This is a genomic window from Nocardia arseniciresistens (assembly GCF_046764875.1).
Classification (GTDB): domain Bacteria; phylum Actinomycetota; class Actinomycetes; order Mycobacteriales; family Mycobacteriaceae; genus Nocardia; species Nocardia arseniciresistens.
In genome coordinates this window covers 1-115,343 of record NZ_JBKORD010000021.1, presented here as the reverse complement: position 1 = coordinate 115,343, position 115,343 = coordinate 1, and the positions used below count along the sequence as shown (strand labels likewise).

Genomic DNA, 115,343 nt, shown 5'->3' with positions numbered 1-115,343 from the left:
CCGCGCTGATTCGCGGCTCGGTGTCGCGCGAATGCTCATTTCATTCGCACCACGATCTTGCCGAACGGCCCGCGCTCGAGATGATCGAGCGCGGCGGGCAGGTCGGACAGCGAGTATTCGCCCCCGATCACCGGTCTGATGCCAGTGCGATCGATCGCATGCACGAAATCCTCCAATGCCCGTCGATGGCCGACCTGGATGCCCTCGATTGTCAGTTTCTTGCGGGCCAGGTCTGACATCTGACCAGAGATCTCGTAGCCCCCCAGGATGCCGACCAGTGACACTCGACCACAGACGGCCGCAGCCTCCAGCGAGCGGGCGAGGTGCGCGCCGCCCACAACCTCGAGGATGTGGTCGGCTCCCCGGTCACTGGTGAGGGTGTAAACGGCCTCGACCCAGTCCTGCGAGATCCGGTTTATCCCGTGGGTAGCGCCGAGCTCCTGCACCCGGGCCAGTTTGGCGTCGTCGCCCGAGATCACGATCACCTCCGCGCCGTGTGCTGCGGCGATCTGCATGCCGAACAGCGCGACACCTCCGGTGCCCTGGACCACGACAGTATGCCCGGCCCGGACGTGACCACGCTCGGCGAGCGCGGTCCAAGCGGTGAGGCCGGCCATGGGCAGTGTGCTCGCTTCGGCGTCGCTGACGCTCTCGGGAGCGTGCACGGCCCAGTTCTGTTCGAGCACAACATATTCCGTGAGAACGCCCGGGTAGTGGCCGCTTCCGAGGGCCTCGGGGCCGCCGAGTCGCGCGTCGCCGGGACCGGGGCCGTCGATCCAGTCGGGCAGGCACGTGGAGATCACCCGGTGTCCCGGCTCGAATCGGTTGACGCCGGTGCCGATGTCGGTCACCACGCCCGCCATATCCGAGCCGGGGACAAAGGGACGGTGCGCCGGGAAGATCATCGTGAGGCCTTCGTCGATGGCCAGGCGGTCGCGGTAGTTCAGAGCGACTGCCGAGACCTCGACGAGAATTTCGCCGGGCCCCGGCTCGGGGATCGGCCCTTCGGCAAGCCTGAGGTTGGTGCGGCCGCTGACATCCATGGTCCAGAACTTCATAGCTCCACGCTCGCGCCTCACACTCGTGGCGGCTACACCCTGGCTTGCCTAGCACTCGCAGGGGTAGGCAGTCATCGCGCGACCGGGGGAAGATCGGATCATGGAAGACGGCACGAGACTCGGTGACTTTCTGCGCAGCCGCCGTAGTCGGCTCACACCCGAGGACGTGGGCATCACGTCCTACGGTGCGCGTCGCGTGCCCGGGCTGCGGCGCGAAGAGCTCGCCCAGCTCGCAGGTGTGAGCGTCACCTACTACACGCGGCTCGAGCAAGGCCAGAGCAACCGGGCCTCCGAGTCCGTCATCGAGGCCCTCGCCCGCGCCCTCGCAATGAGCGAAGACGAGCGGGCGTATCTGCACAACCTGGCCAGACCGGCCCCGGAAAAGCCGCGCAAGCCCACGAAGCCCGCGAGGGTACGCCGCAGCACCCGCCAGCTCATCGAGGCCGTGACCGAGATTCCAGCCGTCGTTCTCGGCATGCGCAGCGAGGTACTCGCATGGAACACCCTCGGCCATCTATTGCTGGCCGGGCATCTCGACGCGGAAACACCCGACCGCCCGTCCGACCGCCCGAACCTGATCAGGATGCTGTTCCTCGACCCCCACCACCGCGATCTATACCCGCGCTGGGACGACGCGGCGTCCTGTGCGGTGGCGTCACTCAGGTTGATGGTCAGCCGGCATCGGGACGACAGTGAACTGGCCGTGCTGATCGGCGAACTGACGATGAACAGCGCGGAGTTCGCTGCACTGTGGTCGAAGCATCCGGTCGCCAACCATGCGTCGGGCACCCGCCACCTGCACCACCCCGAGGTCGGCGAGCTCACGGTCGAATTGGAAACCATGCAGTTGTCGGACGACCCGGATCATCGCATCCTGATGTACAGCGCCGCACCAGGAAGCCCATCGCACGCCGCGTTTCAACTCCTGCACCGCAAGTTCGCCGGTGCGAAGCAACTGCTGCGCGTCGCACCCGAGGCCTGACCGAACCATCCACGCCCAGAGGTTCGGGTCGGCAGTCAACTATTGGCTGTCGAGCCGCCCGTGTTTCGTGACCCGCAGGATATCCGGCCATTCGCGCCCGGTGATTTTGCCGAGAGACTGGATCTCGTGCAGTCGAGCTAACGCTCCGTTGATGGCCTTGTCGCTCAACTCGAGGTCTGACAGTGCTGCCCGCAGATCTTCCGGATGTACGGCCCTGACCGCGTCGAGCACGCTCTTGTCCAGGTCTTTGTGTTGGAACGCCTTCACGAAATCGGACCGGATGCCGTATTTCGGATCCGGTTCCTCCGGAAAGGTCAAACCGTGGTCGATCGCGATCACGTCACCATTGTGTGCGGTCCGATAGTTGTCCAAGTGTCGGTCGGTATTGGCCATGATGTAGTCGAGGACCGCCATCTGTTGTCGCTGCACCTTCGGATATTCCGTGATTCTGAACTTTCCGTCGATAGAGTCGACTATCTGCTGCACCGACCCTTCGCCGCATGGGCCATCGATGAGTCCGGTGGGTGGCACGCGGCCGAATCCTAGTAGCTGATCGAGGCGGTACGCTGCGACTTCGCGGTGGGTAAGCGAGCCGGGAACGGCTGGAATCCCGTCCCGGAAATACCCTTCCCCCGCATTCGGTTTGTAGATGTTTTCGCTATCGTCTGTCGAGCGGAGGAGATAATGACCACGAGGTCGTCCGAGGGGAAGATACGGACGATTCCGGTATAGTGCCGCCGTTTCCGGATGCTCCAGGACCCGCATGCGCATTCGCAGTTCGCCTGCGGGCGGCGAGTAGGCAGGTCGGGGCTCGCCCGCCGACTCGTTGTGTCGCAGCCAGCCGCGAGCCCTGTTGATTTCGCCCGCACTCCCATGATCGACGACTGCTGCGCGCCTTGCGAACTCATTCAGATGGTGGATAGTAGGCCGATAGAAACGGCCATCTATCGTGTCGCTTGCGTTCGTCAGCAAATCGACCGCATGCCGAGCCGCTGCGGTGATCGTCCTTCCTATATCGGTGGCCACGAACAATCTTCTTCGGCGTCTGTGCGCAGACTGGGTCGCGCAGGTTTCCAAGTGGCGCTGACGAAGCGCCGTGCTGGCTCGTCGAGCTACCGCGGGGGTTCGGAGACCTGATCGGCCCGCAGCTGCACCGCCGTCGGCGCCGTGTACGACGGCAGCGCCCGAGATACCGGCCGCCGCGCGGTCTCGATCTCGCCGTGCTCGCGCACCTTCACTTGAAAGTCGCTGCGCCCGAGGTAATCCAATGCGCCGCGCGCGGTCAAGCGCACCAAGTCACCGGTCCGATACATCCGATCGCCCGGTCCGCCCATGGGGTTGGCGACGAAACGGCCCGCGGTCAGGCCGTGGGCCCTGTGGTAGCCGCGGGCGAGTTGGGCTCCGGCCAAATAGAGTTCACCCACCGCGCCGACCGGCACCGGTCGCAGCCGAGCATCGAGGACGAAGCTCTGGGAGTTGCTTTCCGGTGCGCCGATCGGTACTCGGGTCGACGTCAGATCGGTGGGCCCTACCCGGTGATGAGTGATGCTCACCGCCGCTTCCGTCGGACCGTACATGTTGTGCAGTTCGGCGCCGCACACGGTGGTGAACGCCCGCGCGGTCTCCGGCGGCAGCGCCTCGCCGATGACGAAAACCGCACGCAGTGAGGTCGATTCGGTGGCCGGGACGTGTGCTGCGAACATCGAGAGCATAGCGGGGGCGAAATCGGTGAGCGTGACCCGATGTGCGGCGATCAGCTTGCCCAACGCCGCGGGGTCGGGGTGCTCACCAGGTCCGGCGAGCAGCAGTCGAGCGCCGGCGCGCAGCGGCAGGAAGTAGCCCCACAGCGACACGTCGAAGGTCGCGGGTGTCTTCAGCAGATAGGTGTCGGCGGTGCCGACCCGGTACTGCTGTTGCATCCAGGCAAGCTGGTTGACGATCGCCTCGTGGCTGACCACAACACCTTTCAGGCTGTCGGTGCAGCCGGATGTGTAGATCAGGTAGGCGGGGTGGTCGCCGCGCAACGGTGCGAGGCGCTCGGTGTCGAGCAGTGGATCGGGATCGAGCTGCGAAAGATCGAGGATGTCGACGGCGTGCGCGGCGGCAACCGTGAACGCGTCACCGCTGGTGGTCAATACGCACCGGGGCGCGGCGGATTCGAGCACCGAGCGGATCTGTTCGGCCGGATGATCCGGATCGATCGGCACCCAGGCCCCGCCCGCTTCGGCGATCGCGCAGAGCGCGACGACCTGATCTATCGACCTGCGCATGGCCACCGCGACAAAGGTGTCCGGGCCGATGCCTTGCTGAATCAGCCAGCGGGCCAGCCGGTTACACCGGTCTTGCAGCTGTATGTAGGTCACCGCGTCGGATCCGCAGAGTACGGCAGGGGCCTGTGGCGTTGCCGCGGCGTGCCGCCACAGCGCCGCCGTCAGGGATTCCTTTTCGACCGAGAGGTCGGGTCCGGCGGACCAAAATCGGATCCGTCGCTGTTCGAGCGGGTCCATGATGTCGATATCGCCGACCGCGGCAACCGGATCGGCGGCCACCTGCCGCAGGATGCGCAGGTAGCTGCCGAGGAGCCTGCGCACCGTTGTCTCGTCGAAAAGGTCGGTGGCATAGACGAATCGGATGATGACCGGCCCGGGTGTTCCGTCGTCTTCATGAGTGTCGTCGACGACAATGTGCAGGTCGGTCTTCGCCGTCCTGGTATCCGCGTCGTAGGGGGAGAAGGAAAGCCCGGACCGCTCGAAATTCGCCTCGCCGAAGTTCTGAAACGCGAAACCGACCTGATACAGCGGATGTCGGCCGGGGGACCGGACCGGGCTGACGGCATCGACGACGTCTTCGAACGGCGCCTCGGAGTGCGCGAAGTTCACCAGGTCCCGATCGCGGGTTCTGGAAAGCAGGTCCGCGAAGCTTTCGGCGGGATCGATCATGGTGCGCGACACTGTGGTGTTGCCGAACGTGCCGACGACGTCCCCGAGCGCGGTCTCGGCGCGATTGGTCATCGGCACCCCGATGGCGATCTCGGTGCCGCCGGACATCCTGGCGAGCAGGACGGCCAACGCCGTCCGCATCACCATGAACAGGGTTGCCCGATGGGTTCGTGCGACAGCGAGCAGCTCGGTGTGCAGCGCCGCGGGCACGGTTCGCTGTTCCTCTGCGCCACGCAGCGATGCCACCGGCTGGCGTGGACGGTCGGTCGGTAGGCCGAGGTCGTCGGGCAGCTCCGCCAGCTCGCGCACCGCATCAGGGTGTTCCCGCCGGTGTGGGCCCTCGTCGTCTGCCGGATACATCGTGCGCGGCGCCTCGTGCCGCTCGACGGTGTCGGCGAACGCTCGGTCGTCGGTGCGGCCGAGATATTCGAGGCTGCCGCCCGTGGTCCAGCGGACAAGGTCGCCGGTCCGATACATCCTCGAGCCGGGCCCGCCGTGCGGTTCGGCCGGGAAATGCTGTGCGGTCAGGCCCGCGCGACCGTGGTAGCCGCGGGCGATGGCGGGACCGGAGATATACAGCTCGCCTGCGACGCCCGCGTCGCAGGGGCGCAGCCGCCGGTCGAGCACCCACAGGCATATGCCGGGCACGGCAGCACCGATAGTCACCGGTGTCTCGGGCGACAGCGGCGAGCTGATGGTTGCCACGATGGTGGATTCGATCGGCCCGTAGGCATTCCAGAATTGCCTGCCGGCTACCGCCCAGCGCCCGACGAGCGCAGGCGGGCACGGCTCGCCACCGACAATGATCGCCCGCAGCAGATCCAGTCCGTCCGGATCGACCGAGGCCAGTGCCGAAGGGGTGAGGAAAGCATGGGTGACCTGGTGTCGTGCCAGGAAGTCGGCCAGAGCGGCACCGCTGTCGATCGAAGGCGGCGCGATCACCATGGTGGCGGCGGAGCCGATGGCGAGCAGCAGCTCCAATATCGACGCATCGAAGCCGGGTGAGGCGAAATGCAAGGTTCGCGCGGCGGCGGACAGCGAATGCCGTGCGGTGAGGTCGGCGCAGAGGGTGGCGAGTCCGGCATGGGTGACCGCGACACCTTTGGCCGCGCCGGTGGAGCCGGATGTGTAGATCAGGTAGGCCGGATTCGTGTCACGTGTCGGTGCTCGCCGGTCGAGGTAGGAAATGGGAGTCGGCGATTGCGCCGAAACCTGTGCGTCGAACTCGGAGGCATCCATGGCGAGCCACTGGATTTCGCCGGGCAGGGTGGCGGTGTACTGCTGACGGGTCAGGCCGGTCTCGGCGCCGCAGTCGGCCACCTGAAATGCGATCTGCTCGGACGAGAAGTCCGGATCGATCGGCACGAATGTGGCACCCGTCTTGGCGACGGCCCACACCGCGAGCACGGAATCGATCGACCGCGCAAGTGCCACCGCGACAGGGATTTCCGGGCCGATTCCCATCGCCAGCAAAACTCTGGCCAGCTGTGATGAGCGTTCGTCGAGGGCGCGATAGGTCAGCGTGTCGTTTTCGCACTGCACCGCGATGCCATCCGGATTATGCTCGACGGCCGCGGCGAGCAGAGCCGCAAGAGTCGGCGCGTTCGACGGGTAACTCCGACGTGAACGTCCGCGGCGCGAAGACGAGGATGCCTGCCGGGTACTACGGGTCAAGTTCTCGTCCTGCCGCGCGATATGAACAAGCGGGCCCGATGCTATTACGCGGCAACCTTTTTCGCCACCGGTGGGAAGGTCGATCAGGCAGCGTGACCAGTCGAGTCCGTCGGCGCTCGGCGCTCGGCGCTCGGCGGTCCCTGGCTTGTCGGCTTCGGACACCGGCCACCCGGTTGCCGAAACCGACGTCGTCTGTACGGGTTCGGGCACCCGCGTAGACGACGTCGGCTCTGGTGAGCCCGATCCAGGGGCGCACCTTGTCGTCAGGCCCGGGAAGCGACCTTCTCGATAGGGTCGGTCGAGGAGTCGATGGGGGTGGGGCTGGTCCGCCGATACGGGATGGCCGCGGTGATGGCTGCCGCGACCAGGGCGACACCGCAGCCGATCAGCAGGCCGGTGCGGAAGCCGTTCTCCGACGGCAGCGTGTGGCCGCCGAACTGGATGCTCATCTGGGACAAGACCATGCCGACCACCGCGGCGGCGAACGAGGTGCCGATGGAGCGCATCAGGGTGTTGAAGCTGTTGGCCGCGGCCGTCTCCGATTGCGGTACCGCACTCATGATGAGGGCGGGTATCGCGCCGTAGCCGAGGCCGACGCCCGCGTTGCAGATGAGGGTCACCACCAGCAGGCCCCAGGTGGAACCGAGCAGCGGTATGGAGGACGCGTAACCGAGGGCGATGACAAGGCATCCGGTAAGCAGGGTGACCTTGGGTCCGCGTGCGGCCGAAAGACGGGCGCCCAGTGGCGAAACGAGCATCATCATCAGACCGGCGGGGGCCATCCACAGGCCCATCGCCAGCATCGACTGGCCGAGGCCGTATCCGGTGGCCTCGGGCAGTTGCAGCAGCTGCGGCAGGATCAGTGCCTGGGCATACATGGCGAAGCCGACCACGACCGATGCCGCGTTGGTCAGCAGTACCTGCGGTCGCACGGTGACGCGCAGATCGACCAGTGGATCGGGAGTGTGCAGCTCCCACCACCCCCACGCCGCGAGTGCGACGATCGCCGCCGCGAACAATCCGAGAATGGTGCCGCTGGCCCAGCCCCAGGTCGCGCCCTTGGATATCGCGATGAGCAAGCACACCAGTCCGATACCGAGCCCGAGCGCGCCGAGGAAATCGAAACGGCCGGCCGATTCCTTGGCCGCGGTGCCGGGGATGAACAACCAGATCAGCGCGGCGACCATAGCGCCGAGGACCGCGGCCGCCCAGAACAGCACATGCCAGCTGGTGTTCTGGGCGACGGCCGCGGAAATCGGCAGTCCGAGCGCACCGCCGATGCCGAGCGAGGAGCTCATCAGGGCGATGGACGAGCCGAGGCGCTCGGGAGGCAGCAGATCGCGAAGCGCGCTGATGCCGAGCGGCACGATGCCCACGCCCATCCCTTGTAGCCCACGCCCGATGACCATCGGCGCCACCGAGGCTGCCATGGCGCAGACCGCCGATCCCGCGATGAGCGGCACACACGAGAGCAGCAGCATTCGCCGCTTGCCATACATATCGCCGAGCCTGCCCGCGATCGGGGTGAACACCGCTGCCGAAAGCAAGGTCGCGGTGATCACCCACGACGCGTTGGATGCGCTGGTGTTCAACAGTTTCGGCAGGTCGCCGATCAGGGGAACCACGATCGTCTGCATGAGTGCCGCGACTATGCCCGCGGCCGCGAGCACGCTGAGGATGCCGCCCGGTCGTGTGGTTGGCGAGTGCCTGTCCACGCATTTCTCCATCTCATCAGGAAGAGCAGTAGGTGTGTACGATACACATCGCATGTAATATACACACTGCATGTGTCATGCACGTCGTGCGTGATATACCTGCTGTCGAACGGCCCTTGCTCGCATCGACAGAAGGATCAGGATGGACAAGCCCACGCATGTGATCGAGTTCGAGACCATGCTGCTCGGGCGCTACAGCCTCTCGTCCCGGCGCGGCCGTCTTCGCCTGGAACGCAGCGCGTACACGCTGCTCAGCCGGTTGAGCGGGGAAGGTCCGATGTCCATCGGTCAGCTCAGCGACGCCTTGGGTCTGGAGGCATCCACACTTCGTCGGCAAACCGCCGCGATGATGCGCGACGGACTCATCGACCGCATCCCCGACCCCGACGGCGGCATGGCCCGCCGGTTCCGCGTGACCTCCGAAGGCGAGCAACGGCTCGACAGCGACCGCGCCGACAGCGTGCGTGCCCTCGACGTCATCATGGCGAACTGGTCCCCCGAAGACGTCGCCACCTTCGCCGCCTACCTCGAGCGATTCAATACCGACATCGAGCACTACCACGGTCGTCCGTGGCCGCGCCTCGCGCCTTCGGCGCTGCCGGACCGACAAGGTCAACGGTCTCCTGGATAGCAGACTCATTCGGCAGCCTGTCGACGGTCGAGCTTCGGTCGGAGGGTGACTCGCCTACCGCCCTGACGTCGTATAAAGCTTCATGCCAGTATCGAGCGTACCGATATGCAGCGGCTAGATTGTCGAGTTCGAGTCGTTGGATGTCCGCCGATGAAAGTCTTTGCTGGAAGTAGGAATTCGCTTGAAATCCGCATACCCATTGAGTGTGCCGTTAACTAGCGGTACATTCATGAGCGATTCGATCGCTCGGGTGAAGGACTCCCATTATGACCGCAGCTCGTCCCGCTGAAAACTCGCAGGCGACAGGTCTGTTGCAGACCGAGGACATTGGTTATCGCAAGAGCCTCCGGCCGCGCCAAGTGCACATGATCGCCATCGGTGGCGTCATCGGCACGGGTCTGTTCCTCGGTGCGGGAAGCCGACTGGTGGGCGCGGGCCCTGGCCTGTTCATCGTGTACGCGGTGTGTGGAATTTTCACCTTCTTGATTCTGCGGGCCCTCGGTGAACTGGTGATGCACCGTCCGTCGTCGGGGTCCTTCGTGTCCTACGCACGTGAATTCTTCGGCGAGAAGTACGCATTCGGTATCGGCTGGATGTACTTCTTCCACTGGTGCATGACCGGAATTGTCGACATCACCGCCATAGCCACCTATTGCCGTTACTGGCAAGCCTTTCAGGGACTTCCGCAGTGGGTGATCGCCTTCATCGCCTTGGCGCTGGTGCTGTGCGTCAACATGGTGTCGGTGCGATGGTTCGGTGAGCTGGAGTTCTGGGTCGCGCTTGTGAAAGTTGTTGCGCTGGTGACATTCCTGGTGGTCGGAACCGTCTTCGTGGTCGGCCGGTTTCGGGTTCAGGGCGGGGAAACCGGCTTCGGTGTCGTCGAGCACAGCGGTGGATTGTTCCCCACCGGGGTGCTGCCTCTCGTAATGGTCACTACAGGTGTGGTTTTCGCCTATGCCGGTGTGGAACTGGTCGGCACGGCGGCAGGGGAGGCCAAGGATACGGCCAAGATGATGCCGCGCGCGATCAACTCGGTCATCGCCCGAATATCGTTGTTCTACGTGGGATCGTTGATCCTGCTCGCCCTCCTGCTGCCTTACACCGCCTTCAAGGCGGGCGAGAGCCCCTTCGTGACGTTCTTCTCGAAGCTCGGCTTCGGCGGCGCCGCGGCTCTGATGAACGTGGTGGTGCTGACGGCAGCGTTCTCCAGCCTCAACGCCGGGTTCTACTCCACCGGCCGGATCCTGCGGTCGATGTCGTCGAATGGCAGCGCGCCCGCGATCGCGTCCAGGATGTCCGCCAGTGGCGTGCCCTTCGTCGGGATTCTGGCGGCCGGTGTGGTGGCGCTGTTCGGCGTCGTACTCAACGCCGTCATGCCGGGGAAAGCGTTCGAGGTCGTACTGAACGTGTCGGCCCTCGGCACCATCACCTGCTGGGCGGTGATCGTGCTCAGCCAGCTCCAGCTGTGGCGCTGGTCGCGCACCGGACGAGCCGAGCGACCAGCGTTCCGACTACCGGGATCCCCGTACACCGGTATCGCCACACTCATGTTCCTCGCCGGAGTCGTTGTGCTGATGGCAACCAACAGCGACGAGGTCCAACGGTGGGCAGTGCTCACCACAGTGCTCGTCTTGGCCCCAGCCCTCACCGTCGGCTGGTTCGTGGCCCGCACGAAGGTCGTGAGCATCGCCCGGCTCCGTGCGGGATTCACCGGTCTGCTCCCGGTGGTCCCCGACCGTCCGCGCGCCGACTACGAGGATTGACAAGCGCCGCAACGCAATTCGGTCACCGGATGGATTTGGCTCTATTCGCCCCTGTCCATGCCTGGCACCCGCACCCGTGCCTGGCATCCGCACCCGTGCCTGGCACCTGCACCTGCACCCGTGCCTCGCGCCCGCGCACGTCGCGCCCGCGCACGTCGCGCCCGCGCCGACGGAGCGGTATCAATGTCTTGAAACATACTGAATAGTTTGCTTGGATCGTGTAGAGGTCTGGTCCAATAGAGGGCGATCGTGGATCGTAGGTGGGGGCGACGTCGAGAAGGTGAGGGCCATGGCCGAGGAGAGTCCGACGCTGATGGTTCTGTATGACCTCGGTTCATCGGAGCGGCAACGGGTCGCGGAGTTCCGGTTGGCCGCCACCGGTTGTGCGACACTCACTGTGATCGAGCCTGCGGGATGTCCACTTGCCGAAGAGTGGTTCGACCGTGGCGTCGAGATATTGCACACGGCACAATATGTCATGCCTGACGACGGCCGTGCCTTCATGCGTGCCCTGCTGCAGCCTTTCGGGATGAGCTATTACCGGCTGGTCGACGAAAGTTCCGGAGAATCCGGCAATCCGGTGACTCCATCGCCGTGGGCGGGCGCTCGAAAACAAAGGCCGGACGAGGCCGTGCCGGAAACAACTTAGTTGACCGGGAGTTTCGGCCCTTTTATGCGCAGCGTGACCAAAAAGGTCGCTGACGCTACTGGAGATATGAGTCAAGCTATCCACCGCTCTTACGAGGGCTCAATTCGTACCTTAAATCTTGGCACCCGGACTATCCGGACAGCCGATGGGCGAATTGCGGACACGTTTGATCAGGAAATCAACCGCACAACGCGGGTAGCGCATCCGAGGCGGGTCGACAGGGAGCGGGACTGGGGATACCAGCGGAGCGCGGTTGAAGAGAATATGGCAGCACGCCGTTTGACGGATAACCTCGAGCAGCCCGAAGATATGAGGGACGATATCGGTAAGAGCACCACCCATGTCGAGCTCGTCGGGTCCGACGACGGTGAATCGAATATCTACAAACCGATACGCGGTGAGGATGGTTCGGACGAGATTTACGAGCAGTACATGAAGCAGCCAGGTGCCCTGACCAGTAGGGAAATCGCGGCCTATCGCCTCGACGAGCATCTCGGATTCGGCAGGATCCCGCCGACGGCCATGACGGAAGGTCGGATTTTCAACGGCAAACCGCGCGGTCGTGGAATGATACAGCAATTCGTGAAATCCACATTCGGACGGAAGTATATCAAGGCGTATCCCGAGGTTCAGCAACAGCAGATGGCCGTCCTCGACTATGTGATGGGAAACTGGGACCGCCATGCCGGGAACTATCGATCGGTAGACCGTGATCATCACTTGGATGTCGTTGCCATCGACCACGGTCGATCTTTTCCGGAATCACATAGACCTCTCGATATCAAAGTTCGGTCCGAGTTTGTCGCTGCACATAAAGGGAAAACGCTCGACGAGGACATCTTGCGCAGTATCCGCGACGTAGACCAGGATCGGCTCCGTGCTGGCCTGGGCGATGCAGGTCTGAGCAGCCATGCCATTGATGGAGCGCTCGAGAGACTGAATCAGATCAAAAATACCGGTATGATCCCCGAGAGCACCAATATATTGCGGATGCCCGGTCAAACGGTGCCAATAGCTGAGATAGCCAAGCAAACCTAGATGTGAACGCCGTGAGGCGCCGTGGATTCGGGCTCTCACCCGCCTCAGATCTTGTTCTCCGCTTCCCGCCGGTAGGCAAGAACTGCAATACGGGCGGCCCGCTCCTGTGCTACGTAGATTTTTCGGGGGCTCCCATGCGACGGCCTACCGGTCCATCGCCGGCATCGCCGGCGATCTTCAACAGACGCGCGCCGATGTCCAGCAGCGCCGCATCGACACCGGGGTGGGCTCGCAGATGGGGCATGAGCGCGACGTCGTTCATCATGGTCTGCACTGCCTGCACCCGGATGCGGGCGCTGACCGGATCCCAGTCGGGGTGTACCCGGGTGGCCAGATGCACCCACTCCGCGATGTAGGAGTGCTGCGCCGCCCTGGCCCGGTGCCGGTCGGCGTCGGGCAGATGCATGGATTCCGAGACGAGCAGTTGGACCAGATCGGGGTTCTCGAAGACGAACGTGCTGTAGCTGCGCAGCAGGCGGTGCAAGCCGTCGCGGGCGTCCGTGGCGTGAGTGAAGGCGCGGTTCATCTCCATCTGCATCCACTCGTCGCCGCGAAACATCGCGGCGACAAGGATGTCGGTTTTGGCGGGGAAATGGTTGTAGACGCTCGGACCGGAGATGCCGACACCGGCGCCGATGTCCTCCATGCTCACGCCCGCGAATCCATTCCTGGCGAACAGGCGCGTCGCCTCCGCGAGGATGGCCTCGCGCCGAGACCGGCGCTCGAGCGCCCCGGTGCGTGCGGTGCGGTCGGCAGCGCGGTCGGGCAGGTCGATCGGTGCGTCGACGATGGTCGTGGCGAGTTCCTCGATCAACGTGCTGAACTCGGGTTCCGGAAGCGAAAGACTATGAAAAGAAAGGCCGTTGCCGATCGCGAGTGCACACCATGCCAGCAGATCGGACTCCGTGGCGTTGAGCTCCGGCCTGCGTTCACCATTCAGTTCGGCGAACCGTGCGCCGATGCGTTCGGTCGTCACGCGGATGGCCGCGCGATCATCGACCGACAGCTGGCGCGACTCGCGGCGTACCAGCACGCCGATCCGTCTGTTCTCGAGGGCTGCCGCCACCACTGTCGTGATGAGGGTCTCGGCGGTGGCCGAGGCCAGTACGCCGTCCAAGGTGGTGAGTGCCTCGTTGACGACGGTTGCCAGCAGGTCCTGCTTGCCACGGAAATGCCGATACAACGCCGAGGGCCCGATGGCGACTGCCTCGGCGACATCGCCCATGCCGACCTTGGCGTATCCCTTTTCGTAGAAGAGATCTGCCGCCGCACGCAGAATCAGCTGCCGCCGATTCGCGGGCCGGGTGCCGCGGACGGGGTCGCTGAGCGTGCGCCCGTCCGACCCGCTCACCATGCCCGTTCGCCTCCGATCGTCCCCTTGCCGCGAGCGTGTGATGCTACCTCCACAGGGTGCTGTTGCTCACGTCCTGGCGATAGTCATTTTCCGGCCCCAGGGTTCCGCACGACGATCACCTTTGGGATTGATGCCGATGCGATTCGCTCGGGATGTGCTGAAGGCTGCGGCGGCCACCATCGGATGTGAGTAGCGTCGAACGCACCACATCGAGGATGGAGCCGACAGGATGACCAGTGCCGACGTGCTGACCGACGCCTACGAGCGGATCAAGGAGGTGGTACACGAGGCCGTGGACGGGCTCGGCGCGGACGACCTCGCGTATCGAATCGATAAGAGCGCCAACTCGATCGCCTGGCTGGTCTGGCACCTGACGCGCGTGCAGGACGACCACATCGCCGATGTAGCGGCCGTGGAGCAGGTGTGGACCGCGCAGGGCTGGTACGAGCGGTTCGGTCTGCCCGTCGCCCGGCTAGCGATCGGCTACGGTGACAGCTCCGATAACGTGGCCGCCATCCTCGCTCCCGCCGAGCTGCTCACCGGCTATTACGACGCCGTTCACGAGCAGACGCTGCGGTTCGTCCGAGGTCTGACCGACGACGACCTCGGCCGGATCGTCGACACGAGATGGAACCCACCGGTGACCCTCAGCGTGCGGCTGGTGAGTGTGATCTCCGACGATCTACAACATGCGGGCCAGGCCGCATACGTCCGGGGCATCATCGAGCGGGCGAAGTAGGTCAGAGGGATCGCCTCGGGTGCAACGACTTTCGGTATCGGTCTGACCTGCGTACGGGACGGAGCGGGCCGATGCCGCGTCGTTCCGTCGTACTATGCGGCCGGGTGTCGAGCCGGAGCGCCGATCCAGGTGCTGAGTGCGTCGGTCAATCCGGCGGCGGTCGGTTCGTCGGTGGCCCAGGCGACGTAGCCATCGGGGCGAAGGAGTACCGCGACGGGGTTCGGAATGTCGCCGACGCCGGGAATGGTCCAGCGGTCGGTGCGGCTTGCCGCGCTGACGATCTCGATCCGGTCCCGCCACTGCGGCACCGTGGGAACGTCGTTTCCGTCGAGTACCAACAGGACTGGGCGACCGGTGCGCAGAAGCGCGTGGATTCGGGTGTCGCCGTCGGAGGTGGCCAGGTCGGCGTCGGGGACGCGACGTCCGGCCAGCGGGTGATCGCCCTTGGTGTCGTAGCGGATGTCGAGAGCGGTGATCATCAGGCCGAGGCGCTGTCGGACCTGGTCCATGTCGATCAGGTCGCTCATGACCTCGCGCAGCGCATCGGTGTGCGCGCCCGGGCGCATCAGCGCGGTCTGGGCCCTGGTGTTGTGCAGGACGCGGGCCGCGATGGGGTGGCGCTCGGCTTCATAGGTGTCGAGTAGTTCGTCGGATGCGTTGCCGCGCAGGGTGGCAGCGAGTTTCCAGCCGAGGTTGACCGCGTCCTGCACGCCCAGATTCTGGCCCTGACCACCTGCCGGGTAATGGATGTGGGCGGCGTCTCCTGCCAGGAAGACCCGGCCGACGCGGTAGCGGTCGGCTTGACGGGCCGCGTCGCCGTAGTGCGTTACCCAGCGGGGGCTGTGCATGCCGAAGTCGGTGCCCGCGAGCTCGACGAAGTTGGCACGGAAGTCCTCGAAGGTCAGTTTTGTGCCACGTCCGAGGACAACGTCGTGCCGTTGCACGACCAGCCGGTACCAGCCGGGCTCGAACTGGACCACCGAGAAGTCGCCCGCGACGCTGCGGTGGGCGAAGAAGGGCTGCGCCGGCGGATCGGTCAGTTCGACGTCGGCGATCATTCCGGTCGCCGTCGCGTCTGTCCCGACGAACTCGATACCGGCGAGTTTGCGGACCGAGCTGCGGCCGCCGTCGCAGCCGACGAGGTAGGAGGCGCGGATCCGGCGGGGGATGGCACCGCCGACCTCGACCTCCACGCCCTTCGCGTCCTGCCGAAATCCGACTACGGGCGAATCCCATTGCGCGGATGCACCCAATTCTGTTGTGTGCCCCTCTAGTTCGCGCTCGACGACCGACTGGAGGACGGCGAGCATGTAGGGGTAGCGGGTGTTGAAGTCGTTGAAGTCCAGTGGCAGTCCGCCGAAGTGTCCGGACTGCATGGTGCGGCCCTTCGGGAGCAGGCCATCGAGCAGCCCGCGCTGGTCGAGGATCTCCATGGTGCGGGCGTGGATGCCGCCCGCGCGGGATTCGCCGGTGCGCGCCGGAAGTCCGTCGAGCAGCGCCACCTCGAGCCCGGCCAGGCGCAGTTCGTAGGCCAGCATCAGGCCGGTCGGTCCCGCGCCGGCGATCACTACATCGGTCGTTTCCATGACCGTCTCCTTAACGTTGTTAAATGCTTAACGCTGTTAAGGAGACCAGAACATTGTTAAGCTGTCAATATGAAGCTCGATGCCGCCGCCATCGCCGATGCCGCGCTTGGCCTACTCGATGAGGTCGGACTCGACGGGCTGACCATGCGCAAGGTGGCCGCTGCACTGAATGTGCAAGCGCCCGCGCTGTATTGGCATGTAAAGAACAAGCGCGAACTGCTCGACGCGATGGCGCGGGCGGTGTTCGTCGCCGCCGTCGCGGGCGTCGAAGCGCCGAGGAAGGGAGAGACCTGGCAGGAGTGGGTGATCGCGCTCGCCGGGCGGTTACGTGGGGCGATGCTGAACTATCGGGACGGTGCAAAGGTGCTGGCGGGCACCTACATCAGTGACGAAGCCATGTGGCGCACCGTCGAATTGACACTGCGCACCTTCGAAGACGCGGGTTTCTCCCGCACCGAGGCAGGCGGCGTCTTCCCGATCATGCTGCACTACACCGTCGGCTTCGTCATCGAGGAGCAATCTCGCACCGACACTGAGTACGCCGATGCCAACCCCTACGAGTCCGATCGCCTCGAACAAGCCATCGACGCCGACCGCTACCCTCGGACCGCGCAATTGGTGACCGAACTCTTCGCCGCCGATTTCGACAAGGAGTTCGATCACGGCCTGCGCGTCATCCTCGCCGGAATCCTCGCCACCCGATCGGTCCCCGAGCCTTCGTGACGCGTCAGTACCAGTGGTGTTCTTGCCAGAATGCCCACGCGCCCGCGGGGCCGCCGTACGCCTTGTTCATGTAGTCGTAGGTCCAACGGATTTGGGTCACCGGATTGAACGGCCAGTCGACGCCGTGGCTGAACATCTTCTGCGGCGGCAGGGCTTGGCCGAGCCCGTACGCGCCGCTGCTGGGGTTGATCGCCAAGAAGTCCCAACCGCTTTCGCGCATGATGACGTTGTCGAATGCCCAGAAATCGTTGAGCGGCACAATCGTCATCGCTAGGAGTCTTGTGCTCGCGCGGACGGGCCAGAGACTGGACCCGACAACATGCTTCTCCGGGAAGTCCGATGGCGCCGCGGAATTCGCCTGTGGGACTGCCGCATCGAATTCCGTGGGTGTGGCGGTGGCGGGAGCGACACCGATGGCGAGTGCGCACAAGGCCGCCGCGGCAGCCGCGAGGACGTGGGGCATGACGTGCTCCTTTCGCATCCAAAGGTTGAGCTTTGAAGCTGATGGCACACAGTCAGCAAATCATTGGTTAGCGGCGCAGCACCGCATCCACCTCGGAGTGTCGAATTACCTCAGCATTTCGACGCCGATCGTGGCTGCCTCGGCGACCAGGGGGTTATCTGCTTGGGCGCCGCTGGTGGAATGGGTTGTCAGGACCGCGATGACGATCGGTGCGGGGCTGCCGGTCGGCCAGGTGATGGCTACGTCGTTGGCTGATCCGAATGCGCCGGTGCCGGTCTTGTCGCCGGTTTTCCAGTCGGTCGGCAGGCCTGCGCGGATGCGGCTGCCGCCGGTGCTGCTCGCGAGCAGCCACGCTGTGAGCTGTTGACGCTCCGGTGCCGCGAGCGCGTCGCCGACGGTGATGGCCCGATAGTCGGCGGCGATGGCCGCGGGGGTCGTGGTGTCCTGCTCGTCACCGGGGATGGCGTTGTTGAGGACCGGTTCCCAGCGGTCGAGCCGCGTGACCTGGTCGCCGATGGACCGGACGAACCGCGTAAGTCCCTGCGGGCCACCGAGAAGCTTCAGCAGCTCATTGCCCGCGGCGTTGTCGCTCTTGGTGATCGCCGCGTCGCACAATTCCGACACCGACATGCCGCTCTCGATTCGCGTACCGGTGACCGCCGAGCCCTCGGCGGCCGCGACATCCGCTGCGGTGAAGTGAATGATCTGATCGAAATACCCTGTGTCGAGCGGATGTTCGCGCAGCAGTGCCGCGCATGCGAGGGTCTTGAATGTCGACAACATCGGGAACCGCTCGTCTCGGCGGTAGCCGACGCTCTTTCCCGAGCCGGTGTCGATCGTGAAAATTCCCAGTCGCGCCTGGTGTTGCTGCTCGACGCCCGCAAACCGGGTATCGGAGGACTGGACGGCGGGCGAGGGGGCCGGGTCGGTGGATGTGCTCCCGCACGCGCCGACCATCGGCATCATCGCTACCGCGAGCACGGCGACCCTCGAGCGGACGGGCGTGCTCCTGCTGATCTGTGTCATGCGGGCACCACACCATAGAGCTGGTACGGCTGTCCAAGACCAAAAGGTGCGAGAACCGATATGTGCGTCGATATCGTTGCACTACGCAGTCACGGCAGGGTGTCGCCGGTGCCGCTGTTAATCCCGGCCAATTCGCAGGTGTGGCACCGGATGCACTGCTCGCGCTGGTTGTCGCGCTCGCGCCGCTGCACGACGCGGAGGGCAACGTCGCGGTCGAAGGTCTGCGGAAAGGTTGTCTCCGGTCAGGTGATCCGGCTGACCGGCCAGTCGTGCGGCAGATCCAGCCAGGCGCCGATCATGCGAAGTGCGGTGAGCAGGGCCTGTACTCCGTCCAAACCGGAGGCGGCGCTGTGATGTCTGCCGTCGATGCGGAAAGGGCACAGATAGAACTGGTCGTCGTCGGCTTGGACCGGTCGGCCGATGGTGATGGTGTGCGGACTTTCGCGGATGGTCAGCGTCCGGATGGCGAGCAGTTCGCCCAGCTCGTAATCCGCTCCGGCGATGGTCGCGTTCCGGTGCCGTGGCTGGCCGGGAAATCCGAGATCGGCGGGGCCCACCGTGGTGAATTCCGAGCCGTCCTTGTTCGTGCGGTCGAGCACGGCCCCGATCTCGACGAGGGCGCTGTAGAGCGCCGCGAGGGTGTCTACCCCGCCCGCTACGGCTAAGCCGCGGCCCTGGATCCAGAACCAGCACGCGGCGCCGCCCGAACTTGCCGCGGGGCGCGGCCTGCCGACCTCGATCAGCACGGAGTGGTCGCCGTCGGTCACGGTTCTGGTCGCGATTACATCGCCGATCTCGCTTCGCATAGTCTTCTCCAACATGGCATTCGACATCCGAGGGTGACACCATGATTCACCCTCGACGCGGTGTCGAAGTCAGGACAATCGGCTGATGGGCCAGTCCTGCGGCAAGTGCAGCCGCGTTCCGATCGTGCGGATCGCGGTGAGCAGCACTTCGATTTCGTCCGCCCCGGAAACGATTTCGGTCCGATGTCCGCTCGAGTGCACATTGCACCGATAGGAATCTCGGTTCGGCCCGAGATAGGGGCGACCGATGATGATCGAGAGCGGTCCATCGGGGCCGGGCAGTGTGCGGGCCGCGAGCAGACTCTGCGCTGTCTGGGCTGCGCCGATCGGGTGCGGCTCGGCGCGGATCGCCTCGGCAGGAAAGTCTCGGCTCGTCGGGTCGGCGCAGTCGAAGTCCGCGCCGCCACGGTTCGCCTCGGCGAGCTCGTCGGCGATGGCCACGAACGCTCGATACAACGCCGCGATCGAGTCGGAGCCGTGCACCGCCGCGACGCCGATTCCTTGAATGCGCAAGCCGCACACCACCCCGATGGTGTCGGTGGCCAGGCGTGGCATACCGACTTCGATCGTGACGGGCTCGCCGCCGTTGGAGATGGTGCGTGATGCGATCACCCCGAAGATCGGTGGCCGCGGCACATCGATGTGCTGTTGGTCCGCGCGCACGGAGGGCGCGGTCGTCTGGCCCCGTGCTCGTGGTTGCATCACTGTCATACCTACGCCATTACCCGTTCTATGCAACGGCCTAACCCGTTCTGTGCAACAACCTGACGTGTGCAGGCCAACAGTCGACCACCGCTCAGGGGCCGCTTGACATGGAGTGCACTCCAAGTCGTAGCGTCGGGTATCGATAACTGTTACCGGACCTGCCGAAAGACCATCGCATCCGGCGTGCTGAAGGAGGAGATCCCCACATGATCCCGACCAGGAAACTCGGCGAGCTGACCGTGAGCGCACAGGGGCTCGGCTGCATGGGCATGAGCCAGGCCTACGGCGTGCGCGACAATGACGACGAGTCCATCGCCACTATTCACCGCGCGCTCGAGCTGGGCGTGACGTTGCTCGACACCGCCGATGTCTATGGGCCCCACACCAATGAGCGACTGGTCGGACGTGCGATCGCCGATCGCCGCGATCAGGTGGTGCTGGCGACCAAATTCGGCATCGTGTGGGGCGAGGGCGGATCTATGGGGGCTCGCGGGGACGCCGGTTACGTCAAGCAGAGCTGCGATGAGTCGCTGGCCCGGCTCGGCGTCGACCACATCGACCTCTACTACCAGCATCGGGTGGATCCGAACGTTCCCGTCGAGGAGACCTGGGGCGCGCTGTCGGAACTGGTTGCCGCGGGCAAGGTGCGGTACCTCGGCATCTCCGAGGCGTCGGCGGCGACCATCCGCCGCGCACACGCGGTGCACCCGGTGACCGCGCTGCAGAGCGAGTGGTCGCTGTGGACCCGCGACATCGAGGCCGAGGTGCTGCCGACCTGCCGCGAACTGGGCATCGGCATCGTGCCGTTCTCCCCACTCGGCCGCGGCTTCCTGACCGGCGCCATCACCTCCACCACCGAATTACCCGCCGACGACATGCGCCGCAACCTGCCGCGATTCGCCGAGGACAACCTGGACAGCAACCTGGCGATCGTCGCGGCGCTGCGCAAGCTGGCCGACGAAAAGGGCATCACCGCAGGCCAATTGGCTCTCGCATGGGTCCAGAGCCGGGGCGAGGACGTTGTACCCATCCCCGGCACCAAGCGCCGCACCTATCTCGAGGAAAACGTCGCGGCCGCCGAGATCACCTTGACCACAGAAGATCTCGCCCGCATCGATGCGGCCGCCCCGGCGACCGCATTCGCGGGCGCACGCTATCCGGAGCACCTCTCCCGGACTGTCGGGCGCTGACCTGGTCACCTACTCGACTTGGATGCGATCCAACTCAGGGGCGGCGATGGGCGCGAGAAAGTCCTGGTCACGGTTCGGAGCGAACCAAGTCGAGTAGAAGGTGATTGCCAGCGCGGCGAAGACGCCGAGGATCGCGACGCCGAACGGGAACGGGTAGGTCGCCATCGGGAGCGCGAGGTAGCGGATGCCCAGCAGCAATCCGGTGAAGGTGGCGATGCCCAGGGCCACCAACCGCACGCGCCCGCGGTCCCAGCCTCGGTCGGGGTCGCGCAGGGCGGACTCGACGGTCAGGCACAGTGTCGCGCCTACGACGAGGTCGATGCCGTAGTGGGCGCCGAGGCCGAGCGTCGCGGTGAGGGTGCATACCAGCCAGAACATGCCGCCCCAGCGCAGCCAGAGCGGTCCGCGGCGAGAGTGGATGAACAGTGACAGTGCCCACGCGGTGTGCAGTGACGGCATGCAGTTGCGTGGTGTGATGCTGTCGAACGGCATGGATTCGACCGAGGACGGCACCGGCGGAACGATATTCGGCCAGACGTCCGCCAGTTCCATGCCTTTTCCCCACGAACCGAACGCGAGGATCGGTCCAACGACGGGGAAGACCATATAGAAGATCGGGCCGATGAGGCCGAGCGTCAGGAAGGTTCGCACCAGGTGGTGTCGCGGCCATGGACCCGTTGTCACCCCGCGCAGCTGCCAGATGGCGACAACGATGGCCGCGACCGGAAGCTCGAAATACACCCAGCGAACCACGCCCAACGGCACCGGTCCCGCCACGTCGAGCGCATGGCCGACAAGCCATGACGGATTGCCGAGCGCTCGATCGGCCAGCTGGACATACGGATCGAGCACCTGCGGGGTTGTCCACGCGGTGATGTCCAACCAGATCTCGCCGACCTTTGTCGCGAGGATCAGCAGCGCGCCGAGCGCGATGGTGCGCAGCGCCGTGTGGCGGCGGGTACCGGACCACCGCACCGCGGCGATCACCGTAAGGGCCGTGAGCGCGATGGTCGGGCCGTTGCCGACGGTGAACGGTCGGCCATCGAGTGTTCGAACGGCCACGAAAATCAGATCGAGTCCGGCCGCGGCCGCGAGAGCGGTGACGCGTACGCGGCCGTTAACGCCGACCAACGCGAGCAGGAAGCCCGCCCACGGCGTGGTCGCGGACTTCGGTGTCCCGGCATAATCGCGGAAAAGGCTGGTCAGCGGGCCGAGGGCATGGATATGTGCCGCGATGATCTCCCCGGCGATGAGTGCGAACACCGCGCCCGCGATGCCACCCCACACGATCAACGAGCGACGCTCCAGGAGTCGCCCGACACCCACCTGCTTCGGGGGTGAGGTCGAACGGCCCTGCGCGTCGTGAATAAGCATTCGGTCATCGTAAACACGGTGTGAACACGACCATGCGGGCCGGTTAACGGTTACTGAGTCCTGGTGCGTTCACGAAAATCCTTGGGTGCCTGCCGAAGCCGGTTCCCGCGCTGGCTGGCAGGGATCCGCGCGTCCACGACGCCGGTGAGCCAGATCACTGCCGGACCGCTGGCTCGGTGGCGCGTTGGGTCGAAGCGTCTAGAGTTCGGCTGGTGGCAGCACCTCCCACCACGCGGGGTGGCATCGGGTGTGGCTGCGTCGACAAGGAGCTTCCATGGTGACAGAGTCCGCAGACAGTCCACCGATTCACGCTACGGACGGCCGGAACACGGTGCGGGCCGCGGTGGTGATCGGCGCGCTCGGTGTGGTGTTCGGCGACATCGGGACCAGCCCGATCTACACCATTCAGACGGTCTTCAATCCGGCTGATCCACACCCGGTGCCGATCAGTACGGACAACGTGTACGGCGTTGTGTCGCTGATCTTTTGGTCGGTGATGATCATCGTCACGCTGACCTACATCTCGCTGGTGATGCGCGCCGACAACGATGGCGAGGGCGGCATCATGGCGCTGATCACATTGTTGCGACGGCTGGGTGGTGGACGCGGTGGTCATGCCGCGGTGGTCTTGGCGGGGCTCGGGATCTTCGGTGCCGCACTGTTTTTCGGCGACAGCATGATCACGCCCGCGATTTCGGTGTTGTCCGCGGTTGAGGGTCTGAAGATCGTCCAGCCCGGGTTGGAGGATCTGATCGTGCCGATCACGGCGGTGATCATCGTGGGGCTGTTCACGGTGCAGCGGCGCGGGACGGCCGCGGTCGGCCGGCTTTTCGGGCCGGTGATGATCGTCTGGTTCGTGGTGATCGGTGCGCTCGGAATCTCCGGGATCGCCCGGCATCCGGAAATTCTGAAGGCGCTGTCGCCGACCTATGCGCTGAGCTTCATGTTCGGGCACTTCGGAATAGCGTTCTTCGCACTCGCGGCGATCGTGCTGGCGGTGACCGGCGCGGAGGCGCTGTATGCCGACATGGGCCACTTCGGCAGGAAGGCGATTACGCGCGGCTGGCTCGGGCTGGTACTGCCCGCGTGCGCGCTGAGCTACCTCGGCCAAGGTGCACTACTTCTCGGCGACCGAACAGCGGTGAGTAGCCCCTTCTTTCTGCTCGCCCCCGGCTGGGCTCGGCTGCCGTTGGTACTGCTGGCGACCGCCGCGACCGTGATCGCCTCCCAAGCGGTGATTACCGGCGCCTATTCGGTCGCTTCCCAGGCCGCCCAGCTCGGGTACCTGCCGAGGCTGCGGATCGCGCACACCTCGGAATCGACGATCGGGCAGATCTACGTTCCCTGGATCAACTGGATGTTGATGGTGTCGGTGCTCACGCTGGTGTTCGCCTTCCGCAGCTCGGCGGCGCTGGCGTTCGCGTTCGGTATGGCGGTGACCGCGACGATCTCGATTACGACATTGCTGTTCTTCTATGTCGCCCACGTCAAATGGCGTACGCCGCTGTGGTTGGTCTTGCTCGGTGCTGTCCCATTGCTGTTCGTCGACGCGCTGTTCCTCGCGGCGAATCTGACCAAGCTGGTGCATGGGGCGTGGTTGCCGCTGCTGATCGGGCTCACGGCGTTCACGGTAATGACGACGTGGGCACGGGGGCGAGTGGTCGTCACCCGGGCGCGCGAAGAGGCGGAGGGACCGCTGCGCGCGTTCATCGACCAGTTGCAGGACTATCAGCCGCCGCTGCTGCGGATCGCAGGCACCGCGGTATTTCTCAACCGCGGCGACCGGACAGCGCCGCTGGCGATGCGCGCGAACGTCGAGCACAATCGCGTGCTGCACGAACACGTGGTGATCCTGACGATCGACACCTTGCCGGTGCCCCGCGTAGCGGACTCCGCGCGCACCGAGATCGACCAGCTCGGCTACTCCGAAGACGGAATCATCCATGTGACCGCGCAGTACGGATACATGGAGACACCGAACGTCCCGCATGCGCTGCGCCTGCTCGACCCCGCACAGACCGAAGGACCGATCTCGGTCGAGGACGCCTCGTACTTCCTGTCGAAGATCGAGTTGAAGAAGGGCCCCGCACCGACGATGGCTTCGTGGCGAAAGCACCTGTTCATCGCCACCTCCCACGTCACCGCCGACGCCGCCGAGTACTTCGGACTCCCTGGCGAGCGAACGGTGATCATGGGGTCACGCATCGAGGTGTAGGGCGTGCGGCTGATCGTTCGGCTTTTCGCGCTATCTGCGGGTAGGTGCCGCGTGCGAGGGGGCGGCGCGCCGCGGTGAGTGGCCGGTACGCGGTATCAACGCATCCGCGGCGAACGCGCCGGGGCCGATAATCGCGATCAGGAAGAACGACCAGCAGAACAAGACTGCGGTTTCGCCGCCGTTCTGGATCGGCAGTATGGCGTCGCTGTTGAGGTGCACGGACAGGAACGCGTATGCCATCGAGCCCGAGCACAGCAATGCGGCGATTCTGGTGCCGAGGCCGAGCGTTACGAGCCCGCCCGCGACGAGCTCGATCACACCAGCCCACCAGTTCGGCCAGCTGGCGAAGGCGGCGACATGGCCGCCGTGTGGCGTCACCGGCTTCCCGAACAGGGTGGAAAGCCCGTGGATGGTGAACGACAGACCGACGAGGATGCGAAACAGGCCGAGAACGATCGCGCCGGGACTGCCCGCCGCGGGTCCGGTGTTCGCATCGGCAGTTAACAGATGCATGACACAACCTCGACTTCGGGGATATGGATGATCGGAACATCATCCGTATCTGTCATACGATTCGCGGCCGCGAAATGTTCATCGGGTGGCGATGCCGTTGCCGAAGTCGCCGAGGATCGGGCGCCCCCCCGGCGCGAGTCTTCTCAGCCGCCGCTCAGTCGATGTGGGCAGACTGGAAGTTATGCGCGTATCGGTATTCGACGGCCGCGATCCCGGAATCGCGGCGTCGCTCGCTGGCCTCCAGCGGGTACCAAGTGCCCATCCGCAGTCGCATCCTCGTGGGTAGAACTGTTTCCCGGCGGTCCGTGATCGCCGGAGTCGACGTGGCGACGGAAACCGATCCGCGCCTGTCGATGCCGTTGACGCGCTCGATGTCGCTGCGATGGCGGGTGACGCTGCTTGCCGCGTCGGTGGTGACCGTCGCCGTCGCCTTCACCTCCATCGCCGCCTATGCGATGGTGGCGCGCTCGTTGTATGCGGAGGTCGACGATCAACTGCGGACCCGAGCTTCGGTCATGATCGCCAACAACGTCGACAGCATGAACTACCTACAGGCACTGGCCCTGGGCAGCCTGTTCTCCAACAACATCGGTGTCACCCTGATCTATCCGGATATCAAGTTGGGTGGCTACGCGATCGGGCAAGACGCGTCGCCGCCGATCGGCGGCCAGGAGATGGCTGTGGCGCGCGGTGAGGCCGAGTTCTCGCTGCGTACCGTCGGCGATCAGCGGGTACTCGCGCGACGCACGAACGCCGGTTCGACGCTGGTGCTTTCGCAACGACTGCAACCGACCCGCGAAGTACTGAATCGGTTGGCGTGGTTGTTGTTCGTAGTGGGTGGCTGCGGCATCGTGGTCGCCGCCGCGGCGGGCACGGCAGTTGGCCGTACCGGGTTGCGGCCCATCGCGCGCCTGACCGCTGCCACCGAACGAATCGCGCGCACCGACGATCTGACCCCCATCTCGGTCACCGGTGATGACGAACTCGCAAGGCTCACAGAGAGTCTCAACCTGATGCTGCGCGCCCTTGCCGAATCAAGGGAAAGACAGCGCCGTTTGGTGGCCGACGCAGGCCACGAACTGCGCACCCCGCTCACCTCGCTGCGCACCAATATGGAGCTGCTGATCGCATCGAATCGTCCAGGGGCACCACAGATTCCGGACGAGGACATGGCCGAGTTGCGTTCGGACGTCATCGCTCAGATCGAGGAGTTGTCCACACTGGTCGGTGACCTGGTGGATCTGGCTCGCGAAGACGCCCCTGACACCGTGTACGAGCGGGTCGACCTCGATGAGGTGGCCGAGCGCGCCTTGGAACGGGTCCGCAGACGTCGGGCCGGGATCGAATTCGCCAGCGATCTACAACCCTGGCTTGTCTACGGACACGAGGCCAGTTTGGAGCGCGCGCTGATCAATGTCCTCGACAATGCCGCCAAATGGAGTCCGGCGGGCGAACAGGTGCGGGTGGGTATGCGCGAAAACACATCGGGTTTGCTGGAGTTCGCCGTGGACGATGCGGGCCCTGGGATCCCTGCCGCGGAGCGCGAGCTGGTGTTCGAGCGGTTCTACCGGGCAATCGCCGCGAGGTCTATGCCGGGGTCAGGGCTCGGACTGTCGATCGTCAAGCAGGTGGTGATGAAGCACTGCGGAACGATCGCGGTCGAAACGTCCGAACGTGGCGGCACTTTGATTCGCATCGTGCTACCGGGCGAACACGGCCACCCGATAGCTGAGTGAGGTTCTGATCAGCCTCGGGGGTCCCGGACGTGCGTTGTGAGTCGTAACCGTGAATTCGCGCGACCGTGGGCCACACTGGGTTCGTGGCCGCCCATCCACCCACCGAGGAGCCGCGCGACGAGGTGACGGATTCCGCCGCCTCGAGTCGTGACGCCGCGTCGATAGATCAGACAGGAGATCAAGGCCGCCGGATGCCGGGTTGGCTTCCGCGTGCGATGATCCTCGCCTTTGTCCTACTCGGGCTGTTCGAGCTCGGCAGTTGGGCGGTACACCGGCTGATCGGCCTGTTCGTCATCGTGCTTGTCGCCTTTTTCGTCGCACTGGCGATGGAACCCGCCGTCGACAATCTTGCCGCGCGAGGTGTGCCGCGTGCGCTGGCAACCGGACTGGTTTTCGTGTTGTTGTTCGGGTGCGTGATCGGCTTCTCCGCCGCACTCGGCACGCTGCTGGTCGAGACCGTCGGCAACCTGGTCGACGAGCTGCCCCGCCTGCTCAACGAGCTCGTCGACTGGGTCAACCGGACGTTCCATCAGCATTTCACGGTGGACCAGTTACGTGATCGGCTGCTCGAGGATTCGGGCGTCATCAGCGGGTACGCCGAGCGGGCCGCGCACAACGCATGGGGGCTGTCGAACACGATTCTCGGTGGGCTTGCCCGATTCCTGATGATTGCGCTGTTCAGCGTCTATCTGACCGCTTACGGGCCGAAGATGCGACGCTCGGTGTGCTCGCTGTTGCCGCAGGAACGACACGACACGGTGCTGCGCGCTTGGGATCTCGCTATCGAAAAGACCGGAGGCTACTTATACAGTCGCGCGTTGCTCGCGGTGATCTCTGCGATTGCGCACGGCGTCTTCCTGGCATTGCTCGGGCTGCCGAACGCGATGGCACTCGGCATCTGGTTCGGTGTGATCGCCTCTTTCATACCCGTCATCGGCACATATGTCGCCGGTGTGCTGCCGATCTTGGTCGCGCTGACGATCCATCCGATCGATGCGGTGTGGATTCTCATTTTCGTGGTGTTGTATCAGCAGGTCCAGGACTACATCCTGCAACCGCGCATCACCGCGCGCACGGTGGATGTAAATCCGGCCGTCGCGCTGCTCGCGGTCTTGGCAGGCGGGGCGTTATTGGGCGCGGTCGGTGCGCTGCTCGCGATTCCGGCCACCGCCACCGCGCAGGCATTCCTGAGCCTCTATGTGAAGCGATACGAGGTGACCGAGGATCCGCGGATCGAGCGAGCGGGGCGAAAATCTTGGTCCGGCAAGCGTGATCGACGCGACGTGTCAGAACACGGAAAGTTCTGACGCGCGGGCGAAGGTCTCCAACTGCTCCCGATCAGCGGGTCGGCCAATATCCTTGTGGTGTCAATTCGTCTGCGTCCTCAGCGAATTCGCCCAGATCGGTGACGCCGAGGTGCAGGAGGAGCCCCATTGCCACGATGCTGACGATCGTGATCAGTGGGGCAAGTAGCTGCATCGCTCCGGCCCCGGAGGGTGGGGACACGTGCATCACATGGTGTGTGTGCATGGCGGCCATGCCGGTGTAATGCATGCCGCAGACCGCAACGCCCATGATGACCGCGGCGCCGCCGGTGGCGAGCAAACCGCGCACATGCAGGGTGAACCACAGTGCCGCGGTCGCCGCGACCACCGCGATCACCATTGATAGCCCCACTATCTCCAGGTCGTAGTCGATGACCGCGTCGGATTTCATCGCGTACATGCCCGAGTAGTGCATCGTTCCCACGCCAAGGCCGGTAACGGTGCCACCGGCCAGCAGCGCGGATAGCTGTCTCGGCCACCGGTTCACGATCGACAACCCGATCCACACCACCACCATCGCGATGATCGCGCTGAGCAAGGTAATCGGCACGTTGTACCGGATCGAGGCTCCGTGAATCGAGAAGCCGAGCATCGCGATGAAGTGCATGACCCAGATCCCGGTGCCGCCGATCGCGACCGCCGCTGCGACAAGCCAGCCGGGGTGCCCAGCACCGATCCGGGACCGGGCTACACAGCGTAGGCCGAGTAGTGAACCGATCACGGACATGACGAAGGCGAGGACGGGCGTAACCAACCCATAGCTGAAGTGATTAATTTCCAGCACACTAACTCCAATGCCAGAAGGGGATTCGATAACGGCTGCTGCAACTGGGAGGCTACCCCGAGCAGCAAATAAAAAGGAAGTGGTTCCTCTGAATTGGAACTATAGTTCGGTTCCGGCGCTTCCCCAGCATCTCGGGTGCTGGGCCGGCTATCCAGGTGTGGTGGTGGCCTGCGGCGGAACTTATGATGGTCTTTCCGATTCCCGGGCGCGTGGGCCGCGAGCGAAGGCACAGCGACTTGGGTAGAGCGACTTGGGCAGAGCGACAGTTGAATTCGGGTCTACTCGGTCATGGACCGGGAACAACATAGGAGGTACGCGGGGTGGATGTCGCAGCTCGATCCGGGGATCAGCGGGTGGTTCGTGGTTGGCTGAGGAAGTCCAGCGTTGTCATTGCGACAGCTGTGCTGGTGTCGTGGATAGGCGCGGCGATGGCTACCGCGGCACCGATACTGCGGACACCGGCAGGCGGCGGCGAGGAGCTCTTTGTGCCGTCCAGCATGGGGCCGATCAAGGTCCAGGTACAGTGGGCGGCTCGCGGCGGGAGGGCAGCTCTTTACGTGCTCGACGGTCTCCGTGCACCTGCCGACCACAGTCAGTGGACGACCGATACCGACGCGCTGCGCCAGTTCGCGGGCGACAACGTCACTATGGTGTTCCCGGTCGGTGGTCGCTCGAGCTTCTACGCCGACTGGTACCGGCCGAGTAGCACCAATGGTCAAGCGACGACCTACAAGTGGGAGACCTTCCTCACCAGCGAGCTTCCCGCCTTCCTCGAGCGGTACGGCGTGTCCCGAACCAACAATGCCATCGTCGGTGCGTCCATGGGCGGCAACGCGGCACTGACGCTGGCCGGCCGCCACCGCGATCAATTCAAGTTCGCCGGATCTTTTTCCGGATTCGTGCACCCGACGTATCCGCTCTGGAACGAAGCGATGCGCGCCGCCATGTGGGACGAGGGCAACTTCAATGTCGACGACATGTGGGGTCCGGCAGGGGATTCCGCCTGGAGTCGCAATGACGCCACTGAGCAGGCCGAGTCGCTGCGCGGACTGCCGATGTACGTCTCGACGGGCAACGGCCGGCCCGGACCGCTCGACGTGCCGCACGGGATCGGCAACACCGTCAACGCGATGGCCCTGGAGGCGATGACGACGGCTGCCACCCAGATGTTCCGTGATCGAGTCACGGCGTTGGGAATTGACGCTCGCATCGACATCGTCGACGGAACCCATACCTGGCCCTACTGGCAGGAAGCGCTCGCGACCGCGCGTCCGATGATCCTCGATGCGCTCGGCGCGCGCTGAGGCGAGCACCGTGACTGCCGGCGTTCAGCAGTAGCCGCCGCGGGCGGGGCCGCTATGTCAAGCTGAGGGGATGAAGCTCGATGGCGTCGAGCTGCGGCGGGTGGAACTTCCACTGAGCAGCCCTTTTCGGACCTCGCTTGGTGTCGAACTGCGGCGCTACATCCTGCTGCTGCGTGTGGTCACCTCGGATGCCGAGGGGTGGGGCGAGTGTGTGGCACTACCCGACCCGAGTTATTCATCCGAATACATCGATGGCGCCGCCGAGGTTATCCGCCGGTTTGTGGTGCCCGCTCTGGCGGCCCACGGCCGGCTCGATCCGGCGGTTGTGGCACCCACGCTGGCCAGGATTCGTGGCCATCGAATGGCCAAGGCGGCGGTGGAGATGGCGGTTCTCGACGCGTGGTTGCGGTCGCACCGGTGTTCTTATGCGTCGTATCTCGGTGCAACTCGCAAGACTGTTCCTGTCGGCGTCTCGATCGGGATCATGGACGGGATACCCCAATTGCTCGAGGCGATCGATGGCTACATCGAACAGGGCTACCAGCGGGTCAAGCTCAAGATCGAGCCGGGATGGGATGTCGAGCCGGTGCGAGCGGTGCGAGAGCGCTTCGGCGAGGCTCTTGCGCTCCAGGTCGACGCCAACGGCGCCTATACCCTGGCCGATGCGGACCACCTCGCCGAACTCGACGAGTTCGGCCTCGTGTTGCTGGAACAGCCTTTCGCGGAGGAGGACCTCCGCGATCACGCCGTACTCGGCCGCAGGCTGAATACCCCGATTTGCTTGGACGAATCGATAGTCTCGGCGCGCGGCGCCGCCGACGCGATCGCATTGGGGGCATGCTCGGTGGTGAACATCAAGGCGGGACGAGTCGGCGGCTATCTGGAGGCCCGTCGGGTACACGATGTCTGCGCGGCACTCGGTGTCCCCGCATGGTGCGGCGGAATGCTGGAAACCGGACTCGGTCAGGCGGCCAATCTGGCGCTGGCGGCGCTGCCGGGTTGCACACTGCCCGCTGACATCGTGGCGTCGAGCCGCTACTACGACCGAGACATCACCGAACCGCTGCGGCTGGAAGCGGGCCACATCGCAGTGCCCGACGGCCCAGGTCTCGGTGCCGACCCGTTGCCCGACGCGCTGACGGAGGCAACCACGAGTACGGAATGGATATCGTTGCGCTGAGGGCGCGATTCGAGCGCCGCACCCTCACAGCTGGCACATAGACACGGCACAGCAACTGCCTAGCCTGGCCGTGCATGATGCGAGAATGTCCGCGATGACCACTGGAAACAGTCCGACCGAGCGAGTTGTCATGCGTCGCGCCGACGGCAGCGCCATCAGCGTTCTCGTGGTCGACGACGAGCCGGTGCTTGCCGAGATGGTGTCGATGGCCCTGCGGTACGAGGGCTGGGATGTCACCACCGCGGGCGACGGGCGAACGGCGGTTACCAAGGCGCGTGAAACGCGTCCGGATGTGGTGGTGCTCGATGTGATGCTCCCCGATATGACCGGGCTGGAGGTGCTGGGCAAGTTGCGTCAGCAGATTCCGCACCTGCCGGTGTTATTGCTGACCGCGAAGGATTCGGTCGAGGATCGCATCGCCGGGCTGACCGCCGGCGGTGACGACTATGTGACCAAGCCGTTCAGCATCGAGGAGGTCGTGTTGCGGTTGCGTGCGCTGCTGCGCAGGACCGGGGTGACCACCGAGGACAGCGGCACCCGGATCGTGGTCGGTGACCTAGTGCTCGATGAGGACAGCCACGATGTCACCCGCGCCGGCGAGCTGATCACCTTGACCTCGACCGAATTCGAGTTGCTGCGATTCTTCATGCGCAATCCCAAGCGCGTGCTGAGCAAGGCCCAGATCCTGGACCGGGTCTGGAGCTACGACTTCGGCGGCAGGTCCAACATCGTCGAACTGTATGTCTCCTATCTGCGGAAGAAGATCGATAGCGGACGTGAACCGATGATCCACACACTGCGCGGTGCCGGATATGTCCTCAAGCCCGCGGGCTGAGGTGCGGCGCCGCTTGTGGTCGCCGCGTCGTTGGTCGCTGCGCGCCCGGCTCCTTGTCGGACAGGTGCTATTGCTCGTGGTCGTGGTCGTCGGTATCGGAGTCGCGACAGAGCTTGCGCTGCAACAGTTTTTGGTGCACCAGCTCGACACCGAACTGACCGATGTACAGAAGCGCTCACTCATGGACTCCGGCGGCGGCCCCAGCCTCGACCCGCCGCCCGGGCAGCGGCCCGATGGACAGCCGCCGCCCCCGCCCCCGCCGCCTCATGCGCCGTCCGGAACCTCCAGCCCTGGACCGAATTTCCTGGACCGGCGTGGCATCGCACCCGACGTGGTCGGGGCGACCCTCGCCGCGGGCAGCGTCACCAAAGCGGGCAAGATCGGCGCCGATGGCACGCAGGCGGCGCTGTCGGATACGGCGAAACAGCAACTGGCAGCGGTAGCGGCTACCGGCAAACCGGTCAGCGTCGATCTCGACGGGCAGGGCCGCTATCGGCTGGTCGCGGACACGACCTGGTCGGGCGAGATCGTTATCACCGGTTTGCCATTGACATCGGTCGACGCGACGCTCATGCGAGTCCTGCTGATCCTGGTGATAGGCACCGCGATCGTGCTGGTCGTCGCGATAACGGTCGGCATCTGGCTGATCCGGCGCGCACTCGCACCGTTGGACCGGGTCGCGATCGCCGCTTCCCGAGTGGCGGATCTTCCGCTCGATCGCGGGGAAGTGGCACTGCCCGTACGGATTTCGGCCGAGGACGCCGATCCGCACACCGAGGTCGGCCAGCTCGGCTCGGCGGTCAACCGGATGCTCGACCACATCACCGGCGCGCTGTCGGCCCGACATGACAGCGAGACCCGGGTTCGGCAATTCCTCGCCGACGCCAGTCACGAGCTGCGCACCCCGCTGTCCGCGATCCGCGGCTATGCCGAACTGGCACAACGTAAACGGGCCGAGGTACCCGACGACGTCGCCAACGCGATGGGCCGGGTGGACTCCGCGGCCCGGCGGATGTCCACGCTGGTCGAGGACATGCTGCTGCTGGCACGGCTGGATTCGGGCCGGACGCTCGAGCACGAGCCGGTGGATCTGACTCAGCTGACCGTGGACGCGGCCAGCGACGCACATGTCGCCGGTCCCGATCACCGATGGGATCTCGAGCTGCCCGATGAGCCGGTGGTGGTCACCGGTGACGCGACCCTGCTGCATCAGGTGCTCGCCAACCTGCTGGCCAACGCCCGCATCCACACCGGTCCCGGCACCACCGTGACCACCTCGCTGGAGTTCGACGGTGCCGGGGGAGCGGTATGGCGGGTTGCCGACGACGGCCCAGGCATCCCCGCCGAGCTACAGCCGGAAGTCTTCCAGCGCTTTGCCCGCGGCGACTCATCGCGCTCGCGTCGCGCAGGCAGTACCGGCCTGGGTTTGGCGATCGTCGCCGCGGTAGTCAAGGCGCACGGCGGCAGTATCACGGTCCAGAGCGAGCCGGGCCGTACCGAATTCACCGTTCACCTACCGGACAATGCGAAACAGCAGACCGCTCGAACTTCGTGAGCAGCTTGTCCTGGTCGCGGCCGAATTCGTGCACAGGGAGGGCACAGCTCGCGCAAAGATCGGACCTACGTCGCGGTCCCACAATTGCGGTATGACTACTCTTACCCGCACCGAAGCGCCCACACGGCGTGCCGAGCGAGCTGGTCCACAGCACAGGGCACCGCAAGAGACGCGATGGACCCGATCGCTGTTCGGTTCACCAGGTCAGCCCCGGTGGGCTCGCCCCGGGCTGTGGATGCTGCTGGCCGCCACCGCGGTCCTCTACTTGTGGGGGCTGAGTAAATCCGGTTGGGCCAACGACTTCTACGCGGCCGCGGTGCAAGCGGGCACGCAGAGCTGGAAGGCGCTGCTGTTCGGGTCGCTGGACGCGGGCAATGCCATCACCGTGGATAAACCGCCCGCGTCGCTATGGGTTATGGGGTTGTCCGGCAGGCTGTTCGGATTCAGCTCGTTCTCGATGTTATTGCCGCAGGCGCTGATGGGTGTGGCGTCGGTCGGGTTGGTGTACGGCGCGGTGCGGCGTTGGAGCGGTCCAGCGGCGGGGCTGTTGGCCGGCGCGGTGCTGGCGGTGACTCCTGTTGCGGCGCTGATGTTTCGGTTCAACAACCCCGATGCCATGCTGGTGCTGCTGCTCATAGTGGCGGCCTATTGCACGGTTCGCGCTACCGAGAACGGCAGTGGGCGATGGCTCGCATTTGCCGGTGTGGCAGTGGGTTTCGGCCTCCTCACGAAGATGATGCAGGCGTTCCTGGTGCTACCCGCGCTCGGCCTGGTGTTCCTCGTCGCCGCACCGATCGGCTTCTGGCGTCGAATCGGCAAGTTACTGGGCGCTTTCGCCGCGATGGTGGTGTCGGGTGGGTGGTTCGTCGCGCTGGTCAGCCTCTGGCCCAGTGATTCCCGCCCCTACATCGGCGGATCGACCGACAACAGCTTGCTCGAACTCGCCCTGGGCTATAACGGTCTCGGCCGAGTCCTCGGCGGGGCCGGCAACGGCGGCGGTGGCGGGTCCGGCAACGGTGGGGGTGGCGGTGGTAATACCGGTTTCGGTGGCGGCACCGGAATCACCCGACTGTTCGGCGACTCGATGGGTACGGAAATCTCCTGGCTGCTACCCACGGCACTCATCGGCTCGATCGCCGGTCTCTGGGTCACTCGGCGCACCCCACGCACCGGACGCACCCGGGCCGCCCTATTGCTTTGGGGCGGATGGCTTCTCGTCACCGGCATCGTATTCAGTTACATGCAGGGCACCATTCACCCGTACTACACGGTTGCGCTCGCGCCGGCGATCGCCGCGGTGGTGGCGATCTCGTTGGTCGAGTTGTGGGGTGGCCGCCAATTCCTGACCGCGCGTATCGCACTCGCCGCGATGGCCGCGACGACCGGTGTCTGGAACTTCGTCCTGCTCGACCGCACACCCGACTGGTATCCAGCGCTGCGCTGGATCGTGCTGATCGGTTCGATCGTGATCGCGGCGATCGTGGTTGTCGGTGCGCACCGACTCGGCAAGTTCACCGCGGCCGTCGCCATCGCGGGTGTGTTGTTCGGGCTCGCGGGGACCACGGCGTACACGATCGAAACTGCGGCGACGGCGCACAGCGGCTCCATTCCGACCTCCGGCCCGGTGGTCGCGGGTAAGGGAATGGGCGGCGGTCCCGGCGGTGGTAGGGGAGCGGCCCCTGGTGGATCAGCCACCGGTGCGGCTCCATCCGATGGCGCGGCGCCCGAACAATCAACCACTGATGCGACAGCTGACCGGGACGGCGGCGGAGCGGGCGGATCGGTCTCGACCAACACCGAACTGCAACAGCTGGTGCGGAAGACCGACAGTCGGTGGGCGGCAGCGACAGTGGGTTCGCAGTCGGCGGGCAGCCTCGAATTATCTACCGGTGCATCGGTCATGGCGATCGGCGGCTTCACCGGCAGTGACAACTCGCCGACCCTGGCTCAGTTCCAGGAGTACGTCGCCAACGGCGACGTCGCCTACTTCATCGCCGGTGGCGGTATGGGCGGTGGCCCCGGCGGCGGATCCGACAGCAGCGCAAGTGAAATCACGGCATGGGTGAAGGCGCACTACACGGCGGTGACGGTCGGTGGGACCACGGTCTACGACCTGACCCAGCCCATCCAGTCTTGACCACTTGCCCCGAGCCGACGTGCCACTGTGCCGTTCGGTGCGACGATCAGCCCTGACGGGGCGTACTGCGGCGCCGTCGGTGTGCGGCCGACGAGCTGCTCAGTGCCCAGTCGGGTCGATCTTCGGTCGAATCGCTCGGGCGCACGTCATCGGTTGTCGGCCAGGACGAAGTCGAGGTTGCAGTCCGGGATTCACGCCGGGTGGAGTGTGGATCGCGTGTGCTGCGTTCATCGACCTCGGCCAGTCCGACCAGGACCATCAGCATCATCGTGACCAAGGTGACGGTCACGATCAGCGGTGTCACCATTTGCAAGGGTTCGCGGCCGCCGTCGGAGATGTGATGCTCGCCGTGGCCCGCCTGCATCGAGAACATTCCGGTGTAGTGCATGCCGCATACCGCGAGACCCATGATCAGTGCCGCGCCGATGGTCGCGTACAGGCCGCGCACGTGCAGCATGAACCACAGTGCCGCGGTCGCCGCGACGACCGCGATCACGATCGATAGCGCGACCGTTTTGTGCTGGTACTCGACGTGGGCGGTGATCTTCATCGCGTACATACCCAGATAGTGCATCGCTGCGACGCCGAGCCCGGTGATGGCGCCGCCGATCGGCAGCGCCACGACTTCGCGTCGTCCACGTACGACGATCGAGAGTCCGATCCAGACAACCACGATCGCGATGGCAGCGCTGAGCACTGTCATCGGCACGTCATAGCGGATGGTCACGCCCTGGATGGAGAAGCCGAGCATTGCGGTGAAGTGCATGACCCAGATGCCCGCACCACCCAGGGAGACGGCCCCGGCGACCAGCCAGCCGCCGGGATGTTCGGACCATCGGGCGTGGGCCACGCATCGCAGGCCGAGCGTCGATCCGATGACGGACATGATGTAGGCCAGGACGGGGGTTACCCAGCCATAGCTGAAGTGATCGAGTTCTAGCACGTGTATAGCTCCGTTGCCGGTGGCGAATCTCGCGACTGCGGCTGGATAGGACCTTAGCTCGATCTCTCGGATTTGCAATTTGCAAGATGGAATCCTCTGCACGCCTGTCTCGACTATGCGGCGAAGTAGCTGAGCGAGCCGAGGCGTTGTCATGGGCGGGCGGATACCTCGTCGGCGAGCCGGATTATCCGGCGTTCACAGCTGGCACTTAACTCGCGCCAATGGCGGACAAATGTTGGGCCGCAACGATCGTCGGGTCGGTCCGGCAGCTGCGGGCGCCGATGATTTCGGATCGAGATCCGACATACAGGAGGTACGTAAATGGGTATCAAGTCGAAGCTGGCCAGGACCGCTGTGGCCAGTGGTGTGGTGCTCGGGGTACTGGGTATCGGTGCCGGCGTAGCGAGCGCGGATCCGGGGCCCGGCCCGCAGGGGCCTGTGCCGGGGCAGCAGTGCGGGCCGCCCGGGGATCATCCGCAGGGTCCGCCTCCTGGGGATCACCAGGGTCCACCGCCCGGGGACCACCAGGGTCCACCGCCCGGGGACCACCAAGGTCCGCCGCCCGGGGATCACCCGCAGGGTCCGCCGCCCGGGGACCACCAAGGTCCACCGCCCGGGGATCACCAGGGTCCACCGCCGCAGTGCCCACCTCCTGCGCAGTGACGCCAGCACCCGTGGCTCGATGAAATAGCCTTTCCAGCACGGGATCTCGGTGTTCGACCTACGGATTCGGTTGCCCTGTAACTTGTCTCGACACGATGCCGACCTGGCCGAGGCATAGGTTCCGCATTTGCACCCGTCAGCGCAGACGGGCCCTATGCCCATTGGGGCATAGGGCCTTTCGTATTCTCGACCACCTCGCCGAGCGGGTGCCTCGGGGAAGTCGTCGAAGTGTGCGACGCCGTCACCACCACCGGGTGATCGAGCCGATCTGACGGCCGAGTTCGGGGGCGAGTGAGCGGACGTAACTGGCGGTGAGGTGGTGTTCGTCGCGGTAGATCAAGACATTGCCCTCGACGACCCGGCAGCGGTCCGCCCGGCATACCGCGTCGGTCAGGTCGAGGGGAAAGATGTTGGGGTAGGCCGATGCTGGTTGTTCGGCGGGATTGTTCGGTTCCAGAACGAGGGCACGGTCCATGCCGCAGCTGTCGGGGGTGCCGTGGTTGGCGAGGCAGTCGGTGGCGCGGTAGTGGACGCCGTCGCGGCGCAGCCAGGGCGTGTCGCGGATGGCGAGTGCGTTGAGTCCGCGGTCCGATAGTGCCGACCAGATGTCGAGGAATTCTGGTGGCACCTCGTCGCCGTCGTCCGAGCCCGGCCGGGTCGCGGTAATGAAGACCCAGTCCGGGCGTTGCTCGGCGAGGAGATCGAGTATCTCGGTCGACCATTCGTGGCACTCGGGGAACGGTGCCAGTGCGTAGGACGGCTCGTCGGACAGGGTGAGTGGGCAGCCTTCTTTGAGGAAGGTCACGATGCGGAAGTGATGTTCGAGAGCGAGCAATTCCAGTGCGGGCAGCCAGTGTTCGGAGTGTGAGCCGCCGACCACCGCGATCGCGTGCGATGCCGTCTCATCGCCGTAGGTGCAACTGCGGACGTCTCGATTCGGGGTGATGCAGCCGTCGAAGGTCGGTTTCGGTGCATCTTTCGACCCTTCGAATACGCTCGGTCGCATTCGTTCCGACGGGCCGACGGTCCCGGCCAGCAGCGTCGCTGCCCCGGGATAGTCGACCGGGTCGAGCAACGCCGGAGGCTCGGAAGGATTGGCCTTCAGCACCGCCTGCCAGCCGAATACCGCGGCCAGCACCCCTATTCCGAGTATCGACACCAGCATTCCGACACCGCGGTTGTACCGCGGTGGTGTTGCGGTCGAGCGAGTCGCGCCGTTGGCGACAGCGGGTTGTCGGAGTGGTGTTTCGATCAGCCGCTGGGTGGCGAGTGCCAATACGAGCGAGGTCGCGATCACCAGTAACCCGCCCCCGATGCCGGGGGTGAGGTTGCCGTACTCGGCGAGGTAGAAGATCAGGACCGGCCAGTGCCACAGGTACAGCGCATATCCGAGAGCGCCGAGTTCGGTGAACGCTCGCATACCGAGGATCCGATTCGGCAACGGCTGCGGTGTCGCAGCAGCGTTCATGCCCGACAGGATCAATGCCGCCGCTGCCGCGACCGGGAACAGCGCGGCCGGTCCCGGGAATCGGGTCGCGCCGTCGATCAGCAGCCCGCACGAGAGCACCCCGGCGACACCGAGCAGCGCCAGCACCGTGCGGAGCAACGGGGGCACCGTGATCCATGGCGCTGCCGTCGCCAACAGCGCGCCGACAAGCAGTTCCCACGCCCGCGCGCCGCTGTCGTAGTAGATCCACGCCTGATGTTGGGCCGAGCCTTCGGCCGCGTACCAGAACGACACCGCACCGACCACCGTTAGTAATGCCAGAAATCCACAGCGGTGCAATGGTTTTGCCGGCAACCGCCGACGTACCGATACCCAGAGCGCGACCACCGCCAGCATCGCGAGGTAGAACTGGCCCTGGACCGACATGGACCACAGGTGCTGGAGTGGGCTGACCGACGGATCGGGTGCCGCATAGTCGAGTTGGGCGTAGGCCAGATGCCAATTCTGATAATAGAAAGCCGAAGCGAGGGTTTGGGCCGTGATATCGCCCCACTGCGTATACGGACGCATCACCACCGTCGCGACGACGACCGTCGCGAGTACTACCGTCAGCGCGGGCAACAGCCTGCGCGCGGTCCGCCACAAAACCTGACCGACACCGATCGAACCGGAACCACCAGCGCGGCGTAGCAACATGCTGGTGAAGAAGAACCCCGACAACACCAGGAACACATCCACGCCACCGGATACCCGGCCCATCCACACGTGGAACACCACCACCAGCGCGATCGCGATACCGCGAAGTCCGTCCAGATCGTGCCGGTACTCCCGCGCCGCAGTCGAGGGCTTGGCGGGTTGGGTTCGTCCGATCGGGTCGGCCGACCGCAAGGCGAAGGTTGACGTGCCGGTCGCGTTGCGGGGCACAACATCCTGTGGTTTCGGCATGGGCTGCTCCTCTCATGTCGGCCGGACCGGGGTGGGGATGGTTCGGGGTGTCAGCTGAAGACGAAGTACCGCAATCACAGATATGGTGCCGCGACAACGATTGTGAACGTCACGATGGCGCCGACCGCGGTCAGGTTGTCGCCGAAATCCGCTTCCATCACAATGCGTCGGCGCGCGCCTGGATATCGATACCACCGGCGAGGTCAGCTACCAGTGGGCTCATCGTCGCAACGTACGGGATGTTGTCGATGGTGCCCGACAGCAGGGCTGACACCACCGAGTCCGACATGACCGCTAAGAGAGCGTTTCCACCGGTGGCGGCGGCCCACCGATCATCGTCTCCACAATTACCTCGGCGATCAGAAATGGCGCGGGCCTGATGCCGAGGCGATCGCAGTGTGTGGCGGACCTGAGGGAGAATGCGAGCATGAGCGCGATCAGCGATAAGTTCAGACATCAGCTCGGCGTACCGGCGGTCGTGGCGCCCACGGGTGCCGTGGCACTCGTCGGCGGCTAGTTCGATGTCGGACCGGGAAGTGCCGGGACCGGATTCCTTGCCGGGGCCCGGGGGGAAGAGGTTCGATGCGCTGGAACGGATGCGCAGGAAGCTGGAAGGAATGAAGGCTGTCGAAACCGGTCCCCCTGGGGCGGGAGACGGCATGTCGAATGTCACCCGGCTGCCGCGTCGCCCCCGTCGCGTGACGGAAGAACCCGGCGAGCGGCCCCACAAGACTTGGCTTTCGGAAAGTGGCTCCGTCTTCGATTCCGCACCGACCAGGCCCGTGCTGCGGTCGGAACTGGAGCGTGAGACAGGGTGGTGGCCGGTGGACTCCGGCGCCGCGCGGCACCGCGCTCCGGAGGTTGATCCCGGCAGTGCCGAGCATGATGGAAGTGTCGTCGATCTCGACGCTCTGCGGCGGAGACGAGCTGGTGACGATGCTCCGGCAGCCGGAATCCGGCGCATGGTCAAACCGCGCCGAATTGGAAAAAGCTCAGGCGAGAGCTCCGGCGCCGGCGGTGATCACGGTTCTCCACCGGCGGACGGACCTGCTGGGCGGCATTGACTCTCCGCGAATGCGGCGGTGGCTTCGGCAAGGAGTTTCGATCGGGTCGTCGTCGTAGCCGTGGGGGTGGAGTTTTCCCGCCAATGCGCTCTTCCATGAAGTCAGCTCGTACTTTCCGCGTTCGATCATTTGGATGACGGTGCGGCCAGTGTTCCAGTCGGTGTAGCGCTGTTGTTCAGCCGTGCGTGCAGCAGACCGATTGGTCCGCAAACTGCTTGGCCTACAAGGGAAACAGGCAGTGAGTATGATTTGCCGACGTGGAGCCTGTTGTGCGCGAACATCTCGGCGTGAGGTGTCGGTCGGTAGCGATGATCGCGTTGCCCTGGCGACGCACGGCAGCTCGAATTGAGCCCGCGGCCAAGCGCGGTACTGGTCGCCGTCACATGATCGCCAGCAGATTTCATTCAGTTGCACGCTCAGGGCCACCGTAGACACATGCCCCGAGATCACTCAGCACGTCGTCGTATTCCTGTTCCATACCTGGAGTCAGTCATTACAACACCACATGAACCCCCATCCGCATCCCCCACCGGCTGGTTCGAGGCCTCGTCGCCAACCGCTGCCAACCCTGATCAGGTTCCGGTTCCGCTATACACCGCGGAGTTCGCCGACGACCCACATGGGGCCTACGCTGAGATGCGTAAGACATACGGTTCGCTGGTGCCGGTGGAGCTGTCGCCTGGTATTCCAGCCACGCTGGTGATCGGTTACAGCACCGCGATTCGGATCAACAACGATCCCGAGCGTTTTCCGGCTGATCCGCGCGCCTGGCAGAAGAACGTGCCCCCTGATTGCCCGGTGCTGCCAATGCTGGAGTACCGCCCGAATGCGCTGCGCAGCGGCGGGCAGGAGCATGCGCGTTACCGGAAGGCAAACGTAGACAGCATCGACGATATCGACCTGACCGACCTCCCCAGACAGATCGAGCAGATCGCGATCCCGCAGATCAACACCTTCTGTCTCGACGGGCAGGCCGATCTGATCAGCCAGTACGCATTTCCGGTCACTTTCGCCTATCTCAACGCCATGGTCGGGTGCACGCCCGATATCGGCGAGCGGGTCGCAAAGGGTATGGCCCTGATGTTCGAGGTCACCGACGCAGGGGAGGGCAGCGCGATGTTCGCTGGTGCCCTGGCCGAACTGGTCGCTCTCAAGCGCGTCAAGCCTGCCAACGACGTGACCACCCGGCTGCTGAATCATTCGGCCGAGCTGAACGGCGAAGAGCTCGTCCACCAATTGGTCACCGACTATGGTGCGGGGATCGAGCCGTTGACCAATCTGATCGCCAACACGCTGCTTCTGATGCTCACTGACGAACGGTTTTTCGGGCATGCAGCGCTGACGACGGCTGATGCGTTGAACGAGAAGCTATTCGACGACTCACCGCTGGCGAACTTCTTGATCACCTACCCGCGCCAGCCGATTCTGGTCGACGGTGTGTGGCTGCCCGCCAACCAGCCCGTGGTCACCAGCCTGGCGGCCTGTAACAACGACCCCGCGGCCGTGGGGGATCTCAACGTGACCGCCAATCGGTCACATATCGCGTGGGGCACCGGGCCGCACGTGTGCCCGGCGAAGAACGTTGCGTTCCAGGTCGCGCATTGCGCCATTGATCAACTGCTCGACCACGTGCCCGACGTCCGGGTCGCCAAGCCCCTGAAGTGGCGTCCAGGGCCTTTCCATCGATCCTTGACCGAGCTGCCCGTTGTCTTTTCGCCGTCGCGGAACAAATTTTGACGAGACCGCCGACGACCTCGGGATGTCGATCCCACATCCCGAGGTCGAGTCAGCTATTCCTATTCATCCACTGAGCTGAGGGCCTTCGCACCCAGCGCGACGGTGTTCGTCTACTGTGCGACCGCGCTCAGAGCGTCCGCGGACTGCTCTACGAAGTTGTCCGAGTCGAACGCCGTGCGCAGGGATCCACTGTTGAGCTCGAACGCCGCGACGAGCTCGGTCAGGTGAGGGGCTAGTAGGTCATGCAGTTGCCTGCGCATGTCCCTCAACGATCCTCGTAGCTTTGGGGATGGACCGTCGGGAGCCATGTCCGCGCCGTGTTCCTTGCACTGGCGGATGGCGAAGAGGGTGAGCAGATTCTCGGCCACCTTTCGGGGGCCGGCGGGCAGCTGACCGGCACGCTCAGCCATGGTCTCGGCCGCCTGGTGCACAATGTGCGCCTCGGCCTCGGCCAGGGCAAGGTCATAGACACTGTCCCACCGTGTTTGGCGGTCGCCGGTGGCATTTGCGTATGCCTCCCGCGTTAGGTGCCGCAAGTAGTTCGTGCGAGCACCGAGCCAATCCACCCAGTTGCCTGGAGTGTCGATATCGCAGGGTTCGGGGTTGTCCCAGCATCCAGGTGTCCACTCGTCGGGGAGGGGTAGACGCCGGTAGGCGGCGAGAAACGCGATGACGTCACTGTCACCCTCGGCGGTCGCCGCCGCGTTACGCAGGCCGTGATAAACCGGGATCTTGTTGTGGGCGAACATACCTTCGGCACCGAGCCGGTCGCGCACCTCGTTACACACGCGCAGTGCCGTGGTTGTGGCGAAGTACTTCGTCAGCGCCACAAGGTCGGTGAGCTGTTGCTCCTGCTCGTCGGCCCGATTGTCGGTGGCGTCAACGAAAGCGTCCACCGCGACTTCCACCGCCGTGGTGGCGACGTAGGTATCGGCCACCGCATCCAGTAGCGGACCGTAGTGGGACGGGACCTGCGAGAGCGGGATGCGGCCGCCGGCCATGCTCGCGATGTCTCGTTGGGTGGCGTGGTTTACAGCGATCGACAGGGAAGCCCGGGAAACGGCCGCAGCCATGGCCGAAATGCACAGCCGACCCACCCGTACTCGACTGATGGCGCGCCACACCTGGTTGTCGGCGGGTATCGGAGAGATCAGCTGGCCGTCGTCGATGCGGGTCCCGGTATGCGACACCAGGCTCCCGAGCGACAGACGCACATCGTGGAAGCTGGTCAGCGCATTGTCCATCCCCAGATCCGGCTTTTCGGGTAGGAGGCGCACGGTGATCCCCGGCCGCATCTGCCCGTCCGCATCGGCCATCCATACCAGGAACGGGTAGGTGCCGCGATCGGCTCCGTCCACGATCAGCCGGGCGAAGACGATGCCGAACCGTGCCACTCCCTCCAACGGCGGCGGCGCTGTGGTCGGCATCCGCTTGATCGCTGTCTTGGTCGGCGTGTTCAGGATGTACCCGCCACCATCGGCCGGGTCGTAGACCGCGGTCGTCTCCAGATTGTTCAGATCAGAGCCGTGACCGACCTCGGTGAGTACGTACGCGCCCACAGCGCGGCCCGCCAACAGCTCCGTGAGAGCCTCGGCAGCCTCGACGGTGAGGGAGGGCTGCTCGAGCAAGGTCCCCAGAACGAGGTTGATCTGCACCGTAAGCAAAGCGCCGAGGTGTGGATCGACGACAGTGGCCTGCTCGTGCAGGGTCACCAAGTCTCGCAGATCGGACACGGTCTCGGTGACCGACAGGTGCTGGAGCAGCCCCAAATACCGTTCGTACGCTCGTTTTCCCGGGTTCTGTGTGACAGTCCACCAGTCTTCGTCGAACGTTGCCTCACCGAACTGCTTGTTGTACCGCTGGGCCACGATGCGTCGATCGCCGAACAACATATCCGCGAGGTTCTCTGCAATCTCTTGCGCAACCATAACTCCGCCTTCCACTCATCGCCGATCCCTCTACGGCAGCAAGACCGACCTACAACCCACTTGCCATTTGTTTGCCGCAGTAGAAGCGTACGCCTCCGAGTCTAGCTACGTTCGATCATTGCTCAACTAAGAGAACACATTTCGGCGTTCAACCAGAAGATAGCTGATGGATCGCCAAACTCCCGCATCTGAGTCGCGCACCCAAGCTGCCGGAACCCGAAAGGTATTGGCCGCCAATGGGGTAAGGTCACTTGAAGCGCAGAACCTGGTGCAGGAGAAGATGTTTAGCCATCCAGGAAGGTCCACAGCAAAGCAGTTGGGCCCGCCGAGGCGCGCGGCAGCAATGTCGGTGTCGCCTGTTCATCACCCACCTCTCAGCAAATCCAGGGTACGGCCGCCCATCGTGCCGAGTGATGCGTTCAGGCCGAATTGGTGCGGCGTCAACCACTTCGCAGGCTCTGGTGCCCGCGAAGCATCAGCATCCACACGGAACAGCTTGGCGCGGAACTCCTCTGGCGACGGCCATGCAGACCTTCCGCGACCCCGAACGAATATGGTTGGTGCTTCTCGGTTTCCGCGCGGCCCGGATCGACGACGAGCTCGGCCCGATCCTGGAGCACGCCAACACCTTCGACCAACCGCGTTTGCCCCATCGGACATCGACGCCGTGGTTGGGTAACTTCGTGCAGGTGTCCTGATGTCAAGGATCGGGGGCAAGATGCTGTTCGAGATCACCGGCTATCTGCCGGTGCATTCACCGAATAAACAGCACCTCGTGCGTCTCGGCCGGGGTTCGCCCGTAGCGTTCTTTATAGGACTCTCGGAAGCTGCGTGAGCTGGCGAATCCGAGTTCGTCTGCGAGACCTTTTATCTCTTCTGATGTCAGGCCACGGTCACTGGAGATCCGACGATGCGCGCGTTCGATGCGAATCGCGTTCAACATCTCCATGGGCGGAGGATATCCGATGTCTTCCATCGCTCTGTACAGCGTCCGCGCGTGGATTCCCATCATCGCGGCGACGGCCTCGGTCGTCAGGTCACGGTCGTTAGCATGTTGTTCGATAAGCAGTCGGGCTTTTTCCGCTACCTTCGCACGCTTGCCGGGCTTGATATCCGGATATGGGTTGATTGCCCCATTGATGTTGCCGAGCGCACCGGAACATGCGACGGTGAAATCTCCTGCCGTCCAGTCCTTGATCTCGAGAATTGATCGAACCTGTGTCGCCAAGTGGCGCACCAAGGGACGCTTCTCGTCCAGCGCGAGTGGAGTCTTCGCAGCCCAGACGGAATTGACCTGATCTGCGGGGACGGTCATGATCAATGCAGTGATGGGACTGTCATGTGTCATGAAGAGCCCGTGATGCCAACGGAAAAAGCCGACTTTTCCGGGGGCGAAGACCTCTCTGTGCTCGCCCTGTTCGAACCTGAAAGTCCCTCGCAGTGGAATCAGGAGCCGATAGCTGGGATCGTCGTCGTCGCGTTTTATATCGAGTCTGGAGCGTCGATAGTCGACCGCTGTGGTGGTGAATTCGACTATCTGGAATGGGCCGACGCCCTGTGCAAACGCGGATGACTTGAATACCTCGTTGCGGAAACCCAACCCAACCGAACCTTGCATCTCCCTGAGGTATTCTTCCCACGACCCATTGGGGTCCTCGGTGTCGGATTCGAAAGCCTGACTCATCAATTCTGCACCGGTCACACCGCCCCCCTTTCAGGAACCTGCCACAAGCGTTGGAGCCGGCCGTAAGATTACAAGAATGTCGAGAGAGGTGCCGAGTCGTGGCGGCAGGCGAACTCGGCGAGAGTCGCTCACCGGGGATGGGCCGATCCGCGCGGTGCTCACCAGGGGTGCGGCAGTACTGACAGGCGGCGATGCCCGTTGGGGACGAAACCCGGTGTCGCCCAGTGTGTCAGCCAAGGTTGGAATCGACCGCTGAGGTCGCGAACCAGCGCGCCAGGCTTGCCACGTCTGCCCCCTTCGCAGACGTGAATCGACCGGCGGCGCGCAGGTGTCGACCGGGTGTGGACCTGTCCGAACCTCCTTTTGTCGTGCCGAAAGCTTGTCTCGAAGACTAAGTTGCGGCGCTGCCGAGCCTCTACCGTTTTCCTGACAGATCATGGTCAATTTTTGACAACCGATCGGCGTCGAGATGTTGTCGCCCGCTACCAGGTAATCGGGACCTGTCAGTGACTCGCCGAACTCTCGGTCGCATCCATGAAGGTCCTGTGAACCGTCCCGTGCCATCTCGTCCAGGTCGGTCTTGGGAGACGTCGTCGAATCGGCGGTCGTGCCACGTGAGCTCGGGGAGGGTCAGGTGTGTGCCGTAGGTGCGCAGCGCGCCCGGGTGCGCCGATTTCGGCAGCGAGGCAAGCACATTCGCCGACTTGTGGAACCAGTAGCGCTGCTCCCTCGCTTCCGGGAACGCATCGCGCGACGCTTTCCAGAAACCCGAGCGCGCCGTCACCGACCGTGAGTACAGGCGCGGTCATCCCGCGGCGTCGGTACCCGCGCAGCGGATCCGCCCACGACTCGGTCGATTCCCGATATCCGTTGGCGATCGCGACCAACTCCTTGCGGCCGTCGGCCCGGACCCCGATCATCACCAGCAGGAACAGTTTCTCCTGCTCGAGGCGCACTCCTGCCCGGTCGTAGGCGGCCCCCGTGAACTGCGACAGTCTGATATCTCACCAATACGTCGACCACAACGAAAGCGACATAGAATAGTGGTTGGCGACCGCCCAGGTCGCCTGGTTGTGATCGCTGACGACAACCGGTCCGTCTACCGAGAGTGCCATGTCGACATCTTCTGTGCTCGTTGTCAACGATCAGACCGACGTGCGTCTGCCAAACGACGGCCCGCCGTCGAGACGGCTCATCGTCACACTGTTCGGGCTATACGCGCGCCCGCAAGACAACTGGCTGTCGATTTCCACCATCGTCAAGCTGATGGGCAACCTCGGCACCGATGAACCCGCAGTCAGATCGTCGGTGTCGCGGCTCAAGCGTCGCGGCATCCTGGAGAGCCAGAAACGCTCCGGAGTGACCGGGTACGCGCTGTCCACTTCGGGTCTCGACGTGGTGGCCGAGGGTGATCATCGTATCTTCGATCGTCGCAGGGCCACCGTCGATGACGAGTGGGTAATGGTCGTGTTCTCGGTGCCGGAGTCCGAGCGGGAGCGCCGCCACGAGCTGCGCGCGACTTTGACGCGAGCCGGATTCGGGACTGTGGGGCCGGGGGTTTGGATCGCTCCTGGCCACATGTGCGACGAAGTGCGGCCGCGCCTTGCGCGCCTCGGTCTCGATACCTACGTCGAAATATTCGAGGTCCGGCACGTGTGCTTCACACCGATCGAAGTGGCGATACAACGATGGTGGGATTTCGACCAGCTCGCCGCGCTGTATTCGAGCTTTATCGACCGCTACACTCCGATCGCCGACTGGTCGGTTGGCCGGCGCATAGAGCCGAGTAGAGCGTTCGCCGCATACGTCCCGATGTTGACCGAGTGGCGGCGCCTACCGTACATGGACCCCGGGCTTCCCATCGCACTACTCCCGAGCGATTGGCCCGGTATCGAAGCCGAAGCCCTGTTCGATCGCCTGCACAAGCGACTTCGCGGACCAGCGCAACAACATGCCGATGTCGTTCTCGATTCCTGCCGCACCAACGCGTAGTTACCGTAGCGGACCGCCGACACACTTGTGGAGTCGGATTGCGTTGTGGCGCAATCCGACTCCACAAGCCCCTCATCCATTCTGGATCTATGGTGCGCGGGTCACCGCTCTGCGGTCATCGTCTGCCCGATTCGGCGTGACAACTTCACCGCACCCATCGAAATCGCGAGGCCTACCGCGCACCAGGCGATCGCCAGGTAGGCGGGAGACCCGAGGATTTCGGGTTGGCTCTTCATGTTCTGCCACAGCACCACGACGATGACGATCGCGCCCGCGGTCAGCAGCGCGACGCAGAACACCAATCCCGATGCAGGACCTGATGTTCGAGAGCGCAGCCGCGAAACCACCAATCGGATCGCCGCGAGTTCGACCATCAGATAGCACACGATCAGTGCGACAGAGCCGACAGTGGCGAAGAAGAAGTAGGAATCGATCGCGGGGTTTCCGGTGCCCATGTTGGGCCATTTCGTCGCCCAGGACACCGTGTTCACCACTAGACAGATGGCGATGACGGCCATTACGGCATTACGGGGGCCTCCCGCCGAGTCCGCTCTTGACAGCACTTTCGGCCCGAAGCCGTCACGCGAGAAGGCGAACAAGAGCCGCCCGGCCGCCGAAGCACACGCGAGGTTTGCCGCGAAAGCCGACATCGCCGCCGTGAATACGATGACCAGACTGAACAGTGTGCCGAGGTAGGTTCGGCTGAGTTCCCCCAACGTGTTACCTGACGCACCAAGTGCGGCAAGTCCTTCCGCATCCGTTCCGAAGCCGATGACCTGTGCGAATACGACGGTGAGGTACAGCAGGCCGAGTAGCGCGACCGTTGCCACCAGCGCTACGGGGATGTTGCGTCGCGGGTTGTCGCCCTCCTCCCCCAGCGCGACACAGGCTTCGAATCCGGCCCAGGAGAGAAACGCGATCACCACACCGGCGAGAGCGGCGGACGGCGTGACCGCGTCGAAGGTGAACACCGTGAAATCGAACCCCGTCGAAGGTGCACCGCCTTTGGCGAAGATCGTCACCGCCAGCACTATCATCGCGACGACGCCGATCGCTTGGAACCACATCAACACTGTGGCAATGAATCTGATGTCACGCCCTGCCAGTAGTGCCGAGCCCGCGACCACCGCTAGTACCGGAACGATCCATGGCAGCTGATGCGGGTTGTCCGTACCTTGCAGCTGGGAGAGGAACGAATTGGTCGAGGCCGCGAAGATCGAGCACGTACAGATCGCAAGGGTGATGTACGCGCCTGCCATCGCGAATCCGCTGAAGAACCCGGCCCGCGGGCCGATTATCTTGCCGACTATTCCGTACGCGCTGCCCGCGTGGTTGGTGTATCGGGTAAGAACGACGAAGGCAAGCGCGATCAGAGCTACGCCGATCAGGCCGAATATGAAGACGACGGGTAGGCCTTTTCCGACACTTCCAACAATGCCCTGGGTATTCCCGGACATCGCCATGGTCGGGCCGACCGTCGCGACCGAAACGCCGATCAAGGCCCATAGGCGGAGCTTCTTACGCTCGGCCGGTATGCGCTCGGATGATAATCGTAGCTCTGCCATTGTTTTGCCTCAATTTATGTTTCGATAATAAAGCCCGAAAGGCTACAGTGCGATAATCGGCTCGTTCAGCCAGGCCCTGTGCATGATGTCGGTGAGTGCGCCCGAGTCGGCCAATTCGACCGAGTCGATTCGGCTGACCGCGACCGCGGGTGTCCAGGAGTTCATCACTACCGCCCCGGTCAAAGCAGCGAGGTCGGCGTGAGTGATCGACTGTTCGCGCTGTGGCACACCCAGGTTCTCCAGCTGCCTGCCGACGATGGACATCGTCGTGCCGAGCAGCCTCTCGGCTTCCGGCCAGACCACCGAGGTACCGTCCCAGAAGGCCAGGTTCCAGATGGATGCCTCGCTGAACTTTCCGTGCCGATCGACGAACGCCGCGTCGTCGAAGCCGTTTTCCTTCGCCTTTCTGAAGAAGTAGGTCTTGGCGATCTCGCCGACGTGTTTGATCTCCGGGAGAACTCGCTCGTACTCGAACGATTCGAGCGCCAGTGGGCCTGCGGGCCCGTCGAACGGTTCGCCGGTTCGAACAAGAACTCCGAGCTGCGCCGCATCGGGAGCCGAGACGAACTCGCCCTCCTCCGAGTAGACGGTCGCCATCAACGACAGGTCCTCGGTGCCTGCCACGACGGCCGCCGCGAGGTAATCGATGATCGCATCGTCGGGCAGTGCGGATCCGTAGAGCTGTTGCGAAGCGGTACGGAGTCGAGCCAGATGCAAATCGAGGCCACGCACGCCGCCCCCGCGTATCTGCATGGCGGTGAAGTGCGCGAATCCGGAGAAAGCACGCGGAGTCAGATCGTCGACCGTCGCGGGAAGTCCGTTTCGTTGCGCGACAAATGAACCCATGTTTTTCGATCCTTCTGATCTAGAGGAGGTGGTTAATGCTCGTCGAGCAGTATCAGGACGGCAAGAAGAATGCCGGAGCCGGCTCGTTGAGCAGCGTGACCGATTTGAGGTGGGTATACATATTCAGGGTCTCGGCGCAGAATTCACTGCCGATTCCACTGTCCTTGAATCCGCCGAACGGCGAGCCGTCCACGAGATTGAAATATTTGTTGACCCACACCGACCCCGCCTCCAGCGCGTCCGCGGTCCGCATGGCGTTGGCGATGTTGTGGGTGTAGAGGCCCGCGGCCAATCCGTAACGGACGTTGTTGGCCTGGGTGATCATCGAGTCGTAGTCGTTCCAGCGGATGACCGATAGCACCGGACCGAAGATCTCCTCCTGAGCGATTCGTGAGTCGTTGGTCGTCGCGAAGATGGTCGGTTCGATGAAGTAGCCGAATTCGTTGCCGGGGATGTCGGCGCGGGCGCCGCCGAAGAGTAGCTCCGCGCCTTCGGATCTCCCGATATCGATGTAATCGAGCACCCGCTTTCCTTGCTTCTCCGAAACTAGACCACTGACTGTGGTTGCCGGATCCAGCGGAGATCCCACTGTGATTCGCCCGAATCCGCTGACGAGCTTGTCGACGAACGGATCGTAGATGTCGTCGTGGACGAACAATCTCGTCCCGGCCAGACAGGACTGGCCGTTGCAGTAGGTCACGGCGAACGCGGCGTTGTCGACGATGGCATCGAGGTCGTTGGCGACATCAGGGAACACGATGTTGGGGCTCTTGCCGCCGAGCTCCAGCGATACCGGTACCAACCGCTCCGCGCCCGCATGCGCGACCAGCCGGCCGACCTCGGAGCTGCCCGTGAACGCGAGCTTTTTCACGTCGGGGTGCGCGGTCAAGGCGGCCCCGGCTTCGTCACCATAGCCGGGGACGATGTTGACCACTCCTGGCGGAAATATCTGGCTGATCAGTTTGCCGAGCTCCAGCGTCGACAGCGAGGCGTGCTCGTCGGGCTTGAGGACTACGGTGTTTCCGGCGGCCAAGGCCGGAGCGATCTTGAAAGCGGCCATGATCGCGGGAACATTCCACGGAATGATCTGGCCGACAACACCGATCGGTTCGCGTTTGGCGATGGCTATTCCGCCGGGGATCGACCTGTTCCACCCGGCGTGAGTCAGCGCCGCGGCGGCGAAGAAACGGTATTGTCCGAGCGCGATCTGGTGGTCGATGAATGTTTCCCCCACCCGACGCCCGATATCGAGTGCATCGATGAGTGCCAGCCTCTCGATATTCTCTTCGATCGCCCGCGCCAGTTCTAGCAGCTTCGCCGAACGTTCTTCCAGCGTGGTCGCGGCCCAACCGGGGAATGCCGCTTTCGCCGCCGCGACGGCGTTTGCTACATCGGCCGACGTGCCGCGGGTGATGCGCGCAAGGTGTTCGCCCGTCGCGGCGTTGACCGCGGGGAAGTTTTCGGAGGTCGCCGAGGCGAAGTGTCCATTTATGAGCGGGCGATAGATCTCGTCGAGATCGACTGTGTGCGGAGACTGTGTCTCTGTTCTTGTCACGGTATTGATCCTCAATGCTTTCCGAAACTTTATGGTGCGGGCTCGAGCGCCGTCATCGGCCGGGTCTCGATCACGTTAGACCCTTTCTTGATATTTCGCATCCATGACGGCAAAAAATATGAAGAGATATTTTTTCGACATGGTGGCCCCGTGCTGACATGCGCTGTTCATGGCTGTGCTCAGTTCCCGGCGACGGCGGCGGGGCGCCATCGCCGGGTGCTGCGGCGCTCGTGTTCGGATCCACGCACCAGGGCCAGACGTGGCGGTGGCCCGTCTTTGCGGTTCGCTGGCGGCTTACGTGATCCGGCGGCGTACGGGTCGGGCCACCGGACGCCAGGACCCTGATACTCCTGCTCGGTGGCGGCATGCAGCGTCCAGTGCGGGTCGTAGAGATGCGCTCGACCGAGGGCGACGAGGTCGGCGCGCCCGGCGAGCAGAACCGAGTTGACATCGTCGTAGGTCGAGATCGCGCCCACCGCGATCACCCGCACACCGTGTCGAACGCCGACCTCGTTGCGGATACGGTCCGCGAAGGGGGTCTGGTAGCTCCGGCCGTACTGCGGCGCTTCGTGCTTGACCACCTGACCCGACGAGATGTGCAGTACGTCCACCCCGTGCTGCGCGAAGACCTTCGCGATTTCGACCGCGTCGTCGACCGTGATGCCGCCCGCTGCCCAGTCGGTGGCCGAGATGCGGACCGACATCGGCCGGTCGGCAGGCCAGGCGCGGCGTACCGCGTCGAACACCTGCACAGGAAACCGCATCCGGTTGTGCAGCGAGCCGCCGAACTCGTCGGTCCGCGTATTCGCCAGCGGGGACAAGAACGAGGACAGCAGATAGCCGTGGGCGCAGTGCATTTCCAGAAGATCGAAACCGGCCGCGGCGGCGCGGTGCGCCGCGGCGACGAAAGATGCCTGCACCGCAGCCATCTCGACGCGTGTGATCTCGCGCGGGGTTCGACTGGTCGAGCCGTAGGCAACCGCCGAGGGGCCGACCACATCCCAGTTTCCGTGGTCGAGTGGATCGTCGATACCTTCCCACATGCGCTTGGTCGAACCCTTGCGTCCCGAGTGACCCAGTTGGACACCGATCTTCGCGTCGGTTCGGTCGTGCGCGAACTCGACGATTCGCTGCCACGATGCCTGCTGGGCGTCGTTCCACAGACCCGTGCAGCCCGGCGTGATCCGCCCCTCCGGGGAGACGCACACCATCTCCGTCATCACCAGCCCGGCGCCACCGAGCGCCTTACCGCCGAGATGGACAAGGTGGAAGTCGCCGGGAATGCCATCGGTGGCCGAGTACATGTCCATCGGCGCGACGACGACCCGGTTCGGCAGGCGCACGCTGCGCAGCTGCAATGGGTAGAGCATCGGCGGGCGAGCTGGTTCGTCGAGGTCCGAGGATTGCTCCAGATACCAACCGTCCACGCGTGCGAGAAATCCGTGATCACGTAACCGCAGATTGTCGTAGGTGATGCGGCGGCTACGGGTGAGCAGATTGAACGCGAACTGTTCCGGCTCCTGGTCGAGGTACTGCCCGATCGACTCGAACCATTCCAGACTCGCCTGCGCCGCGCGCTGGATCGATTCGACCACCGGACGGCGCTCGGTCTCGTACGCCGCGAGGGCCGCGTCGATACCGTCGTTCTCGCGGATACAGGCCGCGAGCGCCAGCGCGTCCTCCATCGCCAGCTTGGTACCGGAGCCGATGGAGAAGTGCGCGGTGTGGGCGGCGTCGCCGATCAGCACAACGTTCTCGTGGCGCCAACGTTGGTTGCGAACCGTCGTGAACTCGATCCACCGGGAGTTGTTGGCCAGGACCTCGTGGCCGTCGAGCACGTCGGCGAACAGATCTTGCACCAGGGCGATGGACTTGTCGTCGTTCTCACCCGATGCGAATTCGCGATCGGCGAAGGCATCGAAACCGGCTTTGCGCCAAACAGATTCGTGCATTTCCACAATGAACGTGCTGTGCGAGTCGGAGAACGGGTACGCATGGATCTGCATCGCACCGAACCTGGTATCGCGCACGACGAACTCGAACGCTTCGAACACCCTGGTGGTTGCGAGCCACATGTATTTGTTCTGTCGACGGTCGAGAGTTGGGTCGAATACGGTGTGATACCTGGATCGCACGGCAGAGTTCAGACCATCGGCGCCGATCACCAGATCATGGGTTCGCCGCAGCTCTTCGACATCGGGCGCCCTGGTGCGGAATCGCACCTCGACGCCGAGCTCGGCGCACCGCTCTTGCAGTATGCGCAACAGCTCCTTGCGGCTCATCGCAGCGAACCCTTGACCACTCGCGGTGTTGACCACGCCGGCGAAATCGATGTCGATGTCGTCCCAGCGCGCGAACTGCTCCGCCATCCGGCGGTAGACGACAGGATCGGCGTGTTCGATGCCGCCGAGGGTTTCATCGGAGAACACGACGCCGAAGCCGAATGTGTCATCCGGTGCGTTCTGCTCGTACACGGTGACCTCGTGCGTGGGGTCGAGCGTGGCGGTCAGGGCGGCGAAGTACAGGCCGGCGGGTCCACCGCCGACGATGGCTGTACGCATGATGTCTACTTTCGTCCGGGAACGCGCAGGGGTTGGTCTGTCTCGGTGTGCGCCGACCGCATGGCGGTCACCGTGTCGCCGAGCAACAGTTGGCGCACCTTGAATCGCTGGAGCTTGCCGCTGTCGGTGCGCGGCAGAGCATCGACGAACGTGATGCCGCGCGGGTACTTGTACGGCGCGGCCGCGCGCTTGGCGAAGGTTTGGATTTCGGCGATTTTCGCGGCGTCGCCGCGGACGCCGGGCCTGAGCACGATCGCGGCGTGCACGATGGTGCCGCGCTCGGGATCGGGCAGCCCGACCACCGCGCATTCCGCGACATCCGGGTGACCGTCGAGCACGCTCTCGACCTCGGGCGCGCCGATGTTGTACCCCGACGAGACGATCATGTCGTCGCTACGGCCGTGATACCAGAAGTGACCGTCGGAGTCGCGAGTGTAGGTGTCTCCGGTCATATTCCAGCCGTTGCGGACGTAGGAGCGCTGGCGCGCGTCGGCGAGGTAGCGGCATCCGGTCGGCCCCTTGACCGCAAGGGCACCGGGCGTGCCGTCCGGAACGGGATTACCACTCGCGTCCTGGATCTCGGCCCGGAAGCCAGGCACTTCCTTCCCTGTCGAGCCAGGTCGGATGTCGCTCTCGGCAGCGGAAATGAACACATGGAGCAGTTCGGTGCCGCCGATACCGTCGATGATCCGCAGCCCGGTTGCCTCGAAGAACGCGGCGGAGACCGACACGGGTAGATGTTCGCCCGCGGACACACACCGGCGCAGTGACGACAGCCGGTCGGTGAGCTCGTCGCGCAGCAGGGCACGGTAGGCCGTCGGCGCCGTGAAAAGCACTGTCGCCGAGTTCTTGTGTATCGCCTCAGCGAGATCGGCCTGGGTCGGCTTCTCCACCAAGACCGTCGATGCGCCGACGCGCATCGGGAAGATCACCAACCCACCGAGACCGAACGTGAACGCGATCGGCGGGGTCCCGACGAAGATGTCGTCGCGCCGCGGAGCGACCACGTGCGCGGAGAACGTGTCGGCGATCGCGAGGACATCGCGGTGAAAGTGCATGGTGGCCTTGGGCGCACCGGTCGTACCCGAGGTGGGAGCCAGTAACACGACGTCGTCCGCAGCGGTGTCGACGGCGGCGAAGCCCCCCGGATACTGGGCGGCGCGCGCACCCAGATCGCCGGGCCCTGCCGCACCGAAGCTGACCACCGGAAGTTTGAAATCAGCTGCGACCGTATCAATTTCGTCTCGGAACCGATGGTCGCACAGCGCTGCGGCCGGCTTGGTGAGGCTGACCAGTTTCGTCAGCTCCACCGCACGCAGCAGTGGCATGGTGGTGACAACGACCGCACCGGCCTTGACGACAGCAAGCCAGCAGGCGACCAACCATGCGGTGTTCGGGCCGCGCAGCAGAACGCGGTTGCCGGTAACGATCGCGAGCTCCTCGACGAGGACTCGCGCGATCCGGTCGACCAGGTCGAGAACTTCACCGTAGGTCCAGGTGCGGTCGGCGTCGATCAGGCACGGGTGGTCGGGTCCGAACCGCTCGATGGTGCGATCGAGCAGCTCGACCGCGCAGTTCAGCCGGTCCGGGTAGCGCAGCGCGGGCAGGTCGGTGACGAATTCCGGCCAGTGCTCCGCGGGCGGAAGGTTGTCCCGGCAGAAGGTATCGATGTGGGCTGACATGGTGAGCATGGAGATGACCTCTCGGGAGGCGTCGGACGGTGCACGCCAAAGCACGGGAATCGACCACGCACGGCACCGTCCGCTGAGGTGGGCCCGCGCCTGGCCGAGGAGTTCATTCAGGTGAGGCGACAACCGCGTCGCCGGAAACCATGGCAACGCCCTGGATCTCGATCAGAGCCTCCGGCTGCCACAGTGCGGTGACGCCGATCCCCGCCATGGCGGGATAGTTCGGGCCGGCCAGCTCACGCCAGATGTCGCCGATTTCGGTGCCGTGGCGCTGATAGTCGGGGATGTCGACCAGATAGATCGTCACCGACGTGAGATCGGACGGACTCCCGCCCGCTGATTCCAGTGCGGCGATGACATTTCCGAATGCCTGCCTGAATTGTTCGACGATGCCGCCCAACACGATTCGGCCGCTCGCATCGAGGGCGGTCTGACCGGCGAGGAACACCAGCTCGCCCGCTCTGCTCGCGTGCGAGAAGCCGGACGGTCTCGGCAAAGACGGGGGATTCATGTGACGTACGCGCACGGTCGACCTCATTCTCCGGCTACGGCGCACTCGACGATCGACGAGCGCTTGCCAGACTGAACATATGTCGCTAGCGTGACGCTCGTCAATAGAAAGCAACAAATTCAGACGACAAGCTGTCGGAGGCACGATGCACCTGGCCACATTCCCGACCACGACCGGCGCGTCCACTGTGGTGTGCGTCGAAGCGGACCGCCGCCAGCCTCTCGACGCGCCCGATGTCGCCGCGTATCTACGGATGCGCGCGGCAGGCAAGAGTCCGTCGCCGACCACGGCTGTCCTCGACGAAACCGCCGGGCCGCTCGCCGTGGTCACCACGCCGACCAAAGTGATCTGCTGCGGTCACAACTACCGCGCGCATATCACCGAGATGGGGCGCGGCGTCCCCGTTCACCCCACCTTGTTCACCAAGTTCGCCGACACCCTCACCGGCGCTCGCTCGGAAATCGCGATACCGGGGAACACGGCCGACGCGATCGACTGGGAGGCCGAACTCGCCGTCGTGGTCGGCGCGGACTTGTATCAGGCCGATGCCGCCACCGCGCGAGCGGCGATCGCAGGCTACTGCGTCGCCAACGATGTGTCGGTCCGGTCGTGGCAGCACCACACACCACAGTGGTTGCCTGGCAAGGCATTCGATGCCACCACCCCGATCGGCCCGGTGCTCGTCACCGCCGATGAAATCGACCCCGCCGACGGGTTGCGCATCACCTGTCGCGTCGACGGCGTGATCCGCCAGCGTTCGACCACCGACGACCTGCTGTTCGACGCTCCGACTCTGCTTTCCTACATCTCCATGTTCACCACGCTCCGGCCCGGCGACGTCGTCCTCACCGGGACGCCCGGCGGCGTGGGTGCGGCCGCGACACCGCCGGAGTATCTCCACGACGGCTCCATTGTGGAGACCGAGATCGAAGGTATCGGCCTGCTACGCAACACCATCACCATTTCCGCTCGCACCTGTTCCACGAGCGGTGTCACCCCATTCGAGAGAGAACTGCGATGACCGACAACACCCCAGCCGTCCCGCTCGTCACCCGCACCGGTCACGAGTACGCGGACACAGCACAGTCCGGCGGCGCCGTCCGCGTTTCCGGCGTGAGCCCGCAGCACACCCCCGCCACCAGGATCTGGTACGGCAAGGTCACCAACGAACCCGGTTACCGCTCGTTGCCACACCACCATGGCGAGGCCGAAACCGGTGGGTATGTGCTCACCGGTGTCGCTCGGATCTACTTCGGCGACGGGTACAGCCAGTACGTCGATATGAGCGCGGGTGATTTCGTTTTCGTTCCACCGTTCATGCCGCACATCGAGGTCAATATGTCGACCACCGCGGAACTCGTCTGGCTCACCTGCAGGACTCCGGACAACATCGTGGTCAACCTCGATGACGTGGACGACAGCCTCCTCACCGGGTACCGCCGCGCATGAACGTCCACGCCGCCGCCGCGGCAGGAAACAGCGGCAATTACGACACCAGCGCCGGATTACTGGCGTCGCTGTCCTTGACCGCGAGCGGACCCGACGAATTCACCGCCGGACACCAACACATACCGTCCGGTCGCGCCTACGGCGGCGAACTCCTCGCTCAGGCAGTGGCTGCCATCGGACGCACCGTGGACCCGGACTGGGTCGTCCATTCCATTCACGGGTACTTCGTCAGCGCCGCGGATGTCGTACATCCCAGCACCTATTCGGTCGAACGCGTGCGCGACGGCCGGTCATTCGCGGTCCGCGCAGTCGTAGGTCGACAAGGTGATCGAGAGACATTTCGGGCGACCGCCTCGTGCCGCCGGGGCACGGCTCGGACAGATCAACGCAACCACGCCGCGATGCCACCCGAACTGCCCGATCCCGAGACGCTCGCCACCTCGGCGGTGGCCGTGACCGGCACCGCCGTCCGGGACACCGACTACTGGGCACACGGACGCAACTTCGATCTGCGCCATGTCGAACAGCCCGTATATACCAAGACCGCGCGCCACCGGGCGGCGACGCAAACGGTGTGGGTCCGCGCCTTCGACCGGCTGCCCGACGAACCGAGACTCCACCGCGAGGCGCTCGCCTATATCTGTGACTACACCCTGCTCGAGCCCGTCCTCCGCCGCCACGGAGTGACCTGGTCCGATGCGGGCTTGATGACCGCCAGCCTCGACCACGCGATGTGGTTCCACGCCGATGGCCGCGCCGACGAATGGATCGCCATCGTGCAGGAGGCACCGCATTTCGGTGACGATCTCGGTAGCACCCGAGCCGCGCTGTTCACTCGTGACGGTCAGCTGCTCGCGTCGATAGCGCAACAGGGCCTGGTCCGTCTCCCCCGCGAGTGAATGCGATGAACAGAGTGTCGCTAATCGGACGGCACTGACCGGACACGACAGAAGCCCCCATGATGTTGGAGGCTTATGCCAGTGCAGGGCGGTGAACCGGTCTTTGGCTATCCGATAGGGCACCCGGAAGTAGCTGCCGTCGGTGACTTCGGTGCCACCATCAGGTGCGGGGTAGGCGAGCAGGATCCCGTGGTCCCCGCACTGGACGGCAAGTCGGGTTCCGGGTGCCCAGGCAAGCTCGCTCAGTACGTGCCGGTCGCTGATCCGTCCCGCCTCGCCGACCGTTGACGTGCCGTATGCGGCATCAGGGTTGGCCAACCGAACAGTTTGCTGCGAGGGGAGTGGACCGTGGATCAGCTCCTGTAATGGGGCTTGCGGTGAGATAACGGGCGGAATCATCGAAACCACCTACGCGCCCACCCCTTTGGCGGGTAGTCTCCTCCGCGCGCCACCAATAGAGCGTCTTCTGGCAGATGCGCCAGAATTATCCGCAGCACAGCATCGATAGCCACAGGTCAACCCCCGTGTTCGAGTGCGCTCGAACACGGGGCCGTTGGATGTGGCAGATTTGCCACGCTTTTGTGCGCGAGAGGGGACTTGAACCCCTACGTCCGTGGACACCAGAACCTAAATCTGGCGCGTCTGCCAATTTCGCCACTCGCGCGTGCTGGTACGACCGTCCAAAGACTACCGGGCTTGACCGCGATCGCGAAGCTCCCCCCGGGCGTGGCGTACTCGCCGGTAACCCCACCTGGGACTATAACGATTAAGTAACGGACAACATGAGGAGCGCTCATGTTTCCTACGGGTTAGTAACCGAGTGGACCAGCGGGTTCAAACATGAGGGCGGGTCATGTTTCCGGATATTCTGGTACGGGAGTCCATAAATACTCGACAGTAGAGAGGCGAGTGAGGGGCAAACGTGAGGATTTCCTCATGATTTTGTGCCATCCTCGGCCTTATCAAGCCCATCAGTTGAGGAACGTCGGCCCACCGGAGGGAGCGGCGTGTCCCGCTAGGGCATGTCGCCAGGAGAAGGAAGTCGAAGCGCCTTGACGATCAACGAAAGCACCGAAACCGGGACCGGAAAAAGCGCGAAGGCGGTCGCCGCCGCCAAGGCGGGCGGGCCGCGGTCCCCGCTGCTGGATCGTTTGCTCGATGGCACACCCTACGCGCTGGCCTTTGGTGGCCAAGGCGCGCAGTGGCTGCGTGAGCTCGAGGAGATCGGGCGCGATAGCGCGCTGGAGCCGGAGTTGACCGCGCTGGTCAACGAGGCGGCCGCGCTGCTGGAGCCCGTTGCCGCGCAACTGCTCGTGGTGCGACCGGTCGGGTTTGATCCCATCGGCTGGATGCTCGAGGACGAGCTCGTCGACGGTGACGAAGGAGAGGCCTCCGCGGCCCCCTCGGAGCAGGTGTTGCGCTCGGCCGTGGTGTCTATGCCGGGCGTGTTGCTGACGCAGCTCGCCGCGATGCGCGCGCTGCGGTTGCAGGGACTGAATCCGGTCGAGCAGGCGCCGGTGGCCATCGTCGGTCATTCGCAGGGTCGGCTTGCCGCGACCGCGGTCGAGAACGGCGGTGAGCGTGACGCCGAGCTGCTGGCGATCGCGCAATTGATCGGTGCCGCTGCGGGTTTGGTCGCGCGGCGACGTGGGCTGATGCCGGTGGGCGAGCGCTCGCCGATGGTCGCGGTGTCGAATGTGGACCCCGAGCAGCTGCGCGCGGTGGTGGCCGAGGTGTCCGAAGGCGTGGATCCGGCCGCGGCTGTGGTGGTTTCGATTCGTAACGGGCGTCGCAGGGCGGTGCTGTCCGGTACCCCGACCCAGCTGGAGCGGGTGCGGGTGCGCTGCGCGCAGATGCACGACGCGCAGTCACGCGAGCGTGACTCGAAGACTCGCGGTGGTGCGGTGTTCGCGCCGGTCTTCGAGGACGTCGCCGTCGATGTCGCGTTCCATCACCCGGCATTGGCCGACACCGTGGATCTGGTGGCCGGATGGGCCGGCCAGTGCGGTATCGATGCGGCACTCGCCGGTGCGCTGGCGCAGGAGATCCTGGTCGACCCGATCGATTGGGTCGAGACCGTGGATGGTGTTGTCACCGCCGGCGCACAATGGATTCTGGACCTCGGCCCCGGCGATCTGCTCAGCAGGCTCACCGGCGGCTCGCTCAAGGGCACCGGTGTCGGCACCGTCGCGGCCGCGACTCGCGCCGGTCAGCGTGAACTGCTGACCCCGGGCGCCGCCCGCGAGGTGGCGGCACCCTGGACGGCGTTCGCGCCGCGTCCGGTGCGACTGCCCAACGGGCGCATCGTGCTCGAGACCGCGTTCACCAAACTGACCGGCCGCTCGCCGATCCTGCTCGCCGGTATGACGCCGACCACTGTCGACGCCAAAATCGTTGCGGCGGCGGCGAATGCGGGCCACTGGGCGGAGCTCGCCGGTGGCGGCCAGGTGACCGAGCAGATCTTCGCCGACCGAGTGGCCGAGCTGAAGACGCTGTTGCACCCGGGCCGCTCGGTGCAGTTCAACTCGCTGTTCCTCGACCCGTACCTGTGGAAGCTACAGCTGGGCGGCAAGCGCCTTGTACAGAAGGCCCGCGCCGCCGGTGCGCCTTTCGACGGCGTCATCGTCACCGCCGGTATCCCCGAGCTCGAGGAAGCCGTCGCGCTCATCGAGGAGCTGACCGAGGTCGGCATCTCCCACGTGGCATTCAAGCCTGGCACCGTGGCCCAGATCCGCGCGGTGCTTCGCATCGCCGACGAGGTGCCGACCTACCCGGTGATCATGCACATCGAGGGCGGCCGCGCCGGCGGACACCACTCTTGGGAAGACCTGGACGACCTGCTGCTCGCCACCTATGCCGAGCTGCGCAACCGCGACAATGTGGTGATCTGCGTCGGCGGCGGCATCGGAACGCCCGAGCGTGCCACCGAGTACCTGACCGGCGAATGGGCGGTGCCACACGGCTATCCGGTGATGCCACTGGACGGCGTGCTGATCGGCACCGCGGCGATGGCGACGCTGGAGGCCACCACCGCTCCCGAGGTGAAGCAGCTGCTCGTCGACACCCCCGGCACCCCGGACTGGGTCGGCGCGGGCACCGCGAACGGCGGAATGGCCTCGGGTCGTAGCCAATTGGGCGCGGACATCCACGAGATCGACAATGCGGCCTCGCGTACCGGCCGTCTGCTCGACGAGGTCGCAGGCGACGCCGACGCGGTCGCTGAGCGCCGCGAGGAGATCATCGCGGCCCTGAATTCCACGGCCAAGCCGTACTTCGGCGACCTGACCACGATGACCTACCTCGACTGGCTCGAGCGCTACGTCGAGCTCGCGGTCGGTCTCGACCGTCGCAAGGACTTCGACTGCGGTAGTGATCTCGGCGAGGCCTTCCTCGACGCGACCAGCTCGGTGTGGCTGGACATCACCTGGCGTGATCGCTTCGCGGACATGTTGCGTCGCACCGAGTCTCGGCTCAACCCCGCCGATCGCGGCGAGATCGCGACCCTGTTCGTCGGTGACGATGCCTTCGAAAGCCCGGTCCAGGCGCTGTGCACGCTGAAGAAGGCGTACCCGCACGCGCAACAGACCATGCTGCATCCGGCCGATGTGCCGTTCTTCATCTCGCTGTGCAAGACGCCGGGCAAGCCGGTGAACTTCGTGCCCGTCGTCGACGGCGATGTGCGCCGCTGGTGGCGCTCGGATTCGCTGTGGCAGGCGCATGACGCGCGTTACTCGGCCGACCAGGTCTGCGTCATCCCCGGCACGGTGGCCGTCGCCGGTATCACCCGCGTCGACGAGCCGGTCGGCGAGCTGCTCGACCGGTTCGAGAAGGACGCGGCCTACTCGCTCATCCGTGCGGGTGTCGTGCCCGTCGCGATCGACGCGAGGCGTGTCGCGGGCGTGACCGCGGGCGCCATCGACACGGTGCTCGCCGCACCGGACGTCGAATGGTCGGGCCGCACTACCATCAACCCCGTTCACCGGCTCGGTGACCTCGCCGAATGGACCGTCGACGGCGAAGGCGCGCTGCACCCGCCGACCGGCGCGACCCTCGTCGCGACGACAGGGCCGGACATCGAGGATGCCTACCTCGAGCTGCGCGTACCACTGCTCGGTTCCGACGCCGTGCGCATTCGGATCACCGTGCCGGTCTCCACGTTCAACGGCGGCGCCCCCGTCATCACCGAGGCCGACGCCGATTCCGCTATGTCCGCGCTGCTCGCGGTCGCCGCGGGCCAGTCGCTGCCCGAGGTGAAGGGCAATGTCGCGCACCTCAATGTGGCGTGGACGCCCGACCTCATCGCCGATCACGCCGGAGTCACCGCCTCCGGCCTGCCGACGACGCTGAGCACGCTCGGCCGCACCGTTCCCGACGTGCTCGTCGGCGCCTGCTGGCCCGCCGTGTTCGCGGTGCTCGGCGCGGCGCGCAGCGCGTCGGGCGACAGTGTCATCGAGGGCATGCTCGACCTGGTCCACCTCGACCATCAGATCGCACTGATCGGCGAATTGCCTGCCGAGACAAGTGTTCTCGTGGTGCGTGCGGAGGCGGGCGAGACCCTCGACACCGACCTCGGGCGCGTCGTCGAGGTGCAGGTGAAGATCACCGGCATGCTCGACAAGCCCGAAACCGGGATGTCCTTGCCGACCGTAGCGACGCTCACCGAACGCTTCGCCATCCGCGGCCGCAACGGCGCGGGCGAGCTGACCGATCCGCCGCGCGCCGCGGGGGTGGTGTCCGACGCGGCCACCGACAGCCCGCGCAGGCGCCGCCGCGACGTGACGATGGTCGCGCCGCGCGCCATGCACGCCTTCGCCGCGGTCTCCGGTGACCACAACCCCATCCACACCAGCGACGCCGCGGCCAAGCTGGCCGGACTCGGCAGCCCGATCGTGCACGGCATGTGGCTCTCGGCCGCCGCGCAGCACGCGGTGTCGGCCCTCGATCCGTCGGCAACCGTGCCCGCACGGACCCTGACGGCATGGACCACCCGGTTCCTCGGCATGGTCCGTCCCGACGCGGAGATCGATGTGCGGGTCGAGCGGATCGCCGTCGACGCGGGTAGCGAGATCGTCGAGGTGTCCTGCCGGACCGATGGCAATCTGGTGATGACCGCGACCGGTCGCACCGCAGCGCCTAAGACCGTCTACGCCTTCCCGGGCCAGGGTATTCAGCGCAAGGGCATGGGGCTGGACGCCCGCGCCCGTTCCAAGGCCGCGAAGGAGATCTGGGAGCGTGCCGACAAGCACCTGCGTGCCGCGCTCGGTTTCTCGATCCTCGCGGTCGTTCGTGACAACCCGACCTACCTGAAGGCGCGCGGTGTCGAACACCGCCACCCGGACGGCGTACTGCACCTGACCCAGTTCACCCAGGTGGCGATGGCGGTGCTCGGTGTCGCCCAGGTCGCCGAGTTGCGCGAGGCAGGAGCCTTCGTCGAAGGCGCAATGCTGGCCGGACACTCGGTCGGCGAATACAACGCTCTCGCGGCGGTCGCGGGCGTGCTGCCGCTGGAGGCGGTGCTGGAGGTCGTCTTCCAGCGCGGTTCCGCCATGCACGAGCTGGTGCCGCGTGATGCGCAGGGCCGCAGCGACTACCGGATGGCCGCCATCCGCCCGTCGCAGATCGGGCTGCCCGACGACGAGGTCATCGGCTTCGTCTCCGGCATCGGCGAGCGGACCGGCGAGTTCCTCGAGGTCGTCAACCTGAACCTGCGCGGCTCGCAGTACGCGATCGCGGGCACCGTCGCCGGGCTGGAGGCGTTGGAGACCGAGATCGACCGCCGCCGCGCGGAATTCGGCGGTAAGCGCGCCTTCATTCTGGTGCCCGGTATCGACGTGCCGTTCCATTCCACGGTGCTGCGCGAGGGCGTTCCGGAGTTCCGGCAGAAGCTCGAGCAACTGCTGCCCGAGGACGTGCACCCGGAAATCCTTATCGGGCGCTACATTCCGAACCTGGTGCCCAAGCCGTTCTCGCTGGAGCGTGCCTTCGTCCAGGAGATCGCGGACCTGGTGCCCTCCGAGCCGCTCGCCGCGGTGCTCGCCGACTTCGACACCTGGGCGTCGCGGCCGACCGAGCTCTGCCGTGTGGTGCTGATCGAGCTGCTCGCCTGGCAGTTCGCCAGCCCGGTCCGCTGGATCGAAACTCAGGACCTGCTGTTCACCGACACCGCACACGGCGGTCTCGGCGTCGAGCGGTTCGTCGAGATCGGACTCGGCGCCACCCCGACGGTGGCGAACCTGGCCAGCCAGACGCTGAAGCTGCCCGCGTTCTCCACCGCGACGGTGGAGGTGCTCAACATCGAGCGCGAGGCAGGAGTCGTCTACGCGACCGACACCGATCCCGCACCCGCGGACGATCCCGTCGATGAGCCGACCGAATCCGCACCCGTCGCCGCTACTGCCGCGGCCGCGCCGGTCGCGGCGCCCGCGCCCAGCTCGGGTGGCCCGCGTCCGGACGACCTCACCTTCAGTGCGGCCGACGCCACCCGCGTGCTCATCGCGCTGTGGACCAAGCTGCGGCTGGATCAGATCGGCCCGGTCGACACCATCGAGGGTCTGTGCGACGGTGTCTCCTCTCGGCGTAACCAGCTGCTCGTCGACCTCGGCTCGGAGCTGTCACTCGGTGCCATCGACGGTGCGGCCGATGCCGACATGGGCGCGCTTTCCGTCACTGTCGAGCGCCTGGCTCGTACCTACAAGCCCTTCGGCTCCGTGCTTTCCGATTCCATCGGTGACCACCTGCGTAAGGTCTTCGGCCCGTCCGGCAAGCGGCCCGCCGCCATCGCCGAGCGCGTCAAGAAGGTCTGGGAGCTGGGCGACGGCTGGGCCAACCATGTGACCGCCGAAGTTTCGCTCGGCACCCGTGAGGGCGTCAGCGTGCGCGGCGGTGACCTCGGCGGACTGGTCTCCGGCGCGCTGAGCGATTCCGCATCGGTCGACGCGGCCATCGACGTCGCGGTGCAGGCCGTCGCGGCCCGTCGCGGTGTCGCGGTGTCGTTGCCGAGCGTGGGTGGCGGTGGCGGTGCCACGGTGGACGCGGCCGCACTCGGCGAGTTCACCGAGCAGATCACCGGGCGCGACGGCGTGCTCGCTACCGCCGCTCGGGTGGTGCTCGAGCAGCTCGGCCTTGCCGAAGAGGTTTCCGCGCCGGAGGCGAGCGACGATTCGCTTGTCGAGCTGGTGTCGGCGGAACTCGGCTCGGACTGGCCGCGGCTGGTCGCGCCGGCGTTCGACGCACGCAAGGCAGTGCTGATCGACGATCGCTGGGCCACCGCCCGCGAGGATCTCGCGAAGCTGTGGCTGCTCGATGACGCCGGCTCCGGCGAGGGTCCGGTCGTCGGATTCCTCGGTGCGGGCGAAGCCGTTGCCGCACAGGCGAACTGGTGGCGCGATCGGGCCAAGCACGAGGCACGCTCGGTGCTCGCCCGGCTGTACGAGCGCATTGCCGAAGCCGCGCTGAGTACCGAAGAGTCCGGCCTGTGGTCCTCGGACATCGCCGTGATCACCGGTGCGAGTAAGGGATCCATCGCGGCCTCGGTCACGGGGCGGCTGCTCGGTGGCGGAGCTACCGTCATCGTCACCACCTCCGGTCTGAACGACGCGCGGCTCGGCTTCTACCGGAAGCTGTACCGCGAGAACGCCAGGCACGGTGCCGCCCTGTGGGTTGTGCCCGCGAACATGGCCTCCTACCAGGACATCGACGCACTGATCGACTGGGTCGGCACCGAGCAGGTCGACAATGCGGGTGGCGCGAAGATCAAGACCAAGGACGCGATGACGCCGACTCTGCTGCTGCCGTTCGCGGCGCCGCGAGTGGCAGGCGACCTCGCCGACGCCGGTGCTCGCGCCGAAATGGAAATGCGCGTGCTGCTCTGGTCGGTGGAGAAGCTGATCGGCGGGCTGTCCAAGCTCGGCGCCGATCACGACGTCGACGCGAAACTGCATGTGGTGCTTCCCGGTTCGCCCAATCGCGGCCTGTTCGGCGGCGACGGCGCCTACGGCGAGTCCAAGGCGGCGCTCGACGCGATCGTGGCCAAATGGCGGGCCGAGAAGTCGTGGTCGGCACGAGTCACCCTGGTGCACGCCATGATCGGCTGGGTGCGCGGCACCGGTCTGATGGGCCACAACGACCCGATGGTCGAGGCGGTCGAAAAGGCCGGCGTGCAAACGTGGTCCACCGCGGAGATGGCCGACGAGCTGCTCAAGTGGTGCACCTCGCGGGCTCGTCAGGTGACCGTCACCGGCCCCCAGCAGCTCGACCTGACCGGTGGACTGGCTCGGGCCAAGCTCGACCTGCCCGCGCTTGCCAAACAGGCGCAGGAGGCCGCTGAGGCGGCGACCGACGAGGTCGACTCGACTGTCACCATCGCCGCGTTGCCCGCGCCGCCGACCATGACCTCGGCGCTGCCGGTGCCGGAATGGGGCGCTGTCACCGCCGATCTGGCCGATATGGTTGTCATCGTCGGTGCCGGCGAGCTCGGCCCGTACGGTTCCTCGCGCACTCGCTTCGAGATGGAGGTCGAGGACGAACTCTCGGCCGCGGGCGTCCTCGAGCTTGCCTGGAGCACCGGCATGGTCGGCTGGGAGAACGACCCCAAGCCCGGCTGGTACGACGCCGAAACCGGTGACTACGTGCCCGAATCCGAGCTGGCCGAGAAGTACCACGACGCGGTGGTCGCGCGCTGCGGCGTGCGCCGCTACGGCGACGACGGCGCCATGATCGACAACACCTCGCCGCTGATGACGTCGGTGTTCCTGGACAAGGACCTCTCGTTCACCGTCGGCACCGAGGCCGATGCCCGCTCCTTCCACGCCGCCGACCCCGAGCACACGGTGATCGTGCCGGTGCCGGAATCCGGCGACTGGACGGTGACCCGCAAGGCGGGCACCGAGATTCGGGTGCCGCGCAGGGCGAAGATCTCGCGGACCGTCGGTGGCCAGATCCCCACCGGCTGGGATCCGACCATCTGGGGCATCTCGGCCGATATGGCGAGCTCGGTGGATCGGGTGGCGCTGTGGAACATCGTCACCACGGTCGACGCGTTCATCAGTTCCGGGTTCAGCCCGGTCGAACTGATGCGCTGGGTGCACCCGTCGCTGGTGGCCAATACCCAGGGCACCGGCATGGGCGGCATGTCCGCGATGCGCTCGCTCTACATCGATTCGCTGCTCGGTGAGCCGACGCCGAACGACATCCTGCAGGAAGCGCTGCCGAATGTGGCACTGGCGCATGTGGTTCAGTCCTACGTGGGCAGCTACGGCGCGATGGTGCACCCGGTGGCCGCCTGCGCGACCGCCGCGGTATCGGTCGAGGAAGGCGTCGACAAGATCCGGCTCGGCAAAGCCGAACTGGTGGTCGCGGGCGGCTTCGACGATCTCGGCATCGAGGGCATCAAGGGCTTCGGTGACATGTCGGCGACCGCGGACTCGGCGGCCATGAGCGCGAAGGGCATCAGCGACAGGTACTTCTCCCGCGCCAACGACCGCCGTCGCGGCGGGTTCGTGGAATCGCAGGGTGGTGGCACCGTGCTGCTGGCCCGCGGTGACGTCGCGGTGCAGATGGGACTTCCCGTCCTCGGTGTCGTTGCGTGGGCGCAGTCCTTCGGCGACGGCGTGCACACCTCGATTCCGGCTCCCGGCCTCGGCGCGCTCGGTGCGGGCCGCGGTGGCAGGGAATCCCGGTTCGCCACCGAGCTGCGCAAGCTCGGCGTCGGTCCGGACGATATCGCGGTGGTCTCCAAGCACGACACCTCCACCGCGGCAAACGATCCCAACGAGTCCGAGCTGCACGAGCGGCTTGCCGACGCGATCGGTCGTTCGACGGGCGCACCGCTGTTCGTCGTCTCACAGAAGAGCCTGACCGGGCACGCCAAGGGCGGCGCGGCCGCGTTCCAGCTGATCGGCCTGTGCCAGGTGCTCGAGCAGGGTGTTGTTCCGCCCAACCGCAGCTTGGACTGCGTCGACGAGAAGATGCAGGCCTACCCGCACCTGGTGTGGGCGCGCGAGCCGCTGCGCTTCGGCGATCGGTTCCCGCTCAAGGCTGGTCTGGTGACCTCGCTCGGCTTCGGCCATGTATCGGGTCTGCTCGCGGTGGTGCACCCCGAGGCGTTCGTTCAGGCGATCGAGCCGGGACAGCGCGAGGAGTACCAGCGCAGGGCGCAGGAGCGGCAGCTCGCGGGTCGGCAGCGGTTCACCGAGGCCATGTGTGGTGGTGCCGCGCTGTACGAGCGGCCGGCCGATCGGCGCCTCGGCGCGGATGGCACGTCGTCCAAGCAGATTCGGCAGCTCGAGGCCGATGTACTGCTGTCGGCGGATGCCCGCCTCGCGGCCGACGGCACGTATCGCGCCGACGGCCGGGGCTGCAATACCGGTCAGGGTGCGGATGGTTCGCGCGCGGCCGGGCGCGCGGGGTCGTAGGCTTCGAACCTGTGACGATTCTCGGTATCGGCCTGGACTTGGTAACTATCTCCGAGTTCTCCGAACAGCTGCAAAGGTCCGGAACCACCATGGTCCGGGAAAGTTTTACCGCGGGTGAGCGACGCTACTGCGAGAGCAAGGGCACCGACCCCACTCGCAGTTACGCGGCACGGTGGGCGGCGAAGGAGGCGGTGCTCAAGGCTTGGGCATCGTCTCGGTTCGCCCGCCGCCCGCAGATCGGGGACAATCCGTACCCACTGATCGAGGTGGTCAACGACGCGTGGGGCAGGCCGAGCATCAAGCTGCACGGCCTCGCCGCCGAATTCCTGCCTCGGGTGAAGGTGCACCTGTCACTGACCCACGACGGCGACACCGCAGCGGCCATGGTGGTCCTGGAAGATCCCGGCGAACTCGCCGACGTCGGAGAGGGCCGCGAAGCGAACGCCTGATCTACCTGCACCCATGACGGAAGCAGCCGTCGTCGCTGGTCGGAGCGTCGGGGCGCATAGTTACTGACATCGACGGCCAAGGTGATCCGGCCGTGGTCATCGCGTGGTGGCGGCACTGCCGTCGCCACGGCCCCGTCGATGTCGCCAGCTGTCAATCCGTCGTACGTTTTGAAACTGACAGAAGCTTTGACGTTCGATACCGGCGTTCTCCGCCAGGCGTGATCGCTGCCGCCTTGTAGATGCCGCATCCCACTCCTATCCTTACGGGCAGAGGGGGCGGACCCCGCGGAGTAGAGATGATCTACGACAATCTGCTCGCGCTGACAGCGCAGGCACCGCTCACCAGCGGATTGCGGCAGGGTGAAGCATTTACGCCGTACGCCGCATTGGTCGAGCGGATCGGCCGACTCGCCGCCGGCTTTATTGAACGTGGCATCGAGAGCGGCGATACCGTTGCCCTATTGATTCCAAATTCACCCGATCTATTCGTAACTTCCCACGCGCTCTTCGCCATCGGCGCCATCGCGATGCCGCTGGGCGTGACGGCCACGCGATCCGAACTTGCCACGTTCGCGCAAAAGACCGGTCTCGATGCCGTCATCTCAACTCCCGGCCTTGTCGCTGCTGCCGAGATGCTGATCGCGGATGCGGCCCCGGGCATTCCCTTGTTCCAGACAAGTACCCTGCCCGAAGGAAGTGCAAGCGCCCGGCTGCCGAAACTGCCAGGCGATACAACGGCGCTCTACCTCTTCTCGTCCGGCTCGACCGGTTTGCCCAAGGTGGTGCCGCACACCCATGCCGAGCTCATCGCTGATGGTGAACGAAGCAGCACGGCCTGGGACCTTCAGCCCGACGATATCGTTCTCGACATTCTGCCGGGCAACTTCTCGTTGGGCTTCATATTGGGCGCTACGGAAGCCGTCGCCCGTGGTGCAACGACGCTCTACTGGAGCGATCCGCTGCCGCTGGCGCTATCGCGTAAGAAGCTGCTCGACACCATGGTCCGCGAGCGCGTCACCGTCATGGGTGCCGTTCCGGCAATGTACGAAATCGTCGCCGGTCAGACCGGCAGTTTCGATCTGAGGCTGCGCCTGGCCTTCTCGGGCGGCGTCGCACTGAAGCGGCCGATCTTCGAAGCGGTGCGCGAGCGCCTTGGTGTCACACTCCGTCAGGCTTACGGCTCGACCGAGGCGAGCATGGTCTCGCATAATAACTCCGCCGATCCCGACGCAAGCTGGGCCTCGGTGGGCAAGCCGGCGGGCGACGCGAGGGTCCGCATCGTTCCGTTCGACACCGAATTCGGCCCATCCGTCGGCGAAATGGAAGTAAAGTCATCCTCGCTCATGCGGGGCTATCTCGGCGATGCCGTGGCCAATGCTCAGGCCTTCGATGAGGGCTGGTTCAGGACCGGCGATCTTGCCTCGCTCGATGAAGAAGGTCGCATCTTCATCCATGGCCGCAGCAAGCTGCTGATCGAGGTATCCGGCTACAAGATCGACCCCATCGAGGTAGAGGAGACGCTCATGACCTTGCCCGTCGTCGCCGAAGCCGCAGTGGCGGGTCGCCCAGACCCGCGCAACGACAATCGGCTGATCGCGTTTGTCGTCAAAGAGGCAGATGTTTCGGCCGATGAGTTGATCCGCTATGCCCGTGAAAGGCTTTCGGTCCAGAAAGTCCCGGCCGAGATCGCGTTCATCGACGCACTGCCGCGCAGCTCGGCCGGCAAGCTGCTCCGCGGCCGGCTGCGCGAGCTTTAGGCTCGAGCCGCTCGCTGCGAAACGTAGGCTGCTACGTTCGCAGGCGATTCGAACAGGTCCTCCCGTAACTCCGTATCAGGGATGCTGATCTTGAATCGCTCCTCGATAAACCGCACCAGTCTCACCAGATTGATCGAGTCCAGCACGCCGGATTCGAGCAAAGGAGTCTCGCGATCGACCGGCGCTCCGCCGGTTTCAGCCACCATGCCGGAGATGTACTCGATTATCGGTCGTTCGATATCGTTCATTACTCGAGATCCCTTATCCAGCGAGCATATTAGCCGATTTCATCGCGACCTGAAATGGTGCTCGAAAACATGGGAGGACGGCTTGGGTGACACGCGCCCGCTGGGCGAACAGGAGCGACTGCTCAACCATATGCATACCCATGGCGCGCTGATCGCCATGCAGGTGCTGCACGTGCGCGGCCGCCTCGATCCGGCGCTGGTGAAGCGCGCGCTCGCCTGGCTGCAGACCCAGCACCCCATCCTTCGCGCTCATATCCGCCGCGGCAAGATTGCCTGGGGACGCCTGCCGCCCTTCGCCTATCGCCAGCCCTGGTTCGACACCGAGGGAACAACGGAGATCCCGTTGAAAATGCTCGACGACATCGACCCAGACGCTTGGCGCAGGGTATTTGCCTCCGACATCTGCACGCCGATCCCGAAGGGCAACCATCCGCGCCTGCGGATAACGCTAGTGCGGCAGTCGCCCGACGCCGACGCCAACCATATTGTCATCTGCGCCGATCACGCGATCCTCGACGCCCAGGCCGCCAACATGCTCGCTCGCCAGCTTCTCGAATTCCTCGCCGATCCAGCCATGGCGCAACTGAAACCCCCGCTCCATACTGCCCTGCCCCCGCCGATCGAGGCCGGCCTGCCCAACAAGTCTGGCAGTGGCAAGAAGACCACCTATACGCCAGCCATCCGGCTACCCAAGCAGGCGGTACCCGATCCGAAAAAAGAAACGCGAGTACTGGCGCGTCACCTCGGGCCCGTCATAACGGCGACACTAAAGGATGCCATCAAAGCCAACAGAACGACGCTTCACGGTGCGGTAACGGCAGCCTTCCTGCTTGCCATACGCGAGCGATACAGGCTCGACACCATGACCGTGTTGACCACGGTCGACCTCCGTCGCCTCAGTAAACCGGCGCTGCCGCACGGGATCTACGGTTGCTACATCGACATCCTGCGCACCAAGCACCCGATAACCGACGACTTCTGGGCAACCGCCCGTGACGCCTCGTTCAAGCTGATCGCCGCGCTGGCCAACGACCAGGAGTCCGCCTCGATCATGAAGCTTCCCGGATGGAAAGTGTATCGGCACGAAGCCGGCCCAACGATCCAGAACAACGGGCGCATCGACGGACTTGCTGTTACCACGGCAGGCGAGTCCGGCCTTCAAACCAGCTACGGCGCCTACACGCTCGAGGACGTCACCAGGGCCGTTTCGCTCGACATGTTCGGCCCGTCACTGTTTGTGATCGCCAACGAGCGGCTTGGTGGCCTCGACCTCAGCGTCGGGTACGCGGCGATTGCGATGAGCGAGGAGGAGGTCTGCTGGCTCACCGACAACGCGTTGGCCCGGCTCGAAAGTGCCCGATAAGAACGCCGCGCCGATCGCAGCACGCCCCGCGTCGTGGACGAGGTATGGGCGAGGTAGCTCGAATCAGGGCGCGATCTTGGCGCGTACCGCCGCGTGCAGCTCGCGCAGGCGCGACCGCTCGGTGAGCACCTCGAGCACCCGCGTGCCGTGTGCGTGCCCGGCCAACTCGACGGCCAGCTGCTCCGGATCGACCTGGCTGTGCGGAATGCGGTAGGCGGCGCACAGCGCGGCCAGATCCATGCCGTGCGGGGTGCCGAATACCCGCTCGAATACTCCGGCATACTGTGGGTCACCCTGTTCCAGAAGCTCGAAGATGCCGCCGCCGTCGTCATTGGCGACCACGATGGTCAGATCGGCCGGGTGGGGTTCGCCGGGCCCGATCAGCAGGCCGGACGCGTCGTGCAGGAAGGTCAGATCACCCAGCAGCGCGACGGTGCGGCCGTCGTGCTGTAGCGCCGCGCCGACAGCCGCGGACACGGTGCCGTCGATGCCCGCGACACCGCGGTTGGACAGCACCGTGATACCCGGCCGCGGGTACGACACCAGAGCCGCGTCGCGCACCGGATTGGATGCGCCGAGCAGCAGCTGGTCACCCTCGCGCAGCGAGTCCATCACCACCGCCGCCACATGCAGGCCGGTCGGCTTCGAATGCACGGCGAGTTCGGCCCGGATCACCTCGGTTGCCATCGCGTCGAGCTCACGGCACTGCGCCAGCCACTCCGGGCGCGATGCGCCGGTGACAATCGCCCGAGTGCCGGTGCCGACCACATTGCCGGAGACATCGGGCCAGCGCGGCCCGGTGGTGACCGCGTAGACGGTGACGTTCGGATCGGCCAGCACCTTGGCCACCGGACGGTGCAGGGTCGGACGGCCGGTGACGATGGCCTGGCTCGGCCGCAGCAGCGGCAGGGCCAGCGGGTGCAGCGCGGGGCCATGCATGGGGGCCGTGGGTTCGGCGACGGTCGGCAGCTCGGACAGTTCCGGCCGCAGCCTGGCACCGTGGCCGGAAACAACGATCGTGTCGGGGGTCAGGTCGATGCCGAGCGGCACATCCAGCGTTGCGTACTGGGTGTGCGTCCAGGCCCGTCCGCCCTCGCGTCCCTCGGGCGCACACTCGCCGGGGGCGAGGTCGGGCACCAACGGCTCGCGCAGCGGGATATCGAAGTGCACCGGGCCCGCGTTGCCGGAGCGAGTGCCGCGTGCCGCGGCGAGCACCCGGCAGACCGCCGAGCGCCATAGGCTGTTCTGGTGCCCGTACGACGCACAGTCGGCGGACGCGGATTCTTCCTCGGCCAGGCCGAGGCTGATGGTGGTGCGGACCTGACTGCCGAACAGACCGAACTGCTCCACGGTCTGATTGGCGCCGGAGCCGAGCATCTCGTAGGGCCGATTGGCACTGAGCACCACCAGCGGCACCCGCGCGTAGTTGGCCTCCAGCACCGCAGGACCGAGGTTGGCCACCGCGGTTCCCGAGGTCATCACTACCGGTACCGGTAGCTGACTGGCTACCGCCAGCCCAACCGCGAGGAAGCCCGCGGCCCGTTCGTCGATGCGCATGTGCAGCCGCAGTCGGCCCGCAGCATCCGCCTCCTGCAGAGCGAAGGCCAGCGGCGCGTTCCGTGAGCCGGGACACAGCACAACGTCCCGGACACCCCCACGCCCGAGTTCGTCGACGACCACGTGCGCCTGCACTGTGGACGGATTCACCACTCCAGCCTCTCAGACAGTCGGCGTCCACGTCACCCTCTGTTTCCAACAAGGCGCAGCGATCGCGATTCACCTCCGATGTGTCGCCGCGAAAAACGCTGTATGCCAGCACGCCGTCCATCCGAACTCGAGGTGGGGCCGCCCTTCATTTGGTCGGCAGATGGGTGACTCGCCGGGTACGCACTAACTCAGCTGACGACTCGGCCGCCGGCCGCAACGCTCGATCTCACGGCCATTACTTGTCCGCCGATTCTCGGGGAGGCGGACTAGCGCTCGCTGGCGGAGCGGGATTCTTTTTCGGCGACGAGCAGGTAGGCGACCATCAGTCGCTTGAGCTCGGAGACGGCATCGGCGTGGCTCTGCTCGTCCTGGACGGAGAAGTTCAGCATCGAGTACACGACGTGCACGAGCACCTCGGCCATCATGGAGCGCCGCGCCCGCGGGGTGCGCGGAGTCAGTGGCCGCAGCATTCGCGAGATTACTTCGGCGAATTCTTTTTCGTGAATCGCACCGGTGGCCCGCGTCGACGGCGTCGACTGCATGGCGAGCCAGACCTCGCGCCGTGACGGGTCGGTCATCCACAGGTTGGCCATATGGTCGACGAACTGGTTCATGTGCCGCAACCAGTCCAGGGACGGGATCTCGCCGTGGAAATCGGCCAATTCCTGGGAAACGGCAACGAGGTCTTGGCGATTCAGCTCGCAGACGATGACGTATTTATTGGCGAAGAACTGATACAGCGTGCCGATCGGCACCTCGGCCCGTGCCGCGACCTCTTCACAGGTAAACGATTCGAACCCGACCTCGACCAGTAGTTCACGAGATGCTTGCAACAGCGCGTCGAACTTCCGTTTGCTGCGTTCCTGCGTCGGTCGACGCCGCGGCATGAGCTCCTGTGGGTCGTCCTGCAGGTCCAACGCAGGGTCCAGACGTCGCTTAGCTCTGGCCTCCGTGCGTACATCCACGCATCCAGGCTAGCGGTAAGGACACACCTGCGACACGCGCACGCGGTCTAGGTGTTCATGACTGTCACATTTCATGACCCATCCAAAGCCGAATGTGGCTGCGAACACATAAGCGGGCCTGCGTGCATCACTACCCGAATTGGCGCGCAGCGTGTACTCCGCACATGTGGGGATGAACCGACTATGGGAAGGCGTGATCTGTGGTAGCTCGATCCGTGGTGACTCTAGGCGTTTCCACCGAACGCGGTGCCGTGCACGCGGTAGCCCTCGTCGATAGTGGCGAGAAGCTACCCGAGCGAGTGCTGATTCATCGGGTGGTGAAGACCGAGGGCGATAGCAAGGCGGAATTGGCAGGGGCCGTCGAGATGGCGTTGGAAGTCCTCGCCACCGAGCTCGGCCCCGAACAGGAGATCGGCGGTGCCGCGGTCACCTACCGCGACGCCGCCGAACGCCGCGCCATCGTCACCAGGCTGGCGTCCGGACAGTGGCACATGGCCTCGTTGGTGTCGGCGAAGGCCGCACATCTGAATGTCGCCGGTGTCATGACATGGCTGAACGAATTCGACAATCTGCTGATCTGCGACGTGGTCCCCGGCCACCAAGCGTTCACGCTGGTCGACCGCAGGCGCACCAGGGTCCTCGCGGCGAACAGTCAGACCGGTAGCGCGGCGACCGCTGAGGCGATGGGTACGGCCGTCACAGCGGCCTGGGATCAATTCGAAGCAGCCGAGGTGCACCCCGACGCGGTGGTACTGATCGGTTCGGGCACAGGCGCTGCCGCGGTCCTCGCCGCGGCGGACGGATTCGGTGCGCCCGTGATTCCGTGCAAGATCGCGGCCTCCGCGTCCGCGGTGGGCGCGGCACTCTCGGCCATGGCCGATGTCGACGGGGTCGTCGAGACGGTGGAGGTGCGGGCACACACTGGTCGTGGCACCACTGCTCTATTCGCGGCGGCCAGTGTGCTGGCGGGTGGACTGGTCGTCGGCGGCCTCTATGTTGCGGGCGGCACCTCGCGTTCGGCTGTGGTCGCGGATGCGCGGGTTGCCGCGGATGCGCGTGTGGTCGGTGCCGGGTCGGGATCGGTGGGCGGCTCGAACTCGGGCCCGTCGGTCGATCCCGGCACGTATAGGTTGGGTGACACGGCGGCCGCAGGCCGTGGACCGAGGCGGGCCGAACTCGGCCCGCAGCCGACGATGGTCGTGATGGACGTGCCGCAGTTCTCGGCGCAGCGGTGGGGCAGCGGTGCGCAGGATCGCCCGCTGTCGCTCGTGCAGCACGAACCTGTGCACGGGACCGAGTCGGCGGTGCAGGTGTTGCCAGGGACGGGTATTCCGGCCTCCACGAAGGTCGGCGCCCCTAACGGGACGTTGCTCTTCCCCGGTGAAGGCGCGCCGCCCGCGGCGTTCACTCCCGAGTCATATCACTGGTGGGACAACCACTTCCGCATGATGATGCAGTGGGCGTCACAGCAGTTGCTCCCCGTGTAGGAGGGCAAGACCCACCGATAAGGAAAAGGTCCGGCGCTGCAAAGCGCCGGACCTTTTCCTTGTCGGGATGACGAGCTTTCAGTCCGCGGTCCGGCGCCGGAACAGCACGCCTGCCGCGACGAACCCGGCGAGCGCGATGCCCGCGCACCACAGCACGGCAAGTAGCGCGCTGTCGCCGATCGGGGTGTCCATCAGCAACCCGCGCATGGTTTCGGTCACCGGAGTCACCGGCTGGTTCTCGGCGAACCGGTGCAGCCAGCTCGGCATGGACTGCGGCGGCACAAACGCGCTGCTCACATACGGCAGGAACATGAAAGCGAAGGTGAAGCCGTTGGCCGCCTCCGGATTCTTCGCGAGCAGCCCGAGCGCGGCCGCGAGCCAGGACAGCGCGAGCACGAACATCGCGATGATGCCGTAGGCGGCCAGCCAGCGCAGCGGATCGGTGGTCGGCCGGAAGCCGATCGCGACCGCGACCAGGATCACGATGGTCGTGGTGATCAGATTGCGCAGCAGACTTTCCACGACGTGACCGGTCAGCACCGATGATCGGGCGATGGCCATGGTGCGGAACCGGTCGATAATACCGTTGGTCATATCGGTGGACAGGCTCACCGCCGTTCCCGCCGAACCGAATCCGGCGCACAGCAGGATGATCCCCGGCACGATGTAGTCGATATACGCACCGCCGCCGACGTTCATCGCGCCGCCGAATACGTACACGAACATCAGCAGGATCATGATCGGCAGCGCGATGGTCATGATCATCGTGTCCGGGCTGCGCAGGGTGTGGCGCAGGTTGCGGCCGAACATCGTCGCGGAATCCTGCGCCGCGCCGGTCAGTGTGGTCGTGATGGTCACAGCAGTGCCGCTTTCTCGATGGTGGGGTGCCCGGTGAGCGCGAAGAAGACGTCATCGAGGTCAGGAGTGTGAATGGCGAGCTCGTCGATGCCGATCGCCTGATCGTCGAACTGATCGAGCAGCTGTTTGAGAGTGCCGACACTGCCGTCCGACGGGACCTGGAGTGTCAGCTGATCGGTGTCGATCTCTCCGCCGGGTACCGCACGAGCCGCTGCGGCGAGGCCGTGCCGGTCGGCGAATCGCAGCTTGATGTGGCCACCGGGGGCGAGCTGTTTCATCTCGCCCGGTGTGCCCGCCGCGACGATTTTTCCGTTGTGCAACACCGCGATTCGGTCGGCGAGCTGATCGGCCTCCTCCAGATATTGGGTGGTGAGGAAGATGGTCACGCCGTCGGCGACGAGGTTGCGGATCACCTGCCACATTTCGCGGCGGCTGTGCGGGTCGAGGCCGGTGGTCGGTTCGTCGAGAAAGATGATGCGCGGCTCACCCATAAGGCTCATGGCAAGGTCGAGCCGTCGGCGCATGCCGCCGGAGTAGGTCGCGATGCGGCGGTGTGCGGCAGCGGTGAGCTCGAATTGTTCGAGCAGGCGGGTGGTTCGGCGTGCGATCTCGGACTTGCCCAGGTGCAGCAACCGACCCATCAGTCGCAGATTCTCGGCACCGGTCAGCACGTCATCGACCGCTGAGTACTGGCCGGTGACGCCGATGAGTCGGCGCACGGCGTCGGGTTCGTGCGCGAGGTCGTGCCCGGCGACCCGGATCTCGCCGCTGTCGGCACGGCTCAGGGTTGCCAGGATGCGGACCATGGTGGTCTTGCCCGCGCCATTCGGTCCGAGCAGTGAAAAGACTGTTCCCGCAGCGACTTCCAGGTCTATCCCGGCCAGCACGGTGTGTTCGCCGAAGGTTTTCCGCAACCCGCTGATGCTGACGGCGGGGGTGGGTGGGACTGTCATGGGGTTCCTCGTGTCGAAACTGTGTATGAGCTAAACTTTGTTTAGAGGGTACACAGTTTTTGGCCGGAGGGAAGAGGCGGCACGAAGAAAGGTCGACACGGATGGAAACGCCCGAAGCCGATGATGGTCTCGGCGCGACACCCAAGTCCTTCGCACTGATGTGGGGCTTGGACGAAGCGGGGACGCGCGGACCCAAGCGTGGTCTGAGTCTCGATCAGGTGGTCGACGCGGCGATCGAAGTGGCCGACGCGGAGGGGTCTGCCGCGCTATCGATGAGTCGGGTCGCCAAGCATCTCGGCTTCACCACGATGTCGCTCTACCGGTACGTGGACAGCAAGGACACACTGATCGACCTCGTGTCGGATCGGGTGATAGGACCGCCGCCGGAACTGCCGTTCGACGGGAACTGGCGGACCGGAATCGAGGCCTGGGCGTGGGCGGTGTGCCACGCGGTCGGGCGGCATCCGTGGTGGCTGGAGCTCCCCATCGCCGCCCCTCCGATGGGGCCGAACAATATGGCATGGCTAGAGATCGGGCTGTCGACATTCGCAGGAACATCCATACCGGAATCGGTGAAGTTGCAGCTCGTGCTGAACGTTTCGCTGTATGTGATCGGCCGGATGCGGGTGGCCAAGGAGGTAGCTGCTGGCGCCACCGACGACGACTACCCGGCCATGTTGAGCCGGGTACTCGACCCGCAGCGGTATCCGGCGCTGACCCGCGCGTTCTCCGAGCAGGCCTTCGACGATGTGGAGATGGATTCGGAGGAGGCGGTTTTGAGCTTCGGCCTCGATCGGATGCTGGATGGATACGAGCAGTTCGTTCGCTCGTTCGAGCGGTAGGTTCCCGCTACACCGACAGGTCGCGGCGCAGCTTGGCGACGTGGCCGGTGGCGCGGACGTTGTACTGCGCGACCTCGATCTCACCGGCCTCGTCCACCAGGAAGGTAGAGCGGATGACGCCGGTCACCGTCTTGCCGTACATCATCTTCTCGCCGAACGCGCCCCATGCGATGAGCACGGTGCGGTCGGGATCCGACAGTAGTGGGAAGGTGAGCTGCTCGGCGTCGCGGAACTTGGCCAGCTTCGCGGGCTTGTCCGGCGATATGCCGACGACCTCGATGCCCGAACCTTCGAGCTCGGCGAGGCTGTCGCGGAAATCGCAGGCCTGTTTGGTGCAGCCGGGCGTGCTCGCGGCGGGGTAGAAGTACACGATCACTTTGCGGCCGCGGTAGTCCGACAGCGACACATCTTTGCCGTCGGCATCGGGGAGGGTGAAATCGGGGGCGGGATCACCGGGGGAGAGTCGTTGGTTGTCGGTCACGTCTTGCACCGTAACCGAACGCCCCGACAGCGGCTGCGTCCCATTACACTCGTGGCAATCAGACACAGGAGGAGATACGTGGCTAGGGATACCGAGCGGATCGAGCAGGACATCGAGGCCGCGCGGACACGGCTCGCGAGCACGCTCGACGAACTTGCCGTGCGGGCGGATCCGCAGCGGATCGCCGACGACACCAAGCACATGGTGCTTGCGAAGCTGAACAAGCCGAAGGTGAAGTACAGCCTCATCGGTGCGGGCGCTGTCGTCGTCGGGCTGGTGCTGTTCAAGATCTTCCGCTGACGGAAAAACAAAACACCCGGTGTGGCACTGCCACACCGGGTGTTTTGTTTTCGGGCCGATCAGACTGTCGGGCAGGCGAATCCGTCACCGTCGGGATCCAGGTGCGGCCCGTAACCCGGTTCGCCACGGAAGATCGGCGCCCGACCGGCCTCGCGGGCCGCGTCGCAGTTGGCGAAGGCGCCACCCGCGGACCCGGTTTGCGACATACCTGCCGAGCCGGTCGCGGCCGAGCCGGTATCGATGGCGGAAGATCCCGTTCCTGCGGAACCGGTGGGAGCGGCCAGGGCGGCGGGGGCCGCGAGTAGGGTCAGACCCGCAACGGCAGCGCTGACGATGAGCCGGCGAACGTTCATGTATTCCTCTATGTGTGAGCTGCGGTGGATTGGCGCCACAGGGGGGAGCGCCGCATCCACTGTTGTGACGACCCGGTCAGTTGTCAACCGGGCCGCCTGCGAAGGTTGCGCACGCAACCGCGCGATTACTCGCCGAGGTGCTTGCCCGCAACGTGTTCGGCCGGGATATTTCCCATTCGTCCGGCTTGGAAATCCTCCACCGCTCGGATGATTTCGGCACGGGTATTCATGACGAACGGACCGTACTGCACCACAGGTTCATTGATGGGTTGCCCGCCGAGCAGCAGCACTTCGAGTTCGCCGGTCGGGTTGTGTTGTCGCGCATCGGCCGACACCGTGATCGAGTCGCCTCGACCGAATACCGCGAGTTGCCCCTCGTGCACGGGCCGATGTTCGGCGCCGACGGTGCCGCTGCCGGACAGGACATACGCCATCGCCGTAAACCGTTGCGGCCATGGTGTTTCCAGCTGTCCGCCGGGGCTGATGGAGGCGTGCGCGTAGGCGATGGGGGTGTAGGTGGAGCCGGGGCCCGCGAATCCGCCGATATCCCCGGCGATCAGGCGTACCAGCGCGCTACCGTCATGCGAGCTCACCAGCGTCAGCTCGGACCCACGCAAATCCTGATAGCGCGGCGCGGCCATCTTCAGTACATGTGGCAGATTCACCCACAGCTGGATGCCGTGGAACCAGCCGCCCGATATGACCAGCTCTTCCGGCGGCACCTCATCGTGCAGGATGCCGGAGCCCGCTGTCATCCACTGGGTGTCACCCTCGCTGATGACGCCGCCCCCGCCGTTGGAGTCGTGGTGCACCATCGTGCCGTCGAGCATGTAGGTCACGGTCTCGAAGCCGCGGTGCGGATGCCAGGGCGCGCCCTTGGCCTCGTGCGGCTCGTAGGCCACCGGCCCCATCTGGTCGAGCAGGATGAACGGGTCGGCCGAGCGCAGGTCTGTGCTGGGGAACGGTCGGCGCACTTCGAACCCCGCGCCCTCGCGTTGTTTGTCGGCGGTGCTGATGCTGCGTACGGAACGCTCGCGGGTCGGTTCGGTGGGCCTGGGCAAACGGGGCAGAACCATGATGTCGGGGACGGTGATGGCGGGCACGGGCACCTCCTGAAGAGTTTGGTGTCCATGTCAACCAAAGACTGGCTAGGATCATTCCTGTGGTCCGATGGCTGAGCGATGACGAGCAAACGACCTGGCGAGCCTTTATCCGGCTGCGCCAGCGGCTGGACGCGGCGCTGGCCGCTGGATTCGCCGAGGATGGTATGTCGCCCGCCGACTACGAGATTTTGGTGCCACTGTCGGCGGCGGCAGGCGGCTGCCTGCGTGCCAAGGAGCTCGGCGCGGAGATCTGCTGGGAGAAGAGCAGGCTCTCCAAACATCTGGCCAGGATGGCCGCCCGCGGACTGGTCGAACGACGAACCGCGGAGGAAGACGCCCGCGGCGTCCTGGTGGAACTCACCCCGGCGGGTCGCGCGGCGCTCGAACGGGCCGCGCCCAACCACGTCGACCTGGTCCGTCGGCTGTTCATCGATGCGATGACGCCCGCGGAGGCGCGCGCGCTGCGCTCGCTTGCGGACAAGGTGGTGGCCGAGGCCGAGCGAAGCACCGACCTCAGGGTCTGAGCCGAGTCACCACGGTGTGATCGGCGGCTTTACCCACATCAACTTCTCATCAGCGTGATTGCGCTGTGCCGCAGCATGATTCGGATGGCCGGCCGCCCAGGCGTCCTTGTCGTCGAGGAGTTGGGCGACACTCGTCCAGGTCTCCTCGGTGCTCGGCGGATTCGTCGCCGCGGCCCGCGCGAGCTTTCGCCGCAGCGCCGGTGGCATCGCGAGCAGCTCTGCGCCGGTGATGCCGCGATCCCAGATGTAGCCCGCCAGCCGCCGCGCCTTCTCGGCGCGACTCTTCGACGCGGAGTCGGAGTGGGCGTAATCGGTCATGGTGCGGTCCGCATCGGTGGTGGTTGGTCCCGGTCGACCTTATCGGACGACAACGCCTCCCCTGCGAGTGCAGGGGAGGCGTTGTCGTGCGGGGTGTCGGCTCAGTAGGCCGAGTTCACGTAGTCCATCGAGCCGTATCGGTTGGCGGCGTAGTTGCATGCCGCGACGATGTTGGCGACCGGGTCCCAGATGTCGAAGACGGTGCCGTCGACATGGAAGGCGTTGAACGTCGGGTCGATCACCTGCAACAAACCCTTGGAGGGAATGCCTGCGGCGGCGTTGGAGTCCCACAGGTTGATGGCCTGCGGGTCGCCGCCGGACTCGCGCATCACGTTGCGGTAGATGCCGTCGTAGCTGCCGGGGATGCCCTTGCTGTGCATGATGTCGAGGGATTGCTGGATCCAGCCGTTGAGGTTGTTCTCGTAGGCCGGGGCAGGGGGCGGGGGCAGCGAGGGCAGCGGCGGCAGTTCGGGCAAGGCGGGCAGGGCAGGCAGGGCGGGCAGTTCGGGCATCGACACGGCCTCGGACACCTGCTCGGCTGCCGGGGCGGGCTGCTGCTCGGCGACCATGGCGATGCGCGACGGGACACTGTCGTCGGCCACCGACACCGCGGAAGAAGCGGCGACGGCAATGAGGCCCGCTGCGGCGACTGCGATGGTGAAACCTTCGCGGAGCGAGGGGCGATGAGAAGAGAAGAAGCGTCTGTCAGGCATTGCGGAATCGTTCCTTTATCGGGGACTGTTTTCGATCCGGGCGTGCGTGGCCGCACGGATCGACGGCGGGCGCCAGTGTGGTCGCGCGCCGAATTCGGCTTTATGCTGTTTTCGATTCTGTTGTGAAAGAAGGGGATTCGGGATCCCCGTGGATACGACTTGGCTCATGTACCCGGGGCAGCGGCCCTGCGGGTGCCGTTGCGATAGATTGGAGCAGTGCGGCGTCAGTGCCGCATGGTGCTCCATTGACCGCGGGCGAACATTTAGCAGTTGCGGTCGCTTTCCGAATGTATGTAGATAACTTCTCGGTCTAACCAAGCTTACGGTTTGTTCACGACCGGATCTCAGGATGGTCACGGTCGGTTAACGTAGGGTAAACGAAGGATGAATCAGGGAAGTTTTCGATCTTGGATGACCAAGATCGTGCAGGTCGACACGCTATGTATGCGGGGAGTTTGTCCCTAAACGGAATGTGATGTAGACCACGTAAGTTTATTGGTAACGCGCGCCACTCTGTCGTTTTTGTCGTTACCAGGACGCGGGTCGCACCCTTCCTGGTGTCACGACGCGAGCCAATGCGTTGCGCAAGTCGGCGACCGTGGAATCACCGAGAACCGCCGCCCATTGCGCCGCGAAATTTGCCGCCGCGATATCCGCCGCACGAGTGCAGGCCCATCCGCGTTCGGTCAATGTGATCAAGCGTGCGCGGGCGTCGTCGGGGTGTGCATTGCGTTCGGCGTATCCCTTGCGCACCAATTCATCAACCAACTGACTGGCCGCCTGCTTCGTTACTTCGAGATGTTCCGCGATCTCGCCGACCGTCGCGCCATCCGGCGCCATCCGAACGAACGCGAAACCGTGCGCCGGGCGCACATCGTCGAATCCGGCCGCCTGGACGTCCCTGTGGATGGCGTCCGTCGCCGCTGCGCCCGCGGCCAGTAGCAGCAGGGCGAGGTCCTGCCCGGGGCGCAGTGTGGAGGCGGGTTTCGGGTCCGTCATAAATTCCATCTTGACACATATGGTCAACTTGCTTGACTATATGGTCAAGCAAGTTGACTAAATGAGGAGCAAGACATGCCTGTCATCCGCGCCGCCGAAGCCCCCGTTCACGAAATGCATAACGCCCGCTTCACCTCCTACGTCCGCCCCGAAACGGGCAGTACCGAACTGTGCGTTTGGCAGACCGAACTCGAGCCCGGCACGGTAGGAGTCGGCCACAAGATCCTGCGCGAGGAAGCCTTCGTCCTCATTCGGGGATCGGTGACGCTGCACATCGACGACGACCAGTCGGCACTGGAACCCGGCGATGCCGCCATCGCCCCCGCGGGATCGACGATCAGCCTGGACAACACCGGATCGGAGCCCGCCGCCCTCGTGGTGACCGTTCCGGTCGGTTTCGCCGCGGAGCTGGCCGACGGGACCCGCCTCACCCCGCCATGGGCGAGCTGAGATGGGTGAGCACGTGGCGAACGACACACCCGGCGGTACGTGATTCTGGGAAACCGAAAATCCCCCATCGACGTGGCGCGGCGGCATCAGCTCGGCCTCGGCGCGCTCGCCGACATCGAGCTGATCGACGCGTTGATGGGCCTGCCGTTCGGCCTGCCCGTCGGCTACGCCAGTCTCACCGAGCGTGAGCGGCGGGTTCTTAACCGTGCCCCCGATGGCGTGGTCGACGAATCCGCTGGCCACCCTCGTGCGCTGTGCGGTCCCACCTCTCACAGTGCAGTTGGCCACCGTCACCTCGCGCAGCTGGAAGACCGGGCTGCATGCCGCGGGGCAGTTCGCGCCCTTCTGTGCCCGGACGTTGCATCTGCCGAAGACTCCAGACGACATCACCGACGCCCAGATGCAGGCGAGTTTCTACGGGATGGGCCTCCGCGTCGGACTGCGCGACCGATACCAGGAGCTGGTCGCGCCTACTCCGTACGTCCGACACCGACACGCGGCCGACCATTGGCACGTCGCCGAGATGATCTACCAACAGATCCAATCATCCTGCGCCGCATGAGAACTGACCGCCGCCGGTGAGATGTGAACCGTATCGGGGCATGGGGAACATCGGTGCGAAAAGTCGCGCTGAAGCGGGTTGCCGCAGATATGGGGTCCCAGTAGTAATCGCCGAAAAGCTAACGGATATGGCCTTGCACCTGCACTCATGCACAGAGAGGACACCGTGCAGTCGACTTCGAACATCGACAGGCGGCCACATACCTACGACCGCAACGTGATCGGGCCGTCAGACATAGGTGTAGGGCAGTGAGTTGCTGATGCCGTTCAGCTCCACCTTGACGGTGACGTTCACCGTGCCTGTCCCCGTCGGGGAGATGGCCGTGATCTGGGTGTCGGAGTCGATGGTGAATGTGGTTGCCGTGGTACCGAACCGCACGGACAAAGGACCGACATTACTGAACCCGGAGCCGGTGATCACCACAGAGCTGAAAACCGTCGCAGGGCCGGAAGAGGGTGTCAGGGAGGTGAGAATAGCTGCCATGGTCCGACTCCAAGCCGAAATTGAATGAAAAGGGTTATCTTGCAACGGATGCCGATCTTTCTGCGGCAACCGCTACATATCCAGTAATCCACAAGCGACGGCACTTCGGCAACGGATCCACAGTCCGTTCTCGTCCGGTTTTGCCCGGTTTCGACCCGATGATGCGCGGCGACTGGGTCGGGACAACTCACCCCACACCCAGCCGGTCCGCGAGGCCGCAGTAGGTAGGCCAACGGCCTCTATCCGGTGTGGCAGAAAGCTGTGCCAGGCAACGGATGCCAGCATCCATTGCGAGACCCGTGTGGTCATCGCAGGGCCACGGAAAACGATCCACCGCCGCGACCCCGACCCCGACGACGATGCCAGCCTGGCCGACGTGGCCGAGGAATACAGCGTCGGCCGGTCCACCATCCACCGCATCGTCAGCCGCCCCGTACCGCCGGTGTAGCCCCGCCCGGACCGATCCGGAACCGGCACGCCGCTGGTCTCGAGCAACGCGCCGAGCGTAAGAAGCGCGACGAATCGAACCCCGGCCCGCAGTAGCCGTCCGGTGTGCTCGGATCAGACGAGCTTCAGCAGGTGCAGGTCCTCGACGTACTTGTGGACAAGGGCGGGGGAAATGTGGGGGATGTCGGCGTCGGGGCCGAGCTCGGCCTGCTGCACGGCGGCGCGGAAGAGGTCGGCGGGGAGGACGGAGCCTCGGGTGGGTTCTTCGGGGGTTCGGTAGGCGTCCAGAAGCGGGAGGACGGATTGCTGGCGTTGCTGCTGGGGTAGGGCAAGCAAGGCGGTCTCGAAGCGGGACAGCCATTCGCCGTAGTCGTCGAAGCGCTGGATGGTGTGGCCCTCGTCGATGAGCCAGTCGACGATCTCGTCCAGGGAGATGCCGTCGTCGTAGGGGTTCAGGACGTCGAAGCTCTGATAGCCGCTGGTGGCGCGGCCGCCGAGGGTGACGATAGCGTCGGCGGTGAAGTCGGCGGGCAGGCCGTCGTAATGGGCCCGCTGCCGGTGGCCGTCGGAGTCGGTGCGGTAAAACGACTTCGGCGCCATACCGGTCGCCAGGATGCTGAGGAGCAGTCGGGTGAACATGTCGACCACGTTGAGCTGCCCGGCGTAATGGGTGTGCGCGAGAATCATATCGGAACGGAATACCGCCGCCGGCAGCCCGAACCGCTCCTTGGCGTCCCGCAGCAGCACCTCGCCGGCCCACTTACTGTTGCCATAACCGTTGGCGTAGCTGTTGTCGAGTATCCGCTCCGGGCTCATCTCGCGGATGTCGCCGTCCTCCGCGAACCTCCCGGATGGCACCTGACCGGCCACCGCCACCGAGGACAGGTATGTGACCGGCTTGCGCTTGCCGGTGAGGGCCAGCCGGATCACCTCCGCGGTGCCGACGACGTTGGGGCCGAACAGCTGATCGTAGGGCAGCACGTGGTTCACCAGCGCAGCCGGATGCACGACCATGTCGGCGGTGTCCGCCAGCCGCTGCCAATCCTTCTGCGTCAGACCGAGATTCGGGTAACCGATATCGCCGGGTAGCACCTGCAGCCGGCGTTCGGACAGCTCCTGGTAGTGCCGCAACAGCGCCGGATCGCCCGAGTCGAACACCGCGTCCAGCCGCGCGCGCGCTGCGTCCGCGTCTTTGCCGCGGATGATGCAGATCAGGGTGCCGTCGACAGCGTCGAGCCGCTCCATCCACCGCAGGCACAGGAACCGGCCCAGGTATCCGTTGGCACCGGTGAGCAGCACGGTCCGCGGCGAGGTTGCCGCCGCCGGCAGCGCGGGCGCGGCCTCCAGAGTGCCGGCGTCGATGAACTTCTCCAGGGTGAGGTCGGCGGCGCGGATCCGATCGCCGGTGCCGTGCACCGAGACCGCGGTCGGGCGCCGCTCCGCGGTAACCTGCTCCTGCTCGATGTATCTGGCCAGCTGTCGCAGATCGACCGCGGGACTGACGATCACGCCGACGGGCACCGGCATCCCGAAGATCTCCTGCAGCAGGTTGGACAGCGACAGTGCCGACAGCGAATCGCCGCCGAGATCGCCGAAGTGCGAGTCGGGCCGGATATCGGCGTCGGCGCAGCCAAGTAGCGCCCGTACCGCCCGGTGCACGATCTCCGGCACCGGCTGGTCACCGATACCGCTTCGCAACGCGGTCAATTCGTCGGTTTGCTGCCGCTCCAGCTCGCGGTAGAGTTCCTCCAGCCGCTCCCCGTAGCGCTCCTTCAGCTTGGGCCGCAACAGTTTTCCGACACCGGACAGCAGTCCCTCGGCGCGGGTGAACGGGCGCGTCTCGATGATGATGTCGCGCGGTATCTCGTAGGAGGCCAGCCCGGCATCCTGCGCGATCTTCTGCAGCGACTGCAGGATGGCGGCCTTCAGGTCGTCCGGATGCGCATGCAGCGCCTCGTCGGTGGGCACCACCACCGCGAGCACGTAGGCGCGCTCGCTGGAGCCGTACACGTAGATCTGCCGGACCAGCGCGCTGATCGCGTACACGGCCTCCAGTTGGGACACGGCGACGAATTCGCCCTGCGACAGCTTCAGCACGTTGTTCCGCCGGTCTACATACACCAGTTCGTCGGGGCCGATCTCGGCCATGATGTCGCCGGTGCGGTAGAAGCCATCGGCGTCGAATATCTCCGCACTGAGGTCGGGCCGCTTGTAGTACCCGGGGAACATCGTCATCGTCTTCACCAGCAACTCGCCGCGCGGATGCGGCCGGTCGTCGTGGTGGTAGCCGAGTTCGGGCACGTCGGCGAGCTTGTAGTCCAGCACCTGAGGCCGGGCAATGTGGTTGTCCCGCATGACGCCTCCGGCCTCCGTGGAACCGTACCCGTCATGCAGCGGCAGTTCGAATACGGACTCGATGAAGGCCCGCGTGTCCGCGGACAGCGGCGCAGTCCCGCAGCTCATCGCCAGCACGCGGCCACCGAACTGCCGCTCCCGCAGGTCGATTCGTACCTCACGCTCGGCGGTGGTGCGATCGGCGCCGTCCGCTACGCGCTGTTGCACCTCGCTGATGAACTCCTGGAACACCAGATCGCACACCCGCGGCACGAAGCTCACCTCGGTGGGCCGCACCAGCGCGAAATCCTCGAACAGGGTGGACATGTGGCTGCCGGCGGTGAAATACGCGGTGCCACCACGCATCAGCGTGCTGACCACCTGCATCCGCCCCGCCAGGTGGCTTTGTGGCATGTAGTTGAGCTCGATCGCGGGCAGCGAAGCGCCATCGGCTTCGTAGCGGGTACGCCACATCGCGGCCAGCATCTCCTCGGTGTACATCGCGCCCTTCGGGGTGCCGGTGCTGCCGGAGGTATAGATGAGTAGGGCCAGCGGGTTTTCGTCGGCGGCGGGCACGAACAACGGGGCGGGGGGCAGGTTGCCGCCTCGGTCGAGCACGGTGTTCAGGTCGGCCACCATGATGGGACTGTCGGCCTGCGCCAAGCGGTGGCGGGCGCCCTCCATGGCGGCACGGTGGCTGTCGTCCTCGGGCTCGTAATCGAAGACCAGCAGTTGCTGCGGGGCGGCGGTGCCGGCGAGCACCGCGTCCACGGCCCCGTCGAGCATCTCCAGGCTGCTGGCGAGCACCCGCGGAGAGGTCTCGCCGAGGACCGCCACCCATTGCGCGGGCGTCGCGCTCACCTGCAGTGGCACCGATACCGCGCCCTGGCGGGTGCAAGCTAAGTCGACCGTGATGTAGTCGGGGCTTGTGAATCCGAGGATCGCGACGAAGTCACCGGCACGCACCGGATGCTGCGGATCTCGGTGCCATGCGGCGGCCAGCGCACCCACCCGCGACCACAATTCCCGGTAGGTCATTGTGTCGAAGTGCGGCAACAGCCGTCGGACCGGGCGCCCGGCGGAATCGGTGCCGAGTTCGATACCGCGCATGCCAAGGGCCGGCCTGTCGGCATACCCGGACGCGAGGGTGTCGACTATCTGGGCCAGTCGCAGGCCGGGCCGCACGGCGGCCGCGATGATCTCCTCCGACGGCATGGCATCGAGCACCTGCTCGTCGGTGAAGACCTGGTCGATGCGGTGCTGCTGTTCGGTTTCCCACGTATGCGTCGCCATGGCTGGTCTCCCTGGGGCGTTCGACCGACTACAACTGTAGAAAACTTCTGGCAAACTAGAAGTTTACGTCCGTGCCTGCGGCGTGCGCCACGATCACGATGACTATCTAACGCGCTTGATGTCGCCCGCCTGACGATCGGCTTTCTGGAGGCTGCTCATCGCGGCCGACATGCCCTGCAGGCCGTCCATGAAGTCGTGGTTGCCGCCGCGAAATATACGAGTTCCAGGACTTCCACTACGGCGGCCCCGGCGGCGAGAACAGTTTCATCGAGGACTACACCTCATCGATTCGCGGCGTGCCGCGGAACACCCCTTGCCAAGCATTGGGAAAACACACCTCGAGGAGCGAGCATGAGTGCGCCCTTGTACTTGATCACCGGGGCGGGTGGTGGCACCGGTGGCGTGAGTCGGCAGGTGATCGAGCTATTGCGGGAACGTGGGGATCGCGTTCGTGCGTTGGTGCACCGCGACGATGCCCGAGCCGAACCGTTACGTGCGCTCGGCGCTGAAGTCGTAGTCGGAGACTTGACCGACCCACGAGATGTAGTCGACGCGATGAACGGTACCGATCGCATGTTCTTTTCGATGGGTGTCTCGCCGGGCTACCTGCAGGCAACGGTGGTCGTCTGCGACGCCGCATTGGCATACGGCCACCTCGAGGTGGTTGTGAATATGTCCCAGATGACCGTTTCTCAAATGACGCTGACCAGTGTGGGAGAGTCTCGTCAACATCGGCTGCATTACCTCGCCGAGCACGTCTTGAACTGGTCGGGTGTGCCGGTCGTGCACATCAGGCCGACGGTGTTTCTGGACAATCCCATGTTCACCGGATTGGCGGCACCGTCGCTGCGAGAGCGAAACGTGTTGGCCTTGCCCTTCGGAACGGGTCGAACGTCACCGATAGCTACCAGCGACGTGGCCTGCACGGTCGCGGCAGCGCTCGTAGATCCCGCCGACCGCATCGGCGACGTCTACGAATTGACCGGTCCTGCGCGTTTGGACATCGATGGCCTGGCCGCCGAGTACACCCTGGGACTTCACCGGCCGATTCGCGGCACCGACATTCCCCAGGAAACCTGGGTCGAGGAGGTCCTCGAGCCCCGAGGTCTGCCCGCGCACGTCGAGCAGCACCTGGCCACCATGGCACTGCTGCACCGCGCTGGACGCTACGACCGAGCGACCGACGACGTCGAGAGGATCACGGGACGGCCGCCATCCACGGTTGGGCGGTACATAGCCGAACACTCGGAACTGTTCTCATAATGCTCGTGATGTGCGGCGTCGTGAGATTGCTCGGCACGGTGACCAGCGAGGCCCCGATTTCCGCGCCGTCGACCTCCATCACGCCGTCGCCTCCGGCCTGCATGCAGTGTCCTGCCGGCGGGGGCGGCGAGCTCGTCGGCGCAGGTGCCGGACGGTGAGTCCCACCGCGTCACTGAGGTAATCGAGAGGAGTGGTCGCGGTAACGGCCGAACATCGGCGGGTTGTAGCGCTGGTGCCCGTGGCTACCCGTACTTGCCCGGTGGCACGCGTGCCGATGTAGGTTGCGCACCATGCCAAGTGATGCTCAGTTGAAGATCCAGAACGCCATTCACCGTGCCCTGCTGAAAGTAAGCGGCGGGAGGTTGGGGAGGACGATCGTGGGGATGCCGACCCTCGAGCTCACCACAATAGGTCGCAAATCCGGTGAGCCGCGGAAGGTCATGCTGACCGCGCCGGTCATCGATGGCGAGACGATTGTGATCGTGGCCTCGCGCGGTGGTGATCCCACCCATCCCGCGTGGTTTCTGAACCTGCGTGACCATCCCGATGTCGAGGTGGCGCTGCAGAGTGGTCCCAAGCAACCGATGGCGGCTCGGGTGGCCACCGTGGAAGAACGCGCGGCGTTGTGGCCCAGGGTCGTCGCGGCGTACGACGGCTATGCCGGCTATCAGCGCAAGACCACCCGTGAGATCCCGCTGGTGCTGTTGACGCCGAATCGGTGATGTGCCGCCGAACCGATCATTCGATACGCCAGATCGAATAATCGTGCCCGATGCCGCAGCCCGGGTTTACCCCGCTGCCTGTCGCGGATCCCTCGACCGCGCCGAAGATGCCCGCTGCCCGAATACGCCGCCGTCGGCCGCGAGAAGTCGGGTTCCGGTAATAGGGCTTTCGGCAGGGGGCTGAGCGCCGAGATGGCAGGGATGCGGGTCTTATCGGCAGACAGCGGCGGTCCCAGTGGACCGTCGGGCTCCTCGACAACTACGACACTGAACCGTCGACACATCTGATGGCAGTTCGGAGTTGATGTCGACCTCGATGGCCTCGGTAGAAACTGATGTTCTCGCTGTGGGCTGGCGGGATGTGGGCTCACATGTCGGCGCTGGCGCTCGCGGCACCCGAGTCCTGTAACCGTGAATGCTTCACCCGCAGTTCCGCGGGGATTGCAGTGTGATTACGCTGCCGAACTGCAATGGGACCGGACGCTTTTGTAGGTAGCAGGAATACCGGTGCGGGGGAGAGAATAGATGCTTGATGTTATGTGCCGTTGGAATAGGGGCAGTCCGCCGAAATCTCTGCCTCGATATCCGATTCGTGACCAGGGACTCGATGAAACCCACGGTAACGACCAGCCCGGAATCTTTGGGGCGAGCCGACCTCGGGCCGCCGCCACGTACCGGAGTGTCCGTGAGCGATACCACTGCTTCGGTCACCGAAAAGCCGAGCCACGCTGGGCCGCATCGCTGGGGCTTCGGTATCGACGTGGGCGGTAGCGGCGTGAAGGGCGGCGTCGTCGATCTCGGCACCGGGCATTTGATCGGCGACCGCTTCAAACTCCCGACCCCGCAGCGGGCCACTCCGGAGGCTCTCGCCGACACGATCCGCGAGGTGGTGAAGCACTTCCAGTGGGACGCGCCGCTTGGCGTCACCTATCCGGGTGTGGTCAGCGGCGGCGTAGCCCGTACCGCCGCGCACCTCGACAAGTCTTGGATCGGAGTGAACGCCCAGGAGGTGATCAGCGCCGAACTCGGCGGACAGCCGGTGACCCTGCTCAATGACGCCGACGCGGCGGGATTGGCCGAAGTCCAGTTCGGTGCCGGCAAGGACAACGACGGCGTCATTGTGCTGCTGACGTTCGGCACCGGCATCGGTTCGGCGGTGATCCATAACGGGGTGTTGTTGCCCAACACTGAATTCGGTCACATCGAGGTCGGCGGAATCGAGGCCGAGCGTCGGGGCGCCACGTCGGTCAAGGAAAGGCACGCCTGGAGCTACAAGCGGTGGGCCCCGGAGGTGACGAAGGTGCTGGTCGCCATCGAGAATGCGATCTCGCCCGACCTGTTCATCGCCGGTGGCGGGGTCAGCCGCAAGGGCGACAAATGGATTCCGTTGCTGAAGAACCGCACGCCGGTGGTGGCCGCCGCGTTGCAGAACACCGCGGGGATCGTAGGGGCAGCAGCGGCTTCGGCTCCGTGAACTGGGCGCACGGCCGGCGTGGGACAAGAGCCGGTTGTAGAAAACAGATCAGCCGAATGTCGGTACGCGGCTTGATCGTTGGCGAGTAGTGCCCGAATGATGCACGTGGTGCGTACGCCAGACGGCGGCCGGTTGGGCATCGCGATGCTCGTGGAATGATCCAGCCGCTAGGTGGTCCGGGGGCCTCGGCGCCGAACGCACCGCGGAGGTCGGTCCGTGACAAGCCTCACTCGAGGAACCATTGATGGTGACTTTTTGGTGTTCTTTTGGTGACGGTCCGGTAGAGCGAAACAGGCCCAACCGTGATATTGGGCCTGACCTGCTAATTTGGGTGCGCCATCAGGGACTTGAACCCCGAACCCGCTGATTAAGAGTCAGCTGCTCTGCCAATTGAGCTAATGGCGCTTGCTCCGTGTTCTGGTGCGGGACAAACATTAACAGGCCGGAGGCGCAGAAGTGAAATCGATATCTGACCTGGGGTGCGAGGCGAGTTGTCGAGCGGTGTTAACAAGTGGTGGGGCGGTGGGGATCTAACCGGAGAACTTGCCTGCGCTGAGCTGGCGTGTGGCTTGGATCAGGTTGCCGAGCTGGCAGAATGGCGGGACGTGGTCTCGACCGATCCCGCCGGCGCGGTGGGTTGAGCTAGTTGTCGGTCGGATCCGAAGCCATCGGTGCGCTTGCTGCGCACCGGGACTTGAAACGGGGTTGAGATGAGCGTTGCGCAGGGTCGACGGCGGTCGATGAGGATGGTCACCACACCCCTGATTGTGTTCGCCGTGTCGGCGCTGACGTTGTCAGCGTGCTCGTCCTCGGGCGGCACGGACGCCGCGCAGGTCGCCATCGACCGTAACCCCATCACGGAACTGATCAAGCCGAAGCTGCTGTCCCCGGTCAAGGATGGTGAGGTGGGGGTGTCGCCCGGCGTACCGATGACCTTCAAGGTCGATGACGGCAAGTTCACCACCGTGACGTTGCTGAATCCACAGGGCGAACCGGTGAGCGGCAAGCTGGCCGCCGACGGCAGGTCGTGGGAGACCACCGAGGTCCTCGGCTACGGCAAGGCCTACAAGCTGCGCGCCGACGCGATCGGCCTCGGCGGTGCGAATTCCGCCACGCTGGGCTTCACCACCAGCTCACCGGACAGTCAGACCCATCCCTATCTGCTGCCGGGTGAGGGCGAGGTGGTCGGTATCGGGCAGCCGGTCGCGGTCCAGTTCGACGAGAACATCCCCGACCGCAAGGCCGCCCAGGACGCGATCAAGATCATCACAGAGCCCGCGGTGGATGGCGCGTTCTACTGGGTGAACAACCGTGAGGTCCGGTGGCGGCCGGAACGCTTCTGGGCGCAGGGCACCAAGGTCACCATCGACGTGAACGTGTACGGCAAGGACCTCGGCGACGGCCTGTTCGGTCAGGAGAACATCCACTCGTTCTTCACCGTCGGTGACGCGACTGTCTTCACCGCCGACGACAACACCAAGGAAGTGACCGTCGAGCAGAACGGTCAGGTCGTGCGGACCATGCCCACCTCGATGGGCAAGGACAGCTCGCCGACCGACAACGGCATCTACATCGTGAGCGACCGGTTCGACAAGATCATCATGGATTCGTCGACCTACGGTGTGGCGGTGACCTCGCCGAACGGCTACAAGACGCCGGTCGACTACGCGACCCGAATCTCCTACAGCGGCATCTTCTTCCACTCGGCGCCGTGGTCGGTAGGGCAGCAGGGGTACTCGAACACCAGCCACGGCTGCCTGAACCTCAGTCCGGCGAATGCGCTGTGGGTCTATCAGAACGCCAAGCGCGGTGACATCGCTATCGTCAGGAACACGGTGGGTGGCACCTTGTCGGGTGTCGACGGCCTCGGTGACTGGAACATCCCGTGGCCGGAGTGGAAGGCGGGCAACGCCGACGTGCGCTGACGACCGCGTGAACCCAAGATGTGCTGGGGGCCTTTCGATGTCCAGAGACGGTGTCAGGGGATGACGGGACCGGCCGTGCCTGGGCAGGTGAGGTTCGCGTTGAACGCGCTGCCCACCGCGGCGCACAGCAGTGGGCCGCCGAAGAGGAGTTTCTCGAACGCGGCCGATGCCGCGCCCGAGGAGCCGGTGCCCGAGGATCCGGTAGTGGTCACCCCGCCCGCCGATCCAGTGCTGCTCGATCCGGTCGAGGATTCCAGTCCGGTCGATTCCAGCGGGGTTCCGAGATCCGCGGCTGCGGTCCCGGTAGCTGTGGTCAGCAATGTGGCGCCGACAAGGGCGGCGATAACCGTGGCACGCATCACGAACTGTCGTCTTTCTCGTCAACCAGGGTGATGCCTGGCGACACCTCTCCTCGGGCCGAAGTCTACGGAGTGAAAACGACGTATGTCACAAATTCGTGGAAGAAGTCGCCGAGGCGCTCGGCGTGTGCTCCGCACGTAACCTTCTGGCGCACAGGCATACACAAAAACGACTCAGGAGGGCGCTGGGGCACAGGTGTTGCGCGATGACGGACTGTCACGCCACGAGTTGCTCGACTTGCTTCGGCCGCCCCATTCTCGCCCAGCCTGTCGACTCATCACCAGATCCAGCGAACTGACACCTGTAGGACAAGCAGGTCGCGGGAGTCCCCCGATGACGGGACTACCCTCAGCTTCACCGTTGCCGAATGGTCTGCTCTCACCGCAGGTGTTGGCGAGTTCGCGGCGGTCTGACAGGTAGTGGCACCAAATCTCAGGGTCTCACGCCTCGCAGTGCCGGTTCTGGGTTGCCGCCGCGCGCGGTGGACCGCCAGACCGTGGCATGCTCGCGAGCATATGCTTCCAGGGACCGCGCTGGATGCCCGGTGATGCGTTCGACCGTATCGGTCAGCAGCGCGTTCGCGCCGTCGCGAATCAGCGTGAATAGGCCCAGTTGCCAAGTGATGGAACGGTCGTCCAGGCCGGCGTCGTGCAGCTCCTGCGCGAATTCGTCGGCGGTCAGCGCGGTGTAGCGCAGCTCTCGGCCTGCCGCGTGGCCGAGGATACCCATCGCACTCGCGTGGCTCAGGCGTTCTGGGCCGGTAATGATATGGATCTGACCCGTGTGACCGTCCTGGGTGAGTGCGGCTGCGGCCACTTCGGCAATGTCACGGGTGTCGACGAAGCCCACTGTGGCATCGGCGGCGGGAAGCCGCAGCTGTGCGCCGTCGCGCAGGGTTGCGGTGAAGGCGCCTTCGCCGAAGTTCTGCTGGAACCAGTTGGGCCTCAGGATGGTCCACTGCTTGCCCGATGCACGCACGGACGCTTCCCATGCCTGCATCGGCACCGCGTCGGGCAGCATATCGGCGCCGAGCACCGATAGCAGGACGACCCGCTCGACTTGCGGAGCGGCGGCCAGCAGGGCATCAAGGAGTTCGGCCGCGTCGGGTGCGGCGTACGGGCCGACGACGTACAGTCCGTCGACGCCGGACAGTGCGGCCGCCCAGGTGCCGCGATCTGCCCAGTCGAAGCGGACCGGCTCGACACTTTCCGATGCGGCAGCTGGGTTCCGACTGGCCGCACGCACTTTCACACCCTGCGCCACCAGGGCATCGACGACGGGCTTGCCGGTCTTGCCGGTCGCTCCGAGCACCAGAACAGTCATTTCGTTCTCCTTTGATCCGTGATCGATCTTCTGAGAACAACCTATGCGCGCCATCGCGGACTGTGAATAACTAAGAATCCGGACTTTATGTCTGTACGTCCGGCTATCCGGATAGTCGGTGTAGTGTGACGCGATATGGATGTCCTTTCGGACGCGCTCGCCGCGATGCGCACCGGGCCGACGCGGTCGGCACGCACCGACGTGTGTGCCCCCTGGGGACTGCGCTTCCCCGCCATCACCGGCACCATCTTCCATGTCGTGCTTCAAGGCACCTGCTGGCTGCTGCCGGACAACGCCGCTCCGCTCGCTCTGGGCCCCGGCGACGTGGTCTTCCTTCGGGAGGGCAGCGCGCACTCCCTCGCCGACACTCCGAACGCGACACTGACCGACTTCGTCCCCGAACGCACCGACCCCTCCGCCGCGATCGGCCACGTCCACATCGCCGGGCCTGGAGCGCACGCGATTTTGCTGTGCGGCGCTTACCAACTCGATCGAATCCGGCCGCATCCCTTGATGCGCGAGCTTCCCGCACTGCTGCATCTGCCAGCACGTCCGGTCCAGCGTGCTGATCTCGGCCGGATCGTCGAACTGCTTGCCACCGAGTTCGATCAGGACCGGACCGGCCGGGACGGAATCGTACCCGCGCTGGTCGACGCGCTGCTGCTTTACATCTTGCGCGCCTGGGTGGACGACTGCGCCGCGACCGGTACCGGCGACCCGGTATCGTCGGGATGGGCTCGGGCACTGAGTGATCCGGCAATCAGCCGAGCCCTGCGCGATATGCATGCGCAACCGGCGCACCCATGGACCGTGGCCGAACTGGCGACCAGAGCCGACATGTCCCGAACGGTATTCGCCGAGAGATTCACCGCGCTGGTAGGCGAACCGCCGGTGGCATATCTGACCTGGTGGCGGATGACCAGCGCCGGGCGGTTGCTGCGCGAATCCGATGCCCCGCTCAGCTCCATAGCCCAAAGTGTTGGGTACACCTCCGAGTTCGCCTTCGCCAAAGCGTTCAAGCGCGAATTCGGCCTCCCGCCAGGCCGATATAGGCATGTAGAGGGCCTCGAGGTACTTCAGGCGGAGCAGTCTGCCCGATGAGAGCCAACGACTGGCGACGGTCAGCCAGTCAACGGAGGGGCGGAATCTCGAGATCGTGCCCAACTGGCCGAGCTGCCGGATACACGGAAATGCTTTCTGCGGGAAGAGGATTTCCCGAACGGGTGTGGGCGGTGCCGATCCGGAACCGGTTGCCCTCGGCATGCTTTGTCGACGGCCGCGGGGGCGGTGGCATGCGTGCACCCCGCCCTCGGACCTGGTCAATCTTGTCAGGCGGAAGTCTGCGACCACTGTTCGGCGGGTGACTTGCCGGGCTGCGGTCTGCCGATCAGCGCGAGGGGCATGTAGAAGGTGACCTGGCCGATCGCCAGCGCCAAAGTGGTCAGCGCTTTGTCGTCATAGTGCTCGGCCGCCTGGGCGTAGAGCTCGTCGGAGACCCGCTCGCCGTGCGTCGACGGCTGGAGCACGCCCTCCACCAGCCCGAGCGCGGCGCGCTCGGGCTCGGTGAAGTAGGGCGCGTCCCGCCAGGACGCCACCGCGGTGATCCGCTCCTCCGTCTCGCCGGCTCGACGTAGGGTGCCGGTGTGTAGCACGGTCAGGTAGGTGTTGCCGACGATCTGACCGGCACGCAGCTGCATCAGGGCGATCGTGGCCCTCGGCACCGAGCCGTTGCTGGTGACCTTGAACAACGCCCCGGTCAGTTCCCGCAACTCTGGAACCTGCTCAACCGGGTTGGGCAGTCGTGAACCCATTTCTCCTCCATAACTATCTGTTGTTTTCGGATGTCCGCCGGCGGATCGCGGCGTGACGAGTGACCGCGCTGCGATAAGCGCGGTATTGAATGACCGCGAACGGTCAGGCGGCGGTATTCGGACTCCAGTAGTCCGGGGCTACGTAGGTGGGCTGCCACCAGGTGTCGTGGTCCAAGCCGCCTGCCCGGGTGTCTATCGGTCCGGTGCATGGCGGCGACGCCGTGGCCGCAGCCTCACATGAGGTTGATCGGGGGATGCGTGGCAGCGGTGGTGGTATAGCGCTGCCGGTAGCGGTCGGGGGTGGTGGACAGTCGCCGCGCGATGACCCTGTGCAGCGTCTTGCCGTGCTTGTAGCCGACTATGCGGGCGATCGCATCGACAGTGAGGTCGGTGCTCTCCAACAGACCGCGGGCCGCCTCCACCCGCAGGGTCTCGATGAACTGCGCGGGAGTGGCGCCCGTTTCGGCGCGGAACGTTCGCGCGAAGGTGCGCTCGCTCATGCCGGCCCGACTGGCCAGCGCTGCGATCGTCAGGTCCTCGGCCAGGTGCTCGGGCAACCATTGCTGCACCGCCCGGATCGACGGTGTCCGAGCGGGCTGGCTGCGCAGCTGCGCGCTGTGTTGCTCCTGCCCACCCGCCCGCCGTACGAAAATCACCAGTTGGCGGGCTATGAACTGCGCGATCTCGGTGCCCAGATCGGCCTCGACCAGCGCCAGCGCCATGTCGATGCCCGCACTGACCCCGGCGGAGGTCCACCGATTGCGGTCGTGGACGAAAATCCGGTCCGACTCCACCGTTACCAGCGGAAATGCGCGGGCCAGATGATCGCAGGCACCCCAATGCGTGGTGGCTCGGTACCCGTTCAGCAGCCCCGCCGCGGCCAGCACCAACGCGCCCGCGCACACCGAGGTGATCCGCTGGGACCGTCGCGCGAGCGCAGGCAGCTGCCGCGCGACCTCTGACGACGTCTTCGGCACGAACGCCCCCATACCCCCGACTACCAACAGCGTGTCGATCGCGTCGGTGGTGGCGGCCAGCTGCTCCAGCGCTTGGTCGACAGCGAAACTGGCCCCACCCGGGAGTTCGATACTCCGGCCGCCCGGCGACACCGTGATCAGCCGGTACGCCGGAGTGCCCACTGCATAGTTGGCCGCGGCCAACACGTCCAGCGGACCTGCCAGGTCGAGCAGCTGGAAACCGTCGTAAACGACCAGCACGACAGTTCGGGTAAGCACGTCGACATTATGGTCGCTGCCTGCCCCATGCTGGGGCCGCAGCACATGGCGGGGGCCTGTCGGACCGGCACCGCGATCGCAGGCCGGCCACAAGGTGGAGGTGGACATCCGGTCAGCCGACCCGATCTTGGTGCACCGTGGTCACGAGGAAGCGGAGAATCAGTTCCACTGTGGCATCGGGATTTTCTGAATGCAGGTAGTGGCCGCCCGCCATGGTGGCGAGCTGTCCGAGACCTGGCGGCATCGCGGAGATGACTGCCTCGCCCTGAGCCGTCGGATCGACGAAATCCGGGTCCAATGTGCCCATAACCACCAGCGCTGGGCAGGCGACATTGGGCAAATGCGCCTGGGCGTCAGCCGGCGTCGACTTGTTTGTCTTCATGAATTCCGCCATCCGCCCCGGTTCCCGCAATATGGCCGCCAACTCCGCCGTATACGCGGCATAGTCGGCCGGCTTAGTCGGGTAGGCCAAGTCGAGGTAGCGAAGCCACCATCGCAGGCTTCCTGCAGCCGTCATACCGAGCCGCAGCGCTGCCTGCCGATATCGGCGCACCGTGAACAAACTCGGCACGCTGAACTCTTGGACCAGCGTGAACGGGTTGATCTCCACCACGCCCGCGACCAGATCGGGCGCAGTCGCCGCGGCGATCGTCGCCCCGCCACCGGAGATCGAATGTCCGACGATCACCGCCGGACCGCCGAAGTGCTGGATCACCCCGACCATATCCCTGGCAATATCGGTCCGACTGATGGCCGCCCGGCCGGTCTCCGACACCCAGTCCATGGACGACTGGCCATGCCCCCGGATATCCATATTGACCACCCGGTAGCCTGCCGCCGCCACCCGCGGCGCCACGGCCCGGTACGCCTGGCGGTGGTCGCCCATGCCGTGCGCCAACAGCACGAGCGGCCCCTCGCCAAGCGCGTCGTACGCGATCCGGCCACCGGACAACTCCACAAATTCGGTCACTGCTCTGCCTCTCTTGGATTCCCTGCAGGTCAGGGACTCACTGTGATGACCGAAATTGAACGGCAGAACGCGGCGGAGATCGAGGACGGCGGCAGACCCGATCACCGAGTCGGCAGGAATCGTCACCCGATCAGGGTGAGTCACCGTCGGGGCTCGCGGTATCCGCTGGTGGCCGGCCAGATGACCATCACGGGTAGCGGAGTCGACCACGACGTCCGACTCGGTTTCGATGCCGACGAACAGGCGAGCTTTTATGAACGGGCCGACCGCGCAGGTTCGCGACACTGACGGGTCGGGAGAATGCGTCCCCTCATGTACGCATTCTCCCTGATGAACCGTCACACCCGATTCCCGGGGCTGCGGTCGGCTACCGGTTGGGGCGTGCTCGACAGTGACGCTTCGACTTCGTCGGACTCGTGCGGATGTTATCGAGCAGCCAAGGCGGCTTGTTGCCCCGCGATCCGCCCGAAGACCGATCCGTTAGTGAGCCCCGATCCGCCCGGGTAGTTGAAATAGAAGATTCCGCCGACGATCTCGCCGGCGGCGAACAAGCCCGGAATCGGAACCTGGTTGCTATCGATGACCTGCGCGTCGTTGTTTATGCGCAGGCCGCCGAAGGTGAAGGTGATGCCGCATGTCACCTGGTACGCCTCGAACGGGCCATCGTCGAGTGTGTTGGCCCAGTTCGTCTTGCGCACGGCGAGGCCGGTCGTGCCGCGGCCGTCCTTGACGTTGGGGTCGAACGGCGTGTTCGTGTCGACTGCCGCGTTATAGGCGCGGATCTCGTCGAGGAAACCTTGCGGGTCTACGCCTTCGAGCTTTGTCGCGAGCGCCTCCAGCGTCGATGCGGTCACCTTGGTGACCTGGCGGATCCGGTACTCGTCGCGCAGCAGGTGCGTTACCTTCTGGTCGAAGATCTGCCACGCCATCTGTCCTGGCTGCTCGAGAATCCGCCTGCCGTACTTGGCATAGGTGTAGTTCCGGAAGTCGGCGCCTTCGTCCAGGAACCGGCGACCGTCGGCGTTGATCATGATGCCGAAGGGGTAGCTGTGCTTCTGGAAGTTGTCGCCGATGGCCAGATCGCCGAATTCCGGAGCATTGCGCTCCCAGCCCACGGCGTGGCAGCCCGACCAGTTGCCGGTCGGGCTCGCCCCGATCTCCATCGCCATCCGGTGCCCGTCGCCGGTGTTGTACATCGTGCCGCGAACCTTCGCCAGATCCCACGACTGCCCGAGGTATCGGGTTCGCCATTCGGCGTTGGCCTGGAATCCGCCCGATGCGAGGATGACGGCGTCAGCTCGTTGCTCGCGAGTCTGTCCGTTGTGCTTGACCACGACACCTGTAACGCCCGTGTCGTCGGTCAGCAGGGTGGTTACGTGGGAGTCGTACTCGATCTCGACGCCTTCGCGTTCCGCGCTCTTGACCAGGTAATCGACGAGGCCGGGGCCACCACCATTGACCTCGACGGTCAGCCCGCCCCAGAACTTGAACCGCCCTTCGACTTTGAACGCTTGGCGTCCGTATATCGGTATGAACCGCACGCCTTTCTCCCGCATCCAGAGCAGCGTCGGGTAGCTGTTCTCCACCAGGACGCTCGATAGCTCGGGGTCGGTCCGGTATTCGGTCACCCGCGCCAGATCATCGAGGAAGTCTTCAGTGGAATACGACCCGAAGTCAGTGGTGGCGACCTCCTCGTCGGTCAGGTCGGGTATCAGCCGACGAAGGTCGTCCACACCGTTGTATGCCACCCGCATCGCCCCGGCCGTGAAGGCGGTGTTGCCGCCACGCAGTGTCCGGCCAGCGCGCTCGAGGACCAGAACCTCGGCTCCCTGCTCACGAGCCGACAGCGCTGCGCAGAGCGCGGCGTTCCCGGCCCCGACCACGATCACACGTTTCGCGTTCATCCTTTTCGCAATCCTTTCCACATCGGTATCTCCGGCGAATCGCGCCGGGGTGTTCGTTCGGGAGCGATCGCTTTAATGTATACCAATGTATTCTCGTGTATACAAACGTTGACAATATGTATACATCTGAATACTCTACGTCCTGTGAGGTCCGACACCCAGTTCTGAGATCGGTCGGCAAAGGCTGGTTTTACGTGGTCAGGGGCGAACGCGGAACGGTGCGAGCCGTCCAGTTACAGTCGCATTCGAAGGAGAGCACCGCATGATCAACGAAGACCCGGCTCCGGGCGCAGACATGTTGCCAGGGACGGCAGCGGCACCCCCGACCATGCGCGAAGCGTCCAAGGTGGCGCGGGCGGCGTTTGTCGGCACCACCATCGAATGGTTCGACTTCTACCTCTACGCCAGCGCCGCCACCCTCGTTTTTCCGGAGAAGTTCTTCCCTGGCCTCGGGCCATCGGGCGGCGCACTCGCTTCGTTCGCCACACTTGCCGTTGCCTTCGCGGCGCGGCCGGTCGGCGGCGTGATCTTCGCGCACTTCGGTGACCGGGTCGGCCGCAAGGCGACGCTGGTTGCGTCGCTGTTGCTGATGGGTGTGAGTACGTGTCTGGTTGGGCTGATTCCTACCTACGAGACGATCGGCGCGCTGGCGCCGATCACGCTGGTGCTGCTGCGGTTCATTCAGGGAGCTGCGGTCGGCGGCGAATGGGGCGGTGCGGTATTGATGGCGACCGAGTTCGCGCCACCGACCAAGCGGGCGCGGCTTTCCAGCTGGCCGCAGCAGGGCGTGACCGCGGGCCTCATCCTGTCCACGGCTGCCTTGCTTGTCATCACCACGACAATTCCGAGTGCGGCCTATCTCGACTGGGGCTGGCGGATCCCGTTCATCGGAAGCGTCGTCCTCATCGCGGTGGGGCTGGTCATGCGCTTGAAGGTCCGCGAGTCGCCGGTGTTCGCGGCCGCCCGACAAGCCGCGCAGGACGAATCGCACACTCAGCTGCCCATCCTCGAGGTATTCCGTAACCACACCCGCAAGACGGTCCTGGCCTCGATCACCTATGTCGCCGTGAGCACGACGTTCTACGTAGCGTTCGTCTACTTGCTCTCGCACGCGACCAGCGACCTCGAGATCAGCAAGCCCGCGGCGCTGACGGCGATCCTGGTTGCGGCGTGCTTCTACTGTGTCGGGATCATGCTGTCGGCGTGGATCGCGGATACGTGGGGACGTCGCCCCGCGTTGCTCATCGGTCTGCTCGGGACGCTGGTGACGAGTCTGCCCATGCTCATGCTGGTCCAGACGGGTGAGCCGGTCTGGTTCGCGGTAGGCCTGTCGATATTCGCTGTTCTTGTGGGTGTCGCTTACGCACCGACCGGCGTCTACTTCGCCGAGCTCTTCCCTACGGCCATCCGGTACTCCGGCATGACCGCGACGAATCAGGTGGGCTCGCTACTCGGCGCCGCCATCGCCCCCTTCGTCGCCGCCGCGCTCTATCAGGCGTTCGGCATGGTCGCCGTGGGTATCTACTTGATCATGGTCACCGCCGTGAGTGCTGTGGCTGTGGTGCTTCTCGGGGAAACTCGGGGTACGGAGATCGAGCGATGACCGTCGCGGGTGCGCTTGCCCGCGCATGTGCCACGGTGAGCGCACTCGATCTCGACCAGGTTCCGCCCGAATCGATCGAGAAAGCCCTGCGGATCATCGCCGACTGCATCGCGGTGTCCGTGGCCGGCTACCGGACCGAACCGATGGCAGCGCTGGTCGAAGCTGATACGAAATCCGGTCTCGTCAGCGGGCGCGCGGAGCGGAATCGGTCCCATCGATCGACGGTATGGGGCGGTGGGCAAGCACCGGCCCACCACGCGGCGTTCCTCAACGCGACAGCGGGAAGCTTCCTGGAGCTCGACGAAGGCATGCGACCGACCGGTCATCCCGGCATGCAGGTCGTCCCCGCGGCGATCGCAGTCGCGCAGGACGTGCACGCGTCCGGTGCGGATCTGTTGCGCGCGGTGATCCTCGGCTATGAACTCTGTGCTCGATTGTTCCGTGCTATCCGTCTACAGCCGCTCGCGCACCCGCACGGCCACGCGGGTGCACTCGGTGCGGCGCTGGCGGTCTCGGTGTTGCGCGGTACGGATGCCGAAGCGGCCACGGCGATCGCGTCGACGCTGCCGCTGGCTTCCACCTGGCAGGCTTGTTACGACGGTGCGACCGCGCGCAATGCGTACATGGGGCATGCTGCCGCGGTGGGTGTGCGGGCCAGTGATCTGGCGGGCGCGGGCTTCACCGGTTCCTTCGCGTCTTTCGGGGTTTCGCTCGGTGAACTGCTCGGCGACGGTCTCGATGAAGCGCCGCTGGTCGACCGGGTGCGGTACGAGGCATTGGCGATCGATGCGGGTTACTTCAAGGTGCACAGTGCTTGTGCGTTGACACATACCGCCATCGATGCCGCGCTCGACATCGTCGAGTCGGGGCCACTCGCCCCGGATTCGATCACGAGGGTGTGGGTCGAAACCGTTGCGGCGGTACGCAAGGTCGATATTCGCGCGGCGCCGAACGACCTGTCCTGCCGATTCTCCGTTTCATACGCGGTCGCGACGGCGCTGTGCACCGGGACGAGCGGCCCCGCTGCATTCGTTTATCGTTCGGATATCGCCGCGGTTGCCCAGCGGGTCGAGGTGCGGGTGGATCCACAACTCGAACAACGCTGGCCCGCATCGTCACCGGCCCGGGTGCGCGTCGAAGTAGGCGATCAAGTCCTCGAGTCCCTGGTCGAGAATCCTATCGGCCACCCTCCTCGCGCCCTGTCTCGGGAAGAGCACTTCGCGAAGTTCGCCGGTGCGATCTCGGATCCGGACCGTGCCCGCGACGCGTGGGCGCGGATCATGGATCTACGGCGGCTGCCCGACGTCGACTCGCTGTTGGCATGGTGATCACATGACTGAGCAGATGTTGAGCGTCCTGGGTATGGGCGGCACGATCTCGACGGTCCCCGGCCCCGCCGGTGCTGTCCCGCGGATCACCGCGAACGAGCTGGCAAGCTCGCTTGGCGTGGATCGAATTCGCTCGAAGGACGTCTTCACCCGATCATCGCGCGAGATCGGACCCGAGCAGGCATGGACTCTGGCCGCCGCGATCGAGGACGAAATCCATTGTGGCGCTACCGGTGTAGTCGTGACCCACGGGACAGACACGATCGAGGAGACCGCTTACGCGCTCGCTCTGCTTGTCGCGGCTCGCATTCCCATCGTCCTCACCGGAGCCATGCGCCCGCCGCATATGCCCGGCGCTGACGGACCCGCGAACCTGCGTGCCGCGGCCAGCACGGCGTCGTGTGCGGAGCTGGCCGGGTACGGCCCGGTCGTGGTGATGCACGACGAGATCCATCTCGCATCGCTGGTCAGCAAAACCCACGGGGTCGGTGTCGCCGCGTTCACCTCGCCTGCGGCAGGGCCGGTCGGGCGAATCGTCGAGAACGAGCCGCTGCTTCTCCTCGGGCCACCGGCCCAGGTGGCCCTGCTGTCTCGGCGAGCTGCGCCGACCAAGCGCGTCGAGGTCGTGAGTGTGTGTGGCGGAGACGACGGTCTCGCCGTCGAGAGCGCGGCCGAGCGATCCGACGCGATCGTGCTCGCGGCCACCGGCGCCGGCCACGTGCCCACAGCCGTTGCGGCCGCCGCCGAGAGTGCGATCGCTGATGGCGTCCCTGTGGTATTCACGAGCAGATGTGCCGACGGGCTGACCCTTGCCGAGACCTATGGCGGCTCCGGTTCGGAGACGGCGCTGCTGCGAGCAGGCCTGGTCCGCAGCCGGTTCCTGAGTCCAGCCAAAGCACGACTTCGTCTGCTCTTCGGGCTGTCCGCCGGACTGGAGCCCGACGAACTCTTCCCCTCAGCCGAGAAAGGAACCGTCGGATGACTTCGAGAGATTTCATCGGCTACGGAGCCGACCCGCCGGACGTCACGTGGCCGAACGGGACTCGTGTCGCGGTCAACGTGGTGCTGAACTACGAGGAGGGCAGCGAGCGAAACGTCCTCGACGGCGATAAAGCCCGAGAGACGCTGCTCGAAGCGCACTACTCGGTGCCCGATGGCGACCGCGAACTGTTCGCGGAGTCGACCTTCGAATACGGCAGCAGAGTGGGTGTGTGGCGGGTGATCGACGCGCTCGACGAGGCGGAGGTGACGCCTACGATCTTCGCCACCGCGCTTGCCTTGGAACGCAATCCGGCAGCGACCGAAGCCTTCGTGGCGCGCGGCTGCGATATCGTCGGTCACGGTTATCGCTGGATCCCGCACGCGCACTTGTCCGTCGAGGAACAGCGGCGTGATATCGAGCTCGGTGTGCGGACCATCGGCCGACTTACGGGACGACCGGTCAACGGGTGGTTCACCCGACCACCGAACACCGTTCATACCCGATCCCTGCTCGCTGCCGCTGGAGTGACCTACGACGCGGGCTCGGTCAGTGACGACCTGCCCTACTACGAGGACGTCGACGGGAAGCCATTCCTCATCGTCCCGTACTCCCTGGACGTGAACGACACCAAGTTCTACAAAGGGCAGTTCTTCACCGGACGCGATTTCGCCGAATACGCGATCGACGGTCTGGACACGGCACTTGCCGGGCGTCGACCGACGGTCTACTCCATCGGACTGCACTCCCGGATCATCGGGCGCCCCGCCAGGCTTGCCGGTTTGCGCCGAGTGCTCGATTACCTCGCTTCGCGCGACGACATCTGGATCGCCGGACGAGATGAGATCGCGTCCTTCTGGCGCGACACCTTCCCGCCGACCGAGGGCTGACCACCGGGTTGCTCGGCACATCCCAACGGGGCCTTGTTGTTTGGCGAAGAAAGGCAAGCCGCTCGGTGCAACGGTCGCGACAGCTAGCGTACCCTCGACCCTAGGAGGTCTGATTGAGTACAACCGTATACGAGCGGCTTCGAGGCGCCATCCTCGACGGCACGTTGTCGCCCGGGCAGATCATCTCCGAGAATCAACTCGCGAGCGAGTTCGGCGGCTCGCGTACTCCGGTACGCGAGGCGCTGCACCGCCTCGAAGTCGAGATGCTCGTTGAACGTGTCGGCCGGACGGTACGGGTGCGTGCCACGAGCCCGGAAGAGATTCTCGATATCTACGAGGTGCGCATCACCCTCGAAGGCGCGGCCGCGCGCGGTGCTGCCTTACGCGCGACCGAGCTGGATCGCGCGCGTTTGCGCGCGGCGAGTGCGTCCGTACGCGCGGCCGGAGACGATCCGAGAGAGCGAGCGGCGGCGAACCGGGTATTCCACGAGACACTCTGGCAGGCCAGCCACAGCCCCACTCTGGTCGACCTGTTGGGACGGCTGAACGTCCATCTCATCCGCTATCCGACCACCACACTCGAGGACGATGAACGTTGGCGCACGGTGCTCGTCGAGCACGACGCCATGGTCGAGGCCATCGAGAACCACGACGCCGCGCGTGCGCGGTCGCTCGCCGAATCCCACATGACCGGCGCCCGTGAAGTCCGGCTGAAGATGATGACCCAGCGGGTAGGCGCGACAGGTGCGAATGGGGCCGACAACACCTGATCGAGCTGCCTCGAGCCGTACGACCAGGCGCGTCCACCGCCAAGTGCTGCTGGTGTGGTGGGAACCGATCGAGAACCCTGTGGTCGGGTGTAGTGCGCGAACCTCGGGGGGACGGTTCGCGCACCGCGACGTTTGGGGTGGCTGACGCATCAGCATACGAACCGCGACGTGCTGGTCGATGGCCCGGCGATCGTCATCCGGGCCGTGAGACAACGATCAAGTGGGGCAAGTGCCGCGCCAGAGTGATCCGTTGCGGGATATGTGCGCGGGGGTTCAACTCGGGAGGGGGGTATCAACTAGTACGCCAACCTCTTGCAGCACCGAAAACTGCTGGTCATCGGCAAATAGCGGTGGCGTGACGGTTCTGGTCCAGTTGCCGCAGGTGCGTGCCCTTGGCAGGACACGCAAAACATGGGCAACTGAAAACGCTTGGTCATGGGGGTCAGGGGTTCGAGTTCCCTTAGCTCCACTGAATAGGGAAGCCACAGGTCATCGACCTGCGGCTTTCCTATTGTGTGGCATTGCGCGAACACATTGCCGCCGAACGGCGATAGCCCCAACATCCGCGACCACTTCTTCGCCGAGGCCGGATGGTGGCCTGGTGATCACCGGACCAGGTTCGGGAGCCGCGGGTGGCTATGTGGCGTGGTCAGTGGTCAGCCGCGAGACGGTCCAGCCACTCTCGAAGGAGGTGTTGCTCGGCGGTGGTGAGTGTCGTTTCGTCGGGGAGGGTGGCGCGGAGGGCGCGGGCGGCACCGGCCGGGCCGGTGTCCTGGACGGCCGGTTGTTCGTTGGTGACGGCGGTGACCATGGCCTCTCGGAGGGTGGTGAGCAGGGCCGGGTCGCGGTCGGCTTCCGGGAGGGACAGCCAGGTCAGGACTGCGCCCCGGCCGGTGGCGTGAATGATCCCGGCCGCGAGTTGCTCGTCGACACGTAGCCAGCCGCCTGCGGCGAGGCGGCGGACCCGTCCCCGCAGGATCTTCAGTCCGGCCTGGAACGCGGCTGACTTGGTGCCGGCGGGTTCGCTGTACATGAGGGTGTAGAGCGCGGGGTTGGACAGGCCGAACTCGACCGCGAGGTCCCACCCGGCCCGGAGGTCTTCGATGAGGTCGGCCGGGTCTGGGTCGACGTGTTTGCCGGCGACGAATTTCGCGAAACCGTACTCCGCCACCGCTTCCAGCAGCCCGTCCTTGTCACCGAACAGCCGGTAGATCGCCGGTGGTTGCAACCCTGCTGCGTCGGCGACTGCGCGAGTGGTCACCGCGTCCCGACCCGCACGCTCGAGCAGGTCGGCGGCGGCTTCGATGACGCGCTGCCGGTGCTGTTCACGAGCCGACGCCGTGCCGTCGGGTTCGACGGTGGTCGTGCCGTTCCTGCGTGGCGTGGGCCATGTCATGAATCAACGATAACGCTTGACTGTTTCCAATGAAAGTATCATTGTTAACGTATTGATGTTTCCAATGGAATCAAAATGGAGAACAGCATGATCATCGTGACCGGAGCCACCGGGCTGCTGGGCCGTCGGATTGTCGAGAGCCTGCTGATGCGAGAGCCCGCCGACCGAGTGGGTGTGAGCGTCCGCGACCCGCGAAAGGCGCAGGACCTGGCCGATCGCGGAGTACGGGTGCGACAGGGCAGCTTCACCGACCCGGACAGCCTGTCCCACGCTTTCGAAGGTGCAAGCCAGGTGCTCATCGTGTCGGTCGACAAGCTCGGTGCGGAAGCCATCCGACAGCACCGGGCGGCCATCGACGGTGCCGTCGCGGCCGGCGCACGCCGCATCCTCTACACCAGCCATATGGGCGCCGGCCCGACCTCGCAGTTCGAGCCCTGCCGCGACCACGCCGCCGACGAGGAGGTGCTGCAGGCCTGCGGCGTGCCGTACACCTCGCTCCGCAACGGGTTCTACGCCGCCAGTGCACTGCGGTTCTTCGGACAGGCCGCCGAGACCGGACAGCTCGTGTTGCCCGCGGATGGGGCGGTGAGCTGGACCGCGCACGCCGACCTCGCCGACGCCGCCGCGGCGGTCCTTGCCGAGGAAGGCCGATTCGACGGTCCCACACCGCCATTGACCGCTGCGCAGGCCATCGACTTCGACGAGATTACCGCCCTCGCGGCCGAGCTCACGGGCCGAACCATCAAGCGCGTCACCGTATCCGACGAGGAATTCCGGCAACAGATGGCGAGCTACGGCGTCCCGGCCGAGCAGGCGGACCTGATGGTGGATATCTTCGCCGCCAGCCGAGCCGGTGAATTCGCCACGGTCGACCCGACATTGGCGAAGTTGATCGGCCGCGAGCCGATCAGCTTCGATACGGTTCTGCGCGAGGCGCTGTCGGCGAGCTGATTGCTCTGCGCTACTGAGGGCCTGCGTCCTTCGAGCGGAGCCGCTGTCCGCCCCACCGTCAGCACGGAACTCCGGGACGAATATCCGCTAGCCGCATACCGAGCGAACGACCCGAGCTGACGCTGGGGATGTTGCGCGGTGGTCTCCGATGCGCCAACGGAGCGCTCGTTGCCGACAACTTGGCGAGATCAGCAGGTTAAGCCGTGGGTTTCACATGGCGAGTGCCTACCGGCACGATCCGAATCACCGGCCCTTCGACCGTCAGAGGGTTCGCGTTGTGGAGCATTTGGCCGACCATTTGGGTCGATAGTGGCATTGATCAGGGACTTTGTATCGAGCCCCTCACGGGAGTGGGGCCCGCTCTTCTGTGGGTTTTCCTTGTTCAGTGGCCCGTTTTCGTGTTCTATTCCCGCAGGGTGTTTTGCTTTCGCCTGGTGTTGATCGGTTCAGGAGTCGTTGGTGTTCGGCTGGCTGACTAAGTGTGTGGGTCTGCTTGCGATTCTGTGGACACCAGGACCGGGCTCGTCCGTGGGTGTCGCGGGTACGGACGCCGCGTTCGCGCAGCCGTTTTAGCACAGTGACCGGATCAACGGCGAGGTTTCGGGCGACTCGGACGAGGGACCATCCTCGGTGGTAAAGGTCGATTGCTTCGTCAACTTGTCCGGGGGACAGGCCACGCCGCCGCATCGGAATGTTGTGCCGATGGAGGATCGCGCCGACGGTTCGGTGGTCGATACCGAATCTGTCTCCCAGCTCGTATGTCATCGCGCCCGCAATATGGTTCACATATCGCTGAGTCTGGCTGCGTCGCAGCCAGACTCACCTGTACAGCCCGGCGGCCGGGGATCGCTCAGCCCGCAGAGGGGTTTCCGGGCGGCCGGTCGTCAAGGGCGCACTGCAAGTCGGTGTTGATGCGTTCGGCCTCGACGAGCTGATCCTCGAGGATCACGATCCGACACGCCGCATCCAAGGCGTCACCCGCATCGACGAGCTCGCGCACGCGCCCGGCGATACGTAGCTGGTAGCGGGAGTAGCGGCGGTGCCCACCTGCCGATCGCTGCGGGGTCAACAGTTCGGCCGCGTCCAGGGCGCGCAGGAACGCTTGGGTGACGCCGAGGATCTCGGCGGCGCGTCCCATGCTGTAGGCGGGGTAGGTGTCGTCATCGAGCTTGTCGGCGGCGCTGGTTTTGTCGGTGGGGTCGGGGTTCGGTTGCTGCACAGCGCCTCTCGGGGTTTCAACGCCAACAGGCCCCGGCGCATGTGCGCCGGGGCCTTGGGTCTGTGAAAAGGGTGGTGATATCAATTCTGCTCATCGACCGCGTGGGCCGATGTCCTACACCGCTCCCGACACTTCCCGGGAAGCGGAACCGATAAATGACTTCTCAGTGAGCACCACCTCCTGGATCGTCGGGTTCTAACCTGCCTACTTTTGGGTCTTGCTCTTCTTCCGTGCTTCTTCGCCCCTCCCGGCGGTCCGGCCGACTACACCGGATTAGCGCCTCCGCCGGAAGGGACGGCGGAACTTCATTGATCCGGGCAGCTCACCTGCCCGGCCACTGGACTTATCAATTCGAACGACAGTGACTGTATATCAGCCGTCGTGGAATGTCTACACCCGACACAACAGATTTTCGACTACCGGTACATGTGCTTATTTGCGCTGGTAGACGGGGTTGCGGTAGTGCCTCGAGGGTCACGATCTGGGCGGGGATGCGGGTTTTGCTGCCGTAGAACATCACTGGCGGCGGCAGTCCCGGGCTGGGATCGGCGTTCATGGTTGGTGTTCCTTTTCGGAGTCGCTGAGGTAGCGATAGAGCGTGGAGCGGCTGACACCGAATGCCGCTGCGACAGGGTCGGGTTTCTGCTCGGCGGCGATAGCGGCACGGGCAGCGGCGAGCTGGTCGGCGGTGAGCTTGCGCGGGCGGCCTGCCCGCACACCACGCACGGCGGCGACCTCACGAGCATGGGCGGCGCGCTCGAGCATGAACAGCCGTTCCATGTGCGCGAACAGTGCGAGCAGGGCAACGGCGATTTCGGCCATCGGCGAGGCGTCGCCGGTATCGATCGGGATCGGGTCCAACGACCGCCGACGCGGGGCGTGGTGTGCGGGCTGGCCGGCCGCGGCGAGGTGTTGTCACGCTCGAGGTGGCGGTAAATGGTTTTGCGGGAGACGCCGAAGGTTTGGCCTATCTGGGCGACGGTGTATTTGCGTTTGCCCCGGTCGTCGAGTTCGTCGTACATCTCGCGGGCCTTGAGCGCCTGCAATGGGCTGAGGGCGGCTGGCCGGCCGCCGACTCGTCCTCGGGCGCGGGCGGATTCGAGTCCTTCGAGGGTGCCCGCGTTGATGAGGTCGGCGGTCATTTCGTCCATGGCGGCGATGACATCGAACAGGAATCGTCCGGCAGGGGTGGTGGTGTCGATGCCTTGTTTGAGTACGATGAGGTCGATACCTCGCTCGTGGAGAGCGGCAGCGAGTTCGGTCATGTGCCGCACTGACCGGAACGGCCGCGACAGCCGCGTGATCACCAGTTCGTCACCGATGAGCGTGCGTTCGTGCCGCGGCTACGCGGGGCGTGGTTGCTGGTCGGGTCGCGGCGGCACGGTTGATTCGATGAGTCTGGTCATCGCGATGCGGACGTCGTCCAGGGGTTGGATCGATCGGGCGCCGCGGCTTTGAGCTATCGCGCCCTCGACCGCGCTGACAAGCATGCTCGCGACAGGTTTGGCGACTGCGGGGTCCGCGTCGGCGGAGGTCAGGGCGTCGGCGATTTTGTCGATCCAGGTCGCGAAGGTCGCGGCGGAGGCGGCTTGCACGGCTGGTTCGTTCGGGCCGGCCTGTGCGGCGGCCATGATGGGGCAGCCCATTGCGTAATCGCTGCCGGTGAGGACCTGTTGCCAGTAGTCGATCATCGCCTCGATCCCGGCGGCCGGAGGGTGTGTGGCCAGCAGTTCATCCAGCAGCGTATTGATGGTACGCCCGGCCGCGTAGGTGGCCTGCTCCATCAATTCACTCTTGCCGCCGGGAAAGTGCTGGTAGATGGATTGGCGCGCGGTGTGGCTGTGTGCGAGGAGGTCGCTCAGTCCCGTCGCGTGCACGCCCCGTTCGCACATCAGGGTGATCGCGCTGAGCAGTAGTCGCTCGCGGGGTCCCTTGCTCTTCGCCTGGGTCTCCTTCACACGACCCATCATAGACTGACCGGTCTATGTTCATGTAACCTCTCGTACCACATAGACCGACTGGTCTATGTGGGCTCGGATCGAGGCAAGGGGTTCATCGAGATGCAGGACTGGGACGCGATCGTCGTCGGCAGCGGCATGGGCGGCATGACCGCGGCCGCCTATCTGGCAGGGGCTGGGCGCCGCACACTCGTGCTGGAACAGGGTGATGTGCTTGGTGGGTGCACGCATGTGTTCCGCCGCGAGGGCTATGAGTTCGAAGTGGGTGCTACTCGGTGGCGTCGTCAGGTGTGGATGCCATCGTCTGTAGGGCTCCTTCGTACCGAGTTCGGGCCAATAACCCGGACCGGACCGCGCTTCGTGCTCGTCACGCACCGGCGTCTCT

At 65.1% G+C, this 115,343-nt stretch carries 94 protein-coding genes, 2 tRNA genes and 2 pseudogenes; 47 read left to right on the top strand and 51 right to left on the bottom strand.

Annotated features, from left to right (window positions below; translation table 11 throughout):
• Positions 1-35: 35 nt before the first annotated feature.
• Positions 36-1,058 (bottom strand): zinc-dependent alcohol dehydrogenase family protein, encoded by a 1,023-nt coding sequence (locus ACLMAJ_RS32495; protein ID WP_412017699.1) that lies wholly within the window; start codon positions 1,056-1,058, stop codon positions 36-38.
• A gap of 100 nt (positions 1,059-1,158) precedes the next feature.
• Here ACLMAJ_RS32495 and ACLMAJ_RS32490 point away from each other — a divergent pair, with 100 nt between their 5' ends.
• Positions 1,159-2,040 carry a helix-turn-helix transcriptional regulator gene (locus tag ACLMAJ_RS32490; RefSeq protein ID WP_412017698.1) on the top strand — a complete coding sequence of 294 codons (882 nt, stop codon included), beginning with the start codon at positions 1,159-1,161 and terminating at the stop codon, positions 2,038-2,040.
• A 39-nt stretch (positions 2,041-2,079) separates the two neighbouring features.
• On the opposite strand, the gene ACLMAJ_RS32485 is transcribed toward ACLMAJ_RS32490, so the two are convergent.
• The 3 genes from ACLMAJ_RS32485 to ACLMAJ_RS32475 form a co-directional block, all read right to left on the bottom strand.
• A complete protein-coding gene (locus tag ACLMAJ_RS32485; protein WP_412017697.1) occupies positions 2,080-2,571 on the bottom strand; it encodes a protein kinase family protein in 492 nt (163 codons plus the stop codon).
• A 581-nt stretch (positions 2,572-3,152) separates the two neighbouring features.
• Entirely contained in the window at positions 3,153-6,653 is a 3,501-nt protein-coding gene (locus ACLMAJ_RS32480) for an amino acid adenylation domain-containing protein (RefSeq protein WP_412017696.1), read from the bottom strand.
• Between the two features lie 263 nt (positions 6,654-6,916).
• The gene (locus ACLMAJ_RS32475; RefSeq protein ID WP_412017695.1) at positions 6,917-8,380 is read right to left on the bottom strand and encodes an MFS transporter; all 1,464 of its coding nucleotides are present in this window, start codon (positions 8,378-8,380) and stop codon (positions 6,917-6,919) included.
• A 130-nt stretch (positions 8,381-8,510) separates the two neighbouring features.
• On the opposite strand from ACLMAJ_RS32475, the gene ACLMAJ_RS32470 reads away from it, so the two are divergent.
• The 4 genes from ACLMAJ_RS32470 to ACLMAJ_RS32455 all read left to right on the top strand — a co-directional run bounded on the left by ACLMAJ_RS32470 (position 8,511) and on the right by ACLMAJ_RS32455 (position 12,449).
• Complete coding sequence (locus ACLMAJ_RS32470; RefSeq protein ID WP_412017694.1) at positions 8,511-8,999, top strand: MarR family winged helix-turn-helix transcriptional regulator; 489 nt, start codon at positions 8,511-8,513, stop codon at positions 8,997-8,999.
• Positions 9,000-9,265: 266 nt separating this feature from the next.
• Positions 9,266-10,762 carry an amino acid permease gene (locus ACLMAJ_RS32465; RefSeq protein WP_412017693.1) on the top strand — a complete coding sequence of 499 codons (1,497 nt, stop codon included), beginning with the start codon at positions 9,266-9,268 and terminating at the stop codon, positions 10,760-10,762.
• Positions 10,763-11,051: 289 nt separating this feature from the next.
• The gene (locus ACLMAJ_RS32460) at positions 11,052-11,411 is read left to right on the top strand and encodes a hypothetical protein (protein ID WP_412017692.1); all 360 of its coding nucleotides are present in this window, start codon (positions 11,052-11,054) and stop codon (positions 11,409-11,411) included.
• A gap of 33 nt (positions 11,412-11,444) precedes the next feature.
• Positions 11,445-12,449, top strand: a complete 1,005-nt coding sequence (locus ACLMAJ_RS32455) for a protein kinase family protein (protein ID WP_412017691.1) — start codon at positions 11,445-11,447, stop codon at positions 12,447-12,449.
• A gap of 109 nt (positions 12,450-12,558) precedes the next feature.
• Here ACLMAJ_RS32455 and ACLMAJ_RS32450 read toward each other — a convergent pair whose 3' ends face one another.
• Entirely contained in the window at positions 12,559-13,803 is a 1,245-nt protein-coding gene (locus ACLMAJ_RS32450) for a TetR/AcrR family transcriptional regulator (RefSeq protein WP_412017690.1), read from the bottom strand.
• Between the two features lie 229 nt (positions 13,804-14,032).
• On the opposite strand from ACLMAJ_RS32450, the gene ACLMAJ_RS32445 reads away from it, so the two are divergent.
• The gene (locus ACLMAJ_RS32445; protein WP_412017689.1) at positions 14,033-14,542 is read left to right on the top strand and encodes a mycothiol transferase; all 510 of its coding nucleotides are present in this window, start codon (positions 14,033-14,035) and stop codon (positions 14,540-14,542) included.
• Positions 14,543-14,634: 92 nt separating this feature from the next.
• On the opposite strand, the gene ACLMAJ_RS32440 is transcribed toward ACLMAJ_RS32445, so the two are convergent.
• Positions 14,635-16,128, bottom strand: coding sequence for an FAD-dependent monooxygenase (locus ACLMAJ_RS32440; RefSeq protein WP_412017688.1), 1,494 nt, complete (start codon positions 16,126-16,128; stop codon positions 14,635-14,637).
• A 69-nt stretch (positions 16,129-16,197) separates the two neighbouring features.
• Here ACLMAJ_RS32440 and ACLMAJ_RS32435 point away from each other — a divergent pair, with 69 nt between their 5' ends.
• Positions 16,198-16,851, top strand: coding sequence for a TetR/AcrR family transcriptional regulator C-terminal domain-containing protein (locus tag ACLMAJ_RS32435; RefSeq protein WP_412017687.1), 654 nt, complete (start codon positions 16,198-16,200; stop codon positions 16,849-16,851).
• Positions 16,852-16,855: 4 nt separating this feature from the next.
• Here the strand turns inward: ACLMAJ_RS32435 and ACLMAJ_RS32430 are convergent, their stop codons facing one another.
• From ACLMAJ_RS32430 to ACLMAJ_RS32415, 4 genes are all read right to left on the bottom strand, one after another.
• Positions 16,856-17,314 carry an aggregation-promoting factor C-terminal-like domain-containing protein gene (locus ACLMAJ_RS32430; RefSeq protein ID WP_412017686.1) on the bottom strand — a complete coding sequence of 153 codons (459 nt, stop codon included), beginning with the start codon at positions 17,312-17,314 and terminating at the stop codon, positions 16,856-16,858.
• A gap of 105 nt (positions 17,315-17,419) precedes the next feature.
• Positions 17,420-18,340, bottom strand: coding sequence for a class A beta-lactamase (bla, locus tag ACLMAJ_RS32425; protein WP_412017685.1), 921 nt, complete (start codon positions 18,338-18,340; stop codon positions 17,420-17,422).
• A 242-nt stretch (positions 18,341-18,582) separates the two neighbouring features.
• A complete protein-coding gene (locus ACLMAJ_RS32420) occupies positions 18,583-19,146 on the bottom strand; it encodes a DUF6968 family protein (RefSeq protein WP_412017684.1) in 564 nt (187 codons plus the stop codon).
• Between the two features lie 69 nt (positions 19,147-19,215).
• A complete protein-coding gene (locus ACLMAJ_RS32415) occupies positions 19,216-19,857 on the bottom strand; it encodes a hypothetical protein (RefSeq protein WP_412017683.1) in 642 nt (213 codons plus the stop codon).
• A gap of 200 nt (positions 19,858-20,057) precedes the next feature.
• Here ACLMAJ_RS32415 and ACLMAJ_RS32410 point away from each other — a divergent pair, with 200 nt between their 5' ends.
• Positions 20,058-21,041, top strand: coding sequence for an aldo/keto reductase (locus ACLMAJ_RS32410; protein WP_412017682.1), 984 nt, complete (start codon positions 20,058-20,060; stop codon positions 21,039-21,041).
• A gap of 9 nt (positions 21,042-21,050) precedes the next feature.
• Here the strand turns inward: ACLMAJ_RS32410 and ACLMAJ_RS32405 are convergent, their stop codons facing one another.
• Positions 21,051-22,415 carry a DUF5933 domain-containing protein gene (locus tag ACLMAJ_RS32405; protein ID WP_412017681.1) on the bottom strand — a complete coding sequence of 455 codons (1,365 nt, stop codon included), beginning with the start codon at positions 22,413-22,415 and terminating at the stop codon, positions 21,051-21,053.
• Positions 22,416-22,689: 274 nt separating this feature from the next.
• Between ACLMAJ_RS32405 and ACLMAJ_RS32400 the strand changes: the two genes are divergently transcribed.
• Positions 22,690-24,630, top strand: a complete 1,941-nt coding sequence (locus ACLMAJ_RS32400) for a potassium transporter Kup (protein ID WP_412017680.1) — start codon at positions 22,690-22,692, stop codon at positions 24,628-24,630.
• Between the two features lie 30 nt (positions 24,631-24,660).
• Here the strand turns inward: ACLMAJ_RS32400 and ACLMAJ_RS32395 are convergent, their stop codons facing one another.
• Positions 24,661-25,143 (bottom strand): DoxX family protein, encoded by a 483-nt coding sequence (locus tag ACLMAJ_RS32395; RefSeq protein ID WP_412017679.1) that lies wholly within the window; start codon positions 25,141-25,143, stop codon positions 24,661-24,663.
• Positions 25,144-25,496: 353 nt separating this feature from the next.
• On the opposite strand from ACLMAJ_RS32395, the gene ACLMAJ_RS32390 reads away from it, so the two are divergent.
• Entirely contained in the window at positions 25,497-26,879 is a 1,383-nt protein-coding gene (locus ACLMAJ_RS32390; RefSeq protein WP_412017733.1) for a HAMP domain-containing sensor histidine kinase, read from the top strand.
• An 83-nt stretch (positions 26,880-26,962) separates the two neighbouring features.
• Positions 26,963-28,186: an AI-2E family transporter gene (locus ACLMAJ_RS32385; RefSeq protein WP_412017678.1), complete on the top strand. Its 1,224-nt coding sequence runs from the start codon at positions 26,963-26,965 to the stop codon at positions 28,184-28,186.
• 31 nt (positions 28,187-28,217) lie between these two features.
• On the opposite strand, the gene ACLMAJ_RS32380 is transcribed toward ACLMAJ_RS32385, so the two are convergent.
• On the bottom strand, positions 28,218-28,988 hold the full coding sequence (locus ACLMAJ_RS32380) for an MHYT domain-containing protein (RefSeq protein ID WP_412017677.1): 771 nt from the start codon (positions 28,986-28,988) through the stop codon (positions 28,218-28,220).
• A 428-nt stretch (positions 28,989-29,416) separates the two neighbouring features.
• On the opposite strand from ACLMAJ_RS32380, the gene ACLMAJ_RS32375 reads away from it, so the two are divergent.
• The 5 genes from ACLMAJ_RS32375 to ACLMAJ_RS32355 all read left to right on the top strand — a co-directional run bounded on the left by ACLMAJ_RS32375 (position 29,417) and on the right by ACLMAJ_RS32355 (position 35,999).
• Complete coding sequence (locus tag ACLMAJ_RS32375) at positions 29,417-30,292, top strand: alpha/beta hydrolase (protein WP_412017676.1); 876 nt, start codon at positions 29,417-29,419, stop codon at positions 30,290-30,292.
• A gap of 70 nt (positions 30,293-30,362) precedes the next feature.
• A complete protein-coding gene (gene menC / locus ACLMAJ_RS32370) occupies positions 30,363-31,472 on the top strand; it encodes an o-succinylbenzoate synthase (protein WP_412017675.1) in 1,110 nt (369 codons plus the stop codon).
• 130 nt (positions 31,473-31,602) lie between these two features.
• Positions 31,603-32,307, top strand: a complete 705-nt coding sequence (locus ACLMAJ_RS32365) for a response regulator transcription factor (RefSeq protein WP_412017732.1) — start codon at positions 31,603-31,605, stop codon at positions 32,305-32,307.
• Complete coding sequence (locus ACLMAJ_RS32360; RefSeq protein ID WP_412017674.1) at positions 32,285-33,862, top strand: sensor histidine kinase; 1,578 nt, start codon at positions 32,285-32,287, stop codon at positions 33,860-33,862. The genes ACLMAJ_RS32365 and ACLMAJ_RS32360 overlap by 23 nt, the downstream gene beginning before the upstream one ends.
• 91 nt (positions 33,863-33,953) lie before the next feature.
• Positions 33,954-35,999: an ArnT family glycosyltransferase gene (locus tag ACLMAJ_RS32355; protein WP_412017673.1), complete on the top strand. Its 2,046-nt coding sequence runs from the start codon at positions 33,954-33,956 to the stop codon at positions 35,997-35,999.
• 46 nt (positions 36,000-36,045) lie between these two features.
• On the opposite strand, the gene ACLMAJ_RS32350 is transcribed toward ACLMAJ_RS32355, so the two are convergent.
• The 3 genes from ACLMAJ_RS32350 to ACLMAJ_RS32340 all read right to left on the bottom strand — a co-directional run bounded on the left by ACLMAJ_RS32350 (position 36,046) and on the right by ACLMAJ_RS32340 (position 40,286).
• The gene (locus ACLMAJ_RS32350) at positions 36,046-36,942 is read right to left on the bottom strand and encodes an MHYT domain-containing protein (protein WP_412017672.1); all 897 of its coding nucleotides are present in this window, start codon (positions 36,940-36,942) and stop codon (positions 36,046-36,048) included.
• 904 nt (positions 36,943-37,846) lie between these two features.
• The gene (locus tag ACLMAJ_RS32345) at positions 37,847-39,997 is read right to left on the bottom strand and encodes an acyltransferase family protein (RefSeq protein ID WP_412017671.1); all 2,151 of its coding nucleotides are present in this window, start codon (positions 39,995-39,997) and stop codon (positions 37,847-37,849) included.
• Positions 39,998-40,154: 157 nt separating this feature from the next.
• A complete protein-coding gene (locus ACLMAJ_RS32340) occupies positions 40,155-40,286 on the bottom strand; it encodes a hypothetical protein (protein ID WP_412017670.1) in 132 nt (43 codons plus the stop codon).
• Between the two features lie 1,435 nt (positions 40,287-41,721).
• On the opposite strand from ACLMAJ_RS32340, the gene ACLMAJ_RS32335 reads away from it, so the two are divergent.
• Positions 41,722-42,798, top strand: coding sequence for a cytochrome P450 family protein (locus ACLMAJ_RS32335; protein WP_412017669.1), 1,077 nt, complete (start codon positions 41,722-41,724; stop codon positions 42,796-42,798).
• A 110-nt stretch (positions 42,799-42,908) separates the two neighbouring features.
• Here ACLMAJ_RS32335 and ACLMAJ_RS32330 read toward each other — a convergent pair whose 3' ends face one another.
• Positions 42,909-44,726: an acyl-CoA dehydrogenase family protein gene (locus ACLMAJ_RS32330; protein WP_412017668.1), complete on the bottom strand. Its 1,818-nt coding sequence runs from the start codon at positions 44,724-44,726 to the stop codon at positions 42,909-42,911.
• Positions 44,727-45,250: 524 nt separating this feature from the next.
• Between ACLMAJ_RS32330 and ACLMAJ_RS32325 the strand changes: the two genes are divergently transcribed.
• Positions 45,251-45,424 (top strand): hypothetical protein, encoded by a 174-nt coding sequence (locus ACLMAJ_RS32325; RefSeq protein ID WP_412017667.1) that lies wholly within the window; start codon positions 45,251-45,253, stop codon positions 45,422-45,424.
• Between the two features lie 56 nt (positions 45,425-45,480).
• Here ACLMAJ_RS32325 and ACLMAJ_RS32320 read toward each other — a convergent pair whose 3' ends face one another.
• Both ACLMAJ_RS32320 and ACLMAJ_RS32315 read right to left on the bottom strand, forming a co-directional pair.
• Positions 45,481-46,428: an AraC family transcriptional regulator gene (locus ACLMAJ_RS32320; protein WP_412017666.1), complete on the bottom strand. Its 948-nt coding sequence runs from the start codon at positions 46,426-46,428 to the stop codon at positions 45,481-45,483.
• Positions 46,429-47,062: 634 nt separating this feature from the next.
• A pseudogene (locus ACLMAJ_RS32315) lies at positions 47,063-47,366 on the bottom strand (transposase); the annotation flags it as partial.
• 157 nt (positions 47,367-47,523) lie between these two features.
• On the opposite strand from ACLMAJ_RS32315, the gene ACLMAJ_RS32310 reads away from it, so the two are divergent.
• The gene (locus ACLMAJ_RS32310) at positions 47,524-48,402 is read left to right on the top strand and encodes a PaaX family transcriptional regulator (RefSeq protein ID WP_412017665.1); all 879 of its coding nucleotides are present in this window, start codon (positions 47,524-47,526) and stop codon (positions 48,400-48,402) included.
• A 101-nt stretch (positions 48,403-48,503) separates the two neighbouring features.
• Here the strand turns inward: ACLMAJ_RS32310 and ACLMAJ_RS32305 are convergent, their stop codons facing one another.
• From ACLMAJ_RS32305 to ACLMAJ_RS32280, 6 genes are all read right to left on the bottom strand, one after another.
• Positions 48,504-49,967, bottom strand: a complete 1,464-nt coding sequence (locus tag ACLMAJ_RS32305; RefSeq protein ID WP_412017664.1) for an APC family permease — start codon at positions 49,965-49,967, stop codon at positions 48,504-48,506.
• A 42-nt stretch (positions 49,968-50,009) separates the two neighbouring features.
• Positions 50,010-50,813, bottom strand: coding sequence for an aminotransferase class IV family protein (locus ACLMAJ_RS32300; RefSeq protein ID WP_412017663.1), 804 nt, complete (start codon positions 50,811-50,813; stop codon positions 50,010-50,012).
• Positions 50,814-50,865: 52 nt separating this feature from the next.
• Positions 50,866-52,368, bottom strand: a complete 1,503-nt coding sequence (locus tag ACLMAJ_RS32295) for an aldehyde dehydrogenase family protein (RefSeq protein ID WP_412017662.1) — start codon at positions 52,366-52,368, stop codon at positions 50,866-50,868.
• 179 nt (positions 52,369-52,547) lie between these two features.
• Positions 52,548-54,929, bottom strand: a complete 2,382-nt coding sequence (locus tag ACLMAJ_RS32290) for a bifunctional salicylyl-CoA 5-hydroxylase/oxidoreductase (protein ID WP_412017661.1) — start codon at positions 54,927-54,929, stop codon at positions 52,548-52,550.
• Between the two features lie 5 nt (positions 54,930-54,934).
• Positions 54,935-56,620 carry an AMP-binding protein gene (locus tag ACLMAJ_RS32285; protein ID WP_412017660.1) on the bottom strand — a complete coding sequence of 562 codons (1,686 nt, stop codon included), beginning with the start codon at positions 56,618-56,620 and terminating at the stop codon, positions 54,935-54,937.
• A 103-nt stretch (positions 56,621-56,723) separates the two neighbouring features.
• Positions 56,724-57,128: a RidA family protein gene (locus ACLMAJ_RS32280; RefSeq protein WP_412017659.1), complete on the bottom strand. Its 405-nt coding sequence runs from the start codon at positions 57,126-57,128 to the stop codon at positions 56,724-56,726.
• 145 nt (positions 57,129-57,273) lie between these two features.
• On the opposite strand from ACLMAJ_RS32280, the gene ACLMAJ_RS32275 reads away from it, so the two are divergent.
• The 4 genes from ACLMAJ_RS32275 to ACLMAJ_RS32260 all read left to right on the top strand — a co-directional run bounded on the left by ACLMAJ_RS32275 (position 57,274) and on the right by ACLMAJ_RS32260 (position 59,764).
• Positions 57,274-58,149, top strand: coding sequence for a fumarylacetoacetate hydrolase family protein (locus ACLMAJ_RS32275; RefSeq protein WP_412017658.1), 876 nt, complete (start codon positions 57,274-57,276; stop codon positions 58,147-58,149).
• Positions 58,146-58,577 carry a cupin domain-containing protein gene (locus ACLMAJ_RS32270; RefSeq protein WP_412017657.1) on the top strand — a complete coding sequence of 144 codons (432 nt, stop codon included), beginning with the start codon at positions 58,146-58,148 and terminating at the stop codon, positions 58,575-58,577. The genes ACLMAJ_RS32275 and ACLMAJ_RS32270 overlap by 4 nt, the downstream gene beginning before the upstream one ends.
• A complete protein-coding gene (locus ACLMAJ_RS32265) occupies positions 58,574-59,476 on the top strand; it encodes an acyl-CoA thioesterase (protein WP_412017656.1) in 903 nt (300 codons plus the stop codon). Before ACLMAJ_RS32270 ends, ACLMAJ_RS32265 begins: the two co-directional genes overlap by 4 nt.
• Positions 59,477-59,551: 75 nt before the next feature.
• The gene (locus ACLMAJ_RS32260) at positions 59,552-59,764 is read left to right on the top strand and encodes a hypothetical protein (RefSeq protein WP_412017655.1); all 213 of its coding nucleotides are present in this window, start codon (positions 59,552-59,554) and stop codon (positions 59,762-59,764) included.
• A gap of 294 nt (positions 59,765-60,058) precedes the next feature.
• Here ACLMAJ_RS32260 and ACLMAJ_RS32255 read toward each other — a convergent pair.
• A tRNA-Leu gene (locus ACLMAJ_RS32255) sits at positions 60,059-60,140 on the bottom strand.
• Between the two features lie 388 nt (positions 60,141-60,528).
• On the opposite strand from ACLMAJ_RS32255, the gene ACLMAJ_RS32250 reads away from it, so the two are divergent.
• The 3 genes from ACLMAJ_RS32250 (at position 60,529) to ACLMAJ_RS32240 (ending at position 72,094) form a co-directional block, all read left to right on the top strand.
• Positions 60,529-69,888 carry a fatty acid synthase subunit beta domain-containing protein gene (locus ACLMAJ_RS32250; RefSeq protein ID WP_412017654.1) on the top strand — a complete coding sequence of 3,120 codons (9,360 nt, stop codon included), beginning with the start codon at positions 60,529-60,531 and terminating at the stop codon, positions 69,886-69,888.
• 11 nt (positions 69,889-69,899) lie between these two features.
• Complete coding sequence (acpS, locus tag ACLMAJ_RS32245; RefSeq protein ID WP_412017653.1) at positions 69,900-70,337, top strand: holo-ACP synthase AcpS; 438 nt, start codon at positions 69,900-69,902, stop codon at positions 70,335-70,337.
• Positions 70,338-70,633: 296 nt separating this feature from the next.
• Entirely contained in the window at positions 70,634-72,094 is a 1,461-nt protein-coding gene (locus ACLMAJ_RS32240) for a class I adenylate-forming enzyme family protein (protein ID WP_412017652.1), read from the top strand.
• On the opposite strand, the gene ACLMAJ_RS32235 is transcribed toward ACLMAJ_RS32240, so the two are convergent.
• Complete coding sequence (locus tag ACLMAJ_RS32235; protein WP_412017651.1) at positions 72,091-72,342, bottom strand: acyl carrier protein; 252 nt, start codon at positions 72,340-72,342, stop codon at positions 72,091-72,093. The genes ACLMAJ_RS32240 and ACLMAJ_RS32235 overlap by 4 nt on opposite strands.
• Positions 72,343-72,424: 82 nt before the next feature.
• Between ACLMAJ_RS32235 and ACLMAJ_RS32230 the strand changes: the two genes are divergently transcribed.
• Positions 72,425-73,705, top strand: a complete 1,281-nt coding sequence (locus tag ACLMAJ_RS32230; RefSeq protein WP_412017650.1) for a phthiocerol/phthiodiolone dimycocerosyl transferase family protein — start codon at positions 72,425-72,427, stop codon at positions 73,703-73,705.
• A 63-nt stretch (positions 73,706-73,768) separates the two neighbouring features.
• Here the strand turns inward: ACLMAJ_RS32230 and menD are convergent, their stop codons facing one another.
• Together menD and ACLMAJ_RS32220 are read right to left on the bottom strand one after the other, a co-directional pair.
• Positions 73,769-75,412, bottom strand: a complete 1,644-nt coding sequence (menD, locus tag ACLMAJ_RS32225) for a 2-succinyl-5-enolpyruvyl-6-hydroxy-3-cyclohexene-1-carboxylic-acid synthase (protein WP_412017649.1) — start codon at positions 75,410-75,412, stop codon at positions 73,769-73,771.
• A 266-nt stretch (positions 75,413-75,678) separates the two neighbouring features.
• On the bottom strand, positions 75,679-76,299 hold the full coding sequence (locus ACLMAJ_RS32220) for a TetR/AcrR family transcriptional regulator (RefSeq protein ID WP_378684098.1): 621 nt from the start codon (positions 76,297-76,299) through the stop codon (positions 75,679-75,681).
• A gap of 278 nt (positions 76,300-76,577) precedes the next feature.
• Here ACLMAJ_RS32220 and ACLMAJ_RS32215 point away from each other — a divergent pair, with 278 nt between their 5' ends.
• Positions 76,578-77,864, top strand: a complete 1,287-nt coding sequence (locus ACLMAJ_RS32215; RefSeq protein ID WP_412017648.1) for a hypothetical protein — start codon at positions 76,578-76,580, stop codon at positions 77,862-77,864.
• Between the two features lie 78 nt (positions 77,865-77,942).
• On the opposite strand, the gene ACLMAJ_RS32210 is transcribed toward ACLMAJ_RS32215, so the two are convergent.
• Complete coding sequence (locus ACLMAJ_RS32210) at positions 77,943-78,674, bottom strand: ABC transporter permease (RefSeq protein ID WP_412017731.1); 732 nt, start codon at positions 78,672-78,674, stop codon at positions 77,943-77,945.
• A gap of 44 nt (positions 78,675-78,718) precedes the next feature.
• Complete coding sequence (locus tag ACLMAJ_RS32205) at positions 78,719-79,675, bottom strand: ATP-binding cassette domain-containing protein (RefSeq protein ID WP_412017647.1); 957 nt, start codon at positions 79,673-79,675, stop codon at positions 78,719-78,721.
• Between the two features lie 101 nt (positions 79,676-79,776).
• Here ACLMAJ_RS32205 and ACLMAJ_RS32200 point away from each other — a divergent pair, with 101 nt between their 5' ends.
• Positions 79,777-80,517 carry a TetR/AcrR family transcriptional regulator gene (locus ACLMAJ_RS32200; protein WP_412017646.1) on the top strand — a complete coding sequence of 247 codons (741 nt, stop codon included), beginning with the start codon at positions 79,777-79,779 and terminating at the stop codon, positions 80,515-80,517.
• Positions 80,518-80,524: 7 nt separating this feature from the next.
• Here ACLMAJ_RS32200 and bcp read toward each other — a convergent pair whose 3' ends face one another.
• On the bottom strand, positions 80,525-80,998 hold the full coding sequence (gene bcp, locus ACLMAJ_RS32195; RefSeq protein WP_412017645.1) for a thioredoxin-dependent thiol peroxidase: 474 nt from the start codon (positions 80,996-80,998) through the stop codon (positions 80,525-80,527).
• A gap of 78 nt (positions 80,999-81,076) precedes the next feature.
• Between bcp and ACLMAJ_RS32190 the strand changes: the two genes are divergently transcribed.
• Positions 81,077-81,298, top strand: coding sequence for a DUF3618 domain-containing protein (locus ACLMAJ_RS32190; protein WP_412017644.1), 222 nt, complete (start codon positions 81,077-81,079; stop codon positions 81,296-81,298).
• A 59-nt stretch (positions 81,299-81,357) separates the two neighbouring features.
• On the opposite strand, the gene ACLMAJ_RS32185 is transcribed toward ACLMAJ_RS32190, so the two are convergent.
• Positions 81,358-81,651, bottom strand: a complete 294-nt coding sequence (locus ACLMAJ_RS32185; protein WP_412017643.1) for an excalibur calcium-binding domain-containing protein — start codon at positions 81,649-81,651, stop codon at positions 81,358-81,360.
• A 125-nt stretch (positions 81,652-81,776) separates the two neighbouring features.
• Positions 81,777-82,754, bottom strand: a complete 978-nt coding sequence (locus tag ACLMAJ_RS32180; protein ID WP_412017642.1) for a pirin family protein — start codon at positions 82,752-82,754, stop codon at positions 81,777-81,779.
• A 59-nt stretch (positions 82,755-82,813) separates the two neighbouring features.
• Between ACLMAJ_RS32180 and ACLMAJ_RS32175 the strand changes: the two genes are divergently transcribed.
• Entirely contained in the window at positions 82,814-83,278 is a 465-nt protein-coding gene (locus ACLMAJ_RS32175) for a MarR family winged helix-turn-helix transcriptional regulator (protein ID WP_412017641.1), read from the top strand.
• A 6-nt stretch (positions 83,279-83,284) separates the two neighbouring features.
• Here the strand turns inward: ACLMAJ_RS32175 and ACLMAJ_RS32170 are convergent, their stop codons facing one another.
• The 3 genes from ACLMAJ_RS32170 to ACLMAJ_RS32160 all read right to left on the bottom strand — a co-directional run bounded on the left by ACLMAJ_RS32170 (position 83,285) and on the right by ACLMAJ_RS32160 (position 85,308).
• Entirely contained in the window at positions 83,285-83,596 is a 312-nt protein-coding gene (locus tag ACLMAJ_RS32170; protein WP_412017640.1) for a hypothetical protein, read from the bottom strand.
• A 101-nt stretch (positions 83,597-83,697) separates the two neighbouring features.
• Complete coding sequence (locus tag ACLMAJ_RS32165) at positions 83,698-84,309, bottom strand: transglycosylase SLT domain-containing protein (RefSeq protein WP_412017639.1); 612 nt, start codon at positions 84,307-84,309, stop codon at positions 83,698-83,700.
• 528 nt (positions 84,310-84,837) lie between these two features.
• On the bottom strand, positions 84,838-85,308 hold the full coding sequence (locus ACLMAJ_RS32160) for a MarR family winged helix-turn-helix transcriptional regulator (RefSeq protein WP_412017638.1): 471 nt from the start codon (positions 85,306-85,308) through the stop codon (positions 84,838-84,840).
• Between the two features lie 75 nt (positions 85,309-85,383).
• Here ACLMAJ_RS32160 and ACLMAJ_RS32155 point away from each other — a divergent pair, with 75 nt between their 5' ends.
• Positions 85,384-85,758, top strand: coding sequence for a cupin domain-containing protein (locus ACLMAJ_RS32155; RefSeq protein WP_412017637.1), 375 nt, complete (start codon positions 85,384-85,386; stop codon positions 85,756-85,758).
• Between the two features lie 214 nt (positions 85,759-85,972).
• Positions 85,973-86,320 (top strand): hypothetical protein, encoded by a 348-nt coding sequence (locus tag ACLMAJ_RS32150; protein ID WP_412017636.1) that lies wholly within the window; start codon positions 85,973-85,975, stop codon positions 86,318-86,320.
• Between the two features lie 228 nt (positions 86,321-86,548).
• Here ACLMAJ_RS32150 and ACLMAJ_RS32145 read toward each other — a convergent pair whose 3' ends face one another.
• Positions 86,549-86,803: an IPT/TIG domain-containing protein gene (locus ACLMAJ_RS32145; protein WP_412017635.1), complete on the bottom strand. Its 255-nt coding sequence runs from the start codon at positions 86,801-86,803 to the stop codon at positions 86,549-86,551.
• A gap of 301 nt (positions 86,804-87,104) precedes the next feature.
• Between ACLMAJ_RS32145 and ACLMAJ_RS32140 the strand changes: the two genes are divergently transcribed.
• Complete coding sequence (locus tag ACLMAJ_RS32140; protein WP_412017634.1) at positions 87,105-87,251, top strand: hypothetical protein; 147 nt, start codon at positions 87,105-87,107, stop codon at positions 87,249-87,251.
• Positions 87,252-87,364: 113 nt separating this feature from the next.
• On the opposite strand, the gene car is transcribed toward ACLMAJ_RS32140, so the two are convergent.
• The gene (gene car / locus ACLMAJ_RS32135; RefSeq protein WP_412017633.1) at positions 87,365-90,877 is read right to left on the bottom strand and encodes a carboxylic acid reductase; all 3,513 of its coding nucleotides are present in this window, start codon (positions 90,875-90,877) and stop codon (positions 87,365-87,367) included.
• Between the two features lie 351 nt (positions 90,878-91,228).
• Between car and ACLMAJ_RS32130 the strand changes: the two genes are divergently transcribed.
• The 3 genes from ACLMAJ_RS32130 to ppgK all read left to right on the top strand — a co-directional run bounded on the left by ACLMAJ_RS32130 (position 91,229) and on the right by ppgK (position 94,336).
• Positions 91,229-92,140, top strand: coding sequence for an NAD(P)H-binding protein (locus ACLMAJ_RS32130; RefSeq protein WP_412017632.1), 912 nt, complete (start codon positions 91,229-91,231; stop codon positions 92,138-92,140).
• A 290-nt stretch (positions 92,141-92,430) separates the two neighbouring features.
• Positions 92,431-92,862, top strand: coding sequence for a nitroreductase/quinone reductase family protein (locus tag ACLMAJ_RS32125; protein ID WP_412017631.1), 432 nt, complete (start codon positions 92,431-92,433; stop codon positions 92,860-92,862).
• Positions 92,863-93,541: 679 nt separating this feature from the next.
• A complete protein-coding gene (gene ppgK / locus ACLMAJ_RS32120) occupies positions 93,542-94,336 on the top strand; it encodes a polyphosphate--glucose phosphotransferase (RefSeq protein ID WP_412017730.1) in 795 nt (264 codons plus the stop codon).
• Between the two features lie 332 nt (positions 94,337-94,668).
• Here ppgK and ACLMAJ_RS32115 read toward each other — a convergent pair.
• Positions 94,669-94,741 (bottom strand) — tRNA-Lys (locus tag ACLMAJ_RS32115).
• Positions 94,742-95,046: 305 nt separating this feature from the next.
• Between ACLMAJ_RS32115 and ACLMAJ_RS32110 the strand changes: the two genes are divergently transcribed.
• Entirely contained in the window at positions 95,047-96,261 is a 1,215-nt protein-coding gene (locus ACLMAJ_RS32110) for a L,D-transpeptidase (RefSeq protein ID WP_412017630.1), read from the top strand.
• A gap of 53 nt (positions 96,262-96,314) precedes the next feature.
• On the opposite strand, the gene ACLMAJ_RS32105 is transcribed toward ACLMAJ_RS32110, so the two are convergent.
• Together ACLMAJ_RS32105 and ACLMAJ_RS32100 are read right to left on the bottom strand one after the other, a co-directional pair.
• Entirely contained in the window at positions 96,315-96,620 is a 306-nt protein-coding gene (locus tag ACLMAJ_RS32105) for a hypothetical protein (RefSeq protein WP_412017629.1), read from the bottom strand.
• Positions 96,621-97,053: 433 nt separating this feature from the next.
• Positions 97,054-97,944, bottom strand: coding sequence for an NAD(P)H-binding protein (locus tag ACLMAJ_RS32100; protein WP_412017628.1), 891 nt, complete (start codon positions 97,942-97,944; stop codon positions 97,054-97,056).
• A gap of 135 nt (positions 97,945-98,079) precedes the next feature.
• On the opposite strand from ACLMAJ_RS32100, the gene ACLMAJ_RS32095 reads away from it, so the two are divergent.
• Entirely contained in the window at positions 98,080-99,045 is a 966-nt protein-coding gene (locus tag ACLMAJ_RS32095) for an AraC family transcriptional regulator (RefSeq protein WP_412017627.1), read from the top strand.
• Between the two features lie 227 nt (positions 99,046-99,272).
• Here the strand turns inward: ACLMAJ_RS32095 and ACLMAJ_RS32090 are convergent, their stop codons facing one another.
• The 3 genes from ACLMAJ_RS32090 to ACLMAJ_RS32080 form a co-directional block, all read right to left on the bottom strand.
• Complete coding sequence (locus tag ACLMAJ_RS32090; protein ID WP_412017626.1) at positions 99,273-99,755, bottom strand: carboxymuconolactone decarboxylase family protein; 483 nt, start codon at positions 99,753-99,755, stop codon at positions 99,273-99,275.
• Positions 99,756-99,988: 233 nt separating this feature from the next.
• On the bottom strand, positions 99,989-100,990 hold the full coding sequence (locus ACLMAJ_RS32085; protein WP_412017625.1) for a GlxA family transcriptional regulator: 1,002 nt from the start codon (positions 100,988-100,990) through the stop codon (positions 99,989-99,991).
• Between the two features lie 112 nt (positions 100,991-101,102).
• Positions 101,103-101,960 carry an alpha/beta fold hydrolase gene (locus tag ACLMAJ_RS32080; protein ID WP_412017624.1) on the bottom strand — a complete coding sequence of 286 codons (858 nt, stop codon included), beginning with the start codon at positions 101,958-101,960 and terminating at the stop codon, positions 101,103-101,105.
• 45 nt (positions 101,961-102,005) lie between these two features.
• Here ACLMAJ_RS32080 and ACLMAJ_RS32075 point away from each other — a divergent pair, with 45 nt between their 5' ends.
• Positions 102,006-102,248, top strand: a complete 243-nt coding sequence (locus ACLMAJ_RS32075) for a hypothetical protein (protein ID WP_412017623.1) — start codon at positions 102,006-102,008, stop codon at positions 102,246-102,248.
• Positions 102,249-102,385: 137 nt separating this feature from the next.
• On the opposite strand, the gene tcuA is transcribed toward ACLMAJ_RS32075, so the two are convergent.
• Positions 102,386-103,864 (bottom strand): FAD-dependent tricarballylate dehydrogenase TcuA, encoded by a 1,479-nt coding sequence (tcuA, locus tag ACLMAJ_RS32070; RefSeq protein ID WP_412017622.1) that lies wholly within the window; start codon positions 103,862-103,864, stop codon positions 102,386-102,388.
• A gap of 262 nt (positions 103,865-104,126) precedes the next feature.
• Between tcuA and ACLMAJ_RS32065 the strand changes: the two genes are divergently transcribed.
• From ACLMAJ_RS32065 to ACLMAJ_RS32045, 5 genes are all read left to right on the top strand, one after another.
• Entirely contained in the window at positions 104,127-105,467 is a 1,341-nt protein-coding gene (locus tag ACLMAJ_RS32065) for an MFS transporter (protein WP_412017621.1), read from the top strand.
• Positions 105,464-106,795: an MmgE/PrpD family protein gene (locus ACLMAJ_RS32060; protein WP_412017620.1), complete on the top strand. Its 1,332-nt coding sequence runs from the start codon at positions 105,464-105,466 to the stop codon at positions 106,793-106,795. Before ACLMAJ_RS32065 ends, ACLMAJ_RS32060 begins: the two co-directional genes overlap by 4 nt.
• Before the next feature lie 4 nt (positions 106,796-106,799).
• Positions 106,800-107,777 (top strand): asparaginase, encoded by a 978-nt coding sequence (locus ACLMAJ_RS32055; protein ID WP_412017619.1) that lies wholly within the window; start codon positions 106,800-106,802, stop codon positions 107,775-107,777.
• Positions 107,774-108,664, top strand: coding sequence for a polysaccharide deacetylase family protein (locus ACLMAJ_RS32050; protein WP_412017618.1), 891 nt, complete (start codon positions 107,774-107,776; stop codon positions 108,662-108,664). Before ACLMAJ_RS32055 ends, ACLMAJ_RS32050 begins: the two co-directional genes overlap by 4 nt.
• A 113-nt stretch (positions 108,665-108,777) precedes the next feature.
• Positions 108,778-109,434 carry a GntR family transcriptional regulator gene (locus ACLMAJ_RS32045; RefSeq protein ID WP_412017617.1) on the top strand — a complete coding sequence of 219 codons (657 nt, stop codon included), beginning with the start codon at positions 108,778-108,780 and terminating at the stop codon, positions 109,432-109,434.
• Positions 109,435-110,083: 649 nt separating this feature from the next.
• On the opposite strand, the gene ACLMAJ_RS32040 is transcribed toward ACLMAJ_RS32045, so the two are convergent.
• Positions 110,084-110,830 carry a TetR/AcrR family transcriptional regulator gene (locus ACLMAJ_RS32040; protein ID WP_412017616.1) on the bottom strand — a complete coding sequence of 249 codons (747 nt, stop codon included), beginning with the start codon at positions 110,828-110,830 and terminating at the stop codon, positions 110,084-110,086.
• Positions 110,831-110,917: 87 nt separating this feature from the next.
• On the opposite strand from ACLMAJ_RS32040, the gene ACLMAJ_RS32035 reads away from it, so the two are divergent.
• Entirely contained in the window at positions 110,918-111,781 is an 864-nt protein-coding gene (locus ACLMAJ_RS32035; protein ID WP_412017615.1) for an SDR family oxidoreductase, read from the top strand.
• Between the two features lie 850 nt (positions 111,782-112,631).
• On the opposite strand, the gene ACLMAJ_RS32030 is transcribed toward ACLMAJ_RS32035, so the two are convergent.
• The 4 genes and pseudogenes from ACLMAJ_RS32030 to ACLMAJ_RS32015 all read right to left on the bottom strand — a co-directional run bounded on the left by ACLMAJ_RS32030 (position 112,632) and on the right by ACLMAJ_RS32015 (position 114,958).
• Positions 112,632-113,000 carry a helix-turn-helix domain-containing protein gene (locus ACLMAJ_RS32030; protein ID WP_412017614.1) on the bottom strand — a complete coding sequence of 123 codons (369 nt, stop codon included), beginning with the start codon at positions 112,998-113,000 and terminating at the stop codon, positions 112,632-112,634.
• Positions 113,001-113,552: 552 nt separating this feature from the next.
• Positions 113,553-113,861: a helix-turn-helix domain-containing protein gene (locus ACLMAJ_RS32025; protein ID WP_412017613.1), complete on the bottom strand. Its 309-nt coding sequence runs from the start codon at positions 113,859-113,861 to the stop codon at positions 113,553-113,555.
• Positions 113,862-114,136: 275 nt separating this feature from the next.
• Positions 114,137-114,265, bottom strand: a pseudogene (locus ACLMAJ_RS32020) (recombinase family protein); the annotation flags it as partial.
• Positions 114,266-114,343: 78 nt separating this feature from the next.
• Positions 114,344-114,958 (bottom strand): TetR/AcrR family transcriptional regulator, encoded by a 615-nt coding sequence (locus tag ACLMAJ_RS32015; protein WP_412017612.1) that lies wholly within the window; start codon positions 114,956-114,958, stop codon positions 114,344-114,346.
• 69 nt (positions 114,959-115,027) lie between these two features.
• Between ACLMAJ_RS32015 and ACLMAJ_RS32010 the strand changes: the two genes are divergently transcribed.
• Positions 115,028-115,343: NAD(P)-binding protein (locus ACLMAJ_RS32010; RefSeq protein ID WP_412017611.1), on the top strand; the 316-nt coding region annotated here is incomplete at its 3' end.

Coding starts and splice junctions, on each gene's coding strand:
- ACLMAJ_RS32495 (WP_412017699.1), bottom strand. CDS start 1,058: ATGAAGTTCTGGACCATGGATGTCAGCGGCCGCACCAACCTCAGGCTT.
- ACLMAJ_RS32490 (WP_412017698.1), top strand. CDS start 1,159: ATGGAAGACGGCACGAGACTCGGTGACTTTCTGCGCAGCCGCCGTAGT.
- ACLMAJ_RS32475 (WP_412017695.1), bottom strand. CDS start 8,380: ATGGAGAAATGCGTGGACAGGCACTCGCCAACCACACGACCGGGCGGC.
- ACLMAJ_RS32470 (WP_412017694.1), top strand. CDS start 8,511: ATGGACAAGCCCACGCATGTGATCGAGTTCGAGACCATGCTGCTCGGG.
- ACLMAJ_RS32465 (WP_412017693.1), top strand. CDS start 9,266: ATGACCGCAGCTCGTCCCGCTGAAAACTCGCAGGCGACAGGTCTGTTG.
- ACLMAJ_RS32460 (WP_412017692.1), top strand. CDS start 11,052: ATGGCCGAGGAGAGTCCGACGCTGATGGTTCTGTATGACCTCGGTTCA.
- ACLMAJ_RS32450 (WP_412017690.1), bottom strand. CDS start 13,803: ATGGTGAGCGGGTCGGACGGGCGCACGCTCAGCGACCCCGTCCGCGGC.
- ACLMAJ_RS32445 (WP_412017689.1), top strand. CDS start 14,033: ATGACCAGTGCCGACGTGCTGACCGACGCCTACGAGCGGATCAAGGAG.
- ACLMAJ_RS32440 (WP_412017688.1), bottom strand. CDS start 16,128: ATGGAAACGACCGATGTAGTGATCGCCGGCGCGGGACCGACCGGCCTG.
- ACLMAJ_RS32435 (WP_412017687.1), top strand. CDS start 16,198: ATGAAGCTCGATGCCGCCGCCATCGCCGATGCCGCGCTTGGCCTACTC.
- ACLMAJ_RS32430 (WP_412017686.1), bottom strand. CDS start 17,314: ATGCCCCACGTCCTCGCGGCTGCCGCGGCGGCCTTGTGCGCACTCGCC.
- bla (WP_412017685.1), bottom strand. CDS start 18,340: ATGACACAGATCAGCAGGAGCACGCCCGTCCGCTCGAGGGTCGCCGTG.
- ACLMAJ_RS32420 (WP_412017684.1), bottom strand. CDS start 19,146: ATGCGAAGCGAGATCGGCGATGTAATCGCGACCAGAACCGTGACCGAC.
- ACLMAJ_RS32415 (WP_412017683.1), bottom strand. CDS start 19,857: ATGACAGTGATGCAACCACGAGCACGGGGCCAGACGACCGCGCCCTCC.
- ACLMAJ_RS32410 (WP_412017682.1), top strand. CDS start 20,058: ATGATCCCGACCAGGAAACTCGGCGAGCTGACCGTGAGCGCACAGGGG.
- ACLMAJ_RS32405 (WP_412017681.1), bottom strand. CDS start 22,415: ATGCTTATTCACGACGCGCAGGGCCGTTCGACCTCACCCCCGAAGCAG.
- ACLMAJ_RS32400 (WP_412017680.1), top strand. CDS start 22,690: ATGGTGACAGAGTCCGCAGACAGTCCACCGATTCACGCTACGGACGGC.
- ACLMAJ_RS32395 (WP_412017679.1), bottom strand. CDS start 25,143: ATGCATCTGTTAACTGCCGATGCGAACACCGGACCCGCGGCGGGCAGT.
- ACLMAJ_RS32390 (WP_412017733.1), top strand. CDS start 25,497: ATGCCGTTGACGCGCTCGATGTCGCTGCGATGGCGGGTGACGCTGCTT.
- ACLMAJ_RS32375 (WP_412017676.1), top strand. CDS start 29,417: ATGGCTACCGCGGCACCGATACTGCGGACACCGGCAGGCGGCGGCGAG.
- menC (WP_412017675.1), top strand. CDS start 30,363: ATGAAGCTCGATGGCGTCGAGCTGCGGCGGGTGGAACTTCCACTGAGC.
- ACLMAJ_RS32365 (WP_412017732.1), top strand. CDS start 31,603: ATGCGTCGCGCCGACGGCAGCGCCATCAGCGTTCTCGTGGTCGACGAC.
- ACLMAJ_RS32360 (WP_412017674.1), top strand. CDS start 32,285: ATGTCCTCAAGCCCGCGGGCTGAGGTGCGGCGCCGCTTGTGGTCGCCG.
- ACLMAJ_RS32355 (WP_412017673.1), top strand. CDS start 33,954: ATGACTACTCTTACCCGCACCGAAGCGCCCACACGGCGTGCCGAGCGA.
- ACLMAJ_RS32345 (WP_412017671.1), bottom strand. CDS start 39,997: ATGCCGAAACCACAGGATGTTGTGCCCCGCAACGCGACCGGCACGTCA.
- ACLMAJ_RS32340 (WP_412017670.1), bottom strand. CDS start 40,286: ATGTCGGACTCGGTGGTGTCAGCCCTGCTGTCGGGCACCATCGACAAC.
- ACLMAJ_RS32330 (WP_412017668.1), bottom strand. CDS start 44,726: ATGGTTGCGCAAGAGATTGCAGAGAACCTCGCGGATATGTTGTTCGGC.
- ACLMAJ_RS32325 (WP_412017667.1), top strand. CDS start 45,251: ATGCAGACCTTCCGCGACCCCGAACGAATATGGTTGGTGCTTCTCGGT.
- ACLMAJ_RS32310 (WP_412017665.1), top strand. CDS start 47,524: ATGTCGACATCTTCTGTGCTCGTTGTCAACGATCAGACCGACGTGCGT.
- ACLMAJ_RS32305 (WP_412017664.1), bottom strand. CDS start 49,967: ATGGCAGAGCTACGATTATCATCCGAGCGCATACCGGCCGAGCGTAAG.
- ACLMAJ_RS32300 (WP_412017663.1), bottom strand. CDS start 50,813: ATGGGTTCATTTGTCGCGCAACGAAACGGACTTCCCGCGACGGTCGAC.
- ACLMAJ_RS32290 (WP_412017661.1), bottom strand. CDS start 54,929: ATGCGTACAGCCATCGTCGGCGGTGGACCCGCCGGCCTGTACTTCGCC.
- ACLMAJ_RS32285 (WP_412017660.1), bottom strand. CDS start 56,620: ATGCTCACCATGTCAGCCCACATCGATACCTTCTGCCGGGACAACCTT.
- ACLMAJ_RS32280 (WP_412017659.1), bottom strand. CDS start 57,128: ATGAATCCCCCGTCTTTGCCGAGACCGTCCGGCTTCTCGCACGCGAGC.
- ACLMAJ_RS32275 (WP_412017658.1), top strand. CDS start 57,274: ATGCACCTGGCCACATTCCCGACCACGACCGGCGCGTCCACTGTGGTG.
- ACLMAJ_RS32270 (WP_412017657.1), top strand. CDS start 58,146: ATGACCGACAACACCCCAGCCGTCCCGCTCGTCACCCGCACCGGTCAC.
- ACLMAJ_RS32265 (WP_412017656.1), top strand. CDS start 58,574: ATGAACGTCCACGCCGCCGCCGCGGCAGGAAACAGCGGCAATTACGAC.
- ACLMAJ_RS32260 (WP_412017655.1), top strand. CDS start 59,552: ATGCCAGTGCAGGGCGGTGAACCGGTCTTTGGCTATCCGATAGGGCAC.
- ACLMAJ_RS32240 (WP_412017652.1), top strand. CDS start 70,634: ATGATCTACGACAATCTGCTCGCGCTGACAGCGCAGGCACCGCTCACC.
- ACLMAJ_RS32235 (WP_412017651.1), bottom strand. CDS start 72,342: ATGAACGATATCGAACGACCGATAATCGAGTACATCTCCGGCATGGTG.
- ACLMAJ_RS32220 (WP_378684098.1), bottom strand. CDS start 76,299: ATGCCGCGGCGTCGACCGACGCAGGAACGCAGCAAACGGAAGTTCGAC.
- ACLMAJ_RS32210 (WP_412017731.1), bottom strand. CDS start 78,674: ATGTTCGGCCGCAACCTGCGCCACACCCTGCGCAGCCCGGACACGATG.
- ACLMAJ_RS32205 (WP_412017647.1), bottom strand. CDS start 79,675: ATGACAGTCCCACCCACCCCCGCCGTCAGCATCAGCGGGTTGCGGAAA.
- ACLMAJ_RS32200 (WP_412017646.1), top strand. CDS start 79,777: ATGGAAACGCCCGAAGCCGATGATGGTCTCGGCGCGACACCCAAGTCC.
- ACLMAJ_RS32185 (WP_412017643.1), bottom strand. CDS start 81,651: ATGAACGTTCGCCGGCTCATCGTCAGCGCTGCCGTTGCGGGTCTGACC.
- ACLMAJ_RS32170 (WP_412017640.1), bottom strand. CDS start 83,596: ATGACCGATTACGCCCACTCCGACTCCGCGTCGAAGAGTCGCGCCGAG.
- ACLMAJ_RS32165 (WP_412017639.1), bottom strand. CDS start 84,309: ATGCCTGACAGACGCTTCTTCTCTTCTCATCGCCCCTCGCTCCGCGAA.
- ACLMAJ_RS32160 (WP_412017638.1), bottom strand. CDS start 85,308: ATGACGGACCCGAAACCCGCCTCCACACTGCGCCCCGGGCAGGACCTC.
- ACLMAJ_RS32155 (WP_412017637.1), top strand. CDS start 85,384: ATGCCTGTCATCCGCGCCGCCGAAGCCCCCGTTCACGAAATGCATAAC.
- ACLMAJ_RS32150 (WP_412017636.1), top strand. CDS start 85,973: ATGGCGTGGTCGACGAATCCGCTGGCCACCCTCGTGCGCTGTGCGGTC.
- ACLMAJ_RS32145 (WP_412017635.1), bottom strand. CDS start 86,803: ATGGCAGCTATTCTCACCTCCCTGACACCCTCTTCCGGCCCTGCGACG.
- car (WP_412017633.1), bottom strand. CDS start 90,877: ATGGCGACGCATACGTGGGAAACCGAACAGCAGCACCGCATCGACCAG.
- ACLMAJ_RS32130 (WP_412017632.1), top strand. CDS start 91,229: ATGAGTGCGCCCTTGTACTTGATCACCGGGGCGGGTGGTGGCACCGGT.
- ACLMAJ_RS32125 (WP_412017631.1), top strand. CDS start 92,431: ATGCCAAGTGATGCTCAGTTGAAGATCCAGAACGCCATTCACCGTGCC.
- ACLMAJ_RS32110 (WP_412017630.1), top strand. CDS start 95,047: ATGAGCGTTGCGCAGGGTCGACGGCGGTCGATGAGGATGGTCACCACA.
- ACLMAJ_RS32105 (WP_412017629.1), bottom strand. CDS start 96,620: ATGCGTGCCACGGTTATCGCCGCCCTTGTCGGCGCCACATTGCTGACC.
- ACLMAJ_RS32100 (WP_412017628.1), bottom strand. CDS start 97,944: ATGACTGTTCTGGTGCTCGGAGCGACCGGCAAGACCGGCAAGCCCGTC.
- ACLMAJ_RS32095 (WP_412017627.1), top strand. CDS start 98,080: ATGGATGTCCTTTCGGACGCGCTCGCCGCGATGCGCACCGGGCCGACG.
- ACLMAJ_RS32090 (WP_412017626.1), bottom strand. CDS start 99,755: ATGGGTTCACGACTGCCCAACCCGGTTGAGCAGGTTCCAGAGTTGCGG.
- ACLMAJ_RS32075 (WP_412017623.1), top strand. CDS start 102,006: ATGACCGAAATTGAACGGCAGAACGCGGCGGAGATCGAGGACGGCGGC.
- tcuA (WP_412017622.1), bottom strand. CDS start 103,864: ATGAACGCGAAACGTGTGATCGTGGTCGGGGCCGGGAACGCCGCGCTC.
- ACLMAJ_RS32065 (WP_412017621.1), top strand. CDS start 104,127: ATGATCAACGAAGACCCGGCTCCGGGCGCAGACATGTTGCCAGGGACG.
- ACLMAJ_RS32060 (WP_412017620.1), top strand. CDS start 105,464: ATGACCGTCGCGGGTGCGCTTGCCCGCGCATGTGCCACGGTGAGCGCA.
- ACLMAJ_RS32055 (WP_412017619.1), top strand. CDS start 106,800: ATGACTGAGCAGATGTTGAGCGTCCTGGGTATGGGCGGCACGATCTCG.
- ACLMAJ_RS32050 (WP_412017618.1), top strand. CDS start 107,774: ATGACTTCGAGAGATTTCATCGGCTACGGAGCCGACCCGCCGGACGTC.
- ACLMAJ_RS32040 (WP_412017616.1), bottom strand. CDS start 110,830: ATGACATGGCCCACGCCACGCAGGAACGGCACGACCACCGTCGAACCC.
- ACLMAJ_RS32035 (WP_412017615.1), top strand. CDS start 110,918: ATGATCATCGTGACCGGAGCCACCGGGCTGCTGGGCCGTCGGATTGTC.